Source organism: Scytonema sp. HK-05, from assembly GCF_963872035.1.
Lineage (GTDB): Bacteria > Cyanobacteriota > Cyanobacteriia > Cyanobacteriales > Nostocaceae > Kalymmatonema.
In genome coordinates this window covers 115,343-205,027 of record NZ_CAWMYC010000147.1, presented here as the reverse complement: position 1 = coordinate 205,027, position 89,685 = coordinate 115,343, and the positions used below count along the sequence as shown (strand labels likewise).

The 89,685-nt window shown below is 44.5% G+C and carries 69 protein-coding genes and 1 pseudogene (1 of these 70 running past the window's edge); 31 read left to right on the top strand and 39 right to left on the bottom strand.

Features of this window, described 5'->3' with window-relative positions:
* Positions 1-277 precede the first annotated feature (277 nt).
* Entirely contained in the window at positions 278-811 is a 534-nt protein-coding gene (locus tag AACT52_RS34205; RefSeq protein ID WP_073628321.1) for a GNAT family N-acetyltransferase, read from the bottom strand.
* Between the two features lie 309 nt (positions 812-1,120).
* Between AACT52_RS34205 and AACT52_RS34200 the strand changes: the two genes are divergently transcribed.
* The 4 genes from AACT52_RS34200 to AACT52_RS34185 all read left to right on the top strand — a co-directional run bounded on the left by AACT52_RS34200 (position 1,121) and on the right by AACT52_RS34185 (position 5,545).
* Positions 1,121-2,065, top strand: coding sequence for an isopenicillin N synthase family dioxygenase (locus tag AACT52_RS34200; protein ID WP_073628319.1), 945 nt, complete (start codon positions 1,121-1,123; stop codon positions 2,063-2,065).
* A 146-nt stretch (positions 2,066-2,211) separates the two neighbouring features.
* Positions 2,212-3,138 carry a hypothetical protein gene (locus AACT52_RS34195; RefSeq protein WP_073628317.1) on the top strand — a complete coding sequence of 309 codons (927 nt, stop codon included), beginning with the start codon at positions 2,212-2,214 and terminating at the stop codon, positions 3,136-3,138.
* A gap of 260 nt (positions 3,139-3,398) precedes the next feature.
* Positions 3,399-4,277 (top strand): hypothetical protein, encoded by an 879-nt coding sequence (locus AACT52_RS34190; RefSeq protein WP_073628315.1) that lies wholly within the window; start codon positions 3,399-3,401, stop codon positions 4,275-4,277.
* A 101-nt stretch (positions 4,278-4,378) separates the two neighbouring features.
* Complete coding sequence (locus AACT52_RS34185) at positions 4,379-5,545, top strand: NAD(P)/FAD-dependent oxidoreductase (RefSeq protein WP_073628313.1); 1,167 nt, start codon at positions 4,379-4,381, stop codon at positions 5,543-5,545.
* A 59-nt stretch (positions 5,546-5,604) separates the two neighbouring features.
* On the opposite strand, the gene AACT52_RS34180 is transcribed toward AACT52_RS34185, so the two are convergent.
* From AACT52_RS34180 to AACT52_RS34170, 3 genes are all read right to left on the bottom strand, one after another.
* The gene (locus AACT52_RS34180; protein ID WP_073628311.1) at positions 5,605-6,015 is read right to left on the bottom strand and encodes a hypothetical protein; all 411 of its coding nucleotides are present in this window, start codon (positions 6,013-6,015) and stop codon (positions 5,605-5,607) included.
* Positions 6,016-6,036: 21 nt separating this feature from the next.
* Positions 6,037-7,392 carry a S8 family serine peptidase gene (locus AACT52_RS34175; protein WP_198940840.1) on the bottom strand — a complete coding sequence of 452 codons (1,356 nt, stop codon included), beginning with the start codon at positions 7,390-7,392 and terminating at the stop codon, positions 6,037-6,039.
* Between the two features lie 399 nt (positions 7,393-7,791).
* Positions 7,792-8,613 carry a hypothetical protein gene (locus tag AACT52_RS34170; protein WP_073628307.1) on the bottom strand — a complete coding sequence of 274 codons (822 nt, stop codon included), beginning with the start codon at positions 8,611-8,613 and terminating at the stop codon, positions 7,792-7,794.
* Between the two features lie 1,155 nt (positions 8,614-9,768).
* Between AACT52_RS34170 and AACT52_RS34165 the strand changes: the two genes are divergently transcribed.
* The gene (locus AACT52_RS34165; protein WP_073628306.1) at positions 9,769-11,322 is read left to right on the top strand and encodes a hypothetical protein; all 1,554 of its coding nucleotides are present in this window, start codon (positions 9,769-9,771) and stop codon (positions 11,320-11,322) included.
* A gap of 17 nt (positions 11,323-11,339) precedes the next feature.
* On the opposite strand, the gene AACT52_RS34160 is transcribed toward AACT52_RS34165, so the two are convergent.
* The 11 genes from AACT52_RS34160 to AACT52_RS34115 all read right to left on the bottom strand — a co-directional run bounded on the left by AACT52_RS34160 (position 11,340) and on the right by AACT52_RS34115 (position 23,209).
* Complete coding sequence (locus tag AACT52_RS34160) at positions 11,340-11,684, bottom strand: hypothetical protein (RefSeq protein WP_073628304.1); 345 nt, start codon at positions 11,682-11,684, stop codon at positions 11,340-11,342.
* A 109-nt stretch (positions 11,685-11,793) separates the two neighbouring features.
* Positions 11,794-13,479, bottom strand: coding sequence for a dihydroxy-acid dehydratase (gene ilvD, locus AACT52_RS34155; RefSeq protein ID WP_073628302.1), 1,686 nt, complete (start codon positions 13,477-13,479; stop codon positions 11,794-11,796).
* 124 nt (positions 13,480-13,603) lie between these two features.
* A complete protein-coding gene (locus AACT52_RS34150) occupies positions 13,604-14,023 on the bottom strand; it encodes a pentapeptide repeat-containing protein (RefSeq protein ID WP_073628353.1) in 420 nt (139 codons plus the stop codon).
* A gap of 998 nt (positions 14,024-15,021) precedes the next feature.
* Complete coding sequence (locus tag AACT52_RS34145; protein WP_083630065.1) at positions 15,022-15,939, bottom strand: hypothetical protein; 918 nt, start codon at positions 15,937-15,939, stop codon at positions 15,022-15,024.
* A 15-nt stretch (positions 15,940-15,954) separates the two neighbouring features.
* Positions 15,955-16,776, bottom strand: coding sequence for a PIG-L deacetylase family protein (locus tag AACT52_RS34140; protein WP_073628300.1), 822 nt, complete (start codon positions 16,774-16,776; stop codon positions 15,955-15,957).
* A 370-nt stretch (positions 16,777-17,146) separates the two neighbouring features.
* Positions 17,147-17,767 (bottom strand): TenA family protein, encoded by a 621-nt coding sequence (locus AACT52_RS34135; RefSeq protein WP_073628298.1) that lies wholly within the window; start codon positions 17,765-17,767, stop codon positions 17,147-17,149.
* A 559-nt stretch (positions 17,768-18,326) separates the two neighbouring features.
* Positions 18,327-19,382 carry a hypothetical protein gene (locus AACT52_RS34130; RefSeq protein ID WP_073628296.1) on the bottom strand — a complete coding sequence of 352 codons (1,056 nt, stop codon included), beginning with the start codon at positions 19,380-19,382 and terminating at the stop codon, positions 18,327-18,329.
* Positions 19,383-19,942: 560 nt separating this feature from the next.
* Positions 19,943-20,689 (bottom strand): CAP domain-containing protein, encoded by a 747-nt coding sequence (locus tag AACT52_RS34125; protein WP_073628295.1) that lies wholly within the window; start codon positions 20,687-20,689, stop codon positions 19,943-19,945.
* 733 nt (positions 20,690-21,422) lie between these two features.
* On the bottom strand, positions 21,423-22,193 hold the full coding sequence (locus AACT52_RS34120; protein WP_073628293.1) for a pentapeptide repeat-containing protein: 771 nt from the start codon (positions 22,191-22,193) through the stop codon (positions 21,423-21,425).
* Positions 22,194-22,303: 110 nt separating this feature from the next.
* Entirely contained in the window at positions 22,304-22,450 is a 147-nt protein-coding gene (locus tag AACT52_RS41615; protein WP_445263940.1) for a hypothetical protein, read from the bottom strand.
* A 165-nt stretch (positions 22,451-22,615) separates the two neighbouring features.
* The gene (locus AACT52_RS34115) at positions 22,616-23,209 is read right to left on the bottom strand and encodes a pentapeptide repeat-containing protein (protein ID WP_073628292.1); all 594 of its coding nucleotides are present in this window, start codon (positions 23,207-23,209) and stop codon (positions 22,616-22,618) included.
* Positions 23,210-23,453: 244 nt separating this feature from the next.
* Here AACT52_RS34115 and AACT52_RS34110 point away from each other — a divergent pair, with 244 nt between their 5' ends.
* The 3 genes and pseudogenes from AACT52_RS34110 to AACT52_RS34100 all read left to right on the top strand — a co-directional run.
* A complete protein-coding gene (locus AACT52_RS34110; protein WP_073628291.1) occupies positions 23,454-23,861 on the top strand; it encodes a hypothetical protein in 408 nt (135 codons plus the stop codon).
* Positions 23,862-23,936: 75 nt separating this feature from the next.
* Positions 23,937-24,311 carry a hypothetical protein gene (locus tag AACT52_RS34105; RefSeq protein WP_073628290.1) on the top strand — a complete coding sequence of 125 codons (375 nt, stop codon included), beginning with the start codon at positions 23,937-23,939 and terminating at the stop codon, positions 24,309-24,311.
* Positions 24,312-24,635: 324 nt separating this feature from the next.
* Positions 24,636-24,761 (top strand): annotated as a pseudogene (locus AACT52_RS34100) (IS1096 element passenger TnpR family protein); the annotation flags it as partial.
* An 86-nt stretch (positions 24,762-24,847) separates the two neighbouring features.
* Here the strand turns inward: AACT52_RS34100 and AACT52_RS34095 are convergent.
* Entirely contained in the window at positions 24,848-27,985 is a 3,138-nt protein-coding gene (locus AACT52_RS34095) for a hypothetical protein (protein WP_073628289.1), read from the bottom strand.
* A gap of 811 nt (positions 27,986-28,796) precedes the next feature.
* On the opposite strand from AACT52_RS34095, the gene AACT52_RS34090 reads away from it, so the two are divergent.
* The 4 genes from AACT52_RS34090 (at position 28,797) to AACT52_RS34075 (ending at position 33,061) form a co-directional block, all read left to right on the top strand.
* The gene (locus AACT52_RS34090; RefSeq protein ID WP_233153816.1) at positions 28,797-31,163 is read left to right on the top strand and encodes a general stress protein; all 2,367 of its coding nucleotides are present in this window, start codon (positions 28,797-28,799) and stop codon (positions 31,161-31,163) included.
* A gap of 104 nt (positions 31,164-31,267) precedes the next feature.
* Positions 31,268-31,738: a BON domain-containing protein gene (locus AACT52_RS34085; protein ID WP_073628288.1), complete on the top strand. Its 471-nt coding sequence runs from the start codon at positions 31,268-31,270 to the stop codon at positions 31,736-31,738.
* A gap of 61 nt (positions 31,739-31,799) precedes the next feature.
* The gene (locus tag AACT52_RS34080; protein WP_073628287.1) at positions 31,800-32,234 is read left to right on the top strand and encodes a CAAD domain-containing protein; all 435 of its coding nucleotides are present in this window, start codon (positions 31,800-31,802) and stop codon (positions 32,232-32,234) included.
* A 404-nt stretch (positions 32,235-32,638) separates the two neighbouring features.
* Positions 32,639-33,061: a hypothetical protein gene (locus tag AACT52_RS34075; RefSeq protein ID WP_073628286.1), complete on the top strand. Its 423-nt coding sequence runs from the start codon at positions 32,639-32,641 to the stop codon at positions 33,059-33,061.
* Between the two features lie 73 nt (positions 33,062-33,134).
* On the opposite strand, the gene AACT52_RS34070 is transcribed toward AACT52_RS34075, so the two are convergent.
* Positions 33,135-33,806 (bottom strand): HAD family hydrolase, encoded by a 672-nt coding sequence (locus tag AACT52_RS34070; RefSeq protein WP_073628285.1) that lies wholly within the window; start codon positions 33,804-33,806, stop codon positions 33,135-33,137.
* A gap of 185 nt (positions 33,807-33,991) precedes the next feature.
* Here AACT52_RS34070 and AACT52_RS34065 point away from each other — a divergent pair, with 185 nt between their 5' ends.
* The 3 genes from AACT52_RS34065 (at position 33,992) to AACT52_RS34055 (ending at position 38,116) form a co-directional block, all read left to right on the top strand.
* Positions 33,992-36,304, top strand: coding sequence for a cation:proton antiporter domain-containing protein (locus AACT52_RS34065; RefSeq protein WP_233153815.1), 2,313 nt, complete (start codon positions 33,992-33,994; stop codon positions 36,302-36,304).
* A 553-nt stretch (positions 36,305-36,857) separates the two neighbouring features.
* Positions 36,858-37,592, top strand: coding sequence for a Crp/Fnr family transcriptional regulator (locus tag AACT52_RS34060; protein WP_073628283.1), 735 nt, complete (start codon positions 36,858-36,860; stop codon positions 37,590-37,592).
* Between the two features lie 113 nt (positions 37,593-37,705).
* Positions 37,706-38,116, top strand: a complete 411-nt coding sequence (locus AACT52_RS34055) for a response regulator (protein ID WP_233153814.1) — start codon at positions 37,706-37,708, stop codon at positions 38,114-38,116.
* Positions 38,117-38,123: 7 nt separating this feature from the next.
* Here AACT52_RS34055 and AACT52_RS34050 read toward each other — a convergent pair whose 3' ends face one another.
* Complete coding sequence (locus tag AACT52_RS34050; RefSeq protein WP_073628280.1) at positions 38,124-39,674, bottom strand: metallophosphoesterase family protein; 1,551 nt, start codon at positions 39,672-39,674, stop codon at positions 38,124-38,126.
* Between the two features lie 30 nt (positions 39,675-39,704).
* Positions 39,705-40,685, bottom strand: a complete 981-nt coding sequence (locus AACT52_RS34045; RefSeq protein WP_073628278.1) for a YegS/Rv2252/BmrU family lipid kinase — start codon at positions 40,683-40,685, stop codon at positions 39,705-39,707.
* Between the two features lie 651 nt (positions 40,686-41,336).
* Between AACT52_RS34045 and AACT52_RS34040 the strand changes: the two genes are divergently transcribed.
* Complete coding sequence (locus AACT52_RS34040) at positions 41,337-41,957, top strand: Uma2 family endonuclease (RefSeq protein WP_073628276.1); 621 nt, start codon at positions 41,337-41,339, stop codon at positions 41,955-41,957.
* Positions 41,958-42,094: 137 nt separating this feature from the next.
* On the opposite strand, the gene AACT52_RS34035 is transcribed toward AACT52_RS34040, so the two are convergent.
* The 9 genes from AACT52_RS34035 to AACT52_RS33995 all read right to left on the bottom strand — a co-directional run bounded on the left by AACT52_RS34035 (position 42,095) and on the right by AACT52_RS33995 (position 55,267).
* On the bottom strand, positions 42,095-46,495 hold the full coding sequence (locus AACT52_RS34035) for a PAS domain S-box protein (RefSeq protein ID WP_073628274.1): 4,401 nt from the start codon (positions 46,493-46,495) through the stop codon (positions 42,095-42,097).
* A gap of 7 nt (positions 46,496-46,502) precedes the next feature.
* On the bottom strand, positions 46,503-48,851 hold the full coding sequence (locus AACT52_RS34030) for a hybrid sensor histidine kinase/response regulator (RefSeq protein ID WP_073628272.1): 2,349 nt from the start codon (positions 48,849-48,851) through the stop codon (positions 46,503-46,505).
* Positions 48,852-48,861: 10 nt separating this feature from the next.
* Positions 48,862-51,000 carry an ATP-binding protein gene (locus tag AACT52_RS34025; RefSeq protein WP_073628270.1) on the bottom strand — a complete coding sequence of 713 codons (2,139 nt, stop codon included), beginning with the start codon at positions 50,998-51,000 and terminating at the stop codon, positions 48,862-48,864.
* A gap of 2 nt (positions 51,001-51,002) precedes the next feature.
* Complete coding sequence (locus AACT52_RS34020; RefSeq protein WP_073628268.1) at positions 51,003-52,010, bottom strand: SpoIIE family protein phosphatase; 1,008 nt, start codon at positions 52,008-52,010, stop codon at positions 51,003-51,005.
* A 7-nt stretch (positions 52,011-52,017) separates the two neighbouring features.
* Positions 52,018-52,422 (bottom strand): anti-sigma regulatory factor, encoded by a 405-nt coding sequence (locus AACT52_RS34015; protein ID WP_073628266.1) that lies wholly within the window; start codon positions 52,420-52,422, stop codon positions 52,018-52,020.
* Positions 52,403-52,798, bottom strand: a complete 396-nt coding sequence (locus AACT52_RS34010; RefSeq protein WP_073628264.1) for an STAS domain-containing protein — start codon at positions 52,796-52,798, stop codon at positions 52,403-52,405. The genes AACT52_RS34015 and AACT52_RS34010 overlap by 20 nt, the downstream gene beginning before the upstream one ends.
* A gap of 19 nt (positions 52,799-52,817) precedes the next feature.
* Positions 52,818-53,681 (bottom strand): STAS domain-containing protein, encoded by an 864-nt coding sequence (locus AACT52_RS34005; RefSeq protein WP_073628262.1) that lies wholly within the window; start codon positions 53,679-53,681, stop codon positions 52,818-52,820.
* A gap of 205 nt (positions 53,682-53,886) precedes the next feature.
* Positions 53,887-54,921, bottom strand: a complete 1,035-nt coding sequence (locus AACT52_RS34000) for an RRXRR domain-containing protein (RefSeq protein ID WP_073628260.1) — start codon at positions 54,919-54,921, stop codon at positions 53,887-53,889.
* A gap of 223 nt (positions 54,922-55,144) precedes the next feature.
* On the bottom strand, positions 55,145-55,267 hold the full coding sequence (locus AACT52_RS33995) for a hypothetical protein (RefSeq protein WP_272937066.1): 123 nt from the start codon (positions 55,265-55,267) through the stop codon (positions 55,145-55,147).
* A 618-nt stretch (positions 55,268-55,885) separates the two neighbouring features.
* On the opposite strand from AACT52_RS33995, the gene AACT52_RS33990 reads away from it, so the two are divergent.
* From AACT52_RS33990 to AACT52_RS33965, 6 genes are all read left to right on the top strand, one after another.
* Positions 55,886-56,983, top strand: coding sequence for a cyclic nucleotide-binding domain-containing protein (locus AACT52_RS33990; RefSeq protein WP_073628258.1), 1,098 nt, complete (start codon positions 55,886-55,888; stop codon positions 56,981-56,983).
* Positions 56,984-57,385: 402 nt separating this feature from the next.
* Positions 57,386-58,825 carry an NHLP bacteriocin system secretion protein gene (locus AACT52_RS33985; protein WP_073628256.1) on the top strand — a complete coding sequence of 480 codons (1,440 nt, stop codon included), beginning with the start codon at positions 57,386-57,388 and terminating at the stop codon, positions 58,823-58,825.
* Between the two features lie 77 nt (positions 58,826-58,902).
* Positions 58,903-61,134 carry an NHLP family bacteriocin export ABC transporter peptidase/permease/ATPase subunit gene (locus AACT52_RS33980; protein ID WP_073628254.1) on the top strand — a complete coding sequence of 744 codons (2,232 nt, stop codon included), beginning with the start codon at positions 58,903-58,905 and terminating at the stop codon, positions 61,132-61,134.
* A 207-nt stretch (positions 61,135-61,341) separates the two neighbouring features.
* A complete protein-coding gene (locus AACT52_RS33975; protein ID WP_073628252.1) occupies positions 61,342-64,311 on the top strand; it encodes an NHLP bacteriocin export ABC transporter permease/ATPase subunit in 2,970 nt (989 codons plus the stop codon).
* 803 nt (positions 64,312-65,114) lie between these two features.
* The gene (locus AACT52_RS33970) at positions 65,115-65,273 is read left to right on the top strand and encodes a hypothetical protein (protein WP_158054537.1); all 159 of its coding nucleotides are present in this window, start codon (positions 65,115-65,117) and stop codon (positions 65,271-65,273) included.
* A 6-nt stretch (positions 65,274-65,279) separates the two neighbouring features.
* On the top strand, positions 65,280-65,954 hold the full coding sequence (locus tag AACT52_RS33965) for a glutathione S-transferase family protein (protein WP_198940839.1): 675 nt from the start codon (positions 65,280-65,282) through the stop codon (positions 65,952-65,954).
* Between the two features lie 186 nt (positions 65,955-66,140).
* Here AACT52_RS33965 and AACT52_RS33960 read toward each other — a convergent pair whose 3' ends face one another.
* The 5 genes from AACT52_RS33960 to AACT52_RS33940 all read right to left on the bottom strand — a co-directional run bounded on the left by AACT52_RS33960 (position 66,141) and on the right by AACT52_RS33940 (position 74,695).
* On the bottom strand, positions 66,141-66,881 hold the full coding sequence (locus tag AACT52_RS33960; protein ID WP_073628250.1) for a dienelactone hydrolase family protein: 741 nt from the start codon (positions 66,879-66,881) through the stop codon (positions 66,141-66,143).
* Between the two features lie 568 nt (positions 66,882-67,449).
* Positions 67,450-68,265 (bottom strand): MinD/ParA family ATP-binding protein, encoded by an 816-nt coding sequence (locus AACT52_RS33955; protein WP_073628248.1) that lies wholly within the window; start codon positions 68,263-68,265, stop codon positions 67,450-67,452.
* A 275-nt stretch (positions 68,266-68,540) separates the two neighbouring features.
* Positions 68,541-69,605, bottom strand: coding sequence for a Tll0287-like domain-containing protein (locus AACT52_RS33950; RefSeq protein WP_073628246.1), 1,065 nt, complete (start codon positions 69,603-69,605; stop codon positions 68,541-68,543).
* 644 nt (positions 69,606-70,249) lie between these two features.
* A complete protein-coding gene (locus tag AACT52_RS33945; RefSeq protein ID WP_073628244.1) occupies positions 70,250-71,269 on the bottom strand; it encodes a histidine kinase dimerization/phosphoacceptor domain-containing protein in 1,020 nt (339 codons plus the stop codon).
* Positions 71,270-71,428: 159 nt separating this feature from the next.
* The gene (locus tag AACT52_RS33940; RefSeq protein WP_073628242.1) at positions 71,429-74,695 is read right to left on the bottom strand and encodes a type 2 lanthipeptide synthetase LanM family protein; all 3,267 of its coding nucleotides are present in this window, start codon (positions 74,693-74,695) and stop codon (positions 71,429-71,431) included.
* A gap of 264 nt (positions 74,696-74,959) precedes the next feature.
* Here AACT52_RS33940 and AACT52_RS33935 point away from each other — a divergent pair, with 264 nt between their 5' ends.
* From AACT52_RS33935 to AACT52_RS33910, 6 genes are all read left to right on the top strand, one after another.
* Positions 74,960-75,157, top strand: a complete 198-nt coding sequence (locus AACT52_RS33935; protein ID WP_073628240.1) for a hypothetical protein — start codon at positions 74,960-74,962, stop codon at positions 75,155-75,157.
* Positions 75,158-76,144: 987 nt separating this feature from the next.
* Positions 76,145-76,345 (top strand): hypothetical protein, encoded by a 201-nt coding sequence (locus AACT52_RS33930; protein ID WP_073628236.1) that lies wholly within the window; start codon positions 76,145-76,147, stop codon positions 76,343-76,345.
* 72 nt (positions 76,346-76,417) lie between these two features.
* Positions 76,418-76,618, top strand: a complete 201-nt coding sequence (locus AACT52_RS33925) for a hypothetical protein (RefSeq protein ID WP_073628234.1) — start codon at positions 76,418-76,420, stop codon at positions 76,616-76,618.
* Between the two features lie 231 nt (positions 76,619-76,849).
* Positions 76,850-77,050, top strand: a complete 201-nt coding sequence (locus tag AACT52_RS33920) for a hypothetical protein (protein ID WP_073628232.1) — start codon at positions 76,850-76,852, stop codon at positions 77,048-77,050.
* Positions 77,051-77,113: 63 nt separating this feature from the next.
* Positions 77,114-77,314 (top strand): hypothetical protein, encoded by a 201-nt coding sequence (locus AACT52_RS33915; protein WP_073628230.1) that lies wholly within the window; start codon positions 77,114-77,116, stop codon positions 77,312-77,314.
* A 277-nt stretch (positions 77,315-77,591) separates the two neighbouring features.
* On the top strand, positions 77,592-78,806 hold the full coding sequence (locus AACT52_RS33910) for a S8 family peptidase (RefSeq protein WP_073628228.1): 1,215 nt from the start codon (positions 77,592-77,594) through the stop codon (positions 78,804-78,806).
* Here the strand turns inward: AACT52_RS33910 and AACT52_RS33905 are convergent.
* Positions 78,790-79,602 carry a response regulator transcription factor gene (locus tag AACT52_RS33905; protein ID WP_073628226.1) on the bottom strand — a complete coding sequence of 271 codons (813 nt, stop codon included), beginning with the start codon at positions 79,600-79,602 and terminating at the stop codon, positions 78,790-78,792. The genes AACT52_RS33910 and AACT52_RS33905 overlap by 17 nt on opposite strands.
* A 123-nt stretch (positions 79,603-79,725) precedes the next feature.
* Positions 79,726-79,944 (bottom strand): lanthionine synthetase LanC family protein, encoded by a 219-nt coding sequence (locus tag AACT52_RS33900; protein WP_073628224.1) that lies wholly within the window; start codon positions 79,942-79,944, stop codon positions 79,726-79,728.
* A gap of 358 nt (positions 79,945-80,302) precedes the next feature.
* Here AACT52_RS33900 and AACT52_RS33895 point away from each other — a divergent pair, with 358 nt between their 5' ends.
* Positions 80,303-80,497: a hypothetical protein gene (locus AACT52_RS33895; RefSeq protein ID WP_073628222.1), complete on the top strand. Its 195-nt coding sequence runs from the start codon at positions 80,303-80,305 to the stop codon at positions 80,495-80,497.
* Between the two features lie 655 nt (positions 80,498-81,152).
* On the opposite strand, the gene AACT52_RS33890 is transcribed toward AACT52_RS33895, so the two are convergent.
* From AACT52_RS33890 to AACT52_RS33875, 4 genes are all read right to left on the bottom strand, one after another.
* Positions 81,153-81,962, bottom strand: a complete 810-nt coding sequence (locus AACT52_RS33890; RefSeq protein WP_073628220.1) for a response regulator transcription factor — start codon at positions 81,960-81,962, stop codon at positions 81,153-81,155.
* Between the two features lie 29 nt (positions 81,963-81,991).
* Positions 81,992-83,245 (bottom strand): PAS domain-containing sensor histidine kinase, encoded by a 1,254-nt coding sequence (locus AACT52_RS33885; RefSeq protein ID WP_073628218.1) that lies wholly within the window; start codon positions 83,243-83,245, stop codon positions 81,992-81,994.
* 491 nt (positions 83,246-83,736) lie between these two features.
* Positions 83,737-84,402, bottom strand: a complete 666-nt coding sequence (locus AACT52_RS33880; protein ID WP_073628216.1) for a response regulator — start codon at positions 84,400-84,402, stop codon at positions 83,737-83,739.
* A 436-nt stretch (positions 84,403-84,838) separates the two neighbouring features.
* Positions 84,839-86,554 carry a sensor histidine kinase gene (locus tag AACT52_RS33875; protein ID WP_073628214.1) on the bottom strand — a complete coding sequence of 572 codons (1,716 nt, stop codon included), beginning with the start codon at positions 86,552-86,554 and terminating at the stop codon, positions 84,839-84,841.
* A gap of 479 nt (positions 86,555-87,033) precedes the next feature.
* On the opposite strand from AACT52_RS33875, the gene hemC reads away from it, so the two are divergent.
* Together hemC and glgA are read left to right on the top strand one after the other, a co-directional pair.
* On the top strand, positions 87,034-88,005 hold the full coding sequence (gene hemC, locus AACT52_RS33870) for a hydroxymethylbilane synthase (RefSeq protein ID WP_073628212.1): 972 nt from the start codon (positions 87,034-87,036) through the stop codon (positions 88,003-88,005).
* Positions 88,006-88,266: 261 nt separating this feature from the next.
* A protein-coding gene (glgA, locus tag AACT52_RS33865; RefSeq protein ID WP_073628210.1) for a glycogen synthase GlgA crosses the window boundary here: on the top strand, positions 88,267-89,685 show its 5' portion. The gene runs 48 nt beyond the window's last position; 1,419 of the gene's 1,467 nt are visible here — the first part of the coding sequence; it begins with the start codon at positions 88,267-88,269; its stop codon lies beyond the right edge, outside the window.

The following is an 89,685-nucleotide window of genomic DNA, read 5'->3' as shown; positions in this document are numbered from 1 at the left end:
CAAACCCTCGTTACCAGGTTCAACCTGGTAACGAGATATTAGAGCCTCTGGCTCTGATTGAGAATGGTGAGTAAGCGAGAAAGCAGGCGAGTTTCCCAACAAGCGGGGACTGGCAAACCCGAAGGGTGCAAGATCTGAGCCTTTCACTAGCGGCGATCGCTAGTGAAAAATGAAAGAAACACATTTTCCTTCAATCTTTAAAAGCCTTACTGTACAAGGGTTTGAAAATGTGTTTCTTAGGAGGTAAGCAGTTGGAAAGGTGTAGTTCAATACTCTTCTAATCTTGGCGAAGGTATTGTTCATAGATTTTGATAACTAACTCCATAAATACCCAAGACGGACGAAATTTTTCAGGAATTTCACTTTCAGGATACGGCTCAATCTCCTGAAATCCAAGGCTACGATAAAGCGCCTGTGCTGCTTTTGCAAAAGGGGCGGTATCCAAGCGGATTTTTGAATAGCCTATCTGCTTAGCTTCATGGATAATAGCTTGTAATAAAGACCGACCTATTCCTTTCCTACGAAACTCTGGTCTAACATACATCCTTTTAATCTCGCCTACATCCTCACCAATTTTTCGCAAGCAAGCACAACCTGCTATCTTGGTTTCATATTCTCCTAGCAGCAATCTTCCTTGTGGTGGTGCAAATTGTTGAAGTTTCGCCATATCTTGCTCTAAAATTGCACTGACATCAGAACTGATGCCAAATTCATGGATAATCATCAAGTTAGTCGAACTGAGATTTTCCCAAAACAGTTCTCGTACATGACATCTATGTTCATCTGTCTCTACTTGTTGAATCTTGAGCAAATTTAATTTCTCCGCTAACTATTCCAAATTAAAAATTAGACTGATTATCAAAGTTTATCTTTAGTATTTAAACCACAGATGGACACAGATAAACACAGATGACTTCTCTGTGTCTATTTATATTTATCTGTGGTTTCATTTTCACATTAATTGACTTTTGTAAAAATTTTATTCAATATGTTCATTATTAAATATAGCCTTTTTCAACCGGGTGAAGTACAGTCGTAAGGGCACGGCAATGCCGTGCCCCTACCCGTGTACCTCACTGAAATGAAAAGCGCTATAAGTAACAACCAATAACAAAATAGTATGGTGAAAATTCCAGTCATTGATTTTTCTCTCTTCACCAGCGGCAATGCAACAGCTAGGCAAACCATAATTCAGCAAATTTATCAAGCTTGTCATGAAATTGGATTTATGTACTTAAAAAATACAAGTATCTCTAATGACTTGATTAGACAAGTGCTAAAACAAAGCAAAGACTTTTTTGATTTACCTTTAGCGGTGAAGCAGCAGCTAGCTTGGAGTGATGAATTTAGCAATCAAGGTTACGTTGGGATTGAGAGAGAACGCCTTAACCCTAATAACCCAGGAGACTTGAAAGAGGCGTTTAATATTAGTACAAAGGCAACAGATATAGATGTAACAGATAAATTATCCGCTAAATCCGCTGCCTTAGCTCCTCCTGCAAAAAACCCTGACATTCTCACCTTCTATGAAGCTTGCACACAACTTGCTAACAAGGTGTTGCAAGCGTTTGCCTTAGCTTTAGAATTACCAGCAGATTTTTTTCCTACAAATCATAACCAGCAAAATCATACCTTGCGACTGCTGCATTATCCACCTTTGTCGCAGCCACCTAAACTAAAACAGGTTCGCGCTGGTGAACATTCCGACTATGGTAGCATCACCTTGCTGTTTCAAAATGAAGTTGGGGGATTGGAAGTACGAACAGCGTCAGGTGAGTGGATTGCAGCTTCACCAATTCCTGATACTGTCATAGTCAACACTGGCGATTTAATGGAACGCTGGACAAACCATGTGTTTTGCTCAACAAAGCATCGGGTGATGATTCCTAATGATGATACGGTAAAGCAGTCTAGATATTCTGTAGCATTTTTCTGTCATCCTAATGATGATACAGAAATTGTTTGTCTGGAAAGCTGTCAAAGGGATAAATCACCCATTTATCCGCCTATTCTTGCAGGAGAGTATCTTTTGAGCCGTTTGCAGGCGACATATACTAGAACTTAGGAGTCAGGAGTCAGGAGTCAGAATTAAAAAGCAGCCTGAAAATTACGGAATTGTGGTCATTGCTTTTGTATATTTTCTTAATTACTTAACAAGTCAGTTAAGTGAGCAAGGTAGAGCATCAAGTCAATCATACATAAGAGAATCTTATGAAGCAATATCTGGGATTTGCCAAGCGGTTTTCACTCCTGTTTACTCCATTGGTAGCGACTTCTGTACTCTTCAGCTTACCCAGCCAGGCTGCAACTTTTGCTTTTTCTGACGGAGATTTAAGTTTTACAAATTTTAGTGGAGTTCTTTTCACAGAATTTGATAGTGACAATAATGCTGAAACTGAAGGTATTACCTTGGGGAAGGATGATTTTGTAGAGTTAGAAAATAATCCAGTAGTAGATACAACAAATTTTCCGCAAGAAGTATTTACTGATGTTGTAAGCTCAGTAAGTGGTGAGGGAAGAAATTACACAGGATTCGTAAAAACTGATTCAGAAATTATTGGCAATTTTGATATAGGTGCTGGTCAAACTTTTGCTTTCAACTTCTCCTCTTTTCTAAACTTAGGAACAGAAATAGATGCACCTTCAGCAGAAAATGCCCAAGCTAATGGAGACATTGCTTTCTCTCTCTTCGATACTTCAGATATACCTGAACAAGCTCTTCCAGGCTTTATTGCTAATTTGTTAGATAACCCAAGCAGTATTAACATAAACCCTTTTTCCTTCTTTTCTATTGTTGGGAATGTCACCACGGTTGGTGATGATTTTATTCTCACTCAAAATAGCCAAGATATTAACTTAAGCAATAATTTTAAGGATGTTATTTCTGGAGGAAATCAAGAATTTGCTAACGCTTCTTTTGCGGGTTCTTTCCAACGCTATTTTGATAATCCAGCCAATGTCACTTTAATCGCAACACGGAGAAGTCAAGCGAGAGTAACAGCACCTGAACCTTCAACGAGTTTAGCTTTACTGTTATTTTTGGCATTACTGGCTATAGCCAACAAAGGTAGATTGAGAGAAAATATTTTAGGGCGCTCTTACGAAGTCAAGGTCATCAAGTTAACTGTTGAGGATTGAGTTAAAGGGGATGTACTCAAAACTCAATTTACTCTATTCTGGCTAAAGACGCACTCACCTCAAGATCCTAAGCAAGGAGGGCTAGGAAAAATTCCATGTAAATAGGGCAAAATCATCCTGAGAATTCCGAAAATTAAATAGTGCAGTGTGTAGATTTTGATTATGCCCAACGACTCAGTCAAATTAGCTAGACTGAGCTTGAGACAATTTCTATAATTTGTGTCAAGCTCAATCAGAAACTTACAAAGAGGTTTTTTATAATGCCAACTCCAAGCATAGCTACTTCTGCGCCCTCAGTGTCACCCAGTCAGTCTGTTACTTTTGCCCTGTCTTATGGAGATTTATTCTTAACAAACTTTAGTCAAAAGTTTTCCTCTGTTGATAGCGACAATCAGGCGAATACCTCAGCTTCTGCGGACGGTACTACGGCGACTGTTCACAATGATGCAGTCGTAGAAACCGGCGAGACAGAAGCATTGACTTTTGCTACGAGTTCAGCTTATGGTGAAAATAAAAATTATTTTGGATTTGCAGAAACTCATGCAATTATTGTTGGTAATTTCCTTGTAGCTCCTGGTAACAATTTGTCTTTCAATTTCACGTCGGCTCTAGACTTAGAAACATCGATATATGCTCCACAACAGATAGAGAGTGTTAGTGCAGTTAGAGATATTTCGTTTTCTTTATACGACACATCTGATGTACCTGAAAGAAAGCTCAAAGACTTTCTTACGAATTTATTATCTGACCCGAATAGCATAAAAAAAAGCCGTTTAGTATTCTTTTCTGTTTCCGGAAAATTAAACAGTTCTGGAAAAGATAATTTTTTGAAAAGTCAGAAAAGCGAAAATGTGACGTTCAGCAGTGAATTCAAAGATTCTAATTTTGAAGGAAATCAAAAATTTGCGAGTACTTTGATTCGTGGTTCTGCGAAATACTCTTTTAATAATCAAGCAAATGTCACGTTAATCGCGTTAAGAACGGGTGAAGCGAGAGTAGCAGCACCAGAATCATCACGTAGCTTAACTTTACTATCAACACCAGGCTCACAGGTCGTGCCTACCGAAGGTAGACGTCCAGGTGCTCCATCAAATCGCTATTCAAATAGAAAGGTCATCACGTATACTGTTGGGAAATAGTTGCGATCGCCTAACAATCTCAAAATCAAATTGGTTGGGGTAGCACCAAAGAGGGAAAATATCTTTTGAGCCTCTAAGTAAAGATTAATTAAAGATATTCAATGAAAACCTACGACTGGATTGTTGTTGGTGCTGGGATTACGGGTGCTGCGATCGCCTACGAACTGGCGAAAAAAGGTTGTAAAGTGCTTTTGTTAGAGCAAAATGCAACGCCAGATAACGCGACTCGTTATAGTTATGGTGGTTTAGCCTTTTGGTCTGGTACCACTCCACTCACTCGCCAACTATGCGACGAAGGACGGGCACGTCACCGCATTTTGTCCCAAGAGTTGGACGCCGATACTGAGTTGAGGGAGCTAGACTTATTGTTGACGATTTCCGCCGATGCTGATCCAGAAGCTGTGGCGGCGTCCTACACTCGTTTTGCTATCCCTCCCAAATTACTTAGTATAAAAGAAGCCTGTGAATTGGAACCTCTGTTGAATCAGGAGGCGATCGCAGGTGCTTTAACTGTCAAACATGGTCATATCCACCCCGAAAAAACCACCCAAGCTTATATTGATGCGTTTGTGCGTGCTGGGGGTGAAATGGAGATTACCCAAGTTTTACAAATACTGCAAAAGGCAGTTAAGACAACAAAAGAGATATACTACGGTGCTAACACTGTAGTGTGTGCTGGTGGACTCAGCCGACAGCTACTCAAATCATCTGGCATTTCTATCAAGCTGTATTTCACGCACGCAGAAATGATTGAAACTCCACCTGTGGATGTGCAACTGCGTACCCTAGTTATGCCAGCGAATCTCAAACGGTTCCAATTAGAAGCAGAGTCCACTAAAAATGACCAATTATGGGAACAACCAGGTCTTGAGCTAGTACCACCTATCATAGATACAGGCGCAGTTCAATTTCGAGATGGTAGCTTTCGCTTTGGTCAAGTGAGCCGCGCCAAGAGCGATCCTCACGCTAATGTAAACTCAGAGCAAAGTGAAGCGGCGTTACGAGCAAGCATTAGAAAAAGTTTCCATAAATTAGGCAACTTACCAGGAACTTGGCACCATTGTTTGGTGTCATTTAGTAATGATGCACTCCCCTTGATTGGTCTCATTCCACGCGAAGGCGTTCATGTTTTTTCTGGTTTCAGCAATCCCCTTGTGTTTGTGCCACCTTTAGCACAGCGTTTTGCCAACTGGGTCTTTGGAATGGAAGACGAAATTATTACCAAATTGTCTCCTGTTCGCTTTGAAAATTTCTCAGAGCGTTTATAATAAAAACTAATACCTGAGCTATCTGCTACAGGTACTGGGCAAAACAGGGGTTGCTTTCTTTAGCACTCAAGATTTTGAAGATAGAATCTGTTGGTATCGTTTGCAGGAACAATTTCCTGTTCCTCCACCACAGCTTTAACCGCGTCCGATTCAGCAAGAGCTTCCACACCAGCAGCAGAGATTTCAACAGGAATCGAGCCTAGTGCATCAGGACTATCGGCTAACTGTTTGCCTCCGAAGTCCTGTATGATTTTGTGTATGTAGCCTAGAGCTTGCTTGGCTGAGTTGCGTATCCCTTCCATAGCGGCTTTGCGCTCAATACGCGACTGCCGCGAGTTAATCGGCTTATCAAGATTTTCTAGCTTCAAGAATACTATGATGCAGACCTTCTGCTGAGGCGCTAGATTATTGAGCCGACACGCAAACTCAGAACTGATCTTGTTTTTGCTAATTGTGTTGTTGTGATACATGATGCAATCCCCTGGTTGCCCTCAACTACTAAGAGCACTTAAGGCTTCCAGGGGTTGGAGTAAACCCCAACCCCATCGGTTATCGGGGCGACGACCATTTCCCTGAGGATGTTTTGCCGTTTCCTTCAATACATTAATGATATCTGTTACAGATGCTGTTGGCTTAGCTGCCATTAATAAAGCTGCAACACCTGCAACATGTGGAGTTGCCATAGAAGTGCCATCCATATAGTTGTATTCGTAGGTTCCGTGAGCTGTTTTCGTCGGCGGTATACAGGAGTAAACCTGAGCACCTGGGGCAACAACGTCTGGCTTTGTTACCACACCATTTGGCTCGTCTCCAGGAAACACGAGGCTAGCCCCGCTACTGAAGAATGCGACATCAACCTTGTTGTCTGGCAGTTTTTCTATTGCACCCACACTGAAGGCATTATGAGCGTTACCAGGTGAGCTAGTATTACCGTGGTTTTCATTGCCGATCGCTACTACAGGTAAAATACCATACTGCTTCACCAGTATGTCAAGTACCTCAGCAAACAATGGTTCGTAATAACTCAAACCGAGGGACATATTAATAATATCTGCCCCTCTTTCGATCGCCCAAGAAATACCTTCCAACAAGGTTCGCAAGGTCGTATCTCCGATCAGCACGCCAGCAACGAGCAAATTAGTTTGCGGCGCAACGCCAATAGAGAGACCTTTTGGAGTCTTACCTCCAGCGATTGTCCCACAAACATGAGTACCGTGCTGTCCGCTGTCAAAAGCTGGATCGGCTTTAATCCGCCTACCAAGGGGATCAATGACCACAAATTCTTTGACTCGTTTTTCAAGTGCTGGATGGGCAGCAAACACGCCTGTATCTAGCACCGCCACATTGATGTTCTCACCCGTGGTTGTCTCCCATAATTTAGGAATCTCAAGCTGTTTCAAACCCCAGGTAACGTTGTCTTTGTTTTCCTCAGCAAATAGCTCAGAATACTCAGTTTTTCGAGGTTGGATCAAATGAATTTTTTGATTGGGCAAAATAGCAACGATATTCGGTTGTTCCACCAAGGCTTCTAGGGTCTTGGGAGTCACTTCAACCGTCGCCATTGGCAATGCGCCAGAACCGATGGTAGAAACTGCTAAAGGTTCATCATCATATCCAAGGTCGTGACTAGCTTCGTGATAATCCTCAAAAATTTCTGCAGCTACTTTGATCGCCGCCTGCTGTTGAACCTGAAACATCCTCCTTTGTAGTTCGCGCAGACGACCCCGTGGCGGCAAACCTTCAAAGGGCGGTGCTTTGTAGATCACAATTGCATCCCGTTTGTCATCCTGCCCCATCTCGGCAAGAAACGGCTCGAAAGCTGGCGATATCTTGTTGTCTGGATTCATTGCGATCTACCTCTTTCTCAATTTAGTTTCGTCGGCTGGGTTTTTGACTATAGTGCCATTGCGGAATTTTTACTCTACCTATGTATTTATTTTTTCAGGCTAATCTTCCCGGCTCAGGTATCCTGGCAGGGGAAGATGCCCAAGCTGTTTGCTGGGCGAGCAATTCCGGTGCCAATAAGTCACTATAGAACTGGACGAAATTTTCGCCCATGTGTCTCCTACCTGCTTTTAAAAATAGCAAAATTTTAAATAATGTGAACTTTTAATAATTTTTAAATTTTTCCATTAAAAATATGTTATTCCCCTTGCTTATATTTTTTCATCAATTAAAGAAAAAATGAGTGTACAAATATACTTTACCTTACTTAAGTAAAGGTGTACTAAAGACGTTATAAACTTTCAAAGTGATTGAGTATTATTTAAATCTACCCCCAACTCCGCATACTGCTTAAACGATACTTCCACATCTATTTTTTCTGACACATCAATTTTTTCTGAAGCCAAAATCGCTGCTGCTTCTTGTAAAAGTTGATTCTGTTCTTTTTGAATTTCCTCCAGCCGAGTAGAAATTTCTACCAATCTTTGCTGCTTATCGTTGTGAATTTGTGGAGAAACTACAGGCAGTAAAGTTGGGATATTATCACTTATTTTTGTATCAGTAAGTTGTTTAACAGCCAAGGTACTCACGTTGGTAAATAATAAAAAGCTAATCTTCACAAAAGCTTGAAGTAATTTGAAAGGAACTTGCAAAAGTGACAAACTAGCTGACTCAATTATACGACCAATTGCCTTGATCAGACTCCAAACGATAGCAAGAGCAAAAACCAGAATCACTAAACTGATGATTGGATGGTTAACCGCCCAACCAAGAATTTGAACTAGCCGCATAAGTGTAGGGTGTTGCTCAAACCAATCAACCACCGAAGAAGAAATTGCTGTTTGAACTGCCGCCGATGTTGTACTCTTTACCTGCTCAGCAGATTGCAATGTTTCTTGTAAAGAAGCTTTAGCTTGCCCAAAATTTGTCGTAACTGTATCCACAGCCTGACTAGTGGCTTGAGTTGCTGTTTGCTTCCAAGACTCCCCAAAAGCTTTTGCTGATTGAGTTAGAGAGTGAACGCTGTGGTTAACCAAATCTTTAGTTTGCTGAAAATGTTGAAAAACTTTTTCAGATAGATTTATATTTTTATCTAAATAAGAAATTTCGGCTGGAGATGCCATAAAGTATTTCACCACGGATAGTGAAAAGCGAGATGATTAAGTTCAATGTAAGCAAAAATTTTTAAAGTAGATTGTAAATTTTTGCCAATAAAAGTTCTATCCCTAGATGGAAGTGCATAAACAATGGCTCTCTTTGCACTGATAGGGTTGTTGTGACAGGCTTGTTAAATTATTCTGTACTTGAAACAGTTGGTGCAGTATATCTTCAAACAGAGTCAATAACCTGTGTTACTCGCAATTCCACAGGTCATCCTTTAGTTAGCAGGCATGATCATTCTTAGGTTAGAAGAACCGGGTTCTTACCTAGTGTTACAAATAAAACAAGGTTTAGTTAAAATAGTAAAAGTCTGTAATTCTACTATTTTTATACCCAACTTAAGGGTTTTCTCGAGGGTACATCTACTTTTTTTACGTCCAAAAAAAATCTAAAACCCTAGTTTGTCGCCGGAGTCGTATGCTTAAATACAACAATTACAACTGCTAATCAGCAATTTCAACGTCAAATCCACCAAAGTTAAGCATATTCTGGCAATTTTTGCAAACTTCTAGGATTGTACCTTCGTTTAATATGAAAAGTGCGTTTCCTCTGACATAATAACGACGATTATTTCATCCTGTCAAGATTTCACAACTTAATTCTGACTCAGCATTTTTTCTTAGAAACATCAAATCTCAAAAAAGCGTCTCACATTCCAACGGTTAACGCCGTAACGCTATTGAGTCATCTACCATCACAAGTCTCATGAAAGTCAAAATTCGTTTGCTGAGCGCATTCACTCTCTCCGTGTCTGCGTTTACTGCCATACCTAATCAAGGGAATCGTCAAAGTATCCAGAGGTATCTGGAATCCTTCATTTCACTGGTGAAGCAAATAAAGGTACCACTATCACGTAGAAGGTATCTGTTCGACCAATCACGTACGGTCGTCGTTTTATACGATCCTGTCAGAGAAGGAAAACTTAAAAGTACACCAATCACGACTAACATCTATTCGCCTCAGAACTTAAGTTCCTCGACTGTCTCTCAGGCTGAATTTCTTCGAGAGAGAGTCTTTCAAAAGCCAATTATAAACTCAAAAAACTATTTTGACTAATATTTTTCATTTTCAATTGATTTGTTTCCAACTGCTTACACCCTTGTTTACTGGAGGTCATTTTGTTTAAGTCCCGTATCACAAAAACCCTAATTGCCTTCTCATCCTATGCTGCGGCAGTAGTGAGTGCGCCTCAGCAGGCTTTTGCTCAGCTCAGTATTGGGCGTTATGGTGTCCAACCAGGACTGGAGTCAAATTATCTCCAGTACCAGATGTCAGGACGTTCTTTGAGTCAAATGCGAGTCATTCCTGGATGTGGTGTGGGAGATGGTGCTGGCTGTAACAAAACTGCAACAGTACTCCAGCAATTAGTTGAGTCCAACGGCGGACCTACCTACCAACAGCTGCTGATACGAGCGGCTGGTGGGGAACAAAACTTCCGCAATTTCGCTTCTTTCTACGGAAACAATCCCAATCTGTCTCTGGTGCCGTACGCCTCCTTCTGGCAACACGACAACCCTTATATGGTGGATGGATATCGGTATCTTCTTGGGCAAACAGTGAGTCGGACACCCCAAGCAGGTTTAGGACAGGTTACTAAGAACTTTTACTGGGCACCAGAGGGTTCTGGAAACTCACTTGATCCCCGTAGTGGCTTGTTGAACTTGAAATACTCCTATGGGCGTTTACTGTTAGAAGAAGCCGCAAAAATCCCTAACCTCAAGCAGCAGATTCAGTCTCAGGATTTGCCAGCAGACGTCAAGCAGTTTTATGCAAGTAACGCCTCTCAAGGGTTGCGTGCGTTGAATAGTGGCAATGAGAGTCAACTTGAAGGGAAGCTCCTCGAAGTACTCTCCAAGCCATTCTCCCCAGATGGAGCGGAGTACAACCGTCCAAATGCTGGCATTCCTCCGGAGTTTGACGACATCATCGGGCAAGGTCTTCCAGGAGATGTCTTTGTGGCGGCAGTTCCTCCAGTATTGCCCGAGGGAGAAGTGATCACCGAGGACATTGCTCCCGTCGGTCCTGTAGGAGACGTCGTGGCACCACAAGGCGGAGGTGGTGGGTTCCCATTCTGGGTCCTCGGCGGTATTCCCTTACTTGCTCTACCTTTTCTTTTTGGCGGTGGAGGTGGAGATGATTCCCCAGATAGGGTAGCCGTAGCACCGCCACCACCCGCAGGCGAGACTCCACCACCCGTAGGTGAGCAACCACCTGGTGGAGGCGTGACTCCCCCACCTGTAGGTGAGCAGCCGCCCGGAGGCAGTGTGACTCCTCCTGGTGGTGTGACTCCTCCAGGAGGCGGTGTGACTCCTCCAGGAGGTGGTGTGACTCCTCCAGGAGGCGGTGTGACTCCTCCTGGTGGCGGTGTGACTCCTCCTGGTGGCGGTGTAACTCCTCCTGGTGGCGGTGTGACTCCTCCTGGAGGTGGTGTGACTCCTCCTGGTGGCGGTGTGACTCCTCCTGGTGGCGGTGTGACTCCTCCTGGAGGTGGTGTGACTCCTCCTGGAGGTGGTGTGACTCCTCCAGGTGGCGGTGTGACTCCTCCAGGAGGTGGTGTGCAGCCGATACCCGAGCCATCGACGTTAACGCCGCTTTTGTTGTGGACGATGATAATGTCTATGCTCGGTTACAGAAGGTGGCGCAAGCAGGGGTGTAAGGGTGTAAGGGTATAAAGGATATTTTCAATTCTTTATAAGGATGCTCCCGGTGAAAACCCCAACGCCAGTCCCACCAGGTGGGGAGACCATGAAAGCCAGTCGCCTGGGTCAGGAAACCCTGCTGCATAGCGCTGGCTCACCACGCGGTTGGTTCCTCCGTGGCAACCTTTAGCCATTGGTGTCAACTTAAGCCAAAAGTCATTATTGACAAGCATTTGAATATTTTTGATGTAACATCTAGATTTTCGATCCCCCCTTAACTCGACTTTATCCATTTTTTTGGCAACGCGATCGCTATCACTGAAACCATTGTGGGACGGTAGTTTTACTTTTTGAACTTCATCGATAATTTGTGAGGTAGAAAAAGTATTTGCCAAAAAGCTAGGCTTTTGCCGAATAAATAAAACCGAGTTCTTAATTTTGGATAAAGTCGAGAATCCCCCCTTAAAAAGGGGGGAAATAAAATTAGATCCCTTACACCCTGCCTTAAAACAAATTTAAATCCGTGACTGCACCAAGACTGCTGGAAGATACCAATTTGGTATATTTTGCCAGCACACCCGTGGTATAACGGGGTGGACGTGGCTGCCAATTGGCACGACGACTCGCTAACTCTTCATCAGATATATCTAAATGCAGTGAACGAGCATGGGCATCAATGGTGATGGTATCGCCTTCTTCGACTAGGGCGATCGCACCCCCAACTGCTGCTTCTGGTGCAACGTGACCTACTACCATGCCGTAAGTACCGCCTGAAAAGCGCCCATCGGTAATGAGTCCCACAGAATCACCCAAACCAGCACCAATAATTGCCGAGGTGGGAGCCAGCATTTCCCGCATACCAGGACCACCCTTGGGTCCTTCATAGCGGATGACGATGACATCCCCTGGGTTAATTTTCTTTGCCAGAATCGCATCCAAGCAAGCTTCCTCAGATTCAAAAACCCGTGCTGGTCCAGTAATTTTGGGTATTTTTATCCCAGTAATTTTAGCGACAGCCCCTTCAATCGCCAAGTTACCTCTAAGGATGGCTAAGTGTCCTTGTTGATACAGCGGGTTATTCCAAGGACGAATCACATCTTGATTTGCTGATGGTTCTTCTGGGACATCAGCTAACACTTCGGCTACTGTTTGCCCGGTGATGGTTAGGCAGTCTTCGTGTAATAAATTATGTACCAGTAGCATTTTCATGACTTGAGGAATGCCGCCAGCTTTGTGCAAGTCTGTGGCTACATACCGTCCACTAGGTTTTAAATCGCACAAAACGGGAACGCGGGCGCGGATGGTTTCAAAGTCGTTCAGGATAAGTTCTATACCAGATGTGTGGGCGATCGCCAGTAGATGCAGCACTGCATTTGTCGAACCACCCACCGCCATGATCACAGAAATAGCATTTTCTAGGGATTTACGAGTTATAATCTGGCTGGGTAAGATTTGCTTACGAATGGCTTCCACCAAGAACAAGGCAGATTTTTCAGTACTTTCCGCTTTTTCTTCATCTTCTGCTGCCATTGTCGACGAATAAGGTAAACTCATTCCCATTGCTTCAATAGCACTAGACATCGTGTTTGCTGTGTACATCCCACCGCAGGAACCAGCGCCTGGACAAGCATGACGCTCGACTTCTAGAAGTTCATTTTCGTCAATTTTCCCAGCACTGTATTGACCGACAGCTTCAAAAGAACTGACAACAGTTAAGTCGCGTCCGTTGTAGTTTCCGGGTTTAATTGTACCCCCGTAAACAAAGATGGCGGGGATGTTCATGCGAGCAATGGCAATCAACGCCCCTGGCATATTCTTATCACAACCGCCAATGGCAAGAACACCGTCCATACTTTGCCCATTGCAGGCGGTTTCTATTGAGTCAGCAATGACTTCGCGCGATACCAAGGAATACTTCATCCCTTCGGTTCCCATCGAAATGCCGTCGCTGATGGTAATTGTGCCGAACATTTGCGGCATTGCCCCAGCATTTCTGATGCCAATTTCTGCTCTTTGCGCCAGTTTATTGATCCCCATATTGCAGGGGGTAATAGTACTGTAACCATTGGCAATACCAACAATGGCTTTGGTGAAATCCTCATCTTTAAAACCAACAGCACGCAGCATTGCCCGGTTAGGCGATCGCTGCACTCCTTGCGTTACAACTTTGCTTCTTAAATTCTCTGACATTTTGATAATTTCCTTGTGCCGTCATCTTTCTCTTGGCACATTTGCTAGGAGTGATTATCTCAAAATACCAGATACTCTACAGCTCATTTTCACGTTTTGGCACAAAGAGTGCAGCGAGCGATCGCTAACCGTTGATTGTACCATCTGGCATAATTGCACCCTGCAACAGAGTACCCATCATGTATGCCCCATACAGATTAGCTCCCTGTAGATTTGCAGCGGTAAAATCTGCGTCTATCAAGTCTGCCATTTTCAGATTTGCCCCATCAAGGATGGCTCCTGTGAGCTTTGCCTCAAAAAGATTTGCCCCACTAAGATTGGCTCCTGTGAGGTTAGCTCCCGTCAGGTTAGCTCTCACTAAAGATGCTTCTGTCAAGTCAACCCCGACTAAATTTGCTTTACTCAAATCAACTTCACTCAGGGAAGCTCCTTTTAAAGTTGCTCCGCTGAGATTGACTCCATTTAGGTAACTACCTATAAGATTTACGCCCTTGAAGTTTCTTTCTCCTGCCTGATAGCGTTTCAAAAAATCATCTACGTTCATTGCACTAGTTAACAACACCTCTTGCATGCAGTGTGCCTCAAAGAACAGACTTTGATAAGTTGATTGTGTTACCATCTCACGTTATGAGAAATTATGTCATTATCTATAAATAAATTATCATTATGGTTATATAAACTAAGTCATTGGTGAACAACTGATAAATGATAGTTTGTTAGGACGTAAGCACTACCACAAACTCAAGTTGTATCTTGGCTACTTTCCACGCATAATTGTTTGTCAAGTTTTTTACTGAATGAGGATAGTTGTCTTATAGTCGAGTCCTGACTCATTGCTCGGCACTCATTACTCAGCACTGTTTAGAAGAAGGCTTTGAGAAATAGTTGGTAGTGATAACCAAAACTCATTTTCTTAACCCGTAATTGGCTTACGGGCAAGCGACAAGATTAATTTCAATACGGTTCGGTTAGCTTGTTTATCTCAAGGGAGATCCCCCCAACCCACGCCACTTGCGGGATTGTCGGCAGAGCCGGACGCCAGTTCCCGCTTGTCGGGAAACCCCAACGGGAGAGCCAGTCGCCTGCTGTCGGGAAACAAGGACTGCATAGCGCTGGTCTCACCTCCTGCTTTCCCTGGCTCCCCAACGCAGTGGCTCCCCTTAAATCAGTTATCAGTTATCAGTTATCAGTTGTCAGTTGACAATTAACAATTAACAGTTCACTGTCCACTATCCACTATCCACTGTCCACTGTTCACTGTTCACTGTTTACTGTTCACTGTTAAAAAAGGGGGGCTATTTTACCCATTTACCCCCTTTCTCAGAGTGCCGCAGGCGGGGGGATCTTATCCGAACCGTATTGAGATTAATTTCACTCATATGTCAATGAATCAGTCATAATTTTTCATTTGAAATTCTCTACAATATTTTGCTTCAGCAGTTCCTGCAATAGCTTTAGCAAATTTTATGGGCAGATTTCAACAAGACCTTGCTGTTATTCCTGTTTTTTAATAAACATTGTTTTATATATTTATTGACTTGATTATGAATCCTTATCTTGATATGTATCTTGATAGTAAAAAGGAAAATCTTTCAACGTAGTAACTCGCAGGCGGATTAAGGCATAGAAATGTCTGACGTATTTCCTGATTCTACTAGTGACTTTTTCAAAGAGCGATCGCTGCTGGAATGCCTTCTGTTTGTAATTCTCGAAATAGAGTTGTCGAGTCGCGGGATCAATCTGTCCCTTTCTAATTCTGATGGCATCAATTTTGTCGTTGAAAAATTCAATTTTTGGCATTTCATCAAGCTGAACCGGAAATTCTGTGGCAGCAGCAGCTAGTCCCATTACACTCCCTTCGCTATCATAGACCCCATTTAACTCAAAGTAATTGCCAATTTTTTCCCACAGTTCCAAAAACTTCATTTCCTTGCCAGAGTCTTTGGCAACGGCAAACATAAACTCGCTGACAAAATTCACTTTCTCTAAGTCCAAGTTAAATTTTTGAGCAATTGTTTTAGCCAGTTTTACACGTTTGATACGGTCGGGTCTTCCTGTCAGTGGTTGATAATGTTGCAGAATTTTTGCACAACTGCGGGCTGAGATACCAGGTTCCCACTGCACTGGCATCACGTCTTTTAAAATTCGCATATCAGCATCAACAAAAACACAAGCATCGTAAAGAGATAGAGCTTTGACAATAACGTAGCGTTTATCGTGGTAACACGCTACGCTCTGCTGATAGTGTTTAAAGACCTGTACATTAGAATATTGATTAAAGTCTTGTGGTTGGTCTGTGAGGATAACCAGAGGATTGTCAGAAAACTGTTTTAAATCTGCTGCTAAATCCTTTGCTAAGGCACGATATTTTGCACCTATAGCTAGGGTACAGAAACAAAAATTTTGCGTTCCCTGGTCACTCTCTTGATTTGGCTTATAAATAGTTTCAGTAGAAATCATTATATTTTTATCTTGCTACGGTGTTTTGAAAAAAACCTCATGAGGTAAGAAAAACCGCCAAAGGAAACCAGCTGGCAGCACTACGTCAGTGGATTCAGCATCTATAGGTAAATATTGGGAACGATAAGTTTTAATTGCCTGATTCTTCTTGGATTGCACCTTGTGTATAGCTAATTGATATGCTCCTGCCAATTCCTCAAGCTTGAGATCGCGAAACAGCAAAGAATCCCAAAGCAACCAGATAGCATACTGCCACAAATCTACCTTTACTCCTGCTTTGGCGATCGCCGCAGTCACAAGTTGATAAGTCGTCTCATGGTCTTTACTGCGGTCTTTATTGTGAGTGACGTAGACCTCTTGCGGCTGGAAGTCATGCAGCAATTGTGCCATTTCTTCAAGAGTTTGTTGTTGCTCAACTTCCGTCATCTTATGCAGTGCGCCATCCCATTTATTGAGAAAGTGAACATCTTTTGACTCAACGCCTAAGATGTTCAAAGCTGTCAGTGCTTCTTGTTTGCGAATTTGAACAATTTCCTCACGGCTAATCTTGGGATTACCTTTATGAGAACCCCCTCCATCCGTGACAAAAACAACCTTAACAGGCACATTTTGTTCTCGTTTGAGTGCAATAATTCCACCACAGCCCAGCGCTTCATCATCTTGATGAGGAGCAAACACAAGCGCCGATTTCTGGCTCAAATCTAACGGTTTACTGCCTGCATACAAAAGCCAATAAAACTGTAGTTTAATCCGAAGCTCTCGCAATCTGTAATTAAACAACCACCATTTGTTATGCAGACCGATCCTTAAGCGACGAATAAGATAATTCGCGTTCATAATGCAACGATATGCTTGAAAAGCTCTATCTGATATTACAGCACTTTTTTATTTTCTGAAAAATGATAAATATTGTCAGCTTTTTCTTTACTTAAGCTTCTACAATCGATATTTTTTTTAGTGATTTTACGAAGATATACTGATTTTTTAAATTTCAGTTAAGATACATCAAAAAAAATTGATTTATTTAAGTATCATAACAATATAACAATTAATCGTCATATTGTTATGATATTGATTGAGTCAACCTAACTTGATTTTGCTACCAAGAACAAAAATTTTTTCGTAAAGATTTCGCTGGTAGTGCTTGGAATCGGTAGCCACTTGTACCCTAGTTTTTCCAGAATAAGGTGTGGTGGGGTTCTGCTTATCAAGATTCCCATGCAGCCTGAAAAAAGTCTCGCTCACAGAGCATGGCATAGCGATAGGTTGAGTGTACCAACGCCGTGCTGCTAGCGTAACGGTCAACCAAATCTTCTAATTGTTGCGTTAGTGGTTGAAAATCTGCGCCACTGTAAGTCCGAATCCAATCCGCATACTGATGATTGGGAATGCCATTTCGAGCCAACTGTTCTCCTAAAAATGCATATAGACGCATACAAGGGGACATCGCCGCAGCAGTTAAACCCACATCTCCACTCCAAGCAGTTGCCAACAAAAAGTCGGTATAACGATGGGTTGTTACTCCAGGTTCTACAGAATGCAAACTGACTCCCCACTTTGCTGCATAACCTTCATGTAGCTTCAGTTCTTGTAAAACTCCATCAACCAAGGAGTGAAAGGTCGTAAATACCGGGAAATCTGGTGCTTTCGCTGCAGCTATGCTGTAAGCACGGGCAAAGGCTTCCAAGAAAAAAGCATCTTGCCCAACATAATAGGCAAATTTTTGCTGTTTGAGAGTACCGTCACCTATACCTTGGACAAAAGGATGCTCAAGACAAGCCTGGGCTATATCTTGATTTGCTTCCCATAATTCCTTCGAGATAGCCATGAGTTGTGAGTTGTTAATTGTCAATAAAATACCACTATTCACTAAGCTGCGTTTTTTTGGTGAAAAGAACGATTTTATTTCTGTAACTCTTTCACGACAAGGTTTTCAGGCTGTGCATGGCGGCAAAATGTGACTTCGCTACTTTTACACCCACATAAAAATACCGCAAGAAAAGCTCTCCAAGCTTAACTTCCGTTGTTGCAAATCAGGTAACTATACACATAATAACAATTATGTCAATGCGTAAAACCTAACATTTTGTCACCACACCCCCACAACCCTTCCCACTGCGTTAGATTTCGTCATTCTTCATCCCGAATTTTGATTTTCTTATCAATGAAAAACCCTCACTCCCGACGAAAGAATGAGGGTTTAAACCATGATGTGTGAGTTTTTTCTATCAGTGACTGGACTTTCCAAGTGGAATGTTTTTCTTTCGGTTCAGCTTATGACGCAACGTCCGCTTATTCCAGAAGCCTCTCCAGCTTAGGCGCGTTTTTTTATTTGTCAATCCCTAAAATCTGTTAAGACTGGCTGTCAAGTCTAGTAATTGTTTTGATTACTGTTGTGGCTTTGGTTTTGGCTTTGGCATCTCAAGCGGCTTGCCCTTAAAGTCCCCTTTGGGCTTGCCCTTAAACGTTAGCTCAGCGCTGCCGCCTGAGGCAGTTGGTTTACCTCTTGGTGCTTTAAAGTCTTTGCCAGCAGCCTTAAGAGCTGCTCTCTTTTGTGCCATCACCGTAGCTTTATCATCCTTGCTCGCCTTCAGGAACTTTGGTGGCAACTCCCGTGGCAATTCTAGTAATGAGTCAAATTCAAAAGCGTCCCGGTGCGGCACAAACTTTGCTTTAATCTGTACGAATACCGGGCGTCCTTGTTCTTCTTTTGGTGCTTTGGGATTGAACCGGAACGGTGGCACGAGTGCGTCTCTCCAGAACAAAGGTAAATGACTCGCTTTCATGAATTTTACTTTTCTTGCTGGTTCCGACTGTTTAATATAATCCAGCCGTTCTTTAGTAAAATTCTTAAACACAGAGATACACGGTGTCCGGCAGACAGGAATAAACTGCCACAGCCCGCAAAGTTTAAACTCCATGTCCTGAAGTTGTTGTGAAATTACCTCGGAGTGGCGTCCTTTGTCAAAACCAACCGCTTGAAAGCCAATGCTGGGCGGCTGATCTCGTCCGGGGAAATGAGTAAACTTGGGGTAAACAACCAAGCGTTGGGTAGATTCGCCAGTCGCCTCTATCTCTTTCTTGAGCGCATCATATGCTCTCTGTTTGCGTGGAGCATAGAACAGTGGATATTCTTTGTTGCCAATGGTGATAGTGCTTCTCTCCTTATCCCCCTCTGTTATGAAATTTACCTTGCCAGTAATTATCCCAACTGCTTGAAATAATGCATCAGAAGAAGAAGTAGTATCTGGCTGACTTTCAGTAGAATTCTGCTCTTGGAGTGCAGGTTCCGACTGTTCTTTTGAGGACACTACTCCATCTTTTTCCAAGTTACTGACTTGGTTTTGTGTATTATCATCCACTTGTTCTGGCTTAGGTGTTGCTGATTCTAAAGGAACAGCAGTTTTGGTAGGCTTGTTGTTGATAGGTTCTGTAGAAGCCATAATTATTATTTTTTAAAAGTGAGCGCGAATATACGCCGCTCACTTCATAATATAAAGCCTTGGCTGTCAGTGGGGTTTGTAAGTGGGGTTATGCTGAAAAATACGCGGCGTACCCCCACTTATCAGTCCAGATGAAATTTACTCCAAGTGCTGCTGCACATTGCTCGCCTCACCGGAGGTGAGTTAATCATCCAAAATTTTTTTTGCGTTAGAAAACCCTGGTTTCTCGGGTGAAATCAGGGTTTTGAGCCTACCTCTAAAGTTTTGGTTATAGGGGACGTGAGGCCGAACCGCTAACTATCTTGATAAAGTTGCCAGTGGTTCGGCTGTCAGTTGGGATTATCTTGGAACGCTTTCAGTTTAAGCGCGTTTTTTTATTTGTCAACTGATACATTCTTGGCATGAAGCGATTACTTTTATATCAGCTATTTCATTCTGTCTTGACGCGTATATTCGCGCTTTCTCATGTAGCGTAGGTTCCAGAAGAATGGCTAAAATCTAGATTTTATAAGAGTATTCAGACCAAATTGCATGATTTTACTCTACGCGTGGACTTATGCTTAATTACGTCCAACTTGGGCAATTGATTTTTCTTCATATCCTGCTGCGTAGTCAATCACGCACATCGTTTTGTATTGGGCATGAGTTCCAGAAGCAACTCCAGCCACTTGAAAAGCAGGGTTAAAGATGTTTTTTCTATGACCGCGATTTGGTACTCCATCATCCACAATTAACTGCATAACAATATCAGTCGCTGTACTCTGACCATAGCTGATATTTTCCCCAGCACTAGTTTGCCAATTTCCGTAGCGGTCCATACGAGTCGCTGGATCACTCCCATCGCTTCCAGTGTGACCTGTTGTACCTTTTGGACCATTATCGTTGACAAGGTCAAGAGCACCCAAAGACATTCCCTGAGATATCGTTAAAGCACCAACCGGAGTGGCGGACTGGAGAAATGCAATTGCTTCATCAACGGCTTTCTCCCCTTCTATTGTTTGCATGAAGACTTGATCAGCGACTTGGACTCGGTTACCTTGAAAGCGCTGTTTATAGTTTTCCAAGATAGAGATGTATGCTTTGGGATTTGTCCTAACCTTGTTCATCTCAGTAATGACTTGTTGTTCCAATGACGCATTTGAACTTACCTGTGTCTCTAAAGTAGGATTAGCTGCTTGGACTTCGCTGTTAGCAACATTCGGTACAGATAAAGCGTCTGCTAAAGATGGGCTAGAGAGAAACAGTTGAGAACTGCAAGTTGCTATTAGGGCGATAGGGAAAAACACACCAAATTTACTGTGACGCATACATGACCTCACGGTTGTTACAAGGAATTATTTGGATTTGTCTCTAAATGCACCGAGTCCTGCTTGGGGAACGGCAGTAGAGTTCAATCTCAGATAGCACTTAAACTGAACTCTTAACTCTGCATCTAAAGTAACTTGGTGAAACCTAGCCAGCAAACAGTGCGCCTACCGAAGAAGAACTTGTGAAGAAGTACTTGCGATTCTCCAGCTACGTACGTGGTGATTATATGTATATAAATTGACTTGAAATCCAGACTGGGCTAGTCCAATCTTGACTTACAGCGCTTCTCAATTGCATAAACTACAAACCACATGGTAGGGGCACAGCAAGGCTAAGTGCCCCTACAAGCCAACCTGTGTTCTACCCAATTGAAAACTGCTGTAAACCACATGCCGAGTATATATGCGGTGGTCTTAGAAGTTCATAAAGCAGGTACAAGCTTTTATGCTGGCACAGAGCCTAAAGTCGCCGCACCGGAAGATGCACGGAATGTTGCTTTTTCAATATGAGCCGGGCAAGGATTGCTTTTCCTCTCTAGAGGGAACTTTCTTTCTAACGTTTTATTGCAAGTCAAGTACAGTCCTCCCATTCATTTTTCATAGGAGAGAATGATGATTTTTGCAACTGTCAACCCATTTAAAGTACGAGCAGCTAACACTGTTCGACTGGTAGGGAATCACCGCACTTATAGGGCGGTGAGGATGTCAATAACCGTACCGTATTGCCTACACTCTAAAATGGCAAAAACTGAAGCAACAAAGAGCCAACACTGCCGACAAAATCAATTAAATCGGGTTTGGCAGGTTTTACCGTCGTTTCGTAGGGTGTTTGCAGTTCTTTGATAAAAGCTTGTGCTGTTTGCATTCCGCTGCTATTGCTTTGGGATGTAAACAGTTTTTCAGCGACTTGGGCGTCTTGGAATGCACCTTGTCGGTCAAATGTTTGGTAACGGGCGATACCACGAGCTAGGTAAGCACCTGCATAATCAGGTTTGATGACAATAGCTTGGTTGAAATAATCAATTGCTTGCTGTTGGTTGCCTTTTTGCGCTTCGGCAACACCCCAAGCATAAAATTCTTCATGTGTAGCAATTTGCGATGGTATGCCTATTGCTCCTTGCAAGTTAACACCATTGAGAGTCGCACCATTCAATTGAGCGTTAACTAAATAGGTATTTCTCAAATCAGCACCCTCCAGATTTGCCTGATTGAGATTAGCACCGCTCAGGTTAGCACCAAATAAACCAGTACCGCTCAAGTTTGCACCCCTCAAATCAGCGCCGCTTAAGTTAGCGCGGCTGAGGTTGGCACCTGCAAGATTAGCCCCGCTTAAATCGGCTCCTGATAAATCAGCCATCACCAAACCAGCAGCAGTTAGGTCACAATTTTGACATTGTTTGCTTGCCAATAACTGTCTGATGTGTTGAGGATTTGCTGCTTGGGCAGTCTGGCTCAGGCTGATCAGAGTTAAAAATGCGGCTGTGGCTAAAATTTGGCTTTTCATAATTGGTGTCGCAATATCTTGCCCTGAAAACTCAACCTTTGAGTACACAAGAATATAAGTTTATATTTTTTTTATTTTTTAGCCGTATGCATACCGTTATGAGGTATGATTTAGTTATGCTGTTGAGTCAATGTGAAAGTAGGCAGACTTTGTCTGGTGTTTTCTCTAGCTGTATGAGCTGAGGAAAACCAATTGAGTTCTGCAAATAAGCTCAAGGTAAACGTTAGAGTAGCAGCTAATAATAGTTTTTCCAGCATAGGTCATTCCCCCACAACCGCTTAGTCATCATCAGTATTTATAATCTGGCTATAAATATGATTTATATTTACTCCCAAGCTAAGAGATAAACGAATTTGGGGAAAGTGACTTCTATCTAGCCTTCCGGTGACGCTCATCACACATACAGCTTGCGTGCGCTTTAGCTACCTAAAATCAACTCCCTTGGGCATAATTGCGCCATTGAGGTTTGCACCTTCTAGATGAGTACTTTTTAAAATCGCTCCTTCAAGGTTAGCATCATCAAGATTGGCACCCCTGAAGTCGGCACTACTGAGATTAGCATTGCTGATATTGGCATTTTTCAGATTTGCACCACCCAGATTAGCATTGCTCAAATTAACATCACTCAAATTAGCATTTTCCAGATTCGCACCACTGAGAATAGCACCGCTCAAATTAACACCGCTCAAGTCAGTATTGGCAAGATTCGCACCGCCTAAATTGGCGTTACGCAGCTTCATTCCCCGTAAGTCCTTTCCTTTCCAATTAACGCCACCAAGGTTTTTTCCAGGTTCTTGCTGTTCTTGAATTGGTACGACTGGTGTGTGTTCTGGTGGCGGAACTAATGTATCTACAGGGACTTCTGTAATATCTGGCGCGGTTACTGTTTGGTTTGGTGCTGCAACTGGTGTTTCTACACTTTTGAGCGCCATGTATATGCCAACTCCAGCCAAAAGAGTTGCTCCAGTCAGTACAGCAGAGAGGGTGAAAAGCAAATTTTGGCGTTGCTGATACATTTGTGCTGCCTCAAGGGTTTGATATTAGTTTTCGGAGATGTCTAATCATTATGTGAGATCATTCTCAATATTAATACATAGATATAGGGGTTACGCCCGAAGATAAAGCACACGGTATCTTACAACTTAGCTTTCTAGGGTAAAGCAGCTTTATTAAAATAATTTTTCCACAGAATCAGGAAACAGCCCGTACAAAGTTGTATAATACTTTAGATTTCCACGTCCTCCTGACTCAAATAGTTATATGTCAGACTTTTTTGAATCGTTTGCTAATTCAATTAAAGATACTCGGCTTTCCGATAATCCATCTGAAGTAAGAGAACGACTTCAATTGTTGGAACAGTCGTTAGAGATACGACAAAAAGAGATTCTGTCTTCCAATAATCCGTGTGAAATAATATCTCTGGAAGATGAACAGGTAGAAGCGGTTTACGATGATATACAAAAAACATATCGAATAGATACCATCAGTCAAGTTGCTAGTTCACCAATTACACAAGGTAGAAACAGAATTATTAATGCAACAATCGATGATACAAATAGTCCTAAAATTATTATTAATAATTCTCAAATTCGTCTGACTATAATATTAAACAATTTCCAAGATTTAAAAAATCTACTTAATTCTTTATTTATAAAATTTTGGAGGTAATTATTTTATCTGGATGAATAAATTGGAAAAAAGTATTAAATCAAATTAATTTTATTTACTTAGGAGTAAATCTAAATGACTAATGAATCTAACAAAAAACCTAATAAATCCTATCAAATAGGAAATATAAGCGACGTTAGTGATTCTCCAATTACACAAGGAGAGAACATTACAACAAATATAACAAAATCAAATAGTAATAATACCCCCATAGATTTAAAAGCAGAAATTCGTAAAACGTTAGACGAACTTGCTAAAAATCCTATAACTCAAAAGGAAGCAGTAGCAACTGAAGCTATCAAAGAGGAAATCAAGGCTAACCCTACCCTCAAACAGCGATTACTTAACGCTTTGAAAGAGGGAGGTACAGAGGCATTAAAAGTAATATTCGAGCATCCGGTAGTTAGTATTTCCATTGAAACGATTAAGGGATTTTTAGAAGCAAAATAAGATAATTCTGAAATTTAAATTAAAATTCTATCGGCTGACCGCCAAAGCGCTTATGAATAGAATCAAGTATAAACCACACCGGATTCATTCAATCATCAAAAATAAACCCCTACTTCAATCACGAGGTAGGGTTTTTGTTTAAATCAGATTATCAGGTAGGTCACTAAAGCATTGTCTAAGCTCTTGATATCACGAACTTCTACAGGTTCTGTAGTATTCAAAACGAGATGGGCGAACCGTTGAAATGAGAATAAGGAGAGCGATTTTTTTCGGGGGAGATGGCATAGAGCCGAGATGGGACTGGCAATGCGGTAAGATGACCTAATGTCAGATTCTGAGCAACTTGTCATCTACCAGCTTCATATTTTTATCTTGGGCATCAGCCCCATGATTTGGCGTAGGGTCAAAATCCGCAGCGACAGTACAATCGCCGATTTGCACTACATGATCCAGACTGTAAGGGCACAGCAATGCTGTGCCCTTATCGCAAATTTGGTCTATTTACCTGAAAACAGCTGTAAGCAACAAAGGAGAGTTTATCCAAGGAAATTGATACCCGCTACAGCTACTGCTCCCCCAAGCGCACTGGCTGCAAGCGAAGTCAACGCAGTCCCAAATAGCCACCAAGCAGCACCTGCAACGGCTTTTTTGGCTTCAATACCTTGCTTTTTCGCTTGTTCCTGAACTGCTGAAAGGCGTTTTTGAACTTCTTGCTGGATGCGTTCAGCACGATGCAGTACGCTATCCCGCGCGGCTTCGATTTGGTTGACGATGCGGTTTGCATCTTCCTCAGAAATATCCTCACGCGAACTCAACAGAGCAACTAGAGTACCACGGTCGAAGTGACTGAGGCGATCGCGCAACGCATCAAATCCTGCTTGGGGATCGTCAAACACTTTAGCAAAGTCTTGCTGAATAGCTTCATAGTTGAGTTCCGGACGATTCAGCGAGTTGAGATAGTTGCGAATTCTGGCAAAAACCCCATCGATGACTGATGTCACTCTTTGCTGAATCTGCTGGAATTGTTCGACTATCGAGTGGCGAGCAGATTCAATTTGGTCTACAATCCGATTTGCCTCTTCTTCTGAGATATCCTCACGTTGGGATAGCAAAGCGACAAGTGTAGAACGGTCGAATTTGGAGATGCGATCGCCTAAACTTCCAATTCCGGCGCGTGGATCTTGGAGCAGCAATTGCAAATCGCGCTTGATACTTTCTGGATTAAGTTCTTCTTTATTCGTGTTGCGCAGGTAATCTTCCAGATTTGCCTCAAAGTCCAGAACTTGTTTTGTGGCGCGGTTTGCCAAGCGTCTTGGCGCTCCTATTATACGACTAATCGCTTCTTGTAGCTGATCAATGGTTTTGTTAACTTGCTCTTCGCTCAAATCTCCCCGTTGACTCAACAGTTTAACCAAAGTTTCGCGATCTACACCAGACAGGCGATCGCGTAGTGCTAAAGCACCCTCTTTGGGGTTATCGAGTAATTTTGCTAAATCTTGCTGGATACCTTCTGGGTTGAGTTCTTCCAGGTTGGTATTACGCAGATATTCAGAAATAGCACTGATGGTTTGCTCGTATTGCTCTTTGGCTGTATCCGCTACTTTTCGCGGTGCTTGCAAGACGTTATCGCGTACCGATTCCAACTGGTCAATAATTTGGTTGACTTGCTCCTCGCTCAAATCTTGACGTCCAGAGAGTAATTTGACTAACGTATCGCGGTCAAATTGGGATAGGCGAGTACCCAACAGGCGAATTCCTACTTCCGGATCTTCCAGCAGAATTCTAAATTCGCGTTTGATACCTTCAGGATTGAGTTCTTCTTTGTTGGTATTGCGCAGATATTCTTCTACTCTTTGGCGCAGTTCATCAGCTTTTGCTGTTGCTTGTTCTTGCAGTTCTCTGGCTCGATTTAAAACATTGTCGCGAGCGTGTTCGACTTGACTAACAATATTATTAGCTTCCTCTTCGCTAATATCTTCACGCTGCTGCAGCAACTGTACAAAGGTATCGCGGTCAAATACCTTAAAGCGCTGCGTTAAATCTTCAAAACCAGCCTCTGGATCATCCACCAGCTCCGCAAACTCTTGCTCAATAGCTTCAGGGTTGAGTTCTTCTTTCCCTGTTGAACGCAGATAATTTTCCATGCGACTGCGCAGATCTTCTGCTTGTTCTCGTGCTTCCGCTTGCTGGACAGTTTCTAAAACTTCCGTGCGCACATTTTCGAGTTGAGAAGCAATTTCCTTGACCCTCGCTTCACTGATGTCACCACGTTGCGTTAGCAATTGACCAAAATACTCTTGGTTGAGTTCTTCCAATTCCCGTCTGACGGTAGCGGGGTTTGCATTTGGATCGTAGATGACGTCTTTGAATTCATCTAGAAGTGTGATGCGGTTGAAATGCCAAGGAAAAGAATTCTGGATGTAATCTTCTACATCTGCCTTGATAGTATTATCATCGCCTTGCGCCGGAATTGTTTGAGCTACTGTCTCAACGGTTTGCTCTCTAAGCTTTTGCAGCTGTTCTGTAATTTTCTCGATGTCTACTTGCTGAACTTTACCTTGTAGCTTTTGCAGTTGACTTGTCAGTTTTTCAAAATCGACATCCGACAAATTTACCCTGTTTAGCACTGCTGGCGCAACGGCGCTCAAGCCATATCTAATTGCTTGCTTCATCACGCCATTGCTTTCTTTGCCATTACCTCCTCCGACTGTCACCAATTCTTGCAGTCGTTCACCTAATTGATCTGAATTTAGTTCTTCAGGAGTTGCAGACTTGAGCAAATTAATGACTTGTTCCGTGGGATTTCCGCGACTCAACGATTGTTGCCAAGCGGCTTGAAGTTCGTCAGCAATGCGATTGACATCTTCTTTGGAAAAGTCTGTGCGGCTGCTGATGACATCAACAAAGGTCTGGCGATTGATGTTTTTCAGCAAGTCACTATCGGCAATAGATCCCAAATCTGCATCTTTGAGAAGGTTATCAAATTGACCACGAATTTCTTTTAAATCCAGTTTTGGTAATGGTAGAGAAGCCAAAGAACTTTGTAGCGTATTTCTAAGACTATCAGCATCCAAACCTGAAGTGAGTTCGCGACGGACTGCGGCTGTAATGTCCTCAGCGGTAGAAACCACCTGTTTTCTTGTAGCATTAGCACCAATGGCAGCAGTTGCTGTACCCATCAGTCCTTGAAAGCCAGAAGTGGCAGTGCTGACGACAGTACCAATTAAGGAACCTACCGCAGATGAACCCACCCACACTAGCAGGGAGAAGTAGGTAGACCAAATGACGACACCAATAATCGCCCCTAGAAATGCACTCTCAATCAAGCTCAGTTTCACCGCTAGAAAACAAGCGATAAATAATGCAATACTAGCTGTTACTAGCGCCCACAAACCAACTGTGCCTTCAACTTTACGAATCGTACCACCCAAGGTTTCTGATTCATTATCAGGAAATGAGTCAGTTCCCAAAGATGAAATTCCTACGGCAACTGAGAAATTTGTAAATAGTAATTGGAAGGCAAATGCCATTAGGACACCTGCTACCAAGGCAACAAAAATTTTTGGGCCAGAAAAGAGAACGGATGCTTCTTCTGGAGTGACAATTGCCTGAGCCAATGTCAATGGTGCTAATTCAATTTGTGACCAACACTGATTTAAAATATTTGGAATCATCAGCTTTTCCTCGCTCTAGCTTTAGTCAATAGACTGGCACAAATAACGTTAACTAGTGGGGGTATAAAAATGTAGATGAACCTTTGAATTAATTTTTCTTACACCTGTACAAGCGCAATGCATAACACTCCTACACCCTTGAACCTAGTCAAAACAGTTATGTCTATTTGCACCTAGTTACATATCACCTTAGCTAGCAGCGGCTTTGGCTTCCACTTTCTTAAGTGATATACTCTTTTACCAAAAGTATGAAATTAACATATTAAATTTTCTATACTTTTATTAAATATCTCCAAAATAAATTTTATTTTATTCCTAAACAAATATTGAAATATTGTTAACACTTCAAGGTAGCAAGGTTTAATAACGACAACAATTCCTTATCATGAAATATAAAACTATTTTTTAATAGGTATTATTACTTCTTGACAATTTAGAATTAACCTCTATAGCAATCGTCCGCATATTCGTAAAAATTCATCTTATGCCGATCCCCGACTTTTTAAAGAAGTCGGGGATCTTGTTTTTTCACAAATCATTTAGAATTGCTATAGATTGCCTAAAAAAATTGTTGATCATTCAAATTACAATCAAACATAAAAAAACTAAAAAATCAATTTATAACATGACAGTTTGATTTTTGAAAATTAAAACCCACTAAAATTAACATTTAAATTTTCTAATCCTAACGGTAGATCCCAAAGTTACCCCAGTAGATTGATGTCAAGTGTCATCAAAATTTGTATATATAAGATTAATGGCTTCCCTAAAAATTACTGAATAACTAATTTTACTATTGAGGTAACAAGGCATGGTTATAGGTGTACATAATAAGCGTGCTGTAGGTGTATTTTCTCATCGTCGAGATGCAGAAAACGCGCTGTATGAGTTGAGAAATTCCGGCTTTCCGGTAGATAGAGTATCTGTCATTAAGCGGGATGCAGACCGCAATGATGAAATTGCAGGTGCTGAGGTACGGGAAAATGTTGGTAATAAAGCTGATGAGGGTGCTACAGTCGGGGCAGTTTCCGGCGGTGTTTTGGGCGGATTGACAGGGTTGTTGGTCGGTCTTGGCACTTTAGCGATTCCAGGAATTGGTCCAATTATGCTAGCTGGAGCAACTGCAACTGCTCTGGCTACAACTCTTGCTGGAGCAGGTATTGGTGCTGCGGCTGGGAGTTTACTTGGTGGATTGATTGGTCTAGGAATTCCTGAAGAAAGAGCCAGAGTTTACAACGAACGAGTAGAGCGCGGAGACTATTTAGTCATCATAGATGGTACAGACGCGGAAATTGCCAGAGCCGAAGAGATTTTAAGACGGCAAGGAATTGAAGAGTTTGAAGTTTTTAACCGACCTGGTGTTACAACTGGAACAGCGGATTACCTGCCCGCAACTGCTTTAGGTACTGGCGTTCCCAATACGGGTTTTGGTGCAAACAAACACGCTGTTGGTTACTTTTCCCATCTGAATGATGCTGAAGCTGCTGTTAACGATTTGCGTTCTGCGGGCTTTCCTTTGAGCCAAATTTCCCTATTTCATAGAGACTTGTCTCGACGGGAACCGTTTGCAGGAGTGAACATCACGGATCGCTTTGATCCGATCAGATTGGGACTCCCAGATGCTCGTGCTCGCTTCTACAATGACCGAGTCAATCACGGGGACTATGTAGTTGTCGTCAGCGGTACAGATGATGAAATCCACCGCGCTGCTGCAATTTTAAGTAGACATGGAATTCAAGAGTGGGAGATTTACGACCCAACTGTAGTAAGTTCTACTCAACCTGGAGTTATTGCAGCACCTCTGCAAAGAAACAGACGAGCAATCGGTGTCTTTCCTCACCGCCGAGATGCAGAAGCAGCGCTGAGTGATCTGCGAGATGCAGGTTTCCCATTAAGCCAAGTATCCTTGATTGCCAAAGACGCAGACGGTACTCACAACATCGCTGGTACTGGAGTGAATGTCAATCCGGATGCAGCTAAGGGCAATAAAGCCGATGATGGTGCAAAAGCTGGCGCTGCGACAGGTGGTGCATTAGGCGGTTTAGGAGGCTTGTTAGTTGGGTTGGGCGCATTAGCCATTCCTGGAGTCGGTCCTGTGATTGCGGGTGGCGCAGTAGCCACCGCTTTGGCTACAACCCTTGCCGGTGGTGCAATTGGTGCAGCGGCTGGTGGTTTGGCTGGGGGACTTGTTGGTTTGGGAATACCAGAAAACCGGGCAAAAGTTTATAGCGATCGCATCAACAGAGGCGATTACTTGGTAATCGTTGATGGTACTGAAGATGAAGTTCGCCGTGCGGAACCGATTCTCAAACGTCACGGAATTCAAGAGTTTGACATCTTTGACGCCGCCGATACACATGGTGTTCATCACTCAGGTGTTCATCACTCAGGTGTTCATTCTGGAGTTGGTACAGCACCTGTGCAAAGAAACAGACGAGCGATCGGTGTGTTTCCTCACCGCCGAGATGCAGAAGCAGCACTGACTGATCTGCGAGATGCAGGTTTCCCATTAAGCCAAGTGTCGTTGATTGCCAAAGACGCAGACGGCACTCACAACATCGCTGGAAGTGGAGTGAATGTCAATCCGGCTGCAGCTAAGGGCAATAAAGCCGACGAAGGTGCAAAAGCTGGGGCTGCGACAGGTGGTGCATTAGGCGGTTTAGGAGGCTTGTTAGTTGGGCTGGGTGCATTAGCGATTCCTGGAGTCGGTCCGATACTTGCAGGTGGCGCAGTCGCAACCGCTTTGGCTACAACCCTTGCTGGTGGTGCGATTGGTGCAGCAGCTGGTGGTTTGGCTGGGGGACTTGTTGGCTTGGGAATACCAGAAAACCGGGCAAAAGTTTATAGCGATCGCATCAACAGAGGCGATTACTTGGTGATCGTTGATGGTACCGAAGATGAAGTTCGCCGTGCGGAACCGATTCTCAAACGCCACGGAATTCAAGAGTTTGACATCTTTGACGCCGCCGACACACATGGTGTTCATCACCCAGATCATGACCGAGGTGTTCGTCATCAAACAGCAGTTGTGAATACGACTCCCAACGAAATACCAGTTGTGAATACCACTTTCAACGAAACACCAGTTGTGCATGGTACTTCCACGAATTACTCGTCAGGGTATGACGAAAACGATCCAGCGGTGATCATTGTTGACCGTCGCGACGAAACTATTTAGTAGTTAGTAGTAAGTAGTTGATGGTGAATACATCAACTACTCACTACTAAAAAAAACTAACGATGAATTCATGACTAATAACTATTGACAAAGGACTGATAAAAATGAAAAAGCTAACTCCCTTCTTAATAAGTTGCGTTTTAGTTTTTGGTGCAACTGCTTGTCAAAATCCTGCTAAAACTACTGCTGATGCACCCGATACGGCGACAAAACCAGTGACACAAGCGCCATCTCCAGAAGCTACAGAAGCTGCTCTGAAAGATGCTCAAAGTGAGACCCGCAGAAACCAACTCAATGCTGACATTCGCGCTCGCGAGCAGCGAAATAATACTTTTAATGATGGTAAAGCTACTAACAGAAGCCCAAACAACTTAGAAAGCGAAGTTCGCTCCAAATTGGAGGCTAACATCCCCAACGGTCATTTAACAATTGCTGCTGCAGAAGATGGCACAGTAACAGTATCGGGAACTGTGGTAAACAAGGATCAGATAGCTAAAATTGACCGTTTGGCAAAAGAAATCAAGGGCGTTAAACAAGTCATTAACAAAGCAACCGTTGCTCAAACAAAAAGCTAACGCCGCTGGTAACTAAGCACAATAGTCAAACTGTTGTGATTGCAAAAAAAATAGAGACACTATGGACGCCAACCTACAACAAACCGAAGTCGTCGATTCCACTTCTAACAATGCTATAGCAGCGCTTGAAGGTTCAGCAGTTGGAACTCAACCACTCCTTGCCCCTGCTACTAAACCTAATACAAAATTGCAGCAAATTGGAACACAAAGCTCAGAGTTTTTAGCCAATTTACCTGACTACATACTTAGGTTTTTCATTACATATAATCAGCAGATTCTTACTGTTGCCTTAATTTTTGCCGCAATTATTGCACTCAAGATACTTGTGGCAGTTCTGGATGCAATCAATGATATTCCGCTGGTATATCCAACCTTTGAGTTGATTGGAATTGCTTACACAACCTGGTTTGTTTTTCGTTATCTCATTAAAGCTTCAACTCGGCAAGAATTAGTCGCCCAAATTCAGTCTATTACAAACGACATCGCTGGTGGTTAAAATTTGCACGCCTGTTGATAACTACCCAAATTAAATAGTGAATCAAAAAGCTTGCTGTTTTGCCATGAATGCTTAGTTGAGAACTTGCGGTCAAGTAGAAAATTTAACTTATACTTGACCGTTTTAATAATTTCATACATTTTTCAGCTAGTATTAACTAGTCTTATAGCAATCCTATTTCATTTGTCAAAATTGACCTGATTCAGATCCCCGACTTCGCCAAAGTTGTCGGGGATCTTGTTTTTTCAATTTTATATAAAGATTCATTATAAATATATCTGAAGATAGAGAAAATAGTGAGTTTGTTAAGTTAAATCACTTCTAAAGATAGTTTATTCTTCATTATTAAAAGCATAATCTGAATCTTGAAGAAGTTTGAGAGATTTTTTAAAAGGACATCAATTATGACAAATGCAAATGAACAATTTAAGAAAAACCAAGGAGTAGATTCATCTGATCGTGTTGCAGATGATAATTACGATAGAGGAATTGTACCAGCCGAAACTGCTGCTCGTCGAGAAAGAGAAGGAGACCTTTTCAAAACAACGCCTACAGAACAGAGAGAGGCAGGCGCAATTACTGACGACCAGACTCATCCAGGTGACAGTATCCGTACTACAGACGGCTACACAGTTGACAAAGAAGGTTTGTTAAATAACTACGCTGTTGAACCGGAAATGTACTACGAAACACCGGGTGATGCGCGACAAGAAGCAGCAGAAGACAAAGCACACCGTACTGAAGAACTCATAGAAGTGAATGAGGATCAAGAAGGTCAACTGACAATGGAAGATGACAAGCGCGGTAGAGGACCAGGAATTGTTTAATTTTGCCACTTCAATGTTTATCTGATGTTCATAAAGGCACTGTAGCGATGATTAGGACAAAATATAATCCTAATTATCGCTTTCTGTTTGCTAGAGGAGAATGCTCGTATTGCGCCAAAAGGTCAGCCGGATCGTTGTAGATGGCGATCGCCCCTGCAAGTTCACTGTCCTTAAAGCCACCGCAACGAAACGCAATGACATCCACACCCGCCGCGTTTGCAGACTGGATGTCGTAAGGTGTATCGCCTATCATCACAACAGAGTCAGGTGGCATATTCAGCTTGCTGAGTGCAGCTTCCACAATATCTGGGGCTGGCTTCGAGGTGTCGGCATCACTTGATGTTGTTGCTTCATCAAGCAGATCATCCACTTGAGCAGATTTCAGCAACACTGAAAGTTCTTCACTTTTTGCTGAAGTGGCGATAATCAGCCGCAACCCGTCATCCCGCATTCTCTCCACCAGTTGACGCGTACCATGAGCGGGAGTTACGTTCGGTGCATATTTGTTGATGATAAGTTTTTTGCGGTGATCGGAGATTTCCTTTCCCTTGCCTTCCTCTGCAGAAAGTTCTGGCACCAGCTTGGGAACAACTTGATCGCCTCCCATCCCAATCAGCGGTCGGACTTGCTCAAATTTTATCTCATATCCAAAGTCCTTAAACGCTTCAACCCAAGCATGGGCATGAGCATCATTACTGAGAACTAGTGTTCCATCAACATCTAAAATTACGCCTTGTAATGCCATTTTAATATTTCCTATTGCTCGCGCATAAAGACTTGTTTCTAATACGCTACTAAGAAGTCGATGCGATAACCTCTTTCGCAATAGTTACTTATAGTGGTATAAAAACTGTTTCTATTAATCCTGCTTTAGGAATTGAAATAGCTCGTAGATAGATGACTTACACTTGCTAACCATCCAAGATTATTGTGGCTGCATCATCATCAGGAACGTTAATAAAAATCATGAATGCACTCCTCGACCCTTTACTTGCGGCTGGTGCAGTCGCCGAAAAAGGTCCAATTAAGCCCCTTGGTCACCACGAGTTGCTTCTGGTATTGCTGGAGTTAGCTCTGCTGCTTCTGGTTGCCAGAGGCTTAGGCGAACTCATGCGTCGAATCCAACTGCCACCTGTGGTTGGCGAACTCCTTGCAGGGGTGCTGCTCGGTCCATCGCTATTCGGCTGGATTCTGCCAAATTTACAGGGGCATATTTTTCCCCACAGTCAGGCACAATCTGACCTGCTTTCGGTTGTCTCCTGGTTAGGGGTGCTGTTTCTACTGATTGTGACTGGATTGGAGACAGACCTTAACCTGATTGTTAGCAAAGGCAAAACAGCACTGCTGATTTCGTTGGGAGGAATTGTCATCCCCTTCGCCACTGGACTGGGGTTGGGCTGGTTTCTGCCAGAGAATTTTTTAGTGAACCCTAATCAACGTTTAATCTTCAGTCTGTTTATTGCTACCGCTATGAGTATTTCGGCAGTCCCGGTGATTGCCAAAGTACTGATGGATTTAAAGCTGATTCGGCGCGACATTGGTCAGGTGACTCTAGCGGCAGGTATGACGGATGATACCATTGGCTGGATTCTGCTTTCAGTCGTATCCGGGTTGGCAAGCAGTGGTAAATTCGATTTCCAAACAATATTTAGGTCGGTTGGTGGAGCGTTAGTATTTTTAGGATTTGCCTTTACCTTAGGGCGATCGCTCATGGCTTGGGCGTTTCGCTGGGTAGATAATTACATTGGTGGGGCAACGGCTAGTTTGTCGGCTCTGCTTGTACTGGCGTTTGGTGCCGCCGCCTTAACCCACACTTTAGGGATTGAAGCTGCACTCGGAGCGTTTGTCACAGGAATTCTGGCAGGGCAATCGCCGCGCTTTAGTCGGGAAGCAGGGCTGACTCTAGAACTCATCACTTCTGGGTTTCTGGCTCCTATCTTCTTTGCTACAGCGGGATTGAAGGTAGACTTACTAAAAATGCTAGCTCCTCAAACATTAGTGATTGGCTTGGTGGTGCTAGCGATCGCCTGCTTCGGCAAATTCACCGGGGCTTACATTGGTTCTCGTGTGGGCGGCTTGAGCCACTGGGAAGGTATCGCGATGGGTTCGGGGATGAATGCCCGTGGCGCGATGGAAATTATCGTAGCCACTATCGGCGTTTCCCTGGGTGTGTTGAATCCACAGATGTACTCGATTATTGTGATGGTGGCGATCGTCACTTCACTCATGGCTCCGCCTTTATTGCGTTGGGCATTGTCCAAAGTGTCAATGAGTGAAGAAGAAGTCCAACGCCTAGAGCAAGAAGAACTGGCAAACCGCAGCTTTATCAAGCGCATCCGCCGGGTCCTGATGCCCTCCCAGGGGGGACCGAATATCACCTTAGCTGCCCAGTTAGTCAGTCATCTGGCGCATCAGAATTCCCTAGAGGTGACGGTTCTGTTTGCCGAAAGCGATAAAAAGCCCAGACGTAAATCAGTTTCTACTGTGGCAACTGCCGTAAAAGAAACCACAGCAGAAGCTGCTGTTGCTACCGTCGCAGAGAAGATTCAGCTGCCAACTGATGCGCCAGTCCCAGTGCAAACCAAGATTGAGTCGGGAACCAACAAGGCTGAGGTGATTTTAAAAGAAGCTTGCAAAGGGTATGACCTGATTGTGCTGGGCGCAACCGAACGTCAGCGTTCCAGAGGTGCCTTATTCAATTTGCTGGTTGATCGGGTCGTTCAGGAAGCCCCCTGCGCCACAATGGTTGTGAAGTCGAACCTATCCCAAACCGAGGAGCAGAACGGTACGAATAACTATCACAAAATCGGTCATATTTTAGTACCCACCAGTGGCACCGAGTACAGCCAACATGCGGTTGAGGTCGCTAGTACCATCGCTGCTGAGACTGGGGCGATCGTCACGTTAGTTAATGTCGTCAACCGCACTCAGCAGGAATACATTCTGTTTGAGGAGCAGACACTACACTCGGTAACAGACATTGCCCGACAAATTGTGTATCAGCAAGCCGAGTTGGCGCACGGATTGGGTGCCGAGGTAAAAACGGCGGTTCTGACAGGAGTTCCAGAGAATGAAATCCTTAAGTTTGCCCGCACTAGCCAAGTCGATTTGATTGTTATGGGTAGCAGTGTTCGGACAATATCCGGTCGGGCGTTCTTTGGTCACCGTACCGATGCCATCCTCAACAAAGCACCTTGTCCCGTCGCCGTGATTACGTTATCTGGCAACTCCTCGAGCTGTTGATTTCGGGGTGCTACTAACGATGCCAGCAAAATGTTAAACTTATAGGACTTACGCAAATAAAAGCGTTGTAAGTATTCGCTACCCCGCCAGAATGCCCTCTGGGCATTCTGGCGGGGTATCTCGTCTCTTCGCCCACGCTTGCTTCCAACCTCCGCACTTGTTGTAAGGCGGGTGGTTAAATGTTTTTTTATAGCGGTTCTTGTTTAAGTACAATACAAATTTTGTGGGGTGGGATTAATGCCATTGGTGTCAACTTAAGCTAAAACCCCTCTAAAATCTCGTTTCGGTGGTCTAAGTAGGAAATGCGGTGGGGGCGGCTAGTAATGCAAGTAAGGCAGGCAGAGCCTTCCAGTAGGCATTCCCAGCCTGAGGCTGGGAACGAGGTTATCTCTAAGAGCTTGTTCTATACTGGTTTTCACCTTAAGTTGACACGTATGGATTGCTGCCCGCCCGGATATAGGACGGGCAGGATGCCGAGCCCACAAGAATCAAGAACTGTGTTTTTTTCAATAGAGAACCGCTATAAATATCACTACAGTGAAGAAAATTCCTCATGCCCCAATCCATAGACTCCGTGCCAATCGAAAATCGGCTGCTCGCCGCACTCCCTGCTAATGAATACCAACGCCTAGTTCCCCACTTGGAACTTGTCAAAGTCTCAATCCATCAAGTTCTCTACGAGCCAAATGAACCGATCACCCACGTCTATTTTCCGCATCAGGCAGTGGTTTCTTTAGTTACCAGTATGGAAGACGGCTCGACCATTGAAGTCGGCTTGGTAGGTTCTGAAGGGATGGTGGGTATCCCTGTGATTTTGGGCGGCAACATGACGAACAATCAAGCGTATGTGCAGATTCCAGGCGCTGCAATGCGGATGAATGCAAATATACTTAAAACGGAGTTCAATCGGGGTGGACCGCTGCAAACACTGCTGCTACGCTACTGTCAAGCGCTACTTACCCAAGTTTCACAATCGGTAGCCTGTAACCGCTTTCATACCATAGAAAAGCGACTCGCCCGCTGGATGCTTTTAGTTCAGGACAGTGTAGACTCAGACGAGTTTGCGCTCACTCAGGAATTTATCGCCCAGATGTTGGGTACGCGACGCCCCGGTGTCACGGAGGCTGCTGGTACTCTTCAAAAAGCGGGAATGCTCCGCTACAGCCGTGGTAAAATTACCATCGTGAATCGGGAGGCTTTGGAAGCAACCGCGTGCGAGTGCTATCGGGTGATTTCTGATGAGTTCGCCCGCTTGCTGGCTAATCAGCCTGAATCTGATTCTAAATGAGCTTATTATGAATTATTTCCTGTGTCTGCAACCGTACAGACCCCAATGTTAAGCTTGTGTATACTACAGGATGGGCAAAAAACTAACTACACTAAGTTTTATTGATGTGTCATATGCAAAAGCTTGATGGTCTGCGGTTGCTCGTTGTCGATGACGATCCTGATGCGCGAGAGCTACTGACAATCCTATTTTCAGGGGACGGAGCAGAGATTATAGCAGCTGCTTCGGCTCTTGAGGCTCTAGAAGCACTGTCTTGTTTTCAACCGGACATGTTAATCAGTGACATCAGTTTGCCAGATGAAGACGGCTATTCACTGCTCCGGAGAGTGAGAAAATTGGATGCATCCCAAGGAGGACAGATTCCTGCCATTGCTCTGACGGCACATGCACTGGAGGAGGATCGCACACGTGCATTGTCAGCAGGTTTTGACAGACACCTCTCCAAGCCCTTTGACTTAGACGAGTTAACCTCCGTGGTGAAGAGCCTTGCTTGCCAAACAGAAGTGAGTCTAACAGGTGATTAAGTCAAACTCAAATTGTAAACGGCTCAACTTCATAATTATGCCACTGCCGTTGATACCATTCAGCAACCAAGGGGCGGATGATGAACTTGGGGTTGCGATCGCCTTTAACATCAATACGCAGACACGAGTAAGGTCGCCGCTTTTGAGAACCCTGACCGTTGCGACCGATAAACAGGTGCGATCGCGCCACTAACTTCTGATTTTCCATCAAATCTGCTCCCTCGGTCCGCTGTCGTCGCAGACTATAGCCACTCCCGCCGCAGACAATCGAGTGAATGTGAGAATCAGCACCTCCGGTGTCCATTGTCTCAAGATGTTCCAAGCAATGAGCATGACCGTTTAAGACCAAATCAACCAAAGAACGACCACCAGTCTTAGAACCTACTACCTTAGCGACTGCATTCAGCACTTCCCGTAAACGGTTACGAACTGCTAGAGTTTGCGCCTGTTGCCATTTCGTCGCCTCTGTTACGTAGGGAGGATGGTGGAAATAAATCACTCTTCCCCGAACATCTGCGGTATGCCAAGATTCAATCAGTCTTTGCTTCAGCCATTGAAGCTGGTCAGTATCAGTGACTGTTTTTTCGTCAGTGGCTAATTGCTTATCTATATCAACAATCATTTCCTCAATTTGTGATACCCGTTGATGCATATCATCGAGTTGCTCAGCTTCATGGGGGTTATCTGGATTGAGGTTTGCTGATTGCTCCATATATTGCATTTTCTGCTGTTCGAGTTCATCGCGGCGCACCTCCAATTGCTTGCGTTCAGCATCTCCTTCCTTTGTTGCAGGTAGCGGAGGCGGATCGTTAAATGTATTGGAATCGAGTGCAAAAAAGTCAATGCCGCCGTAGCGGAAGGTATAGTAGCGATTGGGAAGGCGGGTAAAACGCCCCGGCTCGTAGCGCAAACAGCGACCAGTATCTGTTTTTGCCGTGTAATGTTCGTCTAGGTGACGAGCGAGATCCCCTGGAAGCATAAACGCCTTGAGGTAATCCAGAAACGCCTTTGCATAGGCGTCACCCTGCCATGAACCATGAGCGCCAACATCTAGGTCTAGCTGCGACCCGAGTAGGCGACGCAACGGCATTGTTGCAAACGATACCAAGCCAAAGACAAGCGGCAGGTCGTAGTAATCGTGATTTCCTGGTACAGGTAGGATTGGTCGTTTGAAAATCATCCTGTCATAGGCAATGCGCTTGGGATGCTCTCCCCCTAGAAGAAACTCTCGATAAGGTTTGATGAAGTTTTCTTGATAGTACTCCTTTGACCCCACCAGATAGATAACATCGCCTGTATGCAACATGAAACGGCATTCTTGGCAATGGGGTTGCATCAGTTCGGCAACTTGTCGCTGAGGATTGTGTCCCCGGTGCCCTCCTGAACCACTGTCACCCACAACCAAAAACGAGAACTCTGGCTCATCAGAGCTTCCATCGTCCAGAACCAACTGAGTTTGGTCAATACCCCGTTCGACAATTATGGGGTCTTGCCAGCGCACCCGCTGGTTCATCTTGCGAATTTTGTCGGCGATCGCCGGATCGGATACCAGTTTCAACGCAACTTGCTCCTAAATACACATCTGACACTAGTCAGGAGAGTTTTCTGGGCTTGGTTTCTCCTCAATCGTCAAATTTGGCAGTCCCTCCAGTTTTTCTACGGCTTCCTCTTCTTCTCTAGAAGGGACAAAGATTTTCAAACCCGCCGGAATGCAGCGAATCTCTACAGGAGTTGTCCCTAAAATTTCTCCATCAACAACAATTTTTTGCGGAGGTTCAGTTGTGATTTTGAATTGTTTTGCTCGCAAATAACCAATGTCATTTCGCTCTGCGCCATTGCCAGCAGAAGCAGTTTGAAACAGATGAAACGCTGCGGCGATCGCTCCTGCCCTGGTAAGTGAAGCCACTATTGTTAAATCTAGTAACCCATCATCGACAATGATTCCCCCTGGTCCCTGAGCCAAGACTGAAGAGGGAGGTGCTGCATTAGCTACTGTGACTGCGACTGCGGAAGTTTTAATGATTTTGTCTTCTGTTTCAATTTCAACATCAAAGCTGTGTAGATTCCGCAGTTCTTGCAGTCCTGCAAGAATATATGCCAGAACACCAAACCGATTTTTTGCTTCCCGGTCTGCTCTTTCTACAGCTTCAGCTTCAAAGCCAATTCCTACCAGCAGTACCATTCGATGACCGTTACAATCGGCTGCATCCACAGTCCGAGTCACTCCTTGCAAAATGACTTGACAAGCTGCATCGATTGTGTCTGGTATTCCTAAAGCTGTGGCAAAAGCGTTTGCCGTTCCCCGTGAAATAATCCCCAAGGAAATATCGGTACTTACTACAGCAGCCGCAACAGCAGAGAGAGTACCATCTCCCCCTGAAGCAATAATGGTATCTACACCCCGCCTAACCGCTTCATGCGCTAGTTCTTCAGCGCTGATTTCTTCAGTTGTCAGTTGAATATCCAGGTCGATTTCCGGCTCTAGGATTGCCCGAATCATTGCCAAGTCTTGCTCTGAGTCACCCTGACCCGCGACTGGATTAAAGATAAGGCAGGCGGAACGATTCATAGGGTGCTATAAGTCTACGAACAAATTATGAATGTCTATTATAGTAATTTGCAAAAGACATTCGCAGCTTCTGTCTTGTGACAGGTTTCAGTAGGTCGTGAAGGGGAGTGGGGATTAGGGATTAGCCCTTCGACTTGCGAGAGGGCTAACACCGAGCGAAGTCGAGGTGTTAGGGATTAGGGATTGGGTTTCACATAAGTGCGAATTGAACGTAGGTGGGCACTGATTGCAGTCCACCTTCCTTGGTTATTGGTGAAGAGCAGTACCCACCCTACAATTTAATGTACTTAGTTGAGTGAAATACATTAAGAAATAAGAACCACAGATGGACACAGATGGACACAGATAAATTTGTATTTTATTCAAACGAGAAGCGGTATATACGCAGTTGTGTTCAAAGATATTAATTCAGGACTTACGCAAAAATCGCCCCTATGCTTAATTTATCGAACCGCCAAGACGCAAAGAGCGCGAATGACGGCTTTCCCTCCGCAGGCGACTGGCGTCGCCAAGAACGCCAAGAATTCGTAGAGTGTGCGTAAGTCCTATAATTGTTAAAGGGACAAGGTAGATTTGGGGAACAGGATTAAGATGTATGAACGCAACGCGCGTATTAGAATATTGAAGTGGATGGAACAATCATCAGGATAAATGACTCAAGCCTTAACCAAACAAATAACCTTCGATGAATTTATTGCCTGGTATCCAGAAAATCCGCAACGACGCTATGAACTGCATGATGGAGTCATTGTTGAAATGCCACCACCTACAGGCGACCATGAAGAGGTTGTGGGGTTTTTGGTTGAAGAAATAGTCGCAGAATACCGACGCTTAAAACTGCCTTACTTCATTCCCAAAACCGCATTCGTTAAACCGCTTGAGGGCAAATCAGCTTATTCACCGGATGTGCTGTTATTAAATCGCCCCAATCTCATAAATGAACCTCTGTGGAAAAAAGAGTCAACTGTATCCAGTTCCGCATCAATTCCCTTGGTGGTTGAAGTTGTCAGCACGAATTGGCGTGACGATTATCACAAAAAGCTTGCTGACTACGAGGAAATGGGTATTCCTGAATATTGGATTGTGGATTATGCAGCATTAGGCGGACGGGCGTTTATTGGCAACCCTAAGCAGCCGACTATCTCTGTCTACCAGTTGATTGAAGGTGAGTATCAAGTTAGCCAGTTTAAAGGAAGCGATCGCATAACTTCACCAATATTTCCAGAGCTTACCTTAACTGCCGAACAAGTCTTTCAGGTTGGCGCGGTGTGAATCAAGGTAGGTATCGCGTCCCTTATATAGCGGTTGGTGGTGTTGAGTGCAATACATTAAGAAATAAGAACCACAGATGGACACAGATGAACACAGATAAATCTGTACTTCATCCAAACGAGAAGCGCTATATTTTGCTAAAAATTCAGCAAGTCTAAAATCACAGCAACTAATGCGGCTGGTTCTACGGGCTTGGAAATGTGCTTCTCAAACCCTGCCGCGATCGCCTGTTGCTGATTCATCTCCCCTGCATAGGCAGTCAGGGCTATTGCTGGAATTCGCCCGCCTTGTTCTGCTGGTAAACTTCTCACTTGCCGCATCAGCATATAGCCATCCATCTCTGCCATGCCAATATCACTGATCAACACTGCTGGCTGAAACTGAGCTAAAACTGCTAAGGCTTCTGCGGCTGAAGCTACAGCTGTTACCTTTGCCCCTGATTGCTCCAAAACAAACGTGACATACTCCCGCATATCAGCAGTATCGTCCACCACTAACACTTTAATGCCCTGCAACCCTAGAGATGGTTCAGACGCTTTCATCTGTTGAGGCATCTCCTTTTGATGCTGCATCAGGGGCAGTCTCACAGTAAAAGTTGCTCCTTGATCAACACCTTTGCTCTCTGCAAAGACAGTACCGCCGTGCAGTTCAACAATTTGCCGGACGATTGCTAAACCCAATCCCAATCCGCCAAATTGTCTAGTCGTGGCGTTATCAGCTTGACGGAAGTACTCGAACACATGAGGGAGGAAATCGGGATGAATGCCTTTGCCTGTGTCGCTGACTGTTATTTGAGCTTGAGCATCTAAGCGTTCCAAGCGGATGTCCACCCGTCCGCCTTGGGGAGTGAATTTAACGGCATTAGAAACCAGGTTCCAGATGACTTGCTGCAAGCGACCTGAATCGCCTAAAATTTGCCCGATATTTGGCTCCAGCGCCGTTTGAATTTGAATCGACTTTGCTTGAGCTGCCAGTCGCACGGTTTCCAGCGCCGCTGTAATGGTCGTGGTAAGATTAACAGGAGTGACATTCAAACTGAGCTTCCCTTGAAGGATTCGAGAGACATCGAGTAGGTCATCAATCAGTTGCACCTGAAGTTTAGCATTACGCTCAATTGTCTCCAAAGCATAACTTGTTCGCTTTTCATCCAGCTTGCGGTTTTGCAGCAGTTGCGACCAACCCAAAATCGGGTTGAGGGGGGTGCGCAATTCATGGGACAGCACTGCCAAAAACTCATCTTTGACGCGATTCGCTGCCTCGGCTGTTTCTCGTGCTGCTTGTTCCCGTGCCAAAAGCCTTTCCATCTCTGCCTCAGCAGATTTGCGTTCGGTAATATCACGCGCTACACAATAAAGGAGCTTTTGCTCGACAAAGGGGGCAACACTCCACAAAATCCAGCGGTAGGAGCCATCTCGGCATCGGTAACGGTTTTCAAACGCAATGCTTGGTATGCCTTGGGCAAGCTTTTGCGCTTCAACTAACGTCTTTGCTCGATCATCTGGATGAACAAATTCGATATAAGGCTGTGTCGTTAGCTCTTCTGAGGTGTATCCCAGCGTTTCTGTCCAAGCCGGACTCGCCTGTAGGAAGTACCCATCCGTGTTGAGAATTGCCAACATATCGCGGGAAAGTTGAAAGAAGCGATCGCAATCTTCCTGTGCCCGTTTGCGCTCAGTGATGTCTGCAAGTGCACCAGGCAAAGCCAGAGGTTTGCCAGCAGTATCATACTCAACACGACCCCGTGCGACAACCCAGCGCTCATCGCCCCCGGCAGTATGGACGCGGAACTCAGCAATATACTCCTCCCCCGTCTCAATCGCCCGGTTAATCGCTGCTACAATGCGTGGTCGGTCTTCTTCGTGGATGGCACGCAAAAACATCTCAAGCGGCAACCCTTCTGTTGCCGCAGCCACTGGATCGACTGCGAACAAGTGAGCGAAGCCTGCATTGACGATGACGCGATCGCCAGGAATTTGCCACCTCCACGTGTAAACCGCTCCCGCCACCAAAGCAGATTCTAACTGCACGTGTGCATCCCGCAAGGCTTGTTCAGCTTGTTTGCGCTCGGTGATGTTAATCGCAACGCCCAAAATTTGGCGGGGTATGCCATTTGCCGTTCGATTAAATACAAGGCTTTGAATATATAGCCAACGCCATTCACCATTGGCATGACGATTGCGATACTCAATTGCGCGAACTGCTCCTTCCGGTGCTGACTGAAATTCCTCTAAGTAAGCGGATAAATCTGCTAAATCCTGTGGGTGAGTCAGCGTTGGAACAACATCTGAACCCATTGCTTGAATTTGCTGTCGCGTATAGCCCAACAAGTCCGTAATCTGACAATTAATGTAAATATTTCGCTGTTCAATCAAATCATACACAAATAAAACTCCGGGCATGGTTTCAGCGATTTGCTCAACAAAGCGCTGACTCTGTTGTAACTGTGCTTCGGTCTGTTTTCGCGCTGTGATATTCTCAAACGCCAATCCCAAACAATGATTCGGTAATGGAAAAGCTTTCAAGCTATAAATGCCTGCGGTAATGCCGTCCTCACTGTACGGAACTTCTCCTAAATCGAGGGCAAGTCCTGTACGAATCACCTCCGCATACTGCTGCACAAGTGGCGTTTGTAGCAGCATGGGAAAACTTTCAGCCATTGTTGTTCCAATTAATTGCTCAAAATTGATACCAGTGGCTTCTAATGCGGCGGGATTGGCAACCAACAGGCGGAACGAGCCAGGATCGTTGAGATTTTCCAGTTGCCAAACGACAATCCCAACTTGAGTATTGCGGACAACATCAACATAGAGTTGCAGACGTTGCTCTGCTTGTTTGCGCTCGATCAATTGTGCTGCTTGCCGCGCGTATAAGTCGAGCAGGCGCAACTCGCGTTCCGACGGACGATGCGGATGTCGAAAATGGGTGGACAGTACTCCCAAAATCTCACCGCTATGACTAAATAGCGGTGTTGATTGCACAGCGCGGTATCCGCCTTTCTCAGCGATAATACGTAAATCCTCAAAGCGCGGATCGGTCTGTATATCCTCCACGATCACCCGGCGACGTTCTCCTATTGATGTGCCACAGACTGCCTCTTCTGAGGTAACGGTGCGGAAAAAATCGAGAAATTCCTGTTTGAAGCCGAACTGAGCGACAATCTTCAGACTTTGTTCCTGCGGGTCGTAAATTTGTAGATTGCCCATATCCGCATGCAACAGGGCGTTCGCGCCTTGCGCGGCTCCCTGCTGGAGCATCGCCGCTTCCAGAATTTCTTGCAAAAGTGGCTCTAGTTCCCGGTCTTGAAGTAACTCCGTACTCAAGGAGTGCAGTCGAGTCATGTCAGCGAGTTCGGCAGTCAATTGCTCCTTGAGTGCCGCTAATTCCGCCTCATTCCGTTTTTGCTCGGTGATGTCCCGTGAAACAGAAAGCAGACGCACGACCTTGCCCTGCACGTCTAAGATTGGTGTGACAAGCACATCCCACCACTTCGGTGTCCCCTTTGCGGTGCAGCAAGACCCCTGAAAACGTCCTGTGCCTCCTGCTAAGGCACTTGCCATCGCAGCGTGGGCAGCCTCACTGTACTCGCCCTCCCACCACTCGAGCCACTGGCAGCCGATGAAGAAAGTGAGATCGTCAATTTCCGTCAGGCTTCGTCCTGGAGTGTTCATCGTCAGCAATCGCCCGTCCGTATCGAGAACTTTCACGCAGTCCGCAATACTTTCAAAAATTTGCCGATTGAACTCCTCGCTTGAGCGCAAAGCTTCTTCAGCAAGTTTGCGCTCCGTAATATCCGTAACTAAAATAGATACACCATTTTCACTAGGGTAAATGTGGTTTTCAAACCAGCGCTGTAAAGGGGGATAGTAGTACTCGAACTGAACTGCAGTTTGCTCTGCTACTGCCCGATGCGCTTGGGTGTAAAACTGGCTGCCTATTATATCTGGAAACACTTCCCAGATGCTTTTGCCCAACAGTTCTTCTCTGGACAGACCAACAACTTCTACCACGCGATCGTTGACATACGTGTAGCGCCACTCCCGGTCTAGAAACAAAAACTGGTCTTTAATGCAAGATAGGATACTGCTTAGGTTTGCTTCTGCCGCTTCTGCCTGAATGTGCAACTCCTGCTCACAATGCGCCGCTGTGCGATGCAACCGAGTCATCCTCAGCTTTGTTTTAATACGCGCCAACAACTCACGCTCAGAGAAAGGTTTGATGAGATAATCATCGGCTCCTGCTTCTAGCCCTTCAATGCACGCCTCTTCGTCACCGCGAGTAGACAGCAAGATAACGGGCACTTCTTGAGTTTGAGGATCAGCCCGAAGTACTTGCAATAATGCCAACACGTCCAATCTTGGCATCAGGACATCCGCCAAAATGAGGTCGGGAACCTGCTGTTGAATTGCAGTTAGGGCAGCCGCTCCATCCACTACCATCACCTGATAATGCTGACCTAGCAGGATTTTCAGTGAATCGCGCATCTGAGGGTCATCATCTACAAGGAGAATTCGAGAGGGTGTTGAGCTGTCGTTACCCATAACTGTCTTAACTTTTTGCAGTTTTTTTCACCAAACTTGCAATCATAGTTGCCAATTTATCTGGCTCCACAGGCTTAGACAAGTGCATTTGAAACCCTTGGGAGAGCGATCGCATCCGGTCTTCTTCCCTAGCATAAGCTGTTAATGCCACTGCTGGAATATCTCCCCCTTGCTCTTTTGGGAGCTTCCGTACCTTGCGAATTAAGCTGTAGCCGTCTTCTTCTGGCATACCAACATCGCTGACAAGGACATCGAATCTGTGTTGCGAGATGACTTCAATTGCCTCGATTGCCGATGAAACTGCAATCACTTCCGCCCCACACATCTCTACTGCGGCGACGAGAAATTCTCGTGTATCCGCTTCATCGTCAACCACCAGTATTTGCAAGCCATCCAGTATGGGCAGAGGTGTAGAGGTACACAAAAGCACAGGAGCCATATTTTCTTTCTTGGCTTGCTGTTCCCTGGTTCTGCTTTCTTTCACAAGTGGCAACCTAACTTTAAAAGTTGCTCCTTTGCCCTCACCTTGACTTTCTGCATGAACTGTGCCTCCATGCAACTCTACCAGGTGACGGACGATCGCCAGCCCCAGTCCTAATCCACTGTACGTGCGAGTCGTGGAACTATCAGCCTGCCGAAATCGCTCGAACACATAAGGGACAAACTCACGGCTGATCCCTTTGCCTGTATCTGTAACCGTAATTTCAACATAAGAGTTAACACACTCCAGCAGGATCTGCACCAGTCCTCCTTTAGGAGTGAACTTAATTGCATTAGATAATAAATTCCAGACAACTTGTTGTAAACGGTCAGAGTCGCCCGCAACTGGACCTGCTGTTCGGTCAAGCGCTGATTGGAGTTGAATTTCCTTGGCATCAGCCGCCGGACGCACTGTTTCCAGCGCTGCTTCAATCACCGACACCAATCCTATGGGACGAACATTCAACCGGAGCTTACCCTGAATAATACGCGAGACATCAAGTAAATCTTCAACCAGTTGCGCTTGTGACTTGGCGCTGCGCTCAATCGTTTCCATTGCGCGTGCGGTTGTGGCTTCGTCAAACTTGCGAGTATTGAGTAAGCGCGTCCACCCCAGCATAGCATTCAGGGGAGAGCGTAATTCGTGGGAAAGAGTCGCCAAGAATTCATCCTTCATGCGATTGGCTGCTTCTGCTGCACTTCGTGCCTCTTGCTCACGCTCAAGGAGCTGGGCGCGTTCATCTTCGGCTCGCTTTCGCTCAGTGAGATCACGCATAATTTTACAGAAGCCTCGTAGCTGTCCAGCTTCATCTATTAAGCGTGTGGCGATGCCACTTGCCCAGAAACGGCTGCCGTCTTTCCGCAGATGCCAGCGTTCATTCTCAGCCCGCCCTTCTGCGACTGCCTTTTCCAGTTCTTTCTTGTCTTCCCCCTGCTGCAAGTCTTCTGGTATAAAGATAATGCCGCTAGGCTGTCCGAGAATCTCTGCCTCCTGATAGCCCAAAATATACTCGGCTCCCAAACTCCAACCGTTAATCCGCCCTTGTGAGTCTAAGAAGAAAATTGCGTAGTCCTTGACGTTCTCCAGCAGTAAGCGGAACCGTTCTTCGCTTGAGCGCAACGCTATTTCTGCCTGCCTTTGAACTGTGATATCAGCCAGGTTGTAAACAGCACCAGTAAACTTTCCAAACTCATCCAGCGCCGGATCGACTGTGACAGAAAACCACCGTCCAAGAGTGTGAATCACCAAGCTTTGACGATGTCGACTTTCCTGAACACGAAGGAAGGGAGTGACATCGCAGCCGAGTGCCATTTGCATCATATCCTGATGCCGCCTCCCGATGATTTCGCTAGACGGTTTGTTCAAAAGCTTTGTCATGGCTTTGTTACAACGCAGGAATTTACCTTCCTTGTCGAGTAACCCAACTCCATCACTAATCGAGTCGAAAGTTGTTTGCCACTCCCGCGCCATAGCTGAAGCTAACTCCTCAGCCCGCCGCATCCTCAGTAACGCTTTCACCGTCGCAATTAATTCAATCGGCTCGACAGGTTGCGCCAGGTAAGCATCTGCACCGCTGTCTAATCCTTGAGCTTTGTCCCGACTTTCAGTAAAATGGGCAGACAGATGAAGCACGGGAAGATTGGCAGTCGCTGAGTTGGATTTAATCTGACGACAAACTTCAAAGCCGTTAGTATCAGGAAGCTGGACATCCAGAATCACCAATCCCGGTTCAGCTTGAGCGATCGCCTGCAACCCCGCCTCGCCTGTGGTAGCCTCCATCACCGCAAAGCCAGCACTTCGCAATACGCGAGCGACAACATAACGGTTGGTTTCGTTGTCGTCAACATGCAAAATTGTGACTAACGGTTCTGACATAGTTTTTCTCTCAAGTATCTAAAAATAGCCCAGCTTTTCTCAGGGCTTCCCGTAATTGAGCAAGAGCAACTTCTTGAGAAAGACTTTCTTTAGAAAGAATTGCGACAGTGTGTTGCGCTAGAAACTTTTGCTCTTGGGGTTCTAGCTGTTTTGATGTGTTGACAATTACGGGAATCGTGCTAGTTGCGCTGTTGCTTTTGAGTTGGTTCAAAACTTCAATGCCACTCAATTCTGGCATATTAAAATCCAACACAATACAGTCAGGATTTTCGACTTGAGCTAAACGAATCCCCTCACGTCCATCTGCTGCTTCCAGAATATCTAGGGGAATATGGACTAGAAGTTGCTTTAACACGTACCGCCATGTCTTATCGTCATCAATCAGCAAAAGCTTTTGTTGCCTACCCTGCTTGACAAGCGTACTGAGTTTGTTCAACAGTGAAAATCTATCTACAGGCTTAATCAGGAACCCCTCGGCTCCTCTAGCCATCACTTGCTTCTCGTTATCTACGACGGAGATCACAAGAATGGGAATATTTCGGGTTGCTTCATTGCTCTTGGTTTCCAAGAGAAACGCCCAAGTGTTTTCCTTTTCAAGTAAAATATCTAACATAATGGCGATTGGCTGAAACGCGACAAGCGCCTGCTTTGCCGCGTTGAGCGTTCGTGCCGAAATCATCTGATAATTCGATTCTTGAAAATACTTCTCGTAAGCAAAAATAGTTTCAGGATTGTCTTCCACAACCAATATAGGAAGGCGATTGGGGTCAATTTGCCAAGTAACTTGTCCCATTGAGGAGACTTCGGCAGAACCAGGAAAGACCGATGGGATACAAGCAAAAAATGTTGATCCCTTGTCTAATTCACTATGAACCCAGACTCTTCCTCCCAACAATTCTGTCAACTTGCGCGACAGTGGCAGTCCCAAACCTGTTCCTTTGACTTTTTTTTGGAGTTTAGATTCTATTTGAATAAAATCCTCAAAAATCCGCTCTTGATCCTGCGGTGCAATTCCAATACCTGTATCGGCGACGGAGAAAGTGACGGTGTGACCTGCCATGACTGCTGCCACTCGCACCTCACCACGCTCGGTATACTTTAGTGCATTAGAGATAAAATTTCTCAGAATTTGGGCGACCTTACCTTCATCTGTATACAAAGGCGGAATGCCAACAGGTTCCTCAAAGACAAGAGCAACTGAGGAGTTATGAGCAAGCAAGGGACGCAACATTCCTCTCAAAGTCCCAAATAAGTCGCTCACTTCAAACTGGCTGGGATGGACGACAATTTTTCCAGCTTCTACCTTTGCTAAGTCTAAGAGGTCGTTGACCAACTCGGATAGACCTTCTGCAGCTTTTTGAATGAAATTGACTTGCTTTTCCTGCTCTGTTGTTAAGGGACCATCCATTCGGTCTATCAAAATCCGAGACAGAGACATAATTGAGTTCAGGGGCGTGCGAAACTCATGGCTCATATTCGAGAGGAACCGAGTTTTCAGTTCATTTGCCTTTTGTAGAGAATCCGCTTTTTCGTCTAATTCGGCATACAAAGCCACGACACCGCGATTGGTGTCTTCTAGTTCGCGGTTGAGCTGAGTTAACTGCTCCTCGCGCTGGCGTAACTCCTGCATTGCACGTAGCAGTTCTTGGTTCTGCCGTTGAATTTCCTCAAACGGATTTTGCGGTTCTCGATTATCCAACTGATCTCTAAGAAGGTGCAAGCGCTCTGTTGTCACCTGAGGTGAGCGTTTTGGCAGGGTTTTCCCCATCAATACTGTGGTTCCCTGGTTCGCAACCGACTCAATTTGAAACTGATCCATCAGCCGACGAGTGCCAATGATTCCCAACCCCATCCCGGTTGTGGAAGTGTATCGCCCATCTAAAATCGCCTGCAAGTTAAGAATCCCCGGACCTTGATCGCGAATGCTAATCCAAAGGTTCTGCGGGGATTCGTCATCTACCGAAAATTCAACGATTCCGCCCCTAGCATAGATAAAAGCATTCCGAGCGATTTCTGAAACAGCTGTGGCAAGGCGTGCTTGGTCTTGGGCATCAAATCCCAAAGCTTGGGCAATCTGGCGTGCCATTTGACGAGTCAGCACCACATCTTGCTCATAGCGAATTTCTAAGGTGAGGATAGTTGTACTCATGGCTATACATTCTCACGGGCAACCAGCACAGTAACATCATCGCGGACTCGTTTAAAATCTCGATATAAAACGCCAGCAATCAAGCTGGGATGTTTATAGATTAGACCAGGATAGCGCTCTAATCGCCATTGAGTTCCCAAGCCATCGGAATGTAAGAGCAAGATTGCCCCTGGATGCCATTGGTAAGTAAACTCTTGAATTTTGCGGACTTCATGCCCGACTGTACCGTTGTAGGAAACCATGTTGTAGCTTCCGTCAGGCCAGATGACACTGCCAGCAATATTGCCCACCCCAGCAAAGCGAACAGATTGGTGTTCAAAGTTGACTTCTGCGATCGCCAGCGCTGCTCCCCGTGTACTCCGTAACGCTTGATGAATTGCTGCCACTATTTCTTGAGGACTACGGTTGACATTTTCCTGAAAAACTCTCACAGCTTCTGTTGATGCTTGAGCGGCTTGTGGTCCGTGACCTAATCCATCGGCAACTAGCAGCAAACTGCGCTCTTGATTGATAATACTTGCCCAAGCATCGCCGCAAACCTCCTCTCCCGGTTTTGGCAGACACACCACTCCGATCTCAAGATTCTCTAGGGGTTTACTTGTGGGTAAGGGGCTAGCCCAAAGCTGACTCAGGATAGCTGTCCCTGCATTCGGGATGGAATAAATATCCACAAAACCAGAAAGACGGCTGATCGCGCCTAACCCATTTCCGGAACTTCCGGCTGTCGAAAACCCGTCTTCCATACACTCGCCTATGTTGTCCATCCCAGGTCCAGTGTCCAACGCCAGGACTTCCAAACCCATGATGTTGTACTTTTCAATTGCTTGTACCAGCAGTACCCCATCCCTAGCGTGTCGCACCAGGTTATTTGCAACTTCGGTCACGACAATACCGACTTTTCCCCGATCAGTCTCGTTGAAACCGAGATGACTCGCTAGCGCTAGAGCGCTGCGTCGTGCTTCACCTGCCTGACTTTGCTCTTCAATTGGTAGGGCGAGGGATTCTCTCATAACATAGTTACTTCCACTTTGTAATTGTGACGCAGGTGCCCTCACCTACATGAGAAACGATATTGAATTCATTCATCAGTCGCTTTGCACCGCTTAGCCCCATGCCCAACCCACCACCTGTGGTGTAACCATCTTTGAGTGCCAAGTCAATATCTGGAATCCCTGGTCCGGAGTCTTCAAAAACGAGCCGCAGACCCCGACGCATTCCATTCTGCAGTGCTTCTAGTTTAACAGTGCCACCGCCTCCGTAGTCCAAAGTATTACGGGCTAGCTCGCTGGCTGCCGTGACAATTTTCGTCTGATCTACCAGGCTAAACCCCAGTTTCACAGCTAACTGCCGCACCGCCTGCCGCACCAAAACCACATCTTGTGAGGATTGGATACTCATGGTTTCATACCCGGGTGTATCCATCTGCGTTTCCTCCAGCAGTCGCCTTCAGCGATGCCCGCAGAAGTGCCATGCCCTTCTCAACGTTTAACGCCGTGCGAATACCTGTTAAAGAAAGTCCTAGCTCTACTAAGGTGATGGCAACTGCTGGTTGCATTCCGACCACAACCGTTTGAGCATCAAGAATCTGTGACATCTTAGCAATGTTCCCCAGAATTCTGCCAATAAAGGAATCCACAATTTCTAAACACGAAATATCAATCAGTACCCCATGAGCTTGTGTCTCGCTGATGCGATTTGTCAAGTCATCTTGTAAAGTCATCGCCAGGCGATCGTGCATATCAACTTGAATCGATACTATAAGGAATTCGCCCATTTGGAGTATGGGAATGCGTTCCATAAAAAGACCTGTTAACTCCTTAGCGGGCTTGGGGACGGTTGATTGTCATCCCAAGGCGTTTTAGAGCCAGCAGAAAAGCATCGGCTAAAGATGCCTTTGTGATTATGTCTGCCAGATCCACGCCTAGGTAAACAATTGTTTGAGCAATTTGGGGGCGAATTCCGCTGATAATGCAATCTGCACCCATTAACCGAGCTGCGGTGACTGTCTTCAGTAAGTGCTGAGCTGTGAGTGTATCTACTGTTGGCACTCCGGTGATGTCGATGATGGCGACTTCTGAACCCGTCTCCACAATCTTCTGCAACAAAGACTCCATCATCACTTGGGTACGGCTGCTGTCTAATGTGCCAATAATTGGCAGAGCTAAGATACCATCCCACAGCTTAACAACGGGTGTTGAAAGTTCCATCAACTCTTCTTGCTGCCGAATGATGACTTCTTCACGCGACTTTTGATAAGCTTCAATTGTTAACAGTCCCAGCTGGTCTATGACAGTGGTCGCTAACCAGGTATCGTCCAGTAAGGCGTTTGCATCACCAGCGAGTTCCTCGCGCAAGCGAGCAAATAGCGGTTGCTTAAACGATAAAACAAACGTGGCAGTTTCCGACGGTGTAAAGCCTTTTTGCGAACGAGTACGAGAAACACTGGTGAGCATTTCTCGCACAGAACGCCACTCGGAGGATTGCACGTTGCTTAAGTTGCCGTTATGGACAGATGCCTTCAGCAAACTTAGGAATTCCTGACACTCCTCCCGCAACTGTGTTTCTTTGATCAAACCTTTGCTGGCATTGTTAGCCACTAGTGCTTGAATCCAGTCTGCCAACAGTTGTGCTTCATATTTTTCAAGAACCTCTGGAATTTTACTTCCATTGCTTAAGCCCATAGAATCATTCCTTCTACCTGATTGGCATTTAGCCAGTGATTGATATGTATTATGTATATGTATTATGTGTCAATCATTTAGGCTTCCAGGTACACTAGCTCGCTGAAATGATGTCTGATTCCTTAAAGAGGTAGTTCTTAAAGGCTGATTTCTTCATCGGAATTCCTGGGTTTGAAACCCCGTCCTTCTAGGACGGCTTTACAAATTAATAGCTCAAGCGCCACGAGTTGTAAGACAAAAACTTGCAATCTGTGGGTAATGCGTTTTGACACAATCGCTTGCCAGTATCAAGACTGTGCAAGCTCATTGTTTTCCTGTCAGGGTCTTTCTTTGTTGGCGATTCTTGCCAACCACCAACATAAGCAAAACCATACTTAGGATGTTTAACAATTGAGCCGCGTTTAAAACCTGCGCTTATGGTTCCACCATAGCGAGGTCTAATATGCCCTGCTTGATGTTGCAGTCGGTGAAGTTGACGACGATGAAATTCTAAGGGCATGATTTCAATCAATGTCATATTGTCTGGGCTGATATGACCCCCTACATACCAATTAGCCAAAACCCACGAGTCAACGCAGTGAGCATCAAATTTATTAGATAGTTTGTTCTTGGATTTTTTCAACCCTAACTCTTGCCTTGTCTCGTAAGTATCAAATCCTGTACGAGTTTCCAAGTTAGCAATTAAGCGTAGTTGGTAGTAGAACCATTGTTTCCCAACTTCTATTGGGGAAAACATGACATTATACTTTCGGGCATTCTTCCAAGTTTTCGCCTTGACATCCTCTACCACAAAAATCGAGACAGGAAACAGTAAAGTTAACCACTTACAAATCCTAAGCTTCCATTGCCATCTGGCTTTAGTAGATGGTGGCAGCTTTTCTTTATTAACAAGTCGTCCTGTTCGATTTTGGCGACATGGGGTGTTACGAAACCGCCTTGCGCGTCGCATATTTCGGCGAACTTCTACATGATCTTTTACCCAGTCCACGCTATGAGTTTGAATGTTTAGGTAAGTATGAGCCTTGGATTTAACTGTGAAGCCCTCGCGCTTACTTCCTGGATCTATGCCAACTGCAACGGGTTGATTGTTGCGCGAGTATGGTTCTACGTTGAGTCGAACACAAAACACTCCTTTTTTAAACAACGGTGTAGCCTTGCCTGACTTTATCCAACGTCTTGCCCGACTGGGTATTGTTGGCATCAGGGGTCGATTATTTGAATCTACGACTGGTACAAACATTTGCTATAAGCCTCTTACGAGTAAATATTTCCCTTCGGCGCTGACTAACGGAGTGGAGAAGAACTAGGGAGGCATTCTTCCGTCCTACGAGCTACCATGCTAGTTAGTTCAGTCCCGACTCGTCGTACACAACGTGCAAGTCAGTTGCCTAGACACTGGTTTTCTCTTGAATTAAGAAATTGGTGAATTTTCCGCTTTCAAGCCCCACGGCTTTAGCCTGGGGTCAGTGACCATTATTATAAAGTTTGGCGGGAGATGCAAAACCGCTGAGTGTATGGTAGTTTTTCTTCATCAAGCATAAGGCAGGAGTTTTCAACTGTTCTAGCACTTCCCCAACTTTTGTCATAAGTACATTTGCTCATATTATCAACAAAAGTCAGAGGGAATTTATCTATTCCGCCATATTGCCGAGATGGGATTCAAGACGTTTTTCAGATGTTTATCCCTTGTGAAATTCCTACTATGAATACAGTTCCAAACGGAACGAAGCAGAGGTTGCCCCTTATAATCTCGCTTTTCCTCACTTTGGTGAAAGAAAAATATGCCACTTACCCTGAAACTCAGACATAATCATGAATTACGCGATAGGGCACATCGACAGTGCTGAAGGCGATCGCTCTGCGCCATCGCTTCTTTGCAACACAATTTGATATTTCTCATTTAAATACTATTGTTTGTTGCGAAACTACGTCAAAACAAGGATTAGAAATTCTTCATATACCAAAGCCATAAAAGAACACAACTACCTTAAGAAGTATTTTCCTGCGGTGGCTAACGCTTTTGCTGTTGCCAATGGTAACAGAGTTGATGCTACGGCTTACCAGCACTAGTTTTCTTAATGCGTGAATTTTGAATTGCTTAATACCGATCTGTGGACAATCAAGTTTTCCACATTCATACTACATATGCATTACTTACGTGCAAATCCCTCTCTCGTTCGCCGAGCAAAAGGAAGTTAAAAATTATGACAGAAGTTTTACTAAAGGAACTTAGTAATAGCGATATTGACTGGATGCTTGCGGCGGGTAGTAGGGAAGAAATTACTCCTGGCACAGTTCTCATCCGTCAAGGTCAACCTGTCAATGCACTGTATATTTTGTTGGACGGAGCGTTGACAGTTTCCATCTCTCAGGCTGAAAACAATCCATTGGGTCGCGCTTTTGCTGCCCTAGAAGGTGGCGAAATGTCAGAGCGAGAAATCACGAGATTATCAAGTGGTGAAATGGTAGGAGAAATTCCCTTTTTAGACTCCTACCTGCCCTCTATGACTGTTAAAGCCCTGAAAAAGTCGCTTATATTGGCGATTCCGCAACAGTTATTGGCGGCAAAACTGCAAGAAGATGTAAGTTTTGCTGCTCATCTTTATCGGGCGAGCGCGATTCTGCTTGCAGACAGACTGGAGAGGATAGTGAGTCAGCTTGGTCATAGCACACTCGTCTTTGCCCAACCTCAGTTAAGAGAAATTTTATTTATCTTTGCAGAATTGCGTGATAGTGACATCGATTGGTTGATTACAGCAGGTAATGCGAGCAGAATTACTGCTGGCACTATCCTCATCCATGCAGGAAGACCTGTGGAAGCGCTGCATATCCTACTGGATGGGAAAATCACGCTTTCTGCCCTTGAGGATGAGCGCAATCCCTTAGCCCGTGCTTTTTCGAGCTTGGAAGGTAGCGAAACTCCAGAACGTGAGTTCGCGAGATTATCTCGAGGCGACATGGTAGGAGAAACGCCTTTTGTAGAAGCTCCCCCACCCTCTGTCAGTGTAAAGGCGCTGGAAGACTCGCTCGTGTTGTCAATTCCCCGGTGGCGACTTACGGCAAAACTGCTGCACGATGTGGGTTTTGCTGCCCGTTTTTATAGAGTGCTTGCGGTTTTGTTGGCAGACAAACAACAGGCAATAGTCACTCGGCTTGGTTACGGCAGGCTTATCTATAGCACTGGTCAGCCCTTGGATAAAAGGTTCAAATATGAAAATGAACTTAGTTCAGATTTTTTGGCTCAAGTGGCATTGGCTGGAGCCAGATTTGACTGGATGTTGAAAAGAATTCGTGGCAGTTAAAACAGTGAACAGTTATCAGTTATCAGTGACCAGGTTACCCATAGGGATTTAAACCCCACTTGAAACAATCCACTTGCATCCGTGGGGGACTCACGCCTCCCAAGCAACTGTATAGTCATAGCTCGGCACTGCGGCTGGTACGTGGTAACTGTGTTGAATGTTGCCTTTGTCGCTAATGGTAAAGAGTTAGTAGTTAAAACTGATTGATAAAGTAAACCTTAAATTGTAGGGTGCGTTAAAGCCAGAGTACGGCACCAACTTTTGCGATGCCCTGCGGCAAGTTCTCACTCTCTCAAACTTTCAAATCCTTACATAGCCGTAACACATCCTACTTACTAACAGACGCGCTGTTTGAAGCGTCTCTACAACTAACAAACAATTAACAATTTGGAAAATATTCAGATGGTTAATCAACAAAACAATCTGTTTCGCAAAAAAGCTTTAGAGCATTCATCTTCCCCCGAACGACTGGATCAGCTCATGCAAGTCGTTAGCCCTATGAAGTGGCTACCTTTGGCTGCTCTAGGCTCATTGGTTGCATTTGGGCTGGCATGGAGTGTTGTGGGTCGTATCCCGATTACGGTTACGGGTCAGGGAGTGCTTGTTTATCCCAGCAAGGTTGTACCATTTCAGTCAGCAACCTCAGGTCAGTTGCAAACAATAAATGTACGTGTCGGGGATTTCGTCAAGAAGGGACAGCTGCTGGGAACGATTGGTCAAGCGGAACTGCAAAAGCAACTTTTGCAGCAGCACGCCAAGCTCGTGGAACTGGAGACACAGAATCAGAATGCTGGTGTACTTCAGAGTCAACGCAGCGAAGTGGAAATTAGGGCGATCGCACAGCAGCGTTTGAGCCTACAGCAACGCCTTTTGCAAGCTCAATCTTTGACTCCAATTATTAGGGATAAAGATATAGGCGCTATTGTGCAGCAGCGACAGAACTTACAGCAACGCATACAAGAAACTAAAGCTCTGACTCCTACTCTTAAGGACAGGCTCGAGAGGCGTAAAAAGCTAAAGATTGAAGGGGCGATTTCAGAAGATACATTGCTCGAGGCACAACAGACTTACCTGGATGGCATTAAAAAAATCGCTGATTTTGAAGACCAGTTGAAGCAACTAGACATCAATCAGGTTCAGGCAGAAAAGTCCTACCGCGAAAATCTTAGCCAAATTGCTGACATCAAAACCCAGTTGCGGGAACTGGACAGCAAGGAAAAAACTTTGGCTGAGCAAAATTTCCAATCTTCAATTACCCGAAAAAATGAGATTCAGGAAGTGAAGCGGAATATCGCCCAGCTACAACTGCAATTACAAAATAACAGCCAGATAAAAAGCGAACACACCGGACGCATTTTGGAAATGACTGCGACTCCCGGACAAATTCTCAGTCAAGGAACCCGCATTGGGACTATAGAAGTGCAAGAGAAATCCGCCAAGCTGGTTAGTGTCGCATATTTGCCAGTCAGCGAAGGCAAGAAAGTTCAAAAGGGTATGAAGCTGCAAATTACACCCTCCACAGTCAAGCGCGAACGCTTTGGCGGCATAATGGGCACTGTCAGCAGAGTCTCAGCCTTTCCTATCACTAAAGAAGGTGCGTCTAATCTGGTGGGTAATCCTGAAATCATAGAAGGGCTTATATCCCAAGGTCCTCATCTGCAAGTTATTGCCGAACTTCAGCCGGATACCTCCACCTTCAGCGGCTATCAATGGTCTTCTTCCAAGGGTCCACAAATGAAAATGTCTTCTGGAACCACGACTTCTGTGCGAGTCACCATTGAGGAACAAGCCCCAATCACGTTTGTCTTTCCCATCCTGAAATCTTGGACTGGGATCTATTAAACAATTCAAAATTCAAAATTCAAAATTCAAAAAAAACTATTTTTTATTTTGAATTTTTCAAGTAAGCAAAATAACTTATGCTAAAAAATCTACAAAAATTGCTTACGGGTAAGGGCAGACGACGCCGTACCCCCACTCTTTTACAAATGGAGGCGGTAGAATGTGGCGCTGCTGCCTTGGGTATCATTTTGGGTTATTACGGTCGAATTGTGACACTGGCAAAACTCCGGCAAGACTGCGGGATATCGCGGGACGGGAGTAAAGCCTCTAATATCCTAAATGCTGCTAGGAGCTACGGGCTAAAGGCAAAAGGCTTTAAGTTAGACTTAGATAGCGTGCAGCAACTGCAATGCCCCTACATAGTATTTTGGAACTTCAACCATTTCCTAGTCGTAGAGGGATTCGGCAAAGAGCGTGTTTATCTCAATGACCCCGCCACTGGACCGCGTATTGTCTCTCTAAAGGAATTTGATGAGGCATACACAGGTGTCGTGCTGGTTCTCGAACCTAGTCCAGAGTTCAAAAAAGGGGGACGCAAACCCAGCACACTCTTGGCTTTATGGCAACGGTTGCAGAGGTCTGGTGGGGCACTCGTCTACTCTGTAGTCGCAGGATTGTTGCTCGTGATTCCCGGACTGGCAATGCCAACGTTTTCTCAGATATTTGTAGACAATATTTTGATTCAAGGCAGAGATGAGTGGCTGCGCCCGTTGATTTTGGGGATGCTCCTCACAGCAGGGCTGATGGGATTTTTGACACTACTACAGTTGCAGTCCCTGCGCCGCATGAAAATTAAGTTGTCTGTGGGGATGTCGAGTCAGTTCCTGTGGCACATTCTGCGCCTACCCGTCAGTTTTTACGACCAACGGTTTGCTGGGGAAATTAGCAACCGTGTTCACCTCAACGACTCGTTAGCCGACCTTCTTTCAGGTAAGTTAGCGACTACTGTCATTGCATCTGTAACTGTGATTTTTTATGGTGCGGTCATGCTGCAATATGACACGGTACTGACCTCGATTGGAGTCGCCTTTGTCGTTGTGAATTTCCTTGCCTTGCAATGGGTAAGAAGGCGGCGCGTGGATGCCAATATGAGATTACAACAGGATGAAGGAAAAGTTTCCGGAGTATCAATTTCTGCTCTGCAAAGCATGGAAACACTTAAGGCATCCGGTTTGGAGTCCGATTTTTTCTCCCGCTGGGCGGGCTACTATGCCAAGGCGATTAACGCTAAGCAGGAAATGGATGTGACGAACCAAACTTTGGGAGTGTTGCCATCCTTCCTTTCCACGATGTCGTCGATGCTTCTTTTGGTCGTGGGTGGTCTGCGGGTGATAGATGGATATCTTAGTATTGGAATGCTCGTAGCATTTCAAAGCTTAATGCAGGAGTTTCTAGCGCCTGTCAACAATTTAGTCACTCTTGGGAGTGACCTCCAAGAAGTGGAGGGCAATCTGAATCGCCTAGATGATGTCCTACGCAACCCAATAGATCTGCAATTAGAGAAGGAAAGCAAGGGAGATGAAAAGAACCTCTCTGTCTACCACCCTACCACCCCAGCACTCCATGCTTCGGTACGCTTGCAGGGATATGTCGAGTTAAGGAATGTTACATTTGGCTACAACCGAGTTGCTGCTCCCTTGATTTCAAACTTAAATCTCTCGCTCAAACCAGGGCAGCGAATCGCTTTGGTGGGCGGAAGCGGTTCTGGTAAGTCTACGATTGCCAAATTGGTGTGTGGGCTGTACGAAGCTTGGCAGGGAGATATCTGCTTCGACGGAAAACCAAGAGAGCAAATTCCACGCCAAGTACTCGCCAATTCTATCGCCTTGGTCGAGCAGGATATCTTTCTGTTTGCTGGCAGTGTCAGGGACAATTTGACGCTATGGGATACCACAGTGCCCGAGAGTCACCTGGTGCGGGCTTGTCAAGATGCAGCAATTCACGATGTTATCCTCTCAATGCCAGGGGGCTATAATGCCGACCTCTCAGAAGGTGCTACCAATCTGAGCGGCGGTCAGCGGCAGCGCCTGGAAATTGCCCGAGCTTTGGTGAATAACCCCGCGATTTTAGTGATGGATGAAGCCACCAGCGCTCTTGATACCGAAACAGAAAAATTCATTGACCGTAGACTCCGCCAACGAGGATGCACTTGCATTATCGTGGCGCATCGGCTAAGTACCATCCGCGATTGTGATGAAATTATTGTCCTCGAACACGGAAAGGTGGTTCAACGAGGGAGCCATGAAGAATTAAAGCAGGTCGAGGGGACATACTTGCAATTGATCCGCAGCGAGGGCGAAGCGCTTTAACAGTTACCAGTTATCAGTTATCAGTTATCAGTTATCAGTTTCATCCTTTGCATGTTTCAGTCCCCCACCCCCGAGCACCGTTCGTCAAGAGACGTGCCGTAGGCATAAGCGTTGGTGGCTCTTTTAAATCCCCCAAAGCGCCCGCAGGCGTCACTGCGTAGGTAGCTGTTCACTGTTTTAAGAAAGTCAAAATTTAAAATAACGAAAATGTTACAGCAAACTATAACCGTAATTCAACAGGGACAACAGTATATTTTTCAAGGCAATGAACCGATAATTCTAGATGATCCGCAGACGGTTTGGGTGGTAAAATCTGGTTCATTGGCACTATTTGCTATCAAGGTCAAACATGGTATCCCTGAGGGTTCACGCCGTTATTTATTTAGCATAGGCTCTGGGGAAGCAATGTTCTCAACAGCAGTCAGTTCGCAGGATGAGGTGCGTCAGATTCTGGCGGTGTCGATGGAGGAGACAGAACTCATTAGGGTGTCAATAGAAGACTTTAGCAAGTCGATTGCTAACGACGATTGGGCGCAACCCAGCGCTTTAAAAGGCGATGGTCATCGCAACGCAACGGTTCTGTTAGAGAACTGGATTCATCAACTAGGCTCGGTACTCTCCGACTTTACCCCTCCCACGCTTCCAGCGCAACTTGAGGGTATCAACTACTTCTCGTTAGGCACTGGTGATATCTTCCAGCCTCAGCAAGGCACGGTATCCTGGGTGCAAATCCAGCAAGGGTATGCCAGATGGATGGGGTTTGAAGAACTGCCGCTCTGCCTTGGAGATGGAATCTTGCCCTTGGATAGTTGTATGTGGTTGCAAGCTGGGGAAACAGTTGAGCTATCAAGTGTGAATACGTCTGCAATTCGAGATGTGGATACCTTAATAGACAGTTTGACTTTGCTTGCAACTTATTTTCTCGGCTGCATTGAGATGTTGGAACAGCGGGAGGTGTTTGCAGAATTACGTAGGTTTGAGGAAAGGGAACGTCTCAATTATCAGGTGATGGAAGAGACATTGGGAGAACTGTCATCCGTACTGCAACCACGGAAAACAGCCTTTTCCCCAGTGGTGACACCGACTACCAGTGACCCAGACCAAGCCGTACTAATCGCTGCTGGTGCAGTGGGGCGAGCCTTGGGGATTACGATTCGTCCCCCAGCTAAATCGGAAGACCTCAAACGCGTTCAAGACCCCCTAGAGGCGATCGCCCGCGCTTCTCACATACGGATGCGTCGGATCGCATTGACTGATCAGTGGTGGAAAAAGGATTCCGGTCCAATGCTTGCCTACACTGTGGAAGACAACCGTCCAGTCGCCCTATTGCCAGTATCTAACAGCACCTATCAGATTTTCGACCCACAGTCGCGGACTCGCATCCCTGTGAATGCTCGCAAAGCACCAAAGCTGGACCCGACTGCGTATATATTTTATCGCCCTTTGCCTGATAAAAAACTCAAAACCTTAGATTTGCTTAAGTTCGCGCTACGGGGTCACTTCAAGGAGCTCATTGTCATCTTATTGACTGGAATTGTTACCACCCTGCTGGGGATGCTCACCCCAACTGCCACCGCCATTCTCATGGACAACGCCATCCCGGATGCTAAGCGGGAATTGCTGCTGCAAATCGCTTTAGGTCTGTTGGCTGCTGCCTTGGGGGGAGCTATCTTTCAACTCACCCAAGCGTTTGCCATCATCAGGTTGGAAACCTTTGCAGACTCCTCGACTCAAGCGGCGGTGTGGGATCGGCTGTTGAACCTCAAGGCGTCGTTTTTTCGCTCCTACTCAACTGGTGACCTGAATTCTCGGGTGAATGCTATCACTCAGATCCGAGAGAAACTGAGTAGTACTGTTCTAAAAACCATCTTTTCAAGCCTTTTTTCGTTACTCAACCTGGGATTGCTATTTTACTATAATGTTTCACTAGCTCTGATAGCCTGTGTTGTAGCTATTGTGAATATTGCCGTCACCATCGTCTCTGGCATCCTGACTCTGCGTCAGGTTCGTCCTATGCTGGAGATAGAAGGAGAGATTTTTGGAGTGATGGTGCAGCTGATTAATGGAGTTGCCAAACTCCGAGTCGCCGTAGCTGAGGCACGGGCTTTTGCCTATTGGGGTAAACACTATAGTCAGCAGCTAAAATTGATGCTCAGTACCCAAGGGATTGAAGACATCCTCACCGTTATCAACAAGGTGTTGCCACCTTTAACGAATGCCGCCCTCTTCTGGTTTGCTACGAGTTTGCTGCAAAAATCCCAGGTTCCAGGAGGAGGCTTGTCTATTGGCACCTTCTTAGCGTTTAACGTCGCTTATGGCACCTTTATTAGTGGAGCAACCAGCTTGAGTAGCACGATTGTGGACGTTTTGCAAGTCTTGCCTTTGTGGAATCGGGCTGAGCCAATTCTTTTAGCCGCACCAGAATTAAATTCCAGTAAGACCGATCCTGGTAGATTATCCGGCAGACTGGTTGTAGACCATGTGGTTTTCCGCTATCGAGATGATGGACCCCTAACGCTTGATGATGTGACTATCCGGGCTGAAGCGGGAGAGTTTATTGCCATTGTCGGACCTTCTGGAAGCGGCAAATCTACTCTTTTACGGTTACTACTGGGATTTGACTTCCCTGAATCTGGCACTATTTACTACGATGGGCAAGACTTGGCTGGGCTGGACGTCCACGCTGTGCGCCGACAGTTAGGTGTTGTGATGCAAAATAGCCGAATGATGTCAGGTTCCATCTTCGAGAACATTGCCAGCGGTGCCCTGATTACTATGGATGAAGCTTGGGAAGCTGCGCGAGCCTCAGGCTTGGCGGATGATATCGATGCTATGCCGATGGGTATGCACACTGTAGTCAGTGAGGGGGGTAGCAATCTCTCTGGGGGACAACGGCAACGGCTGTTGATTGCTCGCGCACTGGTGTTGAAACCCCGGATTTTGCTGTTTGACGAAGCCACTAGTGCCCTAGATAACAGAACGCAGGCTATTGTCAGTCAAAGCTTAGAGCGGCTACAAGTGACCCGAATCGCGATCGCTCACCGACTCAGCACAATCCGTAATGCTAACCGTATTTATGTGCTTCAAGGCGGTAGGGTTGTGCAGCAGGGCAGTTTTGAGCAACTCGCAAATCAACAGGGGCTGTTTGCTCAGCTTATAGCTCGGCAAATGCTTTGACACAGAAAACTTGAAGTCATTTTTTGATGTTAAGAATTTCTTTAAAATGACTAAAAAGAATATTGATACACGGAATATGTTTGCCCAATATGCCGCTACATCCTCTGTTGGCAAGCATTAAGGGTGCTCTCTAACAATTAACCCCGGTGCGACCGGGGTTAATTTTTACCCAATTTATTGAGCGAGATTCCCTATTCCCGAATGGTCACCAGAGTGATTATATGACAAGAGAAAACGTTCGGTAAGCCCCAGTCTTACTGGGGTTTTCTTATGAAAGGATAAATCATAGCAGTCATCTATCATTTTGTCTAGGAAATAGCGCTACAGGGGAACCACTAAAAACACGCCGCCGTAGCCAAACCCCTTAGCCAAGTCGAAGCGATCGCTTCCAACGGGGCTTTGCCAATCGCGTTGCGTCGCCGCCGCTTACCCTCAAAATAAAAAGCCCCTCACACACAAAGGGGGGGGTGATAGATACACACACATTTTTAACTAACGAATAATCATTACTAGCGGCAGGTGAGGTGAATTATGCAGCTCCGGTGGCGATCGCTCCAGACGGCACTCTTGGAATAAATCGACAGCGCGAGATTGCAATTTTCAGGCATATCTCCTACTTTTTAAGAAAATCAACGCATATATATCTAATAGATAGGGTATATTTCCTACTTTTATTTCCCTGCTAGTTTTATATAAGGTGAAAAATGTATTGTGCTACAACCAGATTTCACCTTGTTCTTTGTTAATCAAAATTTTAGATAACTATTCTGCCCGAATAAGCTTGTTATTTTGTTCTGAACGATGTGCTTTGCGATCGCGTTTATGCGGGCACTTCGTGCCATCGCACTCACCCCCGGATTTTGTTGTTTGACGAAGCCATGAGTGCCCTAGATAACACAGGCTATTGTCAGTCAAAGCTTGGAGCGGCTACAGGTGACTCGAATCGCGATCGCATCTATTAACAGAGTATGCTTATTACTGTTGGATTTTTGATTGAGAACCTAAAAATAATGGTAAAGCTCACCGTTTATGGAACCCCTGCCAGTACTTATGTCCGTACCGTCCGGTTGCTGCTAGAGGAAGCAGGTGTAGACTATACCCTCAAAGGAGTTGATATCTTCAATGGGGAAAACCAGTCGGCAGAGTACCTCGCCAAGAATCCTTTTGGCAAAGTGCCGACACTCGAAGTGGATGGGCAACTGCTTTACGAAACCGGTGCAATTACCGAGTACCTCGACACCGTTTTAGCCGAGCACAAATTCAGCCCATCTGATCCAATGCTCCAGGCTCGGATGCGCCAGATTATGGCAATTATTGATAGCTATCTCTATGCCCCTGCGATTGGCACAATTGTGGTTCAGCGTCTGATTGTACCAACTCAGGGTGGCAAGGCAGATGAGGAAAAAGTGAAAAATGCTGTCGCGCCTGTACAAACCGCGCTAAACGCAATCGAGTCACTAGCTGTTGCTAGCCCGTATCTGCTCGGCAGCGAATTGAGCATTGCCGATTTCTACCTGATTCCCATCTTCATCTACCTTTCCCAGACTCCAGAGTTTGAGGCAACTACTGCTCAAACTCCGAAATTGCGGACTTGGTGGGATAAAGTCAACCAGCTTGAGAACGTGAAAAAAGTATCTGCGTAACAGTATTCGGTTACAACACCCCGCAGCATCCCACCAGCCAGTGCATGACTTTGGGCAGTTCCTCTGCCTGCTTGGGTAATTTAAGGGGGCTTCGCAAGCAACAAAAACACAGAGATGGTATGTACGCTTTGCTCCCAATGGCAGTCAAGGGTTTGTATGGTGATGACTGTTGGGAGTCACATTTCTTCAGTTAGGAAATATACGTTCCAAGAAAGCTTTTATTTCAGCCCAAGCAGAGGTCGTAGCAGCAGAATCGTAGCGATAACCATCGTCGCGCATAAAAGTATGCTCTGCTTCATAAAAGAGAACTTTGTGAGGTACATTAGCATTCAACAGAGCTGTAATTATGGTTTGCCGATCCGAGTCTGGGATGTGAGGGTCGAGTGTACCGAACACTATTAGCATCTCGCCTTTGATTTCACTCACCCGATGGATTGTATCAGCTACCCCCTGCCCCAACTTGCCACTGGGAATGCCAGTCGGGTAGCAGCACACGGAAGCCTTAATTTCGCTCATGAATGCTGCACGGAAAGCTAAGTGCCCACCAATACAAAAGCCTAGAGTGCCTATTTGACCTGGAGAAACCGAACTTTCTGCTTTAAGAAATTCAATCACAGCACGGCAATCGGCATCATAATCAGCGATCGCAGTTCGACGAGCATCGTCATTGCCCCGCATCCGACCTAGATCGTCTGGTTCAATAACTAAACCAATTGGCTCAATGCGATGAAAAATTTCTGGGGCTGCCACTACGTAGCCATATCCTGCTAAGTAGTTAGCTAGACGAATTATGGGACCACCTAACTGATAAATATCACTATAGAACACAATACCTGGGTAAAGTCCTGCTGTTTTGGGAGCCGCTACATAGACACGCATCAAACTGTCATCTACTCTCAACTCGACATTGCGCTTAATGATTTGCACTTTTTTATCTCCGTGTCATGCCTGCTTTCATGAGGACGCATCTTTTCATTATTTCCCCGTCCCCCAGAAGTAAGGAGTTATTTTAGAACAATTTAATGAATGGCTGGCAGCAACAACCGAGTTAGCCTGTGAGTGCACTGGCTATCAAAGCAACAATGACGCTACACTTCAAAAAACCGCTCCCCTCAAGATGTATCCAAAGATAAACCCAAAAATATGCCTCTTGAGCAATGCCCTATAAGCCTCACACAAAAGCTTTTAGCTACAATGAAAAGACGCGAATCAGGGTGGCAAGAATGAGGGTAGCAGCAGTATTATTCGCAATGTCTTTGGCTCTTACACCTGCCACTGTGTTGGCACAACCAAAAACAACTGGATCAGACCAAGAGAAAATACTACGAACACGTATTAACCAGCAAATTCAAAGTTTTAATGTCAACCTTAAGGACGAGCTGAAGGAAACACAGGACCTTAAGCGATTCAGCAGGCCGTATACGCTCGAATTTCAGAGGAGAAATGAGCAGATGCAGCACCGCCGAGACATTTTTAATTTGGGGATACAAAAAGGTCAAAATTTTAGATAACCATTCTGCCCGAATAAACTTGTTATTTTGTTCTGAACGATGTGCTTTGCGATCGCACTCACGCCCTGCGTCCAAGGATGATTCGGGTAGCACAGAGAGAAAACATCGCTGCTACCCAGTTGAAACATCTCTTCAGACACAGGTAGAATGCTAGCCACAGTTGTGTTGTAAGTTCTTTGCACCTGTTGCTCTAAAACCCCAAAGTTGATAGCTGGCAGTACCTTGTTAACCACCAACAGCATTTTAGGCACCTCTAACTTGCGAGCAACATCTACAGTGACAGCTGTACCCTGGTAGTCCTGGTGGTCTGGACGCAAGATAATGACTAGGACATTGGAAAGAATGATAGAGAGCAGCGTTTCTTCGTTAATACCAGGGTGAGTATCAATCAACAAGTAATCCAGTTTCAAACGGCGGCTGAGATTGCCCAAACCCTCGTTGAGCAGGCGTGCGTCGTATCCCTCACGGAGTATTCGAGATATTTCGCCAGTCTTGATACTGGAGGGAATCAGATAAATACTACCCCTGATCGCAGCGCCTTTGTGGCTCGTCTTGAGAAGTGGGGTGACATCGTAGGCTGCATCTTCAATGGCACAGCGTCCCCACAGATAATCATTCAGAGTGTAGCCTATCTTGTCCTCATTGAGACCAAAAAGAACGTGGATTCCAGGCGATTGGATATCGGTATCGACAATGCCAACCCGTTGACCAGAGCGAGCGATGATAGTTGCTAGGTTAGCAGTTACGTTTGATTTGCCAGTTCCACCACGGAATGAATGGACGGATACAATTTTAGACATAATGTATTTCCAAAGATAAGAGTTGACCGAATAAGGCAAAAGTTAAAAGTTAAAAGGTAAAAGAAAGAAGAATAAAATTGGTCACAAGCCCCTGAATTTCTTCATGGAAAAGAAGGTAAAGAATTTTTTTGAGACACTCATGCTGTGAAAAAAAGGCGTCCTTGCTACAAGCCCCTTGATTCATCTATGGGGTTGTCTTTCTTTTTACTTTTTACTTTTTACTTTTTACTTGGATTGACATTAAGGCTTAGGGGACGAGTTGGTATTACTCTTGTTCAAGAATCGGATTCTGCCCATTTTTTTCTAATCTCTTTTGCCTGTACACTTAAATTTTGAAAGTATTCTGCATCAATGATTTCAGCCACTTGACGAACCCTCTTGGTTTCGTCAATCTGGATGGTGAGTTCTTGCATCTGTTTTTTCAAGCGTTGCTCACGAGTGTAGACTTCATGAACCATTCTCAGGAACACCTCTCCTAACTGTCCTAACTCGTCAGTGCGCTTAGCGATCGCCACCAAGCTTCTGAGTTCAAACATCTCAGTCCGGTTATAAACAAATGTATCCGTGCTAATTTTTTGAGCCAGCTGCGCCATTGGTTTGAGGGGTTGGATAACGTTTCGCTTTAGCAAATAGTTAAATGTAAGAATGACCAGGGTAAAAATACCAACGAAAATTGCGATAAATAAGAAAAAAGCTTGAGAAACTCTGTCAAAAACTTCACTTACAGGAAAATAAACAATTTGAGTCGCAATAATTTCATTGAGCTTCCACCCCATACCGTTCTCTGTTCCATAGGTTTCTAAATGATTTTTAGGGGCTGTTTCTGGGGTGCCATGACAGCGAAGACAGCTTGAATCTTTAACAGCAAAAGGACGGGCGCTATAAAACAATTCGTTTCCATACAAATTCCGAAAACCTGATAAAATTTTCAAGTCGGATTTGTTACGAAATTGCTCTATCAGTTGGGTCTCAAATTCGTCAGCTTTATCCCTTGTATTTGTCGGATTGAGTGTAGCGTCTTTGTAAAAGTAATCTGTATATTCTTTATTTTTGCGTAGAATTTCAAACACCTCTCTAGCTGCAAAACTTGGAATGCTTTCGGGAAGAAAATTTTGTTGATTTTCTAAGTAAGGTGCTAATAGAGTAGTTATGTGGGTAGCACTATACTCTCTTACTGAATTTATCATTTGTATGAGAATCTGCCCCCGATAATTTATTTCATCTTCAGCTCTTTGCTCAAGTGCCTTTGATAAAGCAAAACCACTCATTAAGATAGCGCCTATAAAAACTAGCGAAAGGAGCAAGGTAAATTTTGTAGCAAGCTTAGAATGACCTCTCATTGCTTTTCTTATTTTTATCTATAGGAAAATGTCCTACCGATGTTAAGGTAAGCGATCGCTCCTTTTAGATAAAAGTTGATCCTTATTTTTTCTTCAGTTGTATTACCAGTCGGGTATAGGTTTGATACAACTTTTTCATCTTTTTAGGAACTGTATTCATCGTAGAGATTCAACGAGTCACAAACATCTGAAAAACGTCTGGAATCCTACAACCAAATAGACACATTCCCTTCGACTAAAGTTAAACCAATAGGTAAAATTAGCTACGACTAAGGTCAAAAGAGGTCGCAGCTATTGTTATCAACGTATCAAAAAACCTACTACCTGATATCTTGCACGTATCCGTATAAACCACGATTAAGCACAAAACATCGAAATAAAGTTACATTTTATTATGGGCTTTTTATCAAAAATAAAGCACTTTGCGGCTCATACTTAGTGCTTAAATAACATTAAATTTTTCGTCTAGCCCAAAGCGTGTCAACTTAAGGCGAAAACTAGTGCTGGAGAGCTTTTTCCTTGTTACCATGCTCTGCATGGTAATGCATTATTAGAGGCTCTGCCTCTAGCAGCTGTGTGATCGTGAGACAGAGTCTCACTTAAGGCATTCCAAGTCTCTGACTTGGAACGAGTTCTAACAAGTTTTAACAAGCCCTCACCCCTTCAACATAAGTGCCTTCTGCCTTATTTTCAGAGGTGTCTTGATCTTTCGTTTCACAGGACAGTTCTGCTCGTGGTGGTGGTACACTATGGATGCGTAGTGCACGAACAGAATTGCGAATCTCTTGCATGGTCGTGACTCCTAAGCGTTGGGCTTGTGCCAAAAACTTTTGCGCTTGACTAGGGTCGATAGACCAGAGTTTTAGGGCGCTTTGTAACTGAATATTGATGGCAATCAACGCGTGTCCCAACGCGTCATAGCTTTCATAAGCAACGCGGTGGTGTGCTTGGAGTGCGGTGATTTCCTCCTGTTGTTGAGTATACTGTCGCCATCGTTGTTGCTCACGCGCTAGTTGCTGCTGCATCTGTTGCACCACCAGTACGTACTGCATCAACTGCATCAGTAGTAACAGCACAATCCCAAACCAGAAAATATCACTCCACTGGCTCAACCAATGTTGTGGGGACTGATTGAACAACGCAGATCTGTGACTGCTGCCAAGCTGTTGCACTCTTGTAAGTAACATAATTGCCAAAACAAACCCTGCCATTGCCCAACGCCCAAGCAATGGTAACAAAAAGCAACTGCGAATCATGACGATTAGCAACAGAACTGGCAACAGCCACAACTGTCCACTTAAAGCCAGCCATGCCAAAACTAAACTGAACTGTATGCCAATGTACAGCATTTTGCCAGCAAATCTACCACTGGGTAATATGCCACCGGTCAATGCAAACACAGCCAGGATGAACAGTTCGACTGTTTTGGGAAGCCATAGTTGGGGCACTAACAGAGGCTCTAGGGAGATAGCCGCGATCGCGCCTTGGGGAGTGCCGTTTGCGGTAGCGTCTGCGAAGGAGAAGGCGATACTCGCAGAGGGAGCTGCCCAAAGAGCGATTGCCCAAGGGGCAGTGGCAAAGCCAATCGCGATTAATAGCAACCCCCATTCCAAGTAAAGCAAAAAGCGGACAGGATGGGATTGAGTGTTCAGCCAGTTATTCATAGCAGCAGCATAAAGAAAGTAATCTGCAACAACAATGCACAATGTTTCGGTCAGACTCGCAATTCTTTCGGTTCTACTTGGTATAGATAAAAGCGTGGGTACGCGTAAAAGCCGCTTGAGCGGCTTCTGTTAGAGTGGCGAGGATGAAACGATCGCTGTTTACTCCCACAACAATACTGAAGGAAGCGATTCCGGATATGCTAACCTCAGGAGTTCATAACCGATTCCAGAGGTGCCTTGAAAGAAACCAGGGTTGTAAATATCTCCGGAAAGTTCGGAAAACAGATAAAAACTACCAACTTGTTTTGCCCTTGCGACAACCTGTGCTGCCTGTTTTTGGACAGTATTCAACAGATCCGGACGCTCAAGCTTGCTGGCTCCTACTAATAGCACCTCCATTCTGCCAAAGTTACCGCAACACAGATGGTCGATGTTGTGTAAACCAAATTGCTGAGTCGTGTTGATGGCGACTGCAATTTCTTGGCGAATTTCTGCTGTATCAAGTATGGGCAGAGTTCCCAAACGGGCTAAACCAATGCCAGGAGCACCATGACACCAACTCGTCATAAACGATAGTTTACTCTTATTGAGAGAAAAATTTCGCACATCTGGCCAGTTGCCATCATCGGGTGAGAAGACGCTGCGTTCATAGGCGATCGCTTCTTCTGCTGCTTCTAGAAAAACGGGGTCTTGCGTAGTTTTGTACAATCGCAGTAAGGCGTAGGCAATGCCCGCTGCACCATGAGAAATTCCCGTTGCTAACTTGTCTTCCAAAGTTGCCCAAGCTCGCAATCCAGTCTCGCTCTTGGTGCGGTTATTTAGCAGGTGATAACCTAAGGCTTGGGCTTGATCGAGAATGGCTGGATTTGGCTTTGCTTGGTATAAAGTTAGTAAACCTAGTATTGCCCCTGCTGCGCCTGCTATCGTGTCAAATTGGCGATCGCTCGTAATACTTTCTTGGCTGATTAGCGAGGCTGCAAGGCTAGCTGTATCAAGAAGCTCTGGTTCATCCAGAAACCGGCTGACCTGTACCAAGGTATAAACGATAGACCCTAATCCAGTAGCTCCACCAATACCTAGTTCCTTGGTAAGTCTTGGTTGCTCATTCGGTTCTGTGTGCTGTAAGGTTTTTTTCAGGTCTTGCAAGGCGCTCAATGCTAAACCTCGAAATCCCGGGTCACCAGTAACTTTTGCCAACGCCGCTAAAAACAGAGCAACTCCGCAAACACCGTCATATAAGCCATAGCCCAAAGGCTGAAGTTGCATCCGCTCTGCCTTAGGGAGGTATCCCATACCAATCCAGGTGACACTCCCGTCCGTGGCGCGAATTGCTTTTTGTTGCAGTTCTTTAGCAATCTTTACTGCCTCTTCTACCAGTTGTGCTTGTGTTAAGGGAGTTATTGCATTGAGATCCAAACCAACACTACCACGCTGAGTGGGTGTAATATTAGTCATGCCACGAGCAACCCGTGAGTAAAAAGAACCCCGAATAATTCCAATCTGTTGAGCTAAATCTGCATCATTAAGCTGCTGTAGACGAGAAATCATGCGGTCATAGCTAGGTTCTTTAAAATATCTTTCAATAACTATGTCAGAGTTGAGTGTCAGAGCATCACTGCTTGAGTCAGCAAAGAAATAAGGAATATCCATTTGTTCCATGGCTTGTTGTTCTACTGCTAGCAGTGACCAGATCCTAGGTTTTTCTTCTGCTGCTAAAAATGCCCGACTCAGCACATCCAGTTCAATACTGCGGTCTACACCATGCTGCAAAAATTGTGGATAGAGGGTTTTCTCCAAAAAATGACCGTAGACGTGAGTATTACGAAACAAAAACCTTACTCTCTGATGAGCCAGAGCAGCTAAAGGGCTATCAGTTCCTAAAAGAGCTTCTCGTCGTTCTGACAGAAACTGATACATCTTTTGGAAACCATCTACAATTTGATTAACGTAGTCACTAGGTAAGAGGGCGATGCCATTGAGCGAAGGTACATTGTTTGCAGCTGACATAATACCAGGCTCATACTCCAATGCCATGTTATCAGTATTGATGTTCTGCCACTTTTGTATGCGAACAGGAATTTCCTGCTCACCAAATCCTCCCAAACCACTAATATCGTGAGCTTTGCCTCCATCTGCCCCAAATTCCCATCTTGGGAGTAGTCCAGTCCGCAGCACAGAATCTTCAAACAACTGCTCATTGGCCAGAGATTGTGCCCCTACTTCTTCTGTAGGATTAACCTCGCGAGCATAGGGATGCAGAAGGGTTTCCAAATCTACCAGCACTGGATGTTCTCCACTAGCGATCAGATTTTCCTGATGACAGTCATTCCCTTGAAGCAAGTAAACTAAACACAGAAGCATTCCGACACGCTGATAGTATCGCTGTGCTGCTAGCTCATCTTCAATCGGCAAATGCTCTACATACTCCATCCAGCCATGTGTCTTGCAGTCGATAACTTTGAGTGTCTTGAACGGTAGCAAAGCTTCCTGCTGATTACACCAAGCGAGTAACTGAAAATACGTAGCTTCTAAAGTTAAGCCTCTAGGTTTGTATATTACCTTCAATTCAGACTCAAAAGTCACAGCCATCACGGAACGCCCTCGGTTGTGAGGATCGGAAAGATTTCCTTGGATTTCAACAACCTGACCAGTCTTTTCTTGGAACGTTTGCTGGATGGTTGGTAAATCTGATGCTAATCGCTGAATAAATTCTGCTTTTTCTTCTACCCAGAAATCTATTGTCGTCGCTACTAGCCGTGCTAACACACTGTACTTTTGAAAGAAAGATAACAGTCCTTCTGCTTTTAAATCTTCAATAAAAGTTTGGTACTGCACATTAGAATGTTCACTTTGCTGTTGAGTTAAGGAAATGTCAGCAGATTGCTTCTGTGCTTTAAATTTTGAAAACTCAAGGTCTAAAGCCCGGACACCAAGAGATGCTAACTTCGATAGCAGCTGACGTTCCAAGCTGATGTGGACTGCTTCGGACAGCAATTGCCAACTAGCACCGACCTGTGCAATTAGTTTTTCCCGCGCTATATAAACAAAGGGCAGATAAACTTGTTCAAAGGGAATTGGGTTTTCGGTTTCCAGACAGCGACTGGTACTTGTATAAGCTGCGTCCCAATCAGTTTGCAACGCTTCGTGCAAAGTTTCCGTCCAAACGGGGAGTTGTTCCCCATCGACAAGATGGACAGCACCGAGAACCTTAACAATAGTGCCAGAATCCAGATCATCCCAGACAAGGCGTTTGGCTAACTTTTCTGGGTTGCTTTGTGCGACTATCTGGCACCATGCTTTCAAGCGAGACATAGCTAACTTGTTGTTGTCCTCAGCTTCATCTGGAACAAAGCAATTACCCAATCTCTCAACGAGTGTACTGGCTTGTTCGGCTATTTTGAGTAAAGCTTGCTGTGAAACATCCATGCTATTTGTATCCTTTTTTTTATTGAGTTCAGAATATTTGTTCTACTAGTTTCAAATTGAAATTTTAGATAATATCAACTATCCGGCACAATTCAATTTATTTATTTTTGACTTCAAAATCTTTAGATGATTTTTCTTGAGCGACTCATAATTCTTTAGTCTGTCTCCTAAAAAAAACAAATTGACGCTCTATTTGGAGCTAGCTATTGTAGTAAGTGTCAAGAGAAAAATGACATCAAATATTAATCAATAGGAGACAAAATCATGCAAGACGAACTGAAGAATGTTATCTCTCAAGCTATGAACTCTAACTCTGAGTTTGAGCAAGAGTCAACCACACAATTTGAAGAATTATCTGAGGAAGATTTGGAGGTAGTGGCAGGTGGTATTTGTCTTGGTTGGAGTTTGATAAAACAGTGTAAGTATTGGAGTATTATAAGAAATGGCAACGATAAAGTGTAAGCATAAGCTTAGAACACTTTAAGGAAAATGTTCCTTTGCAGGCTAAGACCTAACCATGCCTTGCTCAATGCACTGAACCCGTAAAAGAATTCAGGTCCTAAGTTGTGTGACTTAAATGTGCTTTAGTTTATCCCTAAAACCAATAGTTAGTGTAGGCATTTACGCAGGATGGTAACCATCAAAATTCAAAATGTTCTCACACAGTGAGCTTTAACAGAGGATTCTGTAAAGCTCATTTTTTTATTTTATTAACACCTTTATCATCAGTTCATGACTTCAAAATATTTTGTTTTTACCTAAAAAAATCAAATTGACGCTGTATTTGGAGCTAGCTATTGTAGTAAGTGTCAAGAGTAAAATGACATCAAATATTAATCAATCGGAGACAAAACCATGCAAGACGAACTCAAGAATGTTATCTCTCAAGCTATGAGCTCTAACTCTCAGTTAGAGCAAGAGTCAATCTCGCAATTTGAAGAATTATCTGATGAAGACTTAGAGGTAGTAGCAGGTGGGCGGTGCGTGAACTGCACTTATAGAATACAGTGTAAGTATTGGAGTATTATAAGAAATGGCAACGATAAAGTGTAAGCATAAGCTTAGAACACTTTTAGGAAGACTATTCCTTTGCACTCTAAGACCTAGCGGTGCCTTGCTCAATGCACTAAACCCGTAAAAGAATTCAGGTCCTAAGTTGTGTGACTTGAATGTACGTTAGTTTATCCCTACAACCAATAGTTAGTGTAGGCATTTACGCAGGATGGTAACCATCAAAATTCAAAATGTTCTCACACAGTGAGCTTTAACAGAGGATTCTGTAAAGCTCACTTTTTTATTTTCTTAATACCTTTATCATCAATTAATGACTTCAAAATATTTTGATACTCTACCTAAATAATTTAAATTGACGCTCTATTTAGAACTAGTTATTGTAGTAAGTGTCAAGAGTTGATTGACATTGAAGTTGATAAAACATGAGATATATAAATGCAAGACGAACTCAAGAATGTTATCTCTCAAGCGATGAACAATAGCTCTGAATCTGAACAAGAACACATCGCAGCAAGTGCTGAGGAATTATCAGATAAAGCTTTAGATGCAGTCGCTGGTGGTTGTTGTTTTGTTAGCACGATTATCAAACCTTGCATTGCTTGGAGTGTTATTCGTAACGCCAACAACAAGGTCTAAGTTAAAGCTTAATACATGAGTCACAACTTGAAGAAATCAATCACAACTTATTCACACATAGGAGACAAGAAAATGCAAGACGAACTCAAGAATGTTATCTCTCAAGCGATGAACAATAGCTCTGAATCTGAACAAGAATACATTGCAGCAAGTGCTGAGGAATTATCAGATGAAGCTTTAGATGCAGTTGCTGGTGGTGTTTGTGTCGGTTGGTCTTTCGTCAAAGCTTGTGTTGCTTGGAGTTTTTTCCGCAACGCTAATAACAAGGTCTAAGCTAATTCGTCAAAAATTGAAGAAATCAATCACAACTTATGGGATCATCCCAATTTTGCAAAAACATGTTTGTCATTGCGAACGAAGCGACAGCGTAGTGAAGCAATCGCAAGATCTGGGATTGCTTCGCTCCACTACGTTGCGCTCGCAATGACAGTTCATAGTCTGGGTTTGATAGAACTTACACATTTGGGATGCTCCCCAACTTATTCACACATAGGAGACAAAAAAATGCAAGATGAACTCAAGAATGTTATCTCTCAAGCGATGAACAATAGTTCTGAATCTGAACAGGAACACATCGCAGCAAGTTCGGAAGAATTATCAGATGAAGCCTTAGATGCAGTCGCTGGTGGTGTTTGTGTCGGTTGGTCTTTCGTCAAAGCTTGTGTTGGTTGGAGTTTTTTCCGCAACGCTAACAACAAGGTTTAAGCCAATTAGTCAGAAATTGAAGATACAAAATCGCAACTTAATTCACACATAGAAGACAAGAAAATGCAAGACGAACTCAAGAATGTTATCTCTCAAGCGATGAACAATAGCTCTGAGTTTCAGCCAGAACACATCGCAGTAGGTTCTGAAGAATTATCTGAGGAAGATTTGGAGGCAGTGGCTGGTGGTATATGCATATACTTCACTATCCCCATAGTATGCCTTCGTAACACTAAGTTTCGTAACGCTAATAAGTTAGCGTAAACTACAGCTTAACAATTCAATAACTACTTGAAAACTCCAAAATGATAAAACCCAGTGAACTTTGACAGCTAATTGTGCTAGATTCACTGGGTTTTATAAAAAATTACGTCTAATACTTTCAGTTTATTACTGCTAATTTTTTTTAATTTATACCTAAACAATTCAAATTATTAGTGTAAGCTTATGCTTATCAACATATATGGCTAAGAATGACAGCAATAAGTAAAAAATATAACCTGCTTTCACCCAAACTGTCTGAGGAAAGTTTTTAAACTCTATGAAAAATTTGAAACTCCTCCAAGGAATCGTTACCTCAGGGGTGATTGTGACAACTGCCGCAATGGGCAGCTTTGTTACCACGGTTCAGGCAGCTACCTTCACTCTGCCAATTGAAGCAGCAGCCAAAGCTACTGGAGTTGATGTATTACGAGACCGTTACGGTCTCGACGGCAGCGGAATTACCATTGGTGTAATATCTGATAGCTTTGCTACAGCAAAAACCTTCGACGCCTCTGGTAATTTGGATACCTATGCTACCAACATAGCCAATGGCTACTTACCTTCTGGTGTGAATGTACTAAAGGACTACACTGAACCTGATGCTCAGGATGAGGGTCGCGCCATATCGCAACTCATTCATGCTGTGGCTCCTGGAGCCAACCTGGCGTTTTACACAGGTACTGGTGGGGCAGATTCCATTAGTCAAGCCATTCAAGCTCTGGCCTCTGCTGGAGCAGACATCATCGTGGATGATATCGGTTTACTCCCCCAAAATACCCCTGATACATCCTCAAACCTGCTAGATCTAGAACCTCCAAATGGTTTTATCAACCAGGCAATTAACGCGAACTTTAATCAGGGGATTTCTTACTTCACTGGCGCTGGTAATGATTTTCCCAATACCCCAATATACGGGCACTCAAATAACCCAAATGCGCTGAGCGTTGGAGCAGTGTACTACGGGAACACCCCATCCTACTCAAACCGAGCGTTCGGTGTTGTTGTAAACCAGGGAGAACTGGAACCTTTCTCCTCTGAGGGCAATCCAGGTTCCCTAAAGCCTGATGTTGTGGCTCCAGACGGGCTACCAATTTCTTTCAATTTGGGTGGAGGCGCTCGTCCTTATGATGACCCCCGCTTCTTCAGCTTCTTCGGCACTTCGATATCGGCTCCGTTCACAGCCGCAGTAGCAGCGCTGCTACAACAGGCAAACCCAAACGCAACGCCTACAGAAATCTACAATGCTCTAAGAAATACAGCTTATAACCCTTCGCCGGGCTTCGACTCCAGACGTGGCTTTGGTTTGATTAGGGGAGATCAAGCTATCCTCGCACTAGGTGTGCAACCCAAACCGACAACTATCCCCGAACCTTCTGCTGCCCCAGCTTTGCTGTGTGTTAGTGTTCTGATTGCTGGTTTACTCCTGAAACGGAATCCGCAAAAGTCCAAAGCCCTCACCTTAGTTCATTCAGGACTCATGACTCAGGACTAGAACGGTGTTGGTTTCGCCAGACTTGAGGAGTCGTTCCAAAGCTGATGCGAAACTGACGAAACAAACAGCCTGTATATTGATACCCCACTGCCTCAGCAATCTGCTCTACTGACTGGTTAGTTTCCACAAGCAACGAGCATGCCTTTGCCATGCGGCGCTGGGCAATCCATTGATGCACCGTTTTTCCCGTCTGACGTCGTACGAGATCTGTTAAGTAAGCTGGGGCGTAACCAACTGCTTGGGCTACGTCACTCAAGTTAATTGACTGCTCATAATTGGCTTCGATAAAGTCGAAAACTTCTTTGAGTTGACGGCAAACAGGAAAGATTGACTGAGGGTCTGCTGTTGGAGTAGTGTCAGCAGCAGGTGGTGTTGTGACTTGTTGTGACTCGTCAGCAGGAGGAAGTGCTGTGACTTGTTGTGACTGGGCTGCATACCACTGTTTGATGGCTGCTTGTTTTTCTAGTCGGGTGGCGATCGCTCCCAATAATTCTTCTGCCGTAGTAGGCTTGGTAAGATAGTCATTGGCTCCGAGCTTCATGCCAGTACGAACTTCAGCCGTGGTACTCTTGGCAGTAAGAAAAATGAAGGGAATCATCGCTGTTACCCGGTTTTGGCGTAACGAGCTAAGAACACCGTAACCATCTAGTTCCGACATCACAATATCGCAAAGTATCAACTCAGACAAGTGTTCTTGTGGCTTCTTGACGCCGACAAAGTAGCCAGCCTGATCGCCAACGAAAGTTTTAAGTATCAGTACTTGGGTGCAGCATAGGGGAGTAACCTGTGAGCACAATGCGTTTGGATTTCGGTCAAACTCGCAATTTTTTCAGTTTTGCTTAGTATACAAAAATGTACGTACGCGTAGAAGCCGCCCAAGCGGCTTGTCTTAGAGTGGCGAGGATGAAACGATCGCTGTTTACTCCCACAACAACACTGAAGGAAGCGATTCCCCATATGCTAACCTCAGGAGTTCATAACCTATTCCAGAGGTGCCTTGAAAAAAACCAGGATTGTAAATATCTCCGGAAAGTTCGGAAAACACATAAAAAGCACCAACTTGTTTTGCCCTTGCTACAACCCGTGCTGCCTGTTTTTGCACAGTATTCCACACCGGACACCACAGCGTTATTTGCATCCTTTTTTTTATGCAGTTCAAAATCTTTTTCTTACTAATATAGCAATCCTATTTCATTTGTAAAAATTGACCTTATTCAGATCCCCGACTTTGCAAAAGTTCTCGCGGATATTATTTTTTCACAAATCATTTATGATTGCTATACTCAAATTTGAATTTTAGATAATATAACCTCTTTACCACAATTCAATTTCTTTATTTTTGAATTTAAAATGTTTAGGTTATTTTTTTAGATAACTCATATATTTTTTATAAACCTTTCTAAATAAATTAAATTGACGCTCTATTTGTAGCTAGCTATTCTAGTAAGTATCAAGAGTAAATTTACATCATAAATTAGAAAACAGGAGACAAAACAATGCAAGACGATCTGAAAAAAGTTATCTCTCAAGTTATGAACACTAACTCTGAGTTTAAGCAACAATCAATTGCACAATTTGATGGAGAATTATCTGATGAAGATCTCGATACAGTAGCAGGTGGTCACGGTCGCCACCACGGTCACCACCACGGTCACCACCACGGTCACCACCACGGTCACTGGAAACACTAAGAGTTAGTTTAAGAGTAAGTTCAGCAGGTTGGTAATCACCAGTATCTAACCTGTTCTAACCCAGTGAACCATAATAAAAAACTTTTCTTGGTTCACTGGATCTACATTCTTGATTTAAGTTTAAGTTTGTCAGGAATTAACTTCTGTTATCAGAAGTAATTACCGCCCTTAAATCCTAAAATTCGAGGCCGTCTGGATGCGGATTTTGAGAACTAATAACCTAATGTCAATGTTGCAAGACCCTCATTAAGACTAGGTTTGGTCAATTTCACTCATATCAAATAAAACCGTAATAAACTAGCAAATCTGGAAACTTTACTATGTTAGAGCAAAATACCAACAAATCCTGGAGCCAATTTGAAGCTGAACAGATGAAGGCTGTATCTGATATCTTGCACCTATCCGTAGAAACCACGATTAAGCAAAAAACGCATAAATAAAGTTACATTTTCTTATGGGCTTTTTATCGAAAATAAAGCACTTTGCACTTAGTACTTAGTGCTTAAATAAAATTCAATTTTTCAGGTGCAAGATGTGAGCCTCTCACTAGCCGCGAAAATCGCCGCTAGCAACAAATGAAAGAAGCACCTGCATTCTTCATTTTCTGAAAGCCTTGCTATATAAGCGTTATAAAATGTGCATCTTAAGAGTTATCTCAGTTCAATGCAGTACTTGATTGAATGCGCTGCGCGTTACGCCAGACTTGAGGAGTCGTTCCAAAGCTGATGCGAAACTGGCGAAAGAAACACCCTACATATTGATAGCCCACTGCTTCAGCAATCTGCTCCACTGATTGGTTAGTTTCCAGAAGCAACGAGCATGCCTTTGCCATCCGGTACTCCACAATCCATTGATGCACCGTCTTTCCCGTCTGGCGTCGCATTAGATCCGTTAAATAAGCTGGGGCGTAACCAACTACCCGGGCTACGTCACTTAAGTTTATTGAGGAGTGATAATTGGCTTCGATAAAGTCGAAAACTTCCTGCAACTGAGGGCTAGCAGGAGAGGATGACTGGGGCTGTGCCGATACAGAAGCAGAAGCAGGAGGAGGTGCTATGACTTGTTGTGGTTGAGCAGCGTACCATTCCTTGATGGCTGCTTGTTTTTCCAGTCGGGTGGCGATCGCTCCCAATAATTCCTCTGCCGTAGTAGGCTTGGTAAGATAGTCATCGGCTCCCAGCTTCATGCCAGTACGAACTTCACCCGTGGTACTCTTGGCAGTAAGAAAAATGAAGGGAATCATCGCTGTTGCCCGGTTTTGGCGTAACGAGCTAAGAACACCGTAACCATCTAGTTCCGGCATCACAATATCGCAAAGTATCAAGTCAGGCGCGTGTTCTTGTGCTTTTTCGACGCCGACAAGACCGTTTTCTGCACTAATGACATCGAACCCTTCCGCCTCCAAGCATTCTAGAAAGATATTTCGGTTTTCTGCCTCATTTTCAATCACTAAAACTTTTGTCATGGTTTCCCTCAATCTTTAGTTATTGTTACTCATTGACATAATGGCAATGTGATTGTACAAGTGGTACCAACGCCTACTTCACTCTCCACGAAAATTTGACCACCATGTATATCCACAAGCTTTTTGACAATTGCTAGCCCCAGTCCACTACCTGGTCTATCGCCAACATTCCCACCTCGATGAAATGCTTCAAATAGGAGTTGTTGGTCTGCTTTTGGAATACCAATTCCTTTATCTTTTATCTGGAAAATAACTTTTTCATCTTGGCAGGAAAGTACCAAATCAACCGTACTGCCCTTTGGAGAATACTTGAGCGCATTCGAGAGTAAATTCGTGAGAATTGGCTGCAGCAATTTTTTATCCATGCAAACTGCTTGACAATCACCTTGACTGACAAAGGTAACTGTATGTTGGCTGCTTTCGCTCAAATTCATTTGAGCTAAGATGTCATGGCAGAATTGGAGTAGATTAAGTGGTTTTGGCTCAAACTTTAGCTTTCCTGCTTGTGCTGTATCGATGATGAAAACTTCATCCATTAATTGACCGAGCTGTTCGACTGTTGTTTGAACCCGGTGGAGATACTGTAGTTTTTTCTCTTCACTCCAACTGTGATGATGACGTTTCAATAAGCTTGTGGAGAATGAAATCATGTTCAGCGAAGAGCGAAATTCATGACAAATCATCGAGACAAACCGCTCTTTGTGTTCACCTCGTTCTTCTTGTGCTAAACTCCGGTGAATCTCTTTTTCTACTTGCAAACGGTTGGTGATGTCCCGAAAACTCCATACTGTACCGATGATTTGCTCACCAAGCCGCAGAGGTTGACAGTATCGCTCGAAAATCCGACCATCTTTCAATTCCAAAGTATCGTAGCCCTCAAGATCCGCTTGGCTGTCGAGTTCCTGGATACGCCTGCAAAAGTTATCTGGATCTTTGAGTTGATTTTTATAAAAAGTCAGGTATTGATTATAGTTGCGTGACTTAACGATGAATTCTGGAATTTGCCACATTTGGACAAATTTCTGATTAAAACTAACAATATGTCCCTTGGAGTTGACTGCAACAACACCTTCTGCAGTGGATTCTAGAGTCGCCTGAAGTAAAGAAAGAGACTTTTCCAGTTCCGCCTCCGCTTGCAGACGCGCAACTTTCTCGCGGTATAGTTGCTCCGACGCGTTACGTAATTTAGCAACAAGGTTTTGCGTTCTAGAGTCTAGAGCTTCATTACTCCTGTGTGAGGGTAATAAAGACAGCTTGCGGTTGTTGGTATCGCGAAGAAACATACAACTATACTCCTTACTGTTGTATTTCACATAGATAACGGTAATTTTTACTGGAAAGCTCTGACTTTCCTCAATTTTAAGTGGTTTATGTACTAATATGTACATTAATGCTTCAGACCTTACGCAGCCTTGACGGCATTTCAGGGATTTCAGACGTTGCAAATCCCCCTAACCTCCCTCAAGAAGGCAGGCTTGGTGTAAGTCCTGTGTTTGATAGTTTTCTAGTGCTTTAATAAAAGTTGTAGTCATTCCTGTTAGGAATAACCAACAAAACTGTATGCTGCATCAACGACTTTTTGTATAAAAGCATTTTTATGAAATTGAAGAACTTGGTTTTTATAGAAAGAACTTCTCAACCAGTTCATGAATCTCATTATAAAGTTTCAAGCAGGAAAAAATCTCTGAAAAACGTCTTGATTCTCAGCGCAACGAATAGATAAACTTCCATTGACTAAAGTTAACCAGATAAGTAAATATTCTTATAACTTTCGTCATGGTTTATCCTGACTCTCATCCCAAATTATAGAAGTCGCATAAATTGCAAGTTGTGCTCGGTTCTTCAAATTCAAGCGGTTAAATAGATTGGTAACGTAAGACTTCACCGTGCCTTCCGAAATAAAAAGCCGCTGAGCAATCTCGCGATTGGTAGCACCTGTGCCAATTAAGCGCAACACATCTCGCTCCCTAGCAGGTAACTCAGTCAGAACAGTTGGGGTAGATTCGCGATGCTTGGAGGCTGAACTGGAAGATTGAGTTATCAACTTTTCCATTAGTCCGGGGGCTAGCTGCGTATAACCACGATGGACAAACCGAATTGACTCTGCCAATTCTTCAGATGGCATATCTTTGAGCAAATAGCCCTTGGCACCAGCCTGTATCGACTCAGCAATGTATTCATCATCATCAAAGGTACTCAGAACAATGACTTTAACTTTTGGAAACCGCTGAGTGATAACCCGCGTAGCATGCTTGCCATCCATGACTGGCATCCGCATATCCATCAGTACCACATCTGGTTGCAGTGCCTCTACTTGCTGGATCGCAGCTTCTCCATTGTCAGCCGTACCTACAACTTGCAAATCTGGCTCTAAGCTCAACATGACTTTGATACCGTTGCGGATAAGACTTTGGTCATCTACTAATAACAAACGAATCATAAAAATGCACCTTCTTTGTAGGCAATAGCTCAAGGGATATCTTGTAAAAAGCGGACGGGATAGGGTTGGGTGTTCAACCAACTTATAGCAGTGAGCGACTACCGTAGTAAGCTTTATCTCTATTAATACTCTCAGTTGAGCTTCTGCACTACGAACAACCGCAATTTTCAGACCACAGGTATACCAATTCTCTTCATCCAATCAGTAGGAGTAATATGATGTTCGCAAAATTACCCATAATAAAACTTGTTTGTAGTAAGGACTTTAGTCCTTGCTTTGGTGGAAGAGGACTCTTGTCTTCACTACGAATGGACGCACGGTTATTTAACCGGACATAATATAAGTAGGTATGCAAATTAAATGGCACACAGAATCCTCTCAAAGGCTTATTCAGCAAGGCAAGAGTGTGAAATTAATTTTGCCTAGGTACTTATGATCAGGACAAACTTTTGTTTCGGCTCCATAAATACATTCGCTGTTGAAATTCAACAGCTATCTGAGCATCGGGAATTTTTTTTGCTATCTTTTCTACCAGTTCTAGTTCGCAAATCCCAGGTGAAGACTTGAGCGTTTCCTTAATCAGGAACGAGGCGAACGGTCCGACCAAATCTGTTAGTTGTTGCTTACATTGGCGCAGAAAACTCTCATCAATAATTTGGTAGCTCGATTCCGAGAGATGTCCCCCAGTGGTTTCCACTTGGCTGACGGTTGAGTTAAACACAAGCGTTACCCGCTCCTCAAACTCAGTTTGTTGAGCTGGAGGGATGTGAGACAACAGCCGCGCAACGAGTTCTTTGCAGTTAAGCACCTGTTGCGTCACTTGTTGAAGTAGAGATGAGGCGAGCGGACCAATATAGTCCGCCAAAATTTGTTCCAACCATGACGATTGCTCGTAACAAAGAACCAAGCCTCCTGTTGATTGTGTGGCGGTCAAAGCCAAAATATCAGCAGCAATATTGTCTAGTGACTGCTTTTGCTGAAACGGCAGTTCAACCCTAAACTGACGGCTCTTTCTTGGTTCTGTTTCAACATGAAACTGACTGCTCAATGCTTGTCGAAATTCAGCAGCCACCTGAGGATCGGGAATTTTTGCTGCTATGTTTTCTACTAGTTCTTGTTGGGAAATTCCAGGCGAAGACTTGAGCGTTTCTTTCATCAGGAACGGAGCGAACGGTCCCACCAAATCCATCAGTTGTTGCTCGCATTGGCGCAGAAAGCTCTCATCAATAATTTGATAGCTTGAGTTCGATAAATAATGTTCCCTATTGGTTTCCAGTTGGCTGGGAGGAGGGTTTAACTGTGAGGATTGTTCGTTGTTACGACGAACTAAGGCTGCTGTTGGTGGTGCAGCGGTCAAGACAGAGACATTATTATTATTATTATGGGCAACGTTATTATGGGCAATGTTATTATGAGCAACGTTATTATAAGCAACGTTATTATAAGCAACGTTGATTGGCGATTTCTCTAGTGTCGCTTCTTGCTGGATTGGCAGTTCAACCTTAACCTGACAGCCCTTTCCTGGCTCTGTTTCGATGTGGAACTGACCGCTTAATGCTGCCACCCGTTCTGCCATCCCTTTAAGTCCGAATCCTTTTGGCAAGACATTCCGTCTAAACCCCTTGCCATTGTCTGCGACTATAAGTTGCACCGCGCCCGGAATGGTTTTGATCTGAATTTTCACTGCTGTTGCTGCTGCGTGCTTGCAGATGTTGTTCAGAGCTTCTTGCACAATTCGGTAGACCGTGGTAGTAACCTCTTGAGGCAGAGCAGTAGACAGGTTTATGCAGGTCGAGATTGATAAGCCAGTGACTTGCTGAAAATCTTTTACTAGAGATTCTATCAATTGTTCTAGAGGCTTGTCGGCATTCTCCGTTGCTCGTAACAAACAAACAGACTGCCGTACTTCCTTGATAGCATTGGCACCAAGCCGTTGAGCCTGCGTCAGAAACGATTTAGCTGCTTCAGGATCGAGCTTCCAAAGCTTGAGAGCAGTTTGCAACTGAATATTGAGCGCCGTTAGCGTTTGTCCCAGTGAATCATGCAAATCGCGAGCGATACGTTGGCGCTCTTTAGCTCTAGCGATGTCCTCAATTTGAACTGCACACTGGTGTAGTTGCTCATAGACTGATGAGAGTTCTTCCCAACCCATGCGATCGCCCCCTCGCAATCGAAACTGCGGTACCTACAATCATGCCACGCTGCAACTAGTAGTTTGTCAATTTTAGTTTGAGGAGTTTATATTTTCTAAAGTTCCTTTGCAAAAGGCAAAAAAGAAATCTAGCCATCCCTTAGAACTTCCTTGACAGTGTACTAGCCTCAAACTTTTTATAGTGTATAAGTTGTACTTCCCTTCAACTACTGCCTATTCCGCAAAAATATCTGCCTAATATAGATGCTTGTAAAACAACTTCAGAAAGTCAAAAGTCAAACAAAAGAAATATTTTGTAACTTTTGACTTTTTACTTTTAATTTAAATTGCTACTTACTACTGAAGTTCACAAATTTAGTGAAGATATGTAAAGATAACTAAGAATAATCTTGAACTCAAATTGGGCACAAAGCTGATAAGTCACCCACTGCGGTAGTCTAGATAAAGTGAATTTATCTCTTGGCTTGACATATTTCTTTATGACATCAGTTATTTCCAGTCCTGCTCGCACAATTCGCATTGGTTCTCGCAAAAGCCAACTGGCTCTGGTTCAAACTTACTGGGTACAAGAACAACTCCAGAAAAGCTTTCCAGAGATGTCTTTTGAAGTCCACACCATGTCTACCCACGGCGACAAAATCCTGGATGTTGCCTTAGCCAAGATTGGCGATAAGGGATTATTCACTAAAGAACTCGAAGTGGGAATGCTTAATCAGGAGATTGATTTTGCCGTTCACTCCCTCAAGGATTTGCCGACTCGCTTACCAGAGGGGTTAGTACTCGCAGCGATTACAGAACGGGAAAACCCAGCAGATGCGTTAGTGTTGCATGAAAAACACAAAGGTAAACAAATTGATACACTTCCAGAAGGCGCTGTCATCGGTACATCTTCCCTACGACGCTTAGCACAGTTGCGGCATCATTTCCCACACCTACAGTTTAAAGATGTGCGGGGAAATTTGAACACGCGCATGGCAAAGTTGGATGCAGGTGAGTACGATGCGCTGATTTTGGCTGTTGCTGGTTTGCAGCGATTGGGAATGGGCGATCGCGTCCACCAAATCTTACCAAAAGAAATTTCCCTCCATGCTGTTGGACAAGGAGCTTTGGGGATTGAATGCCGTGCTGATGATGCCGAACTGCTATCACTCCTTAAAGCGATTGAACATCCCGAAACACGCGATCGCTGTCTTGCTGAGCGCTCCTTTTTACGTGAGCTAGAGGGAGGTTGTCAAGTACCCATTGGTGTAAATACTGAAATAAATGGTGATAATTTAACTTTAACGGGCATAGTTGCAAGCGTGGATGGTCAAAAGCTTGCCAAAGACACAGTCACTGGTGCGGCTCAAGATGCTGAACAGCTAGGCAAAGAACTAGCACAAATCTTGCGGAAACAAGGAGCGCAGGAAATTTTGGATGAAATCTTCACCCAGATTCAACGGGGTTCCTGAGCTGTTCTGCAAACAGATGTGATTAGATAAGAATGAGATCTCTTGCAATCATTCGGTTTCTTTTAAATGAAACCACAGATAAACACAGATAAACACAGATGCTTTATCTGTGTTTATCTGTGGTTTTAAATGTTACAAAGACTTGGATTATTGCAAGCCGTCTACTGATTTCTGTGGCACAGAATGTGAAAAGATGCAATTCGCGTCTTTTCTGTTAGTAGACTTCTAACCTAGGCAGAATCGAGGGACACACAGACTATCATGCGGATTTTATTTGTTGCAGCAGAAGCAGCTCCCGTTGCGAAAGTTGGTGGAATGGGTGATGTTGTCGGAGCACTACCCAAAATCTTGAGAAACATGGGGCATGATGTGCGGATATTCTTGCCTTACTACGGCTTCCTACCAGACAAAATGGAAATTCCCAAAGAACCAGTATGGAGGGGATATGCCATGTTCCAAGACTTTGCAGTTTACGAAGCCGTTCTGCCTGGTACTGATGTTCCCTTGTATTTATTTGGACATCCAGCTTTTTTGCCCCGTCGCATTTACTCTGGAGAAGATGAAGAGTGGCGGTTTACATTATTCGCCAACGGAGCAGCTGAGTTTTGCTGGAATTATTGGAAGCCGGAAATTGTCCACTGTCACGATTGGCACACAGGAATGATTCCCGTGTGGATGCATCAATCTCCTGATATCAGCAGTGTTTTTACGATACACAACCTGGCATATCAAGGACCGTGGCGCTGGTACTTAGAGAAAATTACTTGGTGTCCTTGGTATATGCAAGGACACAATACGATGGCAGCTGCGGTGCAGTTTGCAGACAAGGTGAATACAGTTTCCCCAACTTATGCCGAGCAAATCAAGACAGCTGCTTATGGTGAAACTTTAGAAGGTTTATTGTCTTTCATCAGCGGCAAGTTGTCGGGTATTATCAATGGCATCGATACAGAAGTTTACGACCCAGCCACCGACAAATACATTACCCAAACCTTCACTGCTGATACTTTAGACAAACGCAAGGCGAACAAAATTGCTTTGCAAGAAGAACTGGGGTTAGAAGTAAACTCCAATGCCTTTTTTATTGGTATGGTGACGCGGTTGGTGGAACAAAAAGGCATTGATTTGGTGTTGAATATTCTGGATCGCTACCTGGCATATACAGATGCACAGTTTGTTTTGTTGGGGACAGGCGATCGCTACTACGAAAGCCAAATGTGGCAATTGGCATCGCGCTATCCTGGACGGATGGCAACTTACCTACTGTATAACGATGCTCTAGCTCGCCGCATCTACGCAGGTACCGATGCGTTCCTGATGCCTAGCCGTTTTGAACCTTGCGGTATCAGCCAAATGATGGCTTTGCGTTACGGTTCTGTACCAATTGTCCGCCGCACTGGGGGATTAGTTGACACCGTATCCCACCATGATCCAACAAACCATGCAGGTACTGGTTATTGCTTTGACCGTTATGAACCACTGGATTTGTTCACCTGTATGATCCGGGCTTGGGAAGGTTTCCGTTACAAGGATTACTGGCAGGCAGTACAGCAACGTGGTATGAGTCAAGACTTCAGTTGGTATCAATCTGCCAAGCAGTACGTCAAGCTGTATCGGTCAATTTATGGCTTACCTGAGGAAGAAGAGCAACCGCCACAGCAGGAAACGCAAGTAAGTGAG

Excerpts from the sequence above, each read along its gene's own strand:
- AACT52_RS33910 (WP_073628228.1), top strand. The coding sequence starts at position 77,592 with ATGAAAAATTTGAAACTCCTCCAAGGAATCGTTACCTCAGGGGTGATT.
- AACT52_RS34185 (WP_073628313.1), top strand. The coding sequence starts at position 4,379 with ATGAAAACCTACGACTGGATTGTTGTTGGTGCTGGGATTACGGGTGCT.
- AACT52_RS34075 (WP_073628286.1), top strand. The coding sequence starts at position 32,639 with ATGACAAATGCAAATGAACAATTTAAGAAAAACCAAGGAGTAGATTCA.
- AACT52_RS33890 (WP_073628220.1), bottom strand. The coding sequence starts at position 81,962 with ATGACAAAAGTTTTAGTGATTGAAAATGAGGCAGAAAACCGAAATATC.
- AACT52_RS34035 (WP_073628274.1), bottom strand. The coding sequence starts at position 46,495 with ATGGGTAACGACAGCTCAACACCCTCTCGAATTCTCCTTGTAGATGAT.
- AACT52_RS34005 (WP_073628262.1), bottom strand. The coding sequence starts at position 53,681 with ATGGGCTTAAGCAATGGAAGTAAAATTCCAGAGGTTCTTGAAAAATAT.
- AACT52_RS34015 (WP_073628266.1), bottom strand. The coding sequence starts at position 52,422 with ATGGATACACCCGGGTATGAAACCATGAGTATCCAATCCTCACAAGAT.
- AACT52_RS34140 (WP_073628300.1), bottom strand. The coding sequence starts at position 16,776 with ATGAACGCGAATTATCTTATTCGTCGCTTAAGGATCGGTCTGCATAAC.
- AACT52_RS41615 (WP_445263940.1), bottom strand. The coding sequence starts at position 22,450 with ATGCTGGAAAAACTATTATTAGCTGCTACTCTAACGTTTACCTTGAGC.
- AACT52_RS34110 (WP_073628291.1), top strand. The coding sequence starts at position 23,454 with ATGTCAGACTTTTTTGAATCGTTTGCTAATTCAATTAAAGATACTCGG.
- AACT52_RS34175 (WP_198940840.1), bottom strand. The coding sequence starts at position 7,392 with ATGAATCCAGACAACAAGATATCGCCAGCTTTCGAGCCGTTTCTTGCC.
- AACT52_RS33935 (WP_073628240.1), top strand. The coding sequence starts at position 74,960 with ATGCAAGACGAACTGAAGAATGTTATCTCTCAAGCTATGAACTCTAAC.
- AACT52_RS34055 (WP_233153814.1), top strand. The coding sequence starts at position 37,706 with ATGCAAAAGCTTGATGGTCTGCGGTTGCTCGTTGTCGATGACGATCCT.
- hemC (WP_073628212.1), top strand. The coding sequence starts at position 87,034 with ATGACATCAGTTATTTCCAGTCCTGCTCGCACAATTCGCATTGGTTCT.
- AACT52_RS33875 (WP_073628214.1), bottom strand. The coding sequence starts at position 86,554 with ATGGGTTGGGAAGAACTCTCATCAGTCTATGAGCAACTACACCAGTGT.
- AACT52_RS33880 (WP_073628216.1), bottom strand. The coding sequence starts at position 84,402 with ATGATTCGTTTGTTATTAGTAGATGACCAAAGTCTTATCCGCAACGGT.
- AACT52_RS34125 (WP_073628295.1), bottom strand. The coding sequence starts at position 20,689 with ATGCGTCACAGTAAATTTGGTGTGTTTTTCCCTATCGCCCTAATAGCA.
- AACT52_RS34130 (WP_073628296.1), bottom strand. The coding sequence starts at position 19,382 with ATGGCTTCTACAGAACCTATCAACAACAAGCCTACCAAAACTGCTGTT.
- AACT52_RS33940 (WP_073628242.1), bottom strand. The coding sequence starts at position 74,695 with ATGGATGTTTCACAGCAAGCTTTACTCAAAATAGCCGAACAAGCCAGT.
- AACT52_RS34105 (WP_073628290.1), top strand. The coding sequence starts at position 23,937 with ATGACTAATGAATCTAACAAAAAACCTAATAAATCCTATCAAATAGGA.
- AACT52_RS34095 (WP_073628289.1), bottom strand. The coding sequence starts at position 27,985 with ATGATTCCAAATATTTTAAATCAGTGTTGGTCACAAATTGAATTAGCA.
- AACT52_RS34030 (WP_073628272.1), bottom strand. The coding sequence starts at position 48,851 with ATGTCAGAACCGTTAGTCACAATTTTGCATGTTGACGACAACGAAACC.
- AACT52_RS34080 (WP_073628287.1), top strand. The coding sequence starts at position 31,800 with ATGGACGCCAACCTACAACAAACCGAAGTCGTCGATTCCACTTCTAAC.
- AACT52_RS34020 (WP_073628268.1), bottom strand. The coding sequence starts at position 52,010 with ATGAGAGAATCCCTCGCCCTACCAATTGAAGAGCAAAGTCAGGCAGGT.
- AACT52_RS33925 (WP_073628234.1), top strand. The coding sequence starts at position 76,418 with ATGCAAGACGAACTCAAGAATGTTATCTCTCAAGCGATGAACAATAGC.
- AACT52_RS33950 (WP_073628246.1), bottom strand. The coding sequence starts at position 69,605 with ATGAGAGGTCATTCTAAGCTTGCTACAAAATTTACCTTGCTCCTTTCG.
- AACT52_RS34170 (WP_073628307.1), bottom strand. The coding sequence starts at position 8,613 with ATGGCATCTCCAGCCGAAATTTCTTATTTAGATAAAAATATAAATCTA.
- AACT52_RS34195 (WP_073628317.1), top strand. The coding sequence starts at position 2,212 with ATGAAGCAATATCTGGGATTTGCCAAGCGGTTTTCACTCCTGTTTACT.
- AACT52_RS33985 (WP_073628256.1), top strand. The coding sequence starts at position 57,386 with ATGGTTAATCAACAAAACAATCTGTTTCGCAAAAAAGCTTTAGAGCAT.
- AACT52_RS34090 (WP_233153816.1), top strand. The coding sequence starts at position 28,797 with ATGGTTATAGGTGTACATAATAAGCGTGCTGTAGGTGTATTTTCTCAT.
- AACT52_RS34200 (WP_073628319.1), top strand. The coding sequence starts at position 1,121 with ATGGTGAAAATTCCAGTCATTGATTTTTCTCTCTTCACCAGCGGCAAT.
- AACT52_RS33995 (WP_272937066.1), bottom strand. The coding sequence starts at position 55,267 with ATGACAAAAGTTGGGGAAGTGCTAGAACAGTTGAAAACTCCTGCCTTA.
- AACT52_RS33955 (WP_073628248.1), bottom strand. The coding sequence starts at position 68,265 with ATGTCTAAAATTGTATCCGTCCATTCATTCCGTGGTGGAACTGGCAAA.
- AACT52_RS34045 (WP_073628278.1), bottom strand. The coding sequence starts at position 40,685 with ATGAATCGTTCCGCCTGCCTTATCTTTAATCCAGTCGCGGGTCAGGGT.
- AACT52_RS34150 (WP_073628353.1), bottom strand. The coding sequence starts at position 14,023 with ATGAACGTAGATGATTTTTTGAAACGCTATCAGGCAGGAGAAAGAAAC.
- AACT52_RS34145 (WP_083630065.1), bottom strand. The coding sequence starts at position 15,939 with ATGATTTCTACTGAAACTATTTATAAGCCAAATCAAGAGAGTGACCAG.
- AACT52_RS33930 (WP_073628236.1), top strand. The coding sequence starts at position 76,145 with ATGCAAGACGAACTCAAGAATGTTATCTCTCAAGCGATGAACAATAGC.
- AACT52_RS34115 (WP_073628292.1), bottom strand. The coding sequence starts at position 23,209 with ATGTATCAGCAACGCCAAAATTTGCTTTTCACCCTCTCTGCTGTACTG.
- AACT52_RS33980 (WP_073628254.1), top strand. The coding sequence starts at position 58,903 with ATGCTAAAAAATCTACAAAAATTGCTTACGGGTAAGGGCAGACGACGC.
- AACT52_RS33965 (WP_198940839.1), top strand. The coding sequence starts at position 65,280 with ATGCTTATTACTGTTGGATTTTTGATTGAGAACCTAAAAATAATGGTA.
- AACT52_RS34000 (WP_073628260.1), bottom strand. The coding sequence starts at position 54,921 with ATGTTTGTACCAGTCGTAGATTCAAATAATCGACCCCTGATGCCAACA.
- AACT52_RS33900 (WP_073628224.1), bottom strand. The coding sequence starts at position 79,944 with ATGCAAATAACGCTGTGGTGTCCGGTGTGGAATACTGTGCAAAAACAG.
- AACT52_RS34010 (WP_073628264.1), bottom strand. The coding sequence starts at position 52,798 with ATGGAACGCATTCCCATACTCCAAATGGGCGAATTCCTTATAGTATCG.
- AACT52_RS34135 (WP_073628298.1), bottom strand. The coding sequence starts at position 17,767 with ATGGCTATCTCGAAGGAATTATGGGAAGCAAATCAAGATATAGCCCAG.
- AACT52_RS34070 (WP_073628285.1), bottom strand. The coding sequence starts at position 33,806 with ATGGCATTACAAGGCGTAATTTTAGATGTTGATGGAACACTAGTTCTC.
- AACT52_RS33915 (WP_073628230.1), top strand. The coding sequence starts at position 77,114 with ATGCAAGACGAACTCAAGAATGTTATCTCTCAAGCGATGAACAATAGC.
- AACT52_RS33945 (WP_073628244.1), bottom strand. The coding sequence starts at position 71,269 with ATGAATAACTGGCTGAACACTCAATCCCATCCTGTCCGCTTTTTGCTT.
- AACT52_RS34025 (WP_073628270.1), bottom strand. The coding sequence starts at position 51,000 with ATGAGTACAACTATCCTCACCTTAGAAATTCGCTATGAGCAAGATGTG.
- AACT52_RS34180 (WP_073628311.1), bottom strand. The coding sequence starts at position 6,015 with ATGTATCACAACAACACAATTAGCAAAAACAAGATCAGTTCTGAGTTT.
- AACT52_RS33990 (WP_073628258.1), top strand. The coding sequence starts at position 55,886 with ATGACAGAAGTTTTACTAAAGGAACTTAGTAATAGCGATATTGACTGG.
- AACT52_RS33920 (WP_073628232.1), top strand. The coding sequence starts at position 76,850 with ATGCAAGATGAACTCAAGAATGTTATCTCTCAAGCGATGAACAATAGT.
- ilvD (WP_073628302.1), bottom strand. The coding sequence starts at position 13,479 with ATGTCAGAGAATTTAAGAAGCAAAGTTGTAACGCAAGGAGTGCAGCGA.
- AACT52_RS34190 (WP_073628315.1), top strand. The coding sequence starts at position 3,399 with ATGCCAACTCCAAGCATAGCTACTTCTGCGCCCTCAGTGTCACCCAGT.
- AACT52_RS34060 (WP_073628283.1), top strand. The coding sequence starts at position 36,858 with ATGCCCCAATCCATAGACTCCGTGCCAATCGAAAATCGGCTGCTCGCC.
- AACT52_RS33895 (WP_073628222.1), top strand. The coding sequence starts at position 80,303 with ATGCAAGACGATCTGAAAAAAGTTATCTCTCAAGTTATGAACACTAAC.
- AACT52_RS34040 (WP_073628276.1), top strand. The coding sequence starts at position 41,337 with ATGACTCAAGCCTTAACCAAACAAATAACCTTCGATGAATTTATTGCC.
- AACT52_RS33975 (WP_073628252.1), top strand. The coding sequence starts at position 61,342 with ATGTTACAGCAAACTATAACCGTAATTCAACAGGGACAACAGTATATT.
- AACT52_RS34085 (WP_073628288.1), top strand. The coding sequence starts at position 31,268 with ATGAAAAAGCTAACTCCCTTCTTAATAAGTTGCGTTTTAGTTTTTGGT.
- AACT52_RS33885 (WP_073628218.1), bottom strand. The coding sequence starts at position 83,245 with ATGTTTCTTCGCGATACCAACAACCGCAAGCTGTCTTTATTACCCTCA.
- AACT52_RS34120 (WP_073628293.1), bottom strand. The coding sequence starts at position 22,193 with ATGAAAAGCCAAATTTTAGCCACAGCCGCATTTTTAACTCTGATCAGC.